This is a genomic window from Bradyrhizobium sp. SZCCHNRI2009 (genome assembly GCF_032485115.1).
GTDB lineage: Bacteria > Pseudomonadota > Alphaproteobacteria > Rhizobiales > Xanthobacteraceae > Bradyrhizobium.
In genome coordinates, this window is sequence record NZ_JAUEUH010000001.1 from 112,431 (window position 1) to 227,773 (window position 115,343).

Consider the following 115,343-nt stretch of genomic DNA (forward strand, 5'->3'; position numbering starts at 1 on the left):
ATGGTCAAGGAGCCGTCCTACTCGACCATGGATATCGAGAACCTCGATCTCTATTACAAAGATTGCGTGACCGGCGGCCACGGTTCGTTCGTGGTCACGATCAAGAGCCGCGACGAATTCAAGGAAGCCATCCGCACCAAGCTGCTGATGGAGGTTGCCGGACGCGCACCGCCGCCGCGCATCGTGCCGGTCGCCGACGATGCCGACAAGGAGCCGCGCGTGTCCTGCACGATCGGCGAGAAGATCTGGCAGGACCGCTGGGGGCGGTGACCCGCAGGCCCGGGCTGCCGAGCAGACGCGCGCGCGGGGAGACTTGATTGGTAAGGCGCCGATCTCAGCCGGCCGTCGCAGCATGGACCAACGCCTGTTTCAATTCGGCCTCGACCTCCCGCAGGCTGCGGAGCGCCGCACCGAATTCGCCATTGCCGATCGATTGCCAGATGAGCTCCACGCGCGCCGCGAGATCGGCGAGTGCCAGTCCAAACGTCGCGGCCTCCATGAGCGCGCCCTTCTCGTTGATCAGGTAGCGCCCGTTGACCGCAAACAGCACCTGCGCAAGGCAGGCGAGGGCGCGATAGGCGCAGCCCGCGACGTGGGTATGATCGCCACGCCCGACAGCCAACTCGGCATTATCGATGCTGAATGCGATCTCCCAGTGGAAGCGCGCAATAATCGCGTCGCGCAGGCGGCGCGGATAGGGCGTGCAGCGCGACTTCAGCCCCGCCAGCAGTTGCGCGGGATCGTGCAGCGGGCGGCAGAGCGCGACCTCGCCCATCCAGATCGCCGAGACGAAGCCATGCGGATGGCCTGGCTGGTAGTGCATCTCGATCCGCCCTTTCCGGCAGTCGTCGATCACGCCGCCGACCGCATCGATCTCGCGATAGAGCAGGTCGACCTTGTGCCCGTCGATTCTGAGCCAGCCGCCGCCGACGATCCACTGTCCCCAGCCGCCGACCGCCGTCAGTTCGAGCGTTTGCGGGTCGTCGACGAGCCGCCGCACTGCTTCGCGCAGCACGTCGGTGTCGAGGCCGTGCCTGGATGCGATGTAGAGCCCGACGTCGTAGTCCGAGCCCGCCTGCGCGGTGCCGCGCGCACGTGATCCACCGAGCGCGATGGCGCGCAGTCCCGGGACATCGGCAAGTTCGCCGACGATGCGGGTCAGCAGCGGGTCAGGCATTCACGTGTTCTCCCAGGATGACAGTATGAAGTTCTTGCGTGGAAAAACTCCACAAGGCCGCTGTTCAGGCTGATCTGTTGCCATTGAGCCACAATCTCCCAAAAACCAGGGGTTGCATCTCCCGCAAGTTTCCCTTTGCCACCGTGCCGCCGCGATTGGGCCGCGACCATGAGCGGATTGAGGCGGAGGCGCACAGAACATGCGTATCATCGACCGGACAGCACGTCCCGCGCAGCGCGTCAGGCGCTCGTCAGTCATCCAAGGTCCGCGTGCAGGGCTCGCTTGCCAACTTCTCAGGGCAGCGCTGGTGTGTGCGGCGGCGGCTTCGCTCGCAGCCTGCGCGCAATCATCGGCGGTCCGGCAGGCGCGCTGGGCGGCGCCGACGAAGCAAGCCGGAGCCGAATTTCGGCCGCAGGTGCAGCGCGCGGAGAAGGCGCCGGAGTCAGTGGTGCGCGTCCGGCGGGCCGAGCCCAGCCCGCCGCCGGCGCACTCCGGAGCGTCCGGTCTCGCCAGCTACTATTCGGAAGGCCAGAAGACCGCGAGCGGCGAGCGCTTCAATCCCTCCGAGCTGACGGCCGCGCATCGCAGCCTGCCGTTCGGCACCCGCCTGCAGGTCACCAACGTCAAGACCGGCCGCTCCGTGGTGGTGCGCGTCAACGATCGCGGACCGTTCGTGCAGGGGCGGGTGGTCGACGTGTCCTACTCAGCCGCGCAGGCGCTCGGCATGGTCAACTCCGGCGTCGCGCCGGTGAAGGTCAGCGTGGTGAGGTAGCGCATCGGATAGGCGACATCGCTGGTCGATCGCCTACGAGTTCGTGCTCATAGTCAGCGGCGTTCTCAGTCGACCTCGCCCCGCAAGCGGGGCGAGGGGGCGCACCGAGCGTGATGCGCGAGCTCCGTGCGTCATTGCAGGGGCAACGCTTGGCGCTCCCCGAAAAAGCCGATCTCGCTCATAAATCCGTTGACGGTGCTCACCGCACCAGCCTCGCCACCAGCTCGACATGCGGGGTGTGGCGGAACTGGTCGACCGGCACCACGGTCTCGAGCTTGTAGCCGCCGTCGATCAGCATGCGCATATCCCGCGCGAACGTCGTGACGTTGCAGGACACCGCGACGATCACCGGCACCTTGCTGGCCGCGAGTTGCCTGGCCTGCGCCTGAGCGCCCTGGCGCGGCGGATCGAACACGACGGCGTCGATGTCGCGCAATTCCGGCGGCATCAGCGGGCGGCGGAACAGGTCGCGCGCCTCGGCCTTGATCGGCTTGAGGCCGGGCGTGCCAGACGCCCTTTGCAGCGCCGCGATCGCGCCGGCATCATTGTCCATGGCGGTGACGCGCGCCCGCGTGGCGAGCCGCAGCGCGAACGGGCCGACGCCGCAGAACAGGTCGGCGACGTGCTTGGCTTTGCCGATCCGCTCCATCACCAATTGCGCCAGCGTCTCCTCGCCTTGCACGGTGGCCTGCAGGAACGAGCCGGGCGGCAGCGTCACCTGTGCCGTCCCCATCGTAACCACGGGCGCATTGCGCATCAGCACCAGCTCGCCATGGCGCGTCAGCCGCGCCAGCCGGTGCTGTTCGGCGAGGCGGGACAGGGCCGCGATGCGCGGCGGCGGCAGCGGGCCGGAGCCGCGGATGTCGATGTCGAGGCCGTTGCTGGTCGCGGTCGCCTGGATGTCGAGCGGCTTGCCGGTCGGCTTCAGCGCCTCCGCCAGCGCCCATGCGGCTTCCAGCGCACCATCCAGAGCAGGATCGAGGATCGGACAGCGGTCGATCGGCACGATGTCGTGGCTGTTGGCTGCCGAGAATCCGACGCGGAGAACCTCGTGCGTGCCCATCCGGGCGTGGAAGGTGGCGCGGCGCCGGCCGGCGCCGTGGGCATCGATCAGATCGGCCACTTCGCAATCGACCTTGGCGGCCCGTAGCGTCTCGACGACGATGTTGCGCTTCCAATGCTGATAGGGCCCGGGCGCCCAGTGCTGGATGGCGCAGCCGCCGCACACGCCGAAATGCGCACAGAACGGCGCGATCCGCTCGGAGCTCGCCGCCTCCATGGCGAGCAGCTTGCGGCGATCGGGATGCCCGGGCACGACGGCCGCCTGGACGGTCTCGCCGGCCAGCGTGTAGGGCACGTACAGCGCCTCGCCCGATGACAGCGACACGCCATCGCCGCGATGGCCGACATGGTCGATGACGAGACGCTCAACCATGGCGGCGCGCTCCCAGGAAGAATTCGGCGTTGCCGTCGCCGCCCTTGATCGATGATGGGAAGATCTCGATGTCGCTGCAGCCCAGCGAGGCGGCGAAGGCCGCAATGTCGTCGCAGACGGCGGCATGCACGCTTGCATCCTTGATGATGCCGCCCTTGCCGTGCTTTCCCTGCGCCTCGAATTGCGGCTTGATCAGCGCCAGCAGGCTCATCGGCGAGGCCGCGAGCGACAATGCGACCGGCAGCACCGCCTTGAGCGAGATGAAGCTGCAGTCGATCACGACGACGTCGGGGCGCTGCGGCAGGCGCTTGCCGTCGTAGCTGCGGATGTCGGTCTGCTCCATCGAGATGATCTTCGGGTGATTGCGCAATGATGGGTGCAATTGGTCGCGGCCGACATCGACCGCGAACACGAGCGCCGCGCCATTCGCCAGCAGGACCTCGGTGAAGCCGCCGGTGGAGGCACCGACATCGAGGCAGACATGGTCTTCGACCTCGATGCCATAATGCTCCAGCGCCGCCGCCAGCTTGACGCCGCCACGCGACACCCAGGGATGCGCCGGCTCGGCCTGCAGGACGGCGTCGGCGGGAATGTTCTCCGAGGCTTTGCCCACCTGCTTGTCGTTGGCGAACACGAGCCCCGCCTCGATCGCCGCCTGCGCCCGCGCGCGGCTCTCGAACAGGCCGCGTTCGACGAGGAGGATGTCAGCACGTTTGCGGGCAGGGGTCATGGGCCGGATCGCGAGATAGGTGAGATGAGGGCGACGCAATGAATTTTGAACTCCGTCATTGCGAGGAGCGACGCGACGAAGCAATCCAGACCTCCTTTGTAGCCCTGGATTGCTTCGCTTCGCTCGCAATGACGGGTGTTGCAAGCTGTTCGCGCGTATTCGCGGCTTCGGAGGGGCCCGGGATCAAACCGTCCTCGTCGCCAGCCGCTCCGCCGCCAATCTCACGCAGGTCTCGAACGCTGCCAGATGATGCCAGACGTCGGCAGGGCGTTCGCGTGGAGCGACGAGCGGGGCGCCGCGTAGCTCGAGCGCGTGGATCATCATGAGATTGTCGGGCAGGCCGAAATCCTCGACAGTCAGGCCTTCGCCATCGACCAGGCGGCCGTCCTGCTCCGTCACCGCCGTGAAGCGTCGGGCACGATCGGCGTAGACGGCCGGGTCGTTGCAGTAGCCGAGACACAGCTTGCCGGAGCCGGCCATGTAGCCGAACTCATAGACCGTGCCGGCATCGGCGCCGGGCCCGCGGAACGGTGTGAGATTGGCGATGATGGCATCGGCGTCGTCCATCATCGCCTCGTTGCCATGGAAGATCTGGCGCGAGGCGTCGGAGGAGGCGAGGTCGATGCTGTTGTCGAGGGGGTAGAGGCCGATCAGGCCGTGGCGGTCGCAGATCGCGACCTTCCGCCGGCCGATTTCAATGGCATCCGGCAGGAACACGTCGGGACCTGCCAGATAGATCTTCATGGCTCACCACTGCGGGACCCAAGCTCGCCTCAGGCGAGCTTGACCGACTCGGTCGTGTAATCCTTGCCGAGCGCCTCGAACACCTTGCGGACGATGCCTTTGGCGTCAAGCCCGGCGCGGGCGTACATCGCTGCCGGCGTGTCGTGGTCCTGGAACTCGTCGGGCAGCACCATCGAACGCATCTTCAGGCCGCCGTCCAGCATGCCCTGGTCGGACAGGTACTGCATGACGTGCGAGCCGAAGCCGCCGACCGAGCCTTCCTCGATCGTGATCAGGATGTCGTGCTCGCGGGCCAGCTTCAGCACCAGCTCCTCGTCGAGCGGCTTCATGAAGCGCGCATCGGCGATCGAGGCGGACAGGCCATGGGCGGCGAGCTCGTCGGCGGCCTTCTCGCACTCGGCAAGCCGGGTGCCGAACGAGAGCAGGGCGACCTGCTTGCCCTGGCGGATCATGCGGCCCTTGCCGATCGGCAGCGGAACGCCAACCTCGGGCATTTCCACGCCGCGGCCTTCGCCGCGCGGATAGCGCACCGAGCTCGGCCGGTCGTTGATCGCGACCTGGGTCGCCACCATGTGCACCAGCTCGGCCTCGTCGGAGGCCGCCATGATCACCATGTTCGGCAGGCAGCCGAGATAGGCGTTGTCGAAGGAGCCGGCATGGGTCGCGCCGTCGGCGCCGACCAAGCCGGCGCGGTCGATGGCGAAGCGCACCGGCAGGCTCTGGATGCAGACGTCGTGGACGATCTGGTCGTAGCCGCGCTGCAGGAAGGTCGAGTAGATCGCGCAGAACGGCTTGAAGCCTTCTGCTGCGAGGCCGGCGGCGAAGGTCACGGCGTGCTGCTCGGCGATGCCGACGTCGAAGGTGCGCTTCGGGAACGCCTTGGCGAAGATGTCGATGCCGGTGCCCGAGGGCATCGCGGCAGTGATGCCGACGATCTTGTCGTCCTTCTCGGCTTCCTTGACCAGGCTCTGGCCGAACACGTTCTGATAGGCCGGCGCGTTCGGCTTGGCCTTCGCCTGGGTGCCGGTGGCGATGTCGAACTTGGCCACCGCATGATATTTGTCGGCCGCCGCTTCCGCGGGCGAGTAGCCCTTGCCCTTCTGGGTCACGACGTGGACCAGGATCGGGCCGGTCTCCATGTCGCGGACGTTCTTCAGGACGGGGAGCAGATGGTCGAGGTTGTGGCCGTCGATCGGGCCGACGTAGTAGAAGCCGAGCTCCTCGAACAGCGTGCCGCCGTCCATCATGAAGCCGCGGGAATATTCCTCGACGCGGCTGGCGCGGTTGGCGATCACCTTGGGCAGATGCTGGCCGAGCTGCTTGGCGGCATCTCGCAGCGTCCGGTAGGTCTTGCCCGAGTACAGGCGCGACAGATAGGCCGACATGGCGCCGACCGGCGGCGCGATCGACATGTCGTTGTCGTTGAGGATCACGATCAGGCGGGAGTTCATCGCGCCGGCATTGTTCATGGCCTCATAGGCCATGCCGGCGGACATCGCACCGTCGCCGATCACGGCGATCACGTTGTTCTTGCCGCCCGACAGGTCGCGCGCAACGGCCATGCCGAGACCGGCGGAAATCGAGGTCGACGAGTGCGCAGCGCCAAACGGATCGTAGTCGCTCTCGGCGCGCTTGGTGAACCCGGAGAGGCCGCCGCCGGTGCGCAAGGTGCGGATGCGGTCGCGGCGTCCGGTCAGGATCTTGTGCGGGTAGGCCTGGTGGCCGACGTCCCAGATCAGGCGGTCACGCGGGGTGTCGAACACGTAATGGATGGCCGTGGTCAGCTCGACCACGCCGAGACCAGCGCCGAAATGGCCGCCGGTCACCGAGACCGCGTCGATGGTCTCCTGGCGCAATTCGTCGGCGACCTGCCGGACCTGCTCGACCTTCAGCCGGCGCAGATCTTCCGGGGTCTTGATGGTGTCGAGAAGCGGCGTCTTACTAAATGTGGTCACGGTGACATTCCAATTTTGCAGGTCGGGTTCAAGGGCCGACATCTGAGAGGTTCATCGTAACGGGCGGCGAAACCTGAGGTCTTGAAGGTCACATCCGCGCGGATCGAAGCCGCAGTCCGAAGACTAGCCGGGTTTGGGATCGATCTATGTGATGTAAGTCACTCTTGGTGGCCTTGCCGTCCTCGTTAGTCGCCCAAGATCGCCAAGTCGTTCAGCCAAGTCAGTTTTGCTAGCTCTTGCAAGCGCTTAGATTCCTCTCTCCGGAGAGGATGGACACTTCCAAAAACCCGCAGTTGCGAGAAGCTTTACACCAAAGTGCGTCTTAAAGCCAACCCGGCGGGAGTTGGCAAGCCCGCAAACGGTACCTTTGCGCCACGTCTCAACCGCGGCGGCATGCCGGAGGTTCCATTGCTCTGCTCAAATCGACGGCAGCCGTCGCTCCGGAATAGACCGGGGACGCGAACTCGGTCCAGGCTTTTTCCCGCGCCGCAGAATCGGCCGATGCGGCGATTGCGCGCGCCGCGGTACGGTGAGCCATGCGTCCGCGTCAGGGGATCGGTCCGCAGACGATCATGAAGAAGTCGCAGGCGTGCGGCCTTTCGTGGATCGTCACGAAGCGGACGCGGAAGACCTGCGAGCCAAGCACATTGTCATGATCGGGCCGGACGATCGCAGACGCGGAACGGCACGATCGTAGGATCGGGGGGCGCCACGGCGAACTGCCCGGATCCAATCGTGTCGCATGGTAAACGAAGGACGTCGCGCTGACTCTCGAGCGGTGAACGCGGTGGCAGAGACTTCGCCGGGGGACACTTGGCGGCCAAGCCCATTGACGATGCAGTTGCACCGATGCGCGGCTGAATTGCACGAATGGGAGGCGCTTTGCCCGCGTGTCGCGTCGGGCCACAACCAGCGAAATAAATCCGGACTGTCGCTCGGAGACGGCCGGTCGGCCGCAAGCCGCTATTGCACGTCGAGCGGCACGGTTCCCACCGCATGGCCGCTGGCGTCGGTCGTGATCTTCTCGACCCGGGCCTCCGCCTGGCGCAGCAGCTCCTCGCAGCGCCGCTTCAGCGCCTCGCCGCGCTCATAGATCGCCACCGACTCCTCGAGCGGCACCTTGCCGTCCTCGAGGCGCTTCACGATCGATTCCAGCTCCTCGATCGCGCGCTCGAACGACAGCTTCTTGACGTCGGTTACGGTGTTGTCCGCCATGCGGGTTCCCTGCAGCTCACTCAACTCCGGGGCCGTGCTTTTACACCCCGCTCGCGGCCCTGTCAGGCCCTGCCGGGGTGGATCGGCTGGAACCTGGGGATTACGCCCCGGTCAGCGCCGCAACGTGGGCCGCGACGGATTCCTTAAGTCCCTGAAGGTCATAGCCGCCCTCCAGGACAGAGACGACGCGGCCGCCGGCGGTCTTGTCGGCGAGCTCCATCAGCTTGCGGGTGACCCAGCCGAAATCCTCCGCCCGCAGGTTGAGCGACGCCAGCGGGTCGCGATAGTGGGCGTCGAAGCCGGCCGAGATGATCACGAGCTCGGGGCTGAACTTGGTGAGCTGCGGCAGGATCAGGTTCTCGAAGGCGGAGCGGAACTCGAGGCTGCCGTCCTCGGAGGCCAGCGGTGCGTTGACGATGGTGTCGTGCTCGCCGCGCTCGCCGCGGGCACCCGTGCCCGGGAACAGCGGCATCTGATGGGTCGAGCAGTACATCACGCTCTTGTCGGCCCAGAAGATGTCCTGGGTGCCGTTGCCATGGTGGACGTCGAAGTCGACGATGGCGGCACGCTCGATGCCGAAGGTGCGCTGGGCGTAGCGGGCGGCGATCGCGACATTGTCGAAGAAGCAGAAGCCCATCGGCTTGGCGATCTCGGCATGATGTCCGGGCGGGCGCACCGCCACGAAGGCGTTGCGGTGGCGGCCGGACATCACCGACTCCGTCGCCGCGACGGCGCCGCCGACGCCGCGCATCACGGCCTCCCAGGTGCCCGGCGACATCGAGGTATCGCCGTCGAGATAGATGATGCCCGAGGTCGGGGCCATGTGGCGCAGCTCGGTGACGTAGTGCTCGTTGTGGCAGAGCAGGGCCAGCTCGATGTCGGCCTCCGGGGCCTCGTCGCGATCGAGCAGGGCGAAGCGCTCCTCGGTCAGGGCCTCCTCGACGGCGCGCAGGCGGTCGGCGCGCTCGGGGTGGCCGGACGGCGTGGCGTGATCGAGGCAGGCTTCATGAGAGAGATACAGCGTCGACATCAGGGCTCTGCCACTCGCGCGTTGCGGGAGGGCCCAATCTATGCGCTGAACGCAGCCTCGGAAAGAGCCCCGCGGGCGATATGACCGGCTTTCCGCCCGGCGCGGCAGGCGTCACGAAGCCTTGTTGACGATACGACCGCGCGGCGGCGGGGCCAGCGGGCTGTTGGCCTTGAGATAGGCGAACAGCGCCTCGTCGTCATAGGGTCCCGTGATCGGATCGCGGCCGCTCTTGAACGCGGTGAAGCCGTCGCCGCCGAGCGCGAGGTAGTTGTTGATGGTGACCCGGTAGGATGCGGCGGGATCGATGGCCTTGCCCTCGAGCATCATGCTGGCGGCATCGATCCGCGCGCCCGCGGACTGTTTCGCATCGAAGGCATAGGAGAAACCGCTGGAGACCTGCAGGATGCGCGGCCGCGCCGGGTCGAGCCATTGCTGCTCCAGCGCGGCCTTGATCTCGGCACCGGTCAGGGTGACCGTCATCAGCTGGTTGCGAAACGGCTGGCTCGCGAACACGTCGGCATAGGTCACCGCGCCGTCGTCTCGACGAACGAGATCTGTCCGGATACCGCCGGGATTGGTCATCGCGACGACCGCGCTTCCCTTGTCCGCCGCGGCTGTCGCTGCGAGCTGGGCATCGGCGATGACGTCGCCGAGCACGCTCTCGCCGGAGGCGTTCGGCAGCCGCGACAGCGTCGCGGTGAGCACGCCGGCGGGGCGATTGGCGTAGGGCGCCGCGAGCTTCTCATAGGCGTCGATCAGCGCGGTCTGCGCCGGATCCTTCGGCAGGCTGGTGTCGACGACGATGTTCGTCGCGGTGGCGCTGATCACGTCGCGCGTGGTGCGGTCGAGCTTGACGTCGATCGCCGTCACCAGCGTGCCGAACTTGTCGCCCGAGGTGACGAGCCGCTTGTCGATGGTGCAGACATAGGCCTGATGGGTGTGGCCGGAGATGACGATGTCGACCGCGCTGTCGAGCTCCTTGACGATGTCGACGATCGGCCCCGACAGCCCGGGACATTCGTTCATGCCACCGGACGGCCAGCCGCCCTCGTGGATCAGCACGACGATCGCCTGCACGCCCTTGGCCTTCAATTCCGGGATCAGCGCGTTGACGCTCTCGGCCTCGTTGCGGAAGTCGAGGCCGGCCGCGCTCGCCGGCGAGATGATGCCCGGGGTCCCTTTCAGCGTCAGCCCGATGAAGGCGACCGGAACGTCCTCGAAGGTGCGGATCTCATAGGGCGGAAACACCGTCTTGTCGGTGCCGGCGAGGAACGTCGACGCCGCGAGATAGTGGAATTTGGCACCGGTGAACGGCTGCGGCCCGCGGCAGCCGTCGGTCGGATGACAGCCGCCGTTCTGCATCCGCAGCAGCTCGGCCTTGCCCTCGTCAAACTCGTGATTGCCGACCGCCGACAGGGCGAGCCCCATCTGCGACATCGATTCGATGGTCGGCTCGTCGTGGAACATCGCCGACAGGAACGGGCTCGCACCGATCAGGTCGCCGGCTGCGACGAAGATCGTGTTGGGCTGGCCGTCGGCGAGCAGCTTGACGAGGCTCGCCATGTGCTCGGCGCCGCCGGCTGGAACAACGGTGGTCTTGGTTGGATCGGCGGGATCGGCGACGCGGATGCCGGAAGAGGGCGGCTCCAGATTGCCGTGGAAGTCGTTGATGGCGAGGATGCGCAACGCTATCGGCTCGTCCTCGGCCGATGCTGGCGGGCCGACGATGCTTGCAACGGCGGCGCCGGTCAGCAGGCAGGCAAGGGCGAAGCGGGAGAGACGGCTCATGGCAGGGTCACGTGTGATGCAGGGGCCGCGGGACGAAGCGCGATTGCCCCGCCGCGGTCGCAATGACATAAAACGATTTCATAACACCAATACATCGGGAGGCCGGAATGAAAAGAATGATGCTGCTCGCGGCGACATTGTCGCTGGCCGCCGGCTCCGCTGCAGCGCAATCGCTGCCGGACCTGATGAAGCAGATGGTCGCGGCGTGGAATAAGCCGACCGAGCCGTTCAAGGTGATCGACAACGTCTACTACGTCGGCACCAACGGGCTCGCTTCCTACCTGATCACCACGCCGCAGGGCCATATCCTGATCGATACCGTGATGCCGGAATCGACCGCGCAGATCGAGGCCAGCATCGGCAAGCTCGGCTTCAAGGTCGCCGACATCAAATACATCCTCAACACCCACGCCCATATCGACCACACCGGGGGGCTGGCGCAGATCAAGCAGGAAACCGGGGCGCAGATGGTGGCGGGCGCCAAGGACGTGCCGCTGCTGGAAGGCGGCTTCTATCCGGGCCGCGAGGAGGAGCGCTATCTCGGCTTCCCGCCGGTCAAGGTCGACCGCGCCGTGCGCGAGGGCGACACCGTCACGCTCGGCGGCGTCACGTTGACGGCGCATGAGACGCCGGGCCATTCGCCGGGCTGCACCAGCTGGACGACCGACGTGAAGGATGGCGACGCCACCCGCAGCCTGATCTTCTTCTGTAGCGCCACCGTGGCGCTGAACCGGCTGGTCGGCCGTCCCACCTATCCGGGCATCGTCGACGACTACAAGAAGACCTTCGCCTGGGCCAAGACCGCGCATCCCGACATCCTGCTGGCGCCGCATCCGGAGATGTACGACATGGCCGGAAAGCGAGCGAAGATTGCCGACGGCGCGCCCAACCCGTTCGTCAAGCCGGGTGAGTTCAACGCCTATCTCGACAAGCTCGAGACGCAGTTCGACGACGGGCTGGCCAAGCAGACGGCGGCGCTGCAGTCCGGCAAGTAGTTGCGCCGTCCGCTATGCTGGATCGGCGACGGCCAGCCGGTCCAGCGTGAAGCCGGAGAGGTCGACGCGCGGCGTCTCGCCCCGGGCCATCGCCGCGAGCGCCTCGCCCACGGCCGGCGAATGCTTGAAGCCGTGGCCCGAGCAGGCCGAGGCGTAGATCACCTCGGCGTCACCTGGATCGTGGTCGATGACGAAGCGGCCGCCCGCCGCGTTGGTATAGAGGCAGACCTCGCTGCGTAGGCAGCGCGGGCCGAGATCCGGCACGAAGGGGCGGACATAGGTCTCGTAAACCTCGGCGATCTCGTCCGCCGTCACCGCCCGCGACACGTGGTCGGGATCGGTCTCGCCGGTCAGCACCTCGTTGGCGATCTTCACGCCGTTGTCCGGCGAGCCGAGCCAGGGGAAGCCGTAGATATCGGACGCCGCCCGCCCGCGTCCGCTGACGTCCCATATGAAGACCGGCGTGTCCGGCCCGAAGCGCTCGGGATGGGACAGGACCTCGAACCAGTACAGCACCTGCCGCGTGACATTCACACGCCGGCGCAGAGGCGCGATCAGCTCGGTGATCCACGGCCCGGTGGTGACGATCAATCTGTTGGCCGACGCCGTCGTGCCGTCGTCCATGGTCACGATGTGGGCGCCGGCGGCACGGCGAAACGCCGTCACGCGCCGGCCGGTCATGAGCTCCGCGCCATGCCGCGTGGCGACCGCGAGCTCTGCCCGGACGCAGTCCTCGACCATGAGATAGCCGCCCTCGCGATCGAGGAAGGCGCGATCGCCCGCCGCGATGGCGAAGGCCGGATAGTCGGCGCGCAGCCGCTCCGGCAAGATCGTCTCGCCGTCGACGCCGTGCAGCCTCGCGGCGGTTTCGATGTTGCTGAAGAACTGCGCGCTAGAGACGCCGTGGACCTCGCCGCCGTCCTGGCTCGGGATGAACAGGCAGCCGCATTGTTCGAACAGATGCGCGCCGGTCTCGCGCTCCAGCTCACGCCACAGCACGTGCGAGCGCTGCGCCAGCGGCGTGTAGTCGACGCCTTCGCCGATCGCCGCGCGGGTGATGCGGGTCTCGCCATGGGTCGAGCCGAAGCGGTGCGGCGGCTGGAAGCGGTCGATGCCGAGCACGCGCGTCCCGGCCTTGGCGAGATGCAGCACGGCGGCGCTGCCGACCGCGCCGCAGCCGATCACGATGACATCAAACTGCGCCATGCGCGCCCGCCGCGGCCCCGCTCATTTCTTCTTCTTGCGCGACAGGAACGCCTTGAACGCGCCGACCGCCTCCTCGGAGGTCATGCGCTCGGCGAACAGATAGGCCTCCTGGTCGATCCGGCGCGTGAGCTCGTCAGGCGCGGTGCGGATCAGCCTGCGCCCGATCGCCACCGCCTCGGCCGGCAGCCGGCAAATGTCGCGCGCCACCTTGTGCGCCTCGACCTCGGTATGGCCCGGCGCTACCACCGTGTTGACAAAGCCCGCGATCTGCGCGTCGGCCGCGGTCATGGTGCGCCCCATGACCAGCATCGCGAACGCCCGCTGATAGCCCATGGTCCGCGGCATCAGCAGGCTCGAGGCGCCCTCCGGCACCAGGCCGAGATGGATGAAGGGCGTCGAGAACGTCGCCGTGGTCGAGGCCAGCACGTAGTCGCAGTGGAACAGCATCGTCGTGCCGATGCCGATCGCGACGCCGTCGACCGCGGCGATGATCGGCTTGACGTTATGCGCCAGCGAATACAGGAACTTGGTCGCCGCCGAGGTGCGCGCGGCGTCATTGCCGGCCGCCCCCGCATGCAGGAAGTCCTCGAGATCGTTGCCGGCCGTGAACACGCCGGAGCCGCCGGTGATGATGATGCATCGCACCAGCGGATTGTTCTGCGCGGTGTCGATGGCATCGCTCATGCCGAGATACATGGCCTGGGTGATCGCGTTCTTCTTCTCCGGGCGCCTGAGCTTGATCGTCCGCGTCTCGCCCTCGTCGGTCACGATCAGATGGTCGGTCATGGGCCCCTCATGCGCGTGCGCCGGCGGCTGCGATGCTACCGGTCGTTTCGAGTCGTTGTTCTCGCCTCAGCCTACATCATCTGCTGAGCGCGCCAAGGGCTGAGCATGCGACGAAAACACGGGAAGGTTGCATCCCGTCGCGCGGGCAAGGCGTCATGCATTCATGGTTGATGACCGGTTTGCGGTCGCATCGGAGCAGGATGAGGTCGGGAGCCAGGCTGTGATCGTCACAGCTTGAACCCCAGGGTTGATTACATGACGAAGTTCTTTTCGGTGCTGATGGCGTTGCTGCTGTGCGCCGTGTTCACGGAGCGTGCGGGCGCGGCCCCCAATGATCGCGCGCTGTTGTCGCTGTTGTGCGCGCCGGGCGCGATCGCGGGCGCCAAGTGCAAGCGTGCGAAATCCTATCCCGAGGCCGACGAGCGTGGCTGCGATGTCACGCTGAAGCCGCAACGCCATCTCGGTCGCTTCCTCGTATCCGGCAATCCGCTGCTGGTCGTCACCTATGAAAGCGAATGCGAGTCGCGCGCGAACGATTTCGGCGGTTCGGTGCTGTTCGAGCAGACCGGCGCGACCTTCGTGTTTCGTGGCTTCCAGCCCGGTATGCGGGTGGACCAATGTGTGATGGCCGGCAAGAGCGACGGAGTGGATACGCTGGTCTGCCTGGTCGGCCACATGGGGCAGGGCGTTCTCGAAAGCGCCGTGGCCCGGATCGGCTTCACCGGGGGCGGCCGCGAGCCCATCACGATGTCCAACGACTTTCTGCTGAAGGCCGAGGATACGACGGAGGCTGACATGGCCAATGTCGTGACCTGCGCGGAGCCGATCAAATATTTCGACCTGTCGAAGCTGGCGCCCGGTCCGCGCCCGGGCACCGTGGTCGCCGACGTGACCTATGCCGACCGCGAGACGATCGGCACCGCGTGCGGCAAGGGCTTTCCGAAGCCGAAGGATGCGCAGGACATGCGCAAGCTCGCGCCCGGCGAAGCCTATGTTCCGGAGGACAATGCCAAGCGCGGCAGCGTCATCGTCGACGTTGCGGGCCGCACGGCGAAACTGCGCTGACCCGGCTTGCGGTCGCGCGCGGCATCCCGCGCCTCACCGCGCCCCGTCCAGGCGCGGCAGCGTGCCGGGTGCGCGCGGTGTGGCAGGTTGCGCCTGCTGCCGCACGGCTTCGCGCCGCAAGGCCTGCTCGAGCACCGCCAGCCGCGTCGCCATCCGCGTCAACTCGTCATGCATCGAGGTCTGAACGCCTTGCACGGCGTGCTGCACCTCGCGCAGCGCGTCGCGCTGCGTCTCCGCTTTCAGCACCCTGAACTCGGCCTCGATCGAGGTCAGGCGGCTGTTCACGGCGCGGATCGCCTCGGCGATCTCCTTCTGGCCGTCCTGCAGCGCGCGCACGTGATCGACCAGCCGCAGATGGTCGGTCAGTTCCTCGACCGTCCTGCCGATATTGCTGCGGCCCCACATTACTTCACCGACCTGAGCAGCGTCCTGATCGTTGCCAGATGATCCTCGGGCGAGCCGAGCCGGGCCGAGATTACGCTCATGAATTCCTTGCGCAGCTCCGACAGCTCCTCCTCCGGTGTGATCCGCTCGACGGGGTCTTCGGTGGGCAGCCGCCGGGGCTCGACCTCGACGGGGCGCGGCGCAATGTCACGCGGCGTGACGCCGAAATAGGGGGGCCGCTCATAGACCGGGATGTGCGGCGCCTGGCGAGACGCAGTGACGCGCGCCAGAGATGGGAACTTCGGCGGCGACGTCATCGCCGGCCGCTCGATCTGGTCGATCAGCGCCGCGAGCGCGACGTCCATGTTGCTGTCGTCGGGCTCCTCGGCGAAGTGATAGGAGTAGGGTCGCGGTGCGGCCGTCATCGTGAGCGACGAGGACGCGAGCGAGGATGCGTGCGCGCGAAGCCGTCCGATGACGCGGCGAAGTCGCTCGCCGAGACCGGGTTTCTCCCTGGCTGGTGTCCGCATCAACATCTCACTCTCCAGCACCACAGCTTAGGCGAGCAGGGAAAAGCTTAGCAAGGGCCGCGGCCCAACTGCCAACAGGATGTCGTCGCAAAGTCACCGCATTTTAAGCCGGCCGCATGGATCGCAACGGGGGGCCGTAGCGGGTTCGCGCGGATTGCTCAGTGTGGCTCAGCGTGCATATGGCGCCAATCTAGCTCCCACTGACGGGCAGGTTCCGGCACGGAGGTAAGGAACAACCATGTACCCGCGCCGTTCGGACAATGCGTCCCCCGCCCAAACGTCCGAGGCCTTCCATGTATCACCACGTCAAGAAGCTGATGTTCACCGTCCGTGTCGACGAGCCGGATCCGCGCTTCGGCAACATGCTGCTCGAGCAGTTCGGCGGCGCCAACGGCGAACTCGCCGCGGCCATGCAGTACTCGATCCAGGGCCTGAATTGCGAGGATCCCGACCGCAAGGATCTGTTGATGGATATCGGCACCGAGGAGCTGAGCCATCTCGAGGTGGTCGGCACGCTCGCCCGCATGCACCTGAAGCCCGCCAAGTTCGACCGCGAGGCCGCCGAGGCCGATCCGCTCATTGCGATCGCCGGCGGCGGTGGCGTCAACCTGTTCAACTCGCAGGGAAATCCGTGGACCGCCGATTATCTCAAGATCACCGGCGAGCTCGACGTCGACCTGCGCAGCAACATCGCCGCGGAAGCGCGCGCCAAGATCGTCTATGAGCGGCTGATCAATTTCACCGACGATGCCGGAACCAAGGACGCGCTGCAATTCCTGATGACGCGCGAGATCACCCACATGAAGGCGTTCGCGCTGGCGCTGGAGAGCATGGGCAAGCCCGCCCTCAGCATCGGCCGCCTCGCGCCGACGCCGGGCCTGGTCGATCAGTTCTTCAACGATTCCACCGGCGCCGGGGACCACGGCGAGATCGACACCCGGGGCCCTTGGAACGAGGGCGGCGACTGGGTGTTCACGGAATCGCCGGCGATCCAGGCCGGCGAGCCCGGAGCAGCCTCTGCGATTGTCACCGAAAGCTCGCCGCCGGCCGACGAATCCGGCCTCAGCGATCTCCTCATGGACGAGCTGCGCGACATCCTGCATGCTGAGAAGCAGCTCACAAAGGCGCTTCCGAAGATGGCGGAGGCCGCGCGCTTCGACCAGTTGAGCGAATTGTTCGAGCAGCATCTGGCCGAGACGGAAGCGCAGATCGAGCGCATCAACGAGTGCTTCGAGCTTCTTGGGAAGACGCCGCGCGCAAAACCCTGCAAGGGCATGATGGGCCTCATCGAGGAAGGCCAGGAGATCATGACCCAGAGCGAGGACAAGGAGGATGCCGCCGCCGACCTCGCACTGATCGGCGCCGCGCAGCGGGTCGAGCATTACGAGATCTCCGGCTACACCACCGCGCGCAACCTCGCCCAGCAGCTCCGCCACAGCGCCGTCGTTGCGCTGCTGTCGAAGTCGCTGGCCGAGGAGGAGAACGCCGACCAGCTCCTCAACCAGGTCGCGCGCTCGCTGATGTCGGTGGCGAAGATGCCGGCCGCGATCGAGCAGGCGTGAGGAGGGCGTAGTCGTAGACGGATGAGCGCAGCGTCATCCGCCGCCTTCCAAATCAAGACGGCGGGTTACGCCTGCGGCTAACCTGCCCTAAGAGTCTCAACTCTCTCCCAGTCGTCATTCCGGGGCATTCGCGCGCAAACGGCGCAGCCGTTTGAAGCAGCGTGAATGAGCCCGGAATCCATAACCACAGGCCTCAGTTTGAGGCGAGCACGCGCCACATGCCGCTCGCACCTCACCACCATCGTGAGTATGGATTCCGGGCTCGCCCTGCGGGCGCCCCGGAATGACGGTGGAGGGAGCGATGACAACAACGAGCAAGCCAACATGGGCTGCCGTCTCACTCCGTATAGCTGTGCGACCGCTCCGCCCGGCGGAAGTGAACCGGCGATAGGCAGCGCCGGGCCCGGCTGATCTGGGCGTCGGTGGCGCCCCGGCTGCGCGCATACATCTCGGCCACCTCGGCGGTATATTTCTCGACGTAGTAGCGAACCTCGGAGCACGACATCCGCGTCTCCGGACCTGCTTCGTTGGCCGCCTGCAACTCGGACCCCATCGCCAGCACCAGCACTCCCGCGCCGATCACGCTTCGCAACATCGTCGTCTCCCCATTGTCGTAGCCGCCTGCCAGCAGGCGTGACTCGGCGCGCCGGGGCAAATTAACAATGGGCCGCGCATGACATCGCGCGCGGACTGTTGCTTCACGGCGTCACCGCGACGCGTGCGTCGCAGCGCGTTTTGCTGTTGTAATGCTCGTCCAGTTCCTCATTCGGAACCGGCGCGTTCGGATGCGACGCTCGCGATCGGCGCCACGCCATCGCTCGGCGCGACCCACAGCTCGTAGGACGGCGCGGGGATTCCGAACGAGCCTCAGGCCGTCACGCCTTGGCTCGACGCAGCCGTGCTGCTGGCTGCGCCATTGGTCGCGCCCTGCGCATTGTAGGTCTGCGCGTTGTTGCCGCTTCCGTTCGAGGCAGCGGCAGTCTTGGTCACCTCGGTCGAGCCGTCGGAATAGGTGATCGTCGTTGTGGTGATCCCGTCGAGGGTGATCGAGACCTCGCTGACCACGGTCTTACCCGACGATGAGCCGCCGCTGCCGGAAGAACTTTCAGACGTGGCGCTGGCGGAGCTGGTGGCCGAGGACGACGACGTCTGAGACGTGGACGAGGTGGATTGCGTGGCGGTGCTTGCCTGGGACGCGGTGGCCGCGACGGGCGTTGTGACAGAGCTGATCGACATGGGACTCTCGCGTGAAGAAGGAAGCCGGGCCGCGCGGTGGGCGTTCGGCCCGCTTCTTCAACGCAACTGCCGCCCGAAACTGGCGGCGCCAGTTGCGTCTGATTATGTCCGGACGCCGCCGTCCTGATGCCGGACCAAGACCGAAGCTTGACGCCGGTGGCCCCATCGCGCTCGCATCTCATGTCCATCGTGGGCATGGATTGCGAACTCGGCGGCGGGAAAGAAGAGCGATTGCCAAGCTCCCGCGGCGCACTCTAGTCTCCTGCGCGCATGACCTTCGCGCTCTCTTCCCAGCAGAAATCGCAGTTCACCGACGCCGGCGCGCTGCACGTCACGACGGCACTCGATGCGTCCGCTTTGCACGCTCTCGCCGCCGCGCTGTCCCGCCACGCACCGGCGCAGGCCGGCACCCGGCTGCACGGTGTTGCCGCGCTGACGCCGTTGCTCGCCAATGACGGTCCGGTCGGCCGCGCCGCCGCCGCCGTTCTCGGCGATGCCGCGCGCCCGGTGCGCGCCGTCTATTTCGACAAGACGCCGCAGATGAATTGGGCGGTCCCGTGGCATCAGGACCGGACCATCGTAGTGCGCGAGCGCATCGAGCTCTCGGGTTTCGGTCCCTGGACCACCAAGGGCGGCCTGCAGCACGTCGCGCCGCCTTACGAGGTGCTGGCGCGGATGGTCACCTTGCGTGTCCACCTCGACGCCGTGCCCGACGGCAACGCCCCGCTCCTGATTGCGCCAGGCTCACACTGCCTCGGCCGCATCCCGGAAGCCGATGTGCCGATCGTCGTCGCGCGGTGCGGCACCGTCGCGTGCCACGCCGAGCCGGGCGACATCTGGCTGTATGCAACACCGATCCTGCACGCCTCGGAACTATCCGTGCAGCCCGGCCATCGCCGCGTGCTGCAAGTCGATTTTGCCGCGGATGAGCTGCCGGGCGGACTGGAATGGCTCGGCATTTGAGACAACGGAGGAGGGCGGATGAGCGGAGCGTCATCCGCCCTTGGCGGCGCGGTGGAAAGGCGGGTCACACTAACACCAACCCGCCCTACGCGACACGGATGGTGCGCGTCGCCGGTTACTTGCCGAGGATCTTCTCGGCCGCCGTCACGATGCTGACCGTCGGATGCTCGGCGCAGTACGCGCCGAACTTCTTGGCGTTCGCGATGAACTCCTCGGTGTCGAACAGCGCTTCGTCCTGATCGCCCTTGTACCAGCCGTCCAGCCAGATCAGCACCATCTTGATGGTGTCGTCGCCGCTTTCGACGAACTGCTTGCAGCTCATGGTCGACAGATCGAGGACGACCGCCGACGCCGGCGCAGATGACAGCAGGAGGGCGACGGCAAATAGTGGGGCAACGAGCGATTTCATATGGTTCTCCGAATGGGCATGATCAAAAACGATGAACTATGCAGAGGCTCACCAATCCCTTCGCGAAGCGGCGCGAATTCCGTGATCACGATCGCGACGGGAGCGGTGGCCGGAACTGTCCGTACCGCGCGGAGAAAGTCAAGCATGAGCGGGAGAGCCGCAGGGTGCATCGAGCCTTTCCGGCTCCGAGGTCTGAATTGGGAGCCTCGGCGGGCGCGCGCGCCTGTCGGGCAAATCACGTTGACCCGAAATGATCGTGTCAAGGTTTGCTGAAAAACATAAATCGCTTTGTCGTTTCCCAAAATCAGCATTATGGTACGCCCATCCCGTTGCACGGTAGGGGACGCTTCGCGGTCGTCACGGACGTTGGCAGCGGGATGCGGTGGACGCGGGCGGGCGCAGTGCTGTTGGCACGGACGAACGGCTGCTCGCGGACGGTGAAGGCGTGTGGTTCTGATACTCCGACGCTAGTATCAAGCGTAATGCGCGAGAGCGCATTGCGCGACATGGTGGCCAGAAAGCCCGGTGCACCAGGAAGAGCGCGCTATAGACCGTTAAAACCATCGCGCGGGGAAGGCCGGGTCTGTCCGGCTGTACCTGTGGTGACTGCCGCCTGCTTTTTTTCTGCAGGCGGGCCACGGGCCTCAGCCGAGGTCCGGCCTTCCTCGCGCCCTCCACTCGGTGAGGGCGGGAATTTAGCTCATAGCTCGGGCGCGGAGCGCGTCGCGAGAGCGCGGATGCTCATGCCGAGCTACGCTCCGAGCTGATCGTGACATGCTGTTTGAGATTGTGGATCACACGATGCTACATGGCCGGTGCTCACCCTCCCCTGGAGGGGGAGGGTCGATCGCGCGCGAAGCGGGCGAGCGGGGTGGGGTGATGTCTCCACCGGCACGGGTGCGTGTGGAGACATCACCCCACCCCGCCTCACGTTTCGCTGCGCTCCTCGTGAGGCGACCCTCTCCCTCCAGGGGAGGGTGGGAGCCCGGTGATCAGCCATGATGTAAGGACGTCAAAGCTGCGCTGTCACGACCGAGTCGAACTCACGCCACCAGCACGGCCTCGGCGCCGAGCACCGCATCGGCGCCGTCGGTGACGGTCTTTTCCAGGGACGGCGCCTGCACGGCAAACGTCTCGGCGAAGAACCGTGCCAGCGCCACGTGACGGGCGCCGACGGTCTCGCTCTCGCTGCGCGCGGCGAGCGCCTCGTTGGCCAGCATGCAGCCGCCGAGCGCCGAACCGAACAGGCGCAAGTACGGCGTGGCGCCGGCAAGCGCGTCGTTCGGGGCTGTCGCCAGCTTCTCCAACAGCCAGCGGCTGGAGCGGTCGAGCGCGCCGAGCGCGTCGCGCAGCTTGGCGCCTGTCGTGCCGAACGCCGGATCGTTGGAGGCCTCGACGCGGCGGACGATGTCGGTGAGCTCGTCGAGCAGCTTGAACACCGAGGCGCCGCCGTTCGCACCCAGTTTGCGGGTGACGAGGTCGATCGCCTGGATGCCGTTGGTGCCCTCGTAGATCGCGGTGATGCGCGCGTCGCGATAGTGCTGCGCGGCGCCGGTCTCCTCGATGAAGCCCATGCCGCCATGGATCTGCACGCCGAGATAGGCGACCTCGTTGCCGATGTCGGTGGAGAACGCCTTGGCGATCGGCGTCAGCAGCGCGCCGCGCGCGGCCGCCTCGGCGCGCACGGCGGGATCCTTGGCGCGCACGGCGACGTCGAGCGCCACGGCGGTCGCGTAGCAGATCGAGCGCGACGCGGCGGTCAGGACGCGCATCTGCATCAGCATGCGCTTGACGTCGGGATGGGCGATGATCGCGTCCGAGCCGGTGCCTTTGCTGCCGACGGCGCGGCCTTGGCGGCGGTCCTGCGCGTAGGCGAGCGCCTGCTGATAGGCGCGATCGGCGACGCCGACGCCTTCGAGGCCGACTCCGAGCCGCGCCTGGTTCATCATCGTGAACATGCAGCGCATGCCGGCGTTTTCTTCGCCGATGAGATAGCCGATGGCGCCGCCATTGTCGCCCATCGTCATGGTGCAGGTCGGCGAGGCGTGCATGCCGAGCTTGTGCTCGACGCCGGTGGCGTAGATGTCGTTGCGGGCGCCGAGCGAGCCGTCGGCATTGACGAGGAATTTCGGGATCAGGAACAGAGAGATGCCCTTGGTGCCGGCCGGCGCGTCCGGCAGCCGCGCGAGCACGAAATGCACGATGTTGTCGGTCATGTCGTGGTCGCCATAGGTGATGAAGATCTTGGCTCCGGTGATGCGGTAGCTGCCGTCCGCGGCCCGCTCGGCGCGGGTACGCAAGGCGCCGACGTCGGAGCCGGCCTGCGGCTCGGTCAGTTGCATCGTGCCGGTCCATTCGCCGGAGATCAGCTTGCCGAGATAGATGTCCTTCAGCTCCTTGCTGCCATGGGCGTCGAGCGCCTCGATGGCCGACAAGGTCAGCAGCGGGCACAGGCCGAAGGCGACGTTGGCCGCGCTCCAGATCTCGGTGCAGGCGGCGTTGATGGCCAGCGGCAGGCCCTGGCCGCCATGCGCCTCGGGGCCGGACACCGCGTTCCAGCCGGCCTCGGTCCAGCGCTTGTAGGCATCCGGCCAGCCCGGCGCGGTGGTGACCTTCTTGTCGGCGAGCTTGACGCCGTTCCTGTCGCCGATCTGGTTGAGCGGGGCGAGCACGTCGGTGGCGAACTTGCCGGCTTCCTCGAGCACGGCGGCGGTGATGTCGGGGTCGAAATCGCCGTAATGGCCGGCCTCGACCGCCGCCTTCAGCCCGGCGCCATGGTTGAGGGCGAGCAGCATGTCGTTGAGCGGGGCGCGATAGGTCATGGCGTGTCCTCAGGGGTCGAAATTGGCCGGTTTGGCCGCCGTCATCCCATGAAACCGGCCGGGTCTCAACTTTTTCGCGTGGCGCTGCGGCGGGCGGCCGCGGCGGCCCCGGCGGGACAGGGTAAAGGCTTGTTCAGATTGACGAATCGGCGAGCGCGGCGGATCACCCGGAGCCCGCGCAAATTTCCTGCGGCGCAGCGGTTGAAATGGGCCGGCGCGCTCTGTAGACCACGGGCGCCGATCCGGAATCGCATGGCGCCCGCGCGCCATGCCGATCCGCCGGGCCTGATGGGGCGTAGCCAAGCGGTAAGGCAGCGGATTTTGATTCCGCCATTCGGAGGTTCGATCCCTCCCGCCCCAGCCAGATTTCCGGAGCCCAGTCGGTATCTTATATCTTTACGATTTTGTTGTTCTGAACCTCGCCAGGCGCCGCATTCCGAAACTCTGTTTGCGTTGTGTTCGCCAAAACGTGCGCTCGTCGTTTGCGTGCTGCCGCAAGGATGCGCGGAGCCGTGCGCTTGGCGTAGCCGGCGTTACTCCGGGCCAAGGATTCGGGATATCCCTGGCGAATTCGGCCGGGTACAGTCGACGAACCACGCGCCATGCCTTGCGGCACAGGCCAACGAATTTCTCGCCGCGCCGAAAGAGTGTGCTCTCGCCCGCGTCATCCCTGATGAACATTTCGTAGAGCTTATCAGCGGCACGCGGGGCGATACTCTTGATCGGCAAGCACCCGATGCGCTCGCCTCCTCTGTTGCGCACGTCGCAGATGGCTTGCATGCTGTGCTCGTAGCCGGGTCGCGAGCGCTTCGAGACCTTTTCGAGACATGCCTTTGTCTGCGCATATTCGCGGAAAAGCCAATCAACCGAGCCGACGCGCGCTACAGAAGCCTTTGGATCGGGGATGCCCTTTCGATTTTGGCATCGGCATCACTCCACGTCTCGTCGTTGTCAGAATCACTGTCATCCGAAGGCAGCCGATCATTGGCACAATCAAGCTCTCCGATGTTCCATGCTCCTCGGCGAGCGCCAATGAGTGCGGGCTTCGGCATACTTCCTGCCTGCACGATCTGATCGAAGACGTTGAGGGGAGCGCAGATGAAAGCGGCTATGGCCTCACGGGTGATGAGCCGGGGCTTGAGCGATGACGAGAGAGTCGTCTGCCTTGGCTTGGCGAGATCTTGGTAACAGATCCTAGATTCTTCGTGCCCGTTCTATCTTTTTCGGCGTAGTTCGCTATCCTTGTTACGACATGAAAGATATCATCGTCATACATCGATGTGCGTGCAATGGAGTTGCTGGAGATGAACAAGCAGGGTGGAGGCGTCGAGATCGCGAAGGGAAATCCCTTTCACGCAGATGTCGTCCGTATGCTCAGAGACGCAGACGAATATTATGCGTCGCTTTACCCGCAAGAAAGCAACCACTTGATCGATGTGAATGAGTTGGCGAAGGACGATACTCTTTTCTTCGTCGCTCAGATCAACGACAGGGCGATTGGCTGCACGGCCCTCGTCTTGTCACCTGACTATGGTGAGTTGAAACGCATGTATGTAGATCCTGCCTATAGGGGCCTGGGGGTCGCGCAAGATCTGCTGGATACGATCGTGCAGGCCTCGCGAGGGGCAGGGCTATCTTGTATTCGTTTGGAAACCGGATATTTGCAGCATTCCGCGATAGCATTGTATCGAAAGAACGGCTTCTTCGAAATTCCGCCGTTTGGCGGTTACGGCATTGACCCGCTGAGCATATTCATGCAGCGCGACCTCTAGCAACCTGCTGAATGTCCCACAGGCATCTGCCTGCACTTTGGTGCCGATGTTGGACTCTGTCGTTGTCTTGGTCGTTGCGCGGTATTCGCTCTTCTGCGCAGCGGCCGCAGGTGGCCTATGAGGTCAAGCTCGAACAGGAATTGAATCGGAGAGAAGGGCATTAGAACCCTGTCTTTCCATTTGAGGAGCATCAAGTGAACGCCAGTTCCCTAAGGGCTATGCGCTTCAACAGCAGCGCGGCACGCTCGATATTGCGATCGTCGAAATCATATGAGGGGCTGTGCAGGCTGGCAGCGCTGTCCGCCCCCTGACCAATCAAGCAATATGCTCCCGGGACCTTTTGTAGAAAGAACGAGAAGTCCTCTCCGGCCATGCTTGGACGAACGTTGCTCAGGATGTCGTCTTGATCGAGCAAGCTGTCTGCAACGCTGGTCACGAGAGCAGCGCGGTCCGCATGATTGATCGTGGCTGGATAGAGCTTCTTGTAGGTCACCAATCCCGTCAAATCATGGGCATCGCAGACGTGGTCCACGATATCTCGGATCTTCTTCTCAATAGTCGATTGAACGTCCGTACAATATGTACGAACCGTGCCGACACAGTCGACCCGATCGGGAATCATGCTGCCCTTGAGAGGGCTACCGCCGTGAATGCCTCCGATAGATATGACGGCAGCCTCCGCGGGATCCACATAGCGCGATACGACGTTTTGCAGCATCGAAATGATGTTTGCGGTGGCAACGATCGGATCCCTCGTCTGGTGGGGAATTCCGCCATGGCCACCCGCTCCAAGGACGGAGATTTCGATTCGGTCCGCCGCGGCCATCACCGCCCCGCTATTGATGGCGATCTTTCCGATTGGAAGCCATGGCGCATTATGAATTGCATAGATCGAGCTGAGCGGGAATCTCTCAAGCAATCCATCTTCGATCATCGCTTTTGCACCCGCTCCCCCCTCCTCAGCGGGCTGGAAGATGCAACATACGGTTCCGGAAAACTCACGGTTCGCTGAAAGCTCTCGTGCGGTGGCGAGCAGAATGGCCATGTGGCCGTCGTGACCACACGCATGCATGCAGCCGCTGTTCTGCGACTGCCAAGCAAGACCCGTCTGCTCCGTCAATTCCAGGCCGTCCAACTCTGCCCTCAACCCCACATACTTTCTGGTGCCGGTCCCTTTGATGCCGCGAATGATGCCGACCACACCGGTTCCGCCGATCCCGGTCTGTATCTCGTCGGCACCGAGCGCTTGCAGACACTCCACAACCATCGCCGACGTCTTGAGCTCCTTGTACCCTAACTCCGGAATCGAATGCAGCGCCCTGCGGATGCGTATCGCTTGATCGAGAGTGCCTGGCTGCAGTGCGTCACGCAATGACATATCATCTCCTTCGTCTCGAAGCGGGCGTCCTCGTCGCTGCGACCCGCTACGCCAGCCTCTGGATGTTCTCGGACAAGGCCATTGCCTCCGACCTTCCACGAACAGGAGCGAGTTGGTGAAACGACAGCATGTCCTCCAGGGCGGCCGCACAGGAAATGACGTCGTGGTCGCCATTTGTCGGCCCGATCACCTGCAGTCCTACTGGCAGACCCGACCGCGTCACACCGCAAGGCAGCGACAACGCAGGAAGACCGGCCACGGCCGCAACGTAGGTCAACGCTGTCCAGTCGAAATAGCCATCGAATACATGGCCTGCACATTCAACCACGGTCGGCTGATCGATCGGATGAGCCGGCACGATTGTCGACGGACATATCAAGAGATCATATGTTTCGAAGAAATCAGCCACATGCTGCACGATGCGAACCCGCGCCTGTTCGGCTTCAAGCATCTGGTCGATCGTCAGCTGCAGCCCCTCGGTCACGTTCTCCCTGATATCGGTTGATCTCACCAGCGTACCCTGCTTCCTCAGGACGCTACCAAGGCTGCACGCCAATACGTAAGCACGCATCACTCGAAAACATCGCTGGACACCATCTAGATTCGGAGACGCCTGATCCACGACGACGCCATTGGCCTGAAGTCGCGCCGCGGCATTTTGCACGATGCAAGCGACTTCGGGGTCCACAGGGCCGATGTTCAGATCAGCAGAGAAGGCGACTCGCTTCGGCAACTTCTGGACTTCAGCCGCGCTGGCAAACGACCGCAATGGACGTGGTTTGGAAAGCAGATCCCTGTGGGTCTCGCCCGACATGGCGTCAAGGAACATTGCAAGATCGACGACGTTTCGCGCCATGGGGCCTTGGACGGCTAGCGTCTGATCAACGGCTGCGCGGTTAGCCATCGCGACCCGCCCCGGCGACGGCCTCATCCCAACAATGCCACAAAAGCTCGCGGGAATGCGCAAGGATCCCGCCATGTCGGAGCCATGAGCAAGCCACGTCATATTCAGCGCCAGAGCAGCAGCCGAACCGGAAGATGATCCCCCCGGCGAATATTTGACGTTCCACGGGTTCAAACACGGGTCAAAGACCGGATTCAGAGAATTGAAGCCAACGCCGAGTTCAGGGACGTTGGACTTTCCAAATACAAGTCCCCCTTCATCCTCGATGTGCTGGACGACCGCATCAGTGAAGGCTGGAACATGATCGCTATATATGAGAGATCCGGCTGTCGATCGAACCCCGGACACTCTCTGAAGGTCCTTGATGACCAGCGGCAGGCCAGACAGTTGGCCGCGCTCGTCGCGAGGCTTCTGCATCAATTTTGATGCACGATCATGCGCCCTATCGAAGCAGAGCGTCGGCAGGGCGTTGACGGTCGAGTTGACCTCGCCGACGCGCTGTTCCACCGCATCAAGGCAATCATGCGGAGTCACGTCACCGCGTCTAAGCAGGGACACGACCTCAACAGCCGAATAGTCGAGCAAGGCGTTCATCGCTGGTGTGCCCCTTCGAAGATGAGTAAAGCGGTGCCCGCCACTGTCGTGATTGCGCCCAGGAGCGAACTTGCATTCGGTCTCTCACCCCGCGTAAGCCAGAGCAGAAGCAGGAGCACCAGCGGCGTCGAGGACGCGTATGTCATCGATATTGCGATTTTTCCGCTCGTGATCGCCAGCATAAGAAGCGTCAGGCCGCCGCACATTCCAACGAGCGCACTCACAACGATCTTGGCGTAAACGGTGGCTGAGCTGGCGTCTGTCCTGATGTCGTCGCTGCGGGTCCGGCCCATGATGACAAACAATAGGGACGCTGCGCAAAACCGTATTGTCGTCGCCATGATGGGCGACGTTCCCGCCGTTACGACGGGAGTCGAAATCAGCGTGCCGATCGCCTGGCATCCGGCTGCAAGAACCGCCAATGCGACGCCCGTGTTCTGACGTTCGGCGTTGAGATGTCCATTCAGGGGAGCGCCGGCGCCTCCTCTGAAGGCAATGACGATCAACGCCCCAGTCAGTACAAGAAGAATACCAACTCCTGCCTCTATCGTGGTCCTCTTGTGATAGATGGCAGCCTCCAGCACGGCGCCGATAACGACGTTGGATGAGAATATGATGCTGGTCTTCTTCGGCCCAATTTTGCTGATTGCGGCAATGAGAGACAGGTCGCCGATCACAATTCCGATGAGGCTCGATGCCGCGAGCGTCAGCGCGTCCGCGACACTCACGCGAAGCGGAACATCGGCGATGAACAGCACCGGTAGCATGAAAAAAGACGCGAAGATCATTCGCGTCTTCGTGAACTCGAAAACACCTGTGGTGCGACTGACGTCAGCGGCAATGAGGCTACTGATCGCCAGGCACGCAGCGGTTCCAAGCCCGGCAACTTCGACGCCGACCGTCATTCGACGTTAGCCGTCTCGACTGTTGCGTCATCAGACCTGGTATCGTCTGGATAGATGTCTTCCATCGAGTTGTGCGTTATGGAATCCGACACCATGTCTTCCGGCGACGCAAACGTCAGGACCACAACGGTTCTCTTGGTAGATCCCGTCAGGGGCGCCACACGATGCAGTGTCGTATTCGCCTTCATAAAATAGCAATGTCCGCTGTTGACGTAGAGAGACCGAACGACGTTGTCTTGCAGGACCCGCCGGAGGTATGGCTCAGTCGAGCCTTTCTGCCATTCGACGTTCGAGAGGTACTCGACGCGTCCCCCGAGGAGCGGATCTGGAGCCTCAATTACAAAAATGAGGGCATAGGCATAATCGTCCCAATGCCATCCATGGGTGTCGCCAGGCTCGCACTGGCTGTTGATGATATACTCCTCGGGTCGGTAAGGAACCCGTTCAATGTTCTCACCGGCGAGCTTCCGGAGGAAGGAGAGAACCGCGTCGCTATTGAAGATGGCCGGAATAATCCCGTCATGTTGACAAATAGCGTCACGCCCGACGCTGCTGTAGGCTCTTGGTGTGTTGCCGCTTTCCTTGATGGTCAGCTTTCGCCGCTTCGACTCCCGGTCGAGCAGGATATTGGCTTCGCTGGTGAGCGCTTCGACCATATCCTTCGGAAGAAGCTGATCGATGACAGCGACGTGATTGCTCCTGAACGTTTGTGACAGCTGATCGATGGCGGCTTGCGACAGGCCGCCAATGTGACTGGCTAGGCGCAGCTCGGTGTCTGTGGGCGTGCAGTTTGCTGACAGATTCATTGCAACCTCAAGTTCGCTGCTGAAAGAGCCAGGGCGGATCCCCCCGCCCGAGGACGTGCGGCTATGCATCGCGCGCGTCGCGACTGCCTCCGTCGTTCTGTACGGTGCCTGTGGGCCATGGAAGTATCGATACCGTATTTTTCGGATATGGCCGCCCGCGGTGGTCGTCGGTAGCTATGGACGACAGGGCATTGGGCTCGCTCTGCTTCGCGTTGAAGGCGACAAATCACAAAGGATGGCGTCGGTGAGCGAGAGCCAAGCAGGATGCGGCGCGATATTGCGAATGTTCGACGCGGCTCCCTGACGTTCAGTATCGTGTCACAAAGTTAAGGAGTGCGTCTTCGACGGACATCCTCCCTACGTCACGCCGCCTGTTCGGCGTTCATCGTCGGTGCCGTTCGCCGCGGCGCTGCTTGCCTGCTAATCGCCGTGTCATCCACCGCCGCTCGGAGCTCTATCTCAAGCCACCTCGACTTCACCGACGATGTGTTCGCTCAATAGAGTGGAATCAGCGATGATGAATTATGAAGGCATATTTGTCCGGGCGATCGACGCTCTTCGTGAGGAAAGGCGATATCGGACATTTGCCACTCTGGTGCGCAATCCCGAGACTGCGCCGACTGCGCCGACTGCGCTCTGGCGACCGCCGGGCGAGACACGAGCACCACAGCCCGTTACCGTCTGGTGCTCCAATGACTATCTCTGCATGGGCCTGCATCCGGATGTGATCGAAGCGTCCACGGAAGCGTCCCGGAGCTTTGGCACGGGCGCGGGAGGAACAAGGAACATCTCCGGCACGCACCAAAAAATCGTAGAGTTGGAGCAGGAGCTGGCCAGTCTGCATGGAAAGGAGGCGGCGCTCGTCTTCACGTCAGGCTGGGTATCGAACTTCGCAGCAATCTCCACCATCGGGACTCTGTTGCCGGACTGCGTGATATTTTCAGACGCGGACAACCATAACTCGATCATTGAGGGTATCAGCCGCTCGAGATGCGAGAAGAAGATCTGGCGTCATAACGACGTGAGGCATCTTGAGCAGCTGCTTGCCGCGGAGCCCCGCAATCGCGCAAAACTCATCGTATTTGAAAGTCTCTATTCGATGAGCGGCAGTATTGCGCCCATCGGCGGGATCGCTGCTCTCGCTGAACGGTACGGTGCCATGACCTACATCGACGAAGTTCATGCCGTGGGGCTGTATGGACCTCAAGGTGGGGGCATTTGCGATCGAGACGGCCTCGCAGATCGGATCGACGTCATTCAAGGTACGCTCGCCAAAGGGTTCGGATCGCTTGGCGGCTATGTCGCCGCAAATGCATCGATCGTCGATTCAATCCGAAGCTATGCGCCGTCGTTCATCTTCACGTCGACGATACCGCCACACGTCGCCGCGAGCGCAACGGCGGCGGTACGGCATCTGCGCCGGTCCAAGGCCGAACGCGACCAACAGCAAGCGGTGACGCGCAGGGTCCGGCGTGCGCTTCAGGCCGCGCGCCTGCCGGTCATGGCCAATGAATCGCATATCATCCCGGTCGTGGTAGGCGACGCGCAGAAATGTACCGCCGCGAGCCAGATGCTGTTGGAACGACACGGGATATATGTTCAGCCTATAAATTATCCGACTGTGAGCAAGGGCACGGAGCGGCTTCGTCTGACTCCGACACCGGCCCATCGAGACGTGCACATCGACCTGCTGGTCGCCGCTCTCTCTGATGTCTGGGCGTCTCTCGAGCTTCCGTACGATGAACGGGCCGCGCGATCTCCGATCGTTGGCATGACGGACGACGCGGTCAATCCGAAAGACATGACGAATCAGCGGTCGGTTCCGGCGGAGTAAAGGCGGACGCACCGCGCGTCGTGACGATGCGGCATCAGGCATGGCGAGGGCGGATACATGACGCATTCCAAGTACAAGATCCTGTTCGTAACGCAGCACTATCATCCAATTCATCTGGCAGACGACCGGATCTATATTGTTGAACCCATCCAGTACGAAGTGCTGGCGTCCATGCTGGACAAGGATGAGGTGGACATTTCTCTGCTGGATCAGCGCCTTGATCGCCGCCCGTTGGCCCTGCTCGAGACGATAAGGCGCCTGCGTCCAAACTTCGTCGGATTCACGTCTTGGACGATGCATGTCGACCTCGTGCGGATGCAGGCGGCGCTGGTCAAGCAGATCGACCCTTCGATCATCGTTGCGGTAGGGGGGCATCATGCTAGCCTAAGTCCGTCCGACTTTGCGGACCCCAACATTGACTACGTCATGATGGGAGAGGCTTATCTCTCTTTCCGGGATCTGATCCTGCGCTGCCGGGAAAGCGAGCGTAACGTAGCTGATCTGGCAGGCGTTGCCTGGCAGGACAACGGCAAATTCTTCTCGAACGGCAAGGCGGTCGTTCCGAAGTCCTTCGATCTCGACAGCCTCCCCCTCCCGGACCGAAGCATCCTCGGTAAGTATAAGGGCAGATACTATCACCTCTGGTGGAAGCCGGTTGCTGCCCTGAGGACGTCCATGGGATGTCCCGCAAGATGCTCGTTCTGCAACTTGTGGCGGCCGAACCTCGGAAAGTATCTAACGTGGAGCCCGGAATACATCGTCGAGTACCTCAAGACGATCGAGGAGCCGTATGTCATATTTACAGACGACCACTTCTTCGGGGACGGGCGCCGGGCGCACGCCATTGGTGAAGCGATCCTTCGGGCGGGCATCAAGAAGGAGTACTTGTTCTACAGTCGGGCGGACGCGATTGTCAGAGACCCGAGCTTGGTCGCGCTGTGGTCGCGGGTTGGGCTCAAGCGCCTTCGGATGGGTCTGGAGAGCTATTCCGACTCCGAGCTCGGTGCCATGGAAAAGGGCAGCTCCGTGGCGCACAACGACAGGGCCATCGAGATTCTCAAGAAGCATGAAGTCTTGATCGAAGGCCTGTTTATCGTCGGTGTCGACTACAAAAGAGAACAGTTCGAAAACTTGACGAGCTACATCCGCAGCCGAAAAGTCGATATCCCGAACATCACTGTAGCGACGCCGATGCCGGGGACGACAGACTACGCCAGGAACGAAGACGCGCTCATTTACAAGAACCTGACGTACTACGATTTTCAGCACGCCGTGCTCCCCACAAGGCTCGATATCAAGGAGTTCTGCCATCTCTATGGGAAGATGCTGCTCAAGGTCCAGAGACCTCCACTCGAGCAGATCCGGCGCATAGGTCTGTTCAAATTCATTTGTAACGTTCCGTCATTCTGGATCTACTTTCTTCGCGTCTACACGTCTTACAAGCACTACGGCTACGTAGAGCGAAGCGGGGGCGAACTTCCAACACTTCCATGGGTTGATATGCGGCGCGGAAGCTGCGGCGGTGACGCGGTAGCGGACAAGAAATATGGCTCCGTCGACATCGACAAGGTGTTTCCGACAGGGGTTCCGTCATGACGGACGAGGCCGACGTCACGAATGATATCAAGCTGCGCTTCGGACGCCCCGACGATTTTGCCGCGCTTAGGTCTCTGCGGGGCGAGGTGTTCTGTGATGAGCTTGGGATTCAGGAGCGATCCTATCACGACGTCATTTTCGGTTGGTATTCGAAGAATGTCGTTTTGCTTGCGGGCAACCGTTTGATAGGTGCTGTTCGTCTTGCCTACATCCGAGATTGGCAGGAGTACTATGTCAGCTACCTATGCCTCGCGGCGCAATACCGCCGGAAAGCGCATCTGCGGCTGTTGTTCGGAGCCATTATTCTGCTCATGAAGCGAAATGGGATCAGGTCAATCAGGGCGGATTCGTCCGACGCAAATCTGATGATGTATCAGGCGATGGGGTGCGTTCCCATCGGAGGAAAGTTCAAGAAGCCAGGATTTGTCTGCGACTGGACACCGATGCGCTACGACATTGGTGTCAATGCAGCGGCGGAGGAGAGTCTTTCAGAACGCGCGGCGGCTCATTTTGAACCGTGGACCGAGAGCGATCTGACATGGGTGTTCGACACCGTGTTTCATCGGTGTGACACCGCGTCGGCATTCGGGGCGACTTTCGAGACCCTTCTCGAAAAGGATCTGATCCCTGGGCATCTGCCGTATCTGGCTCGTCCCGACCGGGTGATCGACCTGCCGCACGATGAGGCGTTTACGCGTCATCTGAGGACAGTCGAGGTGCGGTCAGATGACGATGAATTCTTTTCGGCAACTTCAACAGCATCTCCCACTCGCCCTGCCTGCCCGGATCGCACGACCATCACCGCGGGCAGTCGGTTCGCGCATCTGAATGCTCGGTTTTCGTCCAAGACCCTGGTGGCGGTTCTTGTCGACTCGGAGGCGTTGGTCTTGGCGCGATTATACGCTGTCCTGACCTGCAAGCGTCTGGTCGAGTTGAACGATTGGGGGGAACTGCCCTCTCTCTGCCCACCGTCCGTATCGAGCGTGACTGCCATTATCGGACCGGCTGATCGGGCACTGTCGAAGGCGGTTTTATCGGCAGCGGAACGCCGATGCGCTATCGGGCTCCTGACCGCCGCGGACCTGCCGGCTCTCTCGTCGACGTTGCTCGGCTCGTATCTGAACTTCATTGGACCAACACAAGTGGCGATCGCGGTCCATCCGGTGGGTCTTGTGTCGTACGAGGCGCCGACAGGCGCGTGCGGTCGTGGGCTCGGCCCAGGTTTGTGGAGCCTCGCCGGTGGACCAGAAATGACCGTCGTCGCGATTGGCCCGTATCATTTGCTCATCGTGCCCGCCAGGATATGCCGAGCTGCCGTAGCGGCCATTTCAGAATTTCTCAAGGTTGGCTATGCGATCGGACAATCAGTCCGATTGGTCCGCGAGGAGTGCCTGGGCGATGAGCCGATCCTGCTGATGGGAGATCCGAGCCTTCGCCTCGATATCGCCCCGTCAGAGAAGAACGCGGAGGCGACGCGGCGCTTGGCGGCCGTCTCGGACTGATGTTCGTGCTGAACAACTCATTTTCGATGCCTGCTTTCACGGCCGCGGTGGTGACAGGGACGCTATGCGTTGTTGGGCCGTGTTTTCTTTTCGGGCTGGCGCTGGTTGCGACGATCTTCGTGCGCGCGATGCCAAGGCGATCGGGTGAACGCAGGCTTGCCGGGTTGAAGAACGAGGTCAGGATCTATCACGACAAGCATGGCGTTCCCCATATCTTCTCGGAGAATTTTCAGGATGCCGCGCGGTGCCTGGGTTACCTGCACGCAAGCGAGCGCCTGTTTCAGATGGAAATTCACCGACGTGCTGGACAGGGGCGACTTTCCGAAATCTTCGGGGCGGATTTCGTCGACACAGACAAAATCATTCGTGTTCTAGGTCTCTACCAACTGGCCAAGACCAGCTTTGCCGCGCTTGCGCCGGAAACTCAATCCACGCTTTCGGCCTATGCGGACGGCGTCAATGCATTCTTGTCGACCCACCGAAGCAAACTGCCGTTTGAGATGGTCTGGTTGAGAATCCGGCCGGAGCCATGGTCTCCCATTGATTCAGTCGTGTGGGGCAAGCTCATGGCTTGGCAAATGAGCCGGAACTATCTCGCCGAGCTGAATCGAGCCGAGTTGACCAGCAGAATCGGAACGGTCGATGCCGGCCCGTTTTATCCGGATCCCATGCGGGGCAAGACCGGACCATTGGTATCGGGTGGGTCTGGTGGCTCGCGCGGACAATCCGACTTTTCAGACAAGATGGGAGCGTTGCTCGGATTGGCCAATGGCGCTTCAAATGCTTGGGTCGTCGCCGGCGAGCGTACCACGAGCGGCCATCCGCTCCTCGCGAACGATCCGCATCTTGACGTGTCGTCGCCGGTGCTCTGGTTTTTATGCCGGATCGTCACCCCCGGAGGATGGGTGAAGGGAGCCGGAGTACCAGGCGTACCGATGATCCTGCTTGGACAGAACGAGAGCATCGCCTGGGGAACCACGGCGGCGATGTCCGACGTTCAGGATCTGTTCGTGGAAACTCTGGATCCGTCGGATCCGACCAAATATCTTGCGCAGGCTGGCTCTCACGCATTTGACAGGCATGAAGAGACGATTCGAGTCCGAGGTCGGCCCGACGTCAAATTCGCCATCCGCAAGTCGCGGCATGGCCCGGTGCTATCCGATGCTGTCCCGCGTCTTGCCGCGCTGGCGGGCAGCGATGGCGTCATCGCGCTATCCTTCAGCGGGCTCGGAGATTGTGACCGCACTGCCGAGGCGTTTCTGAAGCTCAATCGGGCGCGGAATTGGGAGGAATTCAAGGATAGTCTGCGGCTGTACGAAACGCCTGCGCAGAATATGTTCTACGCCGACGTCGCCGGCAATATCGGAGTCATGAGTCTCGGGCGGGTCCCAGTGCGCAAGTCGGAATATGGCCTTCATCCCGCGGCGGGATCAACAGGTGATGCAGACTGGTCAGGCTACGTTCCGTTCGAGCAGATGCCGCACTCGTTCAATCCGGCCTGTGGCTATATCCATAATGCGAATGGTCGACCGGCCTGGTGTGGGCACGATGTCTTTATGGGATGCGATTGGGAAGAGCCGTATCGGACGCAAAGAGTCCAACAGTTTTTCGACAACATCAGATTGCACTCGCTGGAAACATCTGCCGAAATGCAGGCCGACATTCTATCTCTCGCCGCTCAGGATCTTCTGCCGATTTTGCTTCGAGCAACCCCGTCCAGTCCACTGGGACGGCAAGCCCTCGCGCTGCTCTCGAAGTGGGACGGCACGATGCACAAGGACTGGGCAGAACCGCTCATTTTCAACGGGTGGATGCAGGCGCTCCGACGAATGCTGATCGATGACAAGGCGAAGGTGAAGCTTGAGTATGTCGGGCCATGTGCGGCTTCGCTCCTCAGGAAGCTTATCCTGGAGCATCCCAAATGGTGCGCTTCGGGCGAAGAGACGGATCTGGAATGTCGTGCATGTCTGACGCGGGCTCTCGAAGAAGCTATGGCGCTGCTCTCGAGGCGCCGCGGATCTGACCTGACGAAATGGCGGTGGGGAGACGAGCACATCTCGACGCTTTCGCACGTCTTCTACTCGCGGATACCGATCTTCAGGTCATTGAGCGAGCTTGGCGTCGGAAGTGGCGGGGACCTGTATACGCTCAACAGCGGAGGTGCTCTGCAGCCGCACCATGATCGCCCGTTCGAGCGGAAACACGTTCCGACATTTAGAGCCCTATATGATCTCGGCGATCCGGATCGGTCCCGCTTCATGACTGCGACCGGCCAATCTGGCCATATCTTCTCGCGCTTTTACGGAAACCTGACGCCGCTTTGGAACGAAGGCGAGTCGATCACGCTGGCTGGCGATGAGTTGGCCTTGCAGCGTGAAGGCGCGACTCTCATGAGATTTATTCCGTAGGGCTGACAGGCAGTCACATGGCGGTCGAGGAAGCATCTTTGGTCAAATCGGGTGATACGGAAGCCGATTCCTCGGGCGCGCCGTTGCCGCCGGTTGAGTCAGGATCCAGTCGATCCGGTCCCTATGTTTCGGGGCTGATCGCAGTCATGTTTTGGGGAACGACTCCGGCCGCGACGGTACTGGTCGCCCATGACATGCCCTCATCGTTGATCGGGCCGTCCAGACTTCTCCTGGCCGCGATGTTCCTCCTACCAATGGTTCTCCTGCTTCGGCCGCCGCTTCCGACCGATAGGGGAGGTTGGATCGCCGTTGCGATCAACGGTGTGATCGGGTTCGGTGGCTCGTTCTTTCTGCAGGGTCTGGGCTTCTCGCGAACGTCGACTTCGCACGCGGCTCTCATCTTGGCTTGCGCTCCGGTGTTTACATCCATCATCCAGCATGTGCTGTCCCGGACATTTCCCCGCACTCTTTGGCTGATCGGAAGTGCGATGGCATTGTGTGGTGAGACGTTTCTGATCGGCGCTCGTTCGAACGGCGATGTCTTCGGCAGTGGAACAATGGTGGGCGACGTCATCGTTCTCATCGGCACCATTACGGTCAGCATTGGATATGTGGCAGGCGCTCGCGCATCTGCGCGAATTGGCCTGTTCGGAGCGACGGCATGGTCGATCATCTTCGGTGCTGCTCTTGTGACGCCGCTGTTGCCCTCTGTCTTGGAGGCGATCTCCGGGGTGACGGTCGTAGGAGGAGGGGCCCTGTTCTTTCTTGCGGTCTTTTGCACCTTGATCGGATTCGCCGCATGGTTTTGGGCTTTGGACAAGGGAGGCGTCTCGGCGATTGCGCCTCTGCAGTTCGGACAGCCGATCGTATCACTCTTGATAGCCGTGATCTTTCTGGGAGAGCAGCTTTCGATGAGCATTTTTGCTGCAGTTGGATTGGTTCTCACGGGGGTATACTTCTGTCGAAAGTCGGCGTGAGAGGTCGTATCCCGCGAGGTGGGTCGCCGGTTGGCAATGCGGCTCTTGATGTGCGTTCCGCAATAGCGGCTGGGCGAATTGCTGTGCTGGATGAATGCGGTTGCAGGTTGTTGTTGTCAGCGAGCCGAACCGCAAGGTCGAAGAACAGCGTTTCGTTCAAGAACTCGTCGCGGATCTCTGCATCCGGTTCATCATGACGCTGCGGGTGAGCTCGGTACTTTGTCCGAGACGATCGCGCCCGGCTTGCCGTCCGGTGCGACAATCGCAGTCAGCCCGCGCGCTTCCTGCCGCCCGAGAGCGAAGTATCGGCAAATGCACCCAGTCATTCCGCGGTGACGATCGTCGATCGCACAGCTCTCAGCGAACGCTGGCTCGGCACGGTCCTGGCTCGGCACGCTCTTGGCGCGGCGGACCGCAAACTGCTGATCGGCACTCGAACTGCCGAGCTCTCGTCCTTGGACGGGGCTTACCGCCTGCAGGTGCTTGCGGGCGGCTCGCTGTAGCCAACAGCCAGAAGGCAACTTGGGCCCGGAATGACAGGTCTGGTTAGGTCACCGGCATTGCCGCGCTGTAGGTGCGGTTGGCGCCGTCCACCTGCAAGGAGCATAGATCTAACGGCTCGGGTACAATCTCTCGTTGCGCTTGAAGTACCCCGGTCCTGCGCAGCGCTCCTGCGCAGATGTGACGTTTTGCTTTGGAAGCGGCGAGGTCTCGGAGGGATGGTTGGTCTAAGATGTCAGTGTCGATTCCCAAGCATTTGCGCGATGTAGATACCGTACGGTCAGAGACTCTCGCCTCCAACGCAAGGGTCGGTCGCCCATCAAAGACCACGGGATCGGCGAGTGGTTGCGCATTCCATCCAAGCCGGTTCAGCCGCCGTACCCAACCCGGCTTGGATTGCGCGATAAGACCCGTGATGCCGAGGTACTGACAGATCTCTGCTATGGCGACCATCAGTCGACGCGAGGCTAGAACGTCACCGTCTCCGATCTCGGACCTGGCGCAAAGACGGGTCCATTCGAAGATGTCCGGCGCCTTCGGATATGATCGCCCCCGCACCAGCTCCGGATACACGTGCGACAGGAGATGCGGCCTGGTCGTCGGAAGAAGCCGCGAGTACGCCATCACCCGTCCGTCGTGGATATCAACTACATGCAGCGCATCATCACCATCAAACTGGTCCCGATCGCGCCGGTCCGGCTTGACAAGGCTTGACCACGCAAGCGCTTCCACGAAGATCCTATATCTAAGATCGTAGATTTCATCCATAAGGCCGGGGGTCGCCAGTTTTGAATCCTCGTAGAACGCAAATATCATCATGGTCTCCTCGGGTAGGGAGACCAACCGATCATTTTGCAGAAGTATTGGCGATGCCGTTCTAGTACAGTATTTACTTCATACCGGCTTTAGCGAACCGTTCAATATCGCGATGCGGACGGCCTCTGTTCGGCTGCCGGCGCGAAGCTTCGACATCGCGTTGCGAAGATATTGATCGACGGTTCGCTTGGAAAGACGAGCCTCAAAGGCGATTTCCTTGGATTTCAGGCCGTGCATCGCCCAATGTAGGCATTCCAGTTCGCGCGGCGCGAGCACGCACGCTCGCTCCTCTTTCGCCGTTGCAGGTCTTTTCGCGTGTATCATTTGGTCGACACGCTGATGACTGAGTAACGCCATGAAATGAAGATTGTGCCGATCGCTTCGCTGCAGCGGCTTGGCGCCCGTCGCAAACGATACGCAGGTTGTGCGCATTTGCGGACCGTGGATGGGGACCGTGAAGCCGTCAATCAGTCCTGCGTCCCTTGCTTCGTCCATGAGCTTTCGTTGTTTTGCGGTGAGCGGCTGAACCGCACACTCCTCGCTCCAGACGTACGGCGTCGCTCTTTCCCGAAGCAGTTGGGCAATCGGGTCTATATGGACATAATTTCTCTCATTATAATATCTGATCCAGGCATCATTCCAGCCACGTAGCTGGATATGAGGCTCGAGGATTTCCATTCGGCTCGGCAGGTCAGCGATAAAGACGCCGGTCACTCCGAAGCGCTCAGTGGAGGCTAGAAGCAGCTCGAGTAGGCTGTCGATGCTAGTAGCATCAGCGATAGCTTCGCCATAGGCCTGAGGGATCTCAAACATTGCCTTCTGTCTCGAACGCAAAGTAGTCAGGATACTGCCGATAGCTGACGGATATCTCTCGTCCGGACAGTCACCTTAGAAGTTCGCGAGTCGCCACACATTCAACCAGCGCACCTCCTCCCGACGTTCCGTTCAGAAATTCCTCGTCTCGCCCGCGCGGTCGTGCACAAAAAAATTGGAGAGTCGCTTCTTCGACATGCCCTACAACCTCTGCGGATGATTAGCAGTGACGGTATAGGAATGCAACCGTTCTGGTTTCCTTGGAATGGTTTTTTGCAGATTGAATGGCAATCTGGTCGGAGCGGTGCGTCGAATGTCTGCCGTACGACTCTGGTAATCGGCCGCAGACATCAAGAAAGCTGTGGCGAAACCCATTCACCGATTCCTCTGCTGGGCGGCTCTCGCTGCCATCAAACGCGACCGAACGATAATGAACGGCCAGAAGCCGGCGGCCCCGACGTCCTGGGTAGGAGACGAGAGTGTCAGCGAATACACGTATTGATTGACGATGAGAAGACTGATCCAGCCAGCACTTGAAAAGCGGTCTGCAAGCGCAGCGTTTTTTCGCCATCAACGCGAACAGCCGGCCTGCTGAACCGATCGCGCCGCGCGTCGGGATACGACGCGTTCATTGAGAAGGCAAACAACCGATTGATATTGCGGCAGTTCGTCTCGACGATTTGCCAAAATGGCTTTGATATCGTTGCATCATCAAACTGATTTTGAATCCGCCATGCGGCCTCTCATCCAGCAGCGTGGCCCGACGTCATGGAATCGTCATTGGTGGAATGACCATGGAAGTTACTGGCAAGTCATATGCCTCTTAATCAGCGGGTCCTAGGTTCGAGCCCTATGCGCCTGCCGCCAACAATCTGTGGTTGTGTTTGATCCAAGGCCTGAACTGCAGGCCTCGTACGGGCAATCTTCAACACGGTGGGTGAGATCGATTATGTCGTCGGTGACGTGCCCGTGGTTGCTCACTCTGCTCGAACCAAGGAGCGCGACATCAATCGACGCCCGTGAGGCCGGCACATCGAGACTGTGAATAGCTCGGATCAAAACGATCAATTTTACGAATGATCTGGGATCGCTCATCAATGACGCGATCGGTCGGGCGCGGGCGCGTCGCCGTGAGGTCGGTCGGGGGCAAGCTCGTTTCGTAGAAAACGCGCCACCAAGGGGGGATTCATGACAAGAGGACTGCAGCGGTCCGCTTCCGCAGCGTTGATGTTGGCCGGGATGATCCAGGGTGCGTGGGCCGCCGAGAACGCGGCCACCAACTATCCGGCGGGCTCGCCCGGCGTGTTCATTGCGTCGTTTCCGCCGATCCCGGGCCTGTTTGCGATCAGCCAGACCAGCTACACCAGCGCCAACGGCCTGTATGACGGGCAGGGCAAAAAGCTGCCGATCGACTTCAAGCTCTCCGCCGTGTCGGAGACGATGCGGTTTCTCGCCAGTTATCCCGGCGACTTTTTCGGCGCCCATGTCTATTCGCAGCTCGTGGTGCCCTTCGTCCATCTCGAAAGCACCAATCCCGGCGGATCGTTCCAGGCCAACGGCCTTGCCAATCTGACCTTCTCGCCGATCATTCTGAGCTGGGCGCTGTCGCCCGTGCAGACCTTCACGGTCGGCCTGGACATCATGCCCAACACCGGCACCTATTCGGCGCGGCAGCCCCTCAACGTCGGCACGAACTACACCACCATCTCGCCCGTCCTCGCCTATCGCTATGCCGATCCGAAGGGCTTCGAATTCGCCGTCTCGCCACGTCTGCTGCTCAACGGCACCAATACCGATTCGGTCAACGCCTTCACGCAGCTGACCCAGCAGTACCGCAGCGGTGATGCGCTGGTGGTCGACTTCAACGCGGGCTATAATATCGGCGCCTGGAAGCTCGGCGTCGTCGGTGGCTATACGCATCAGTATCAGGACGACAAGATCAACGGCGTCAAGGCATTCAATTTCGCCGGGGTGCAGGACGGCAACCGGTTGCGCTCGATCAATGCAGGCCCGTCGCTGACCTATAATGCGGGCCCCTTCCAGATCAACGTAAACTACCAGCATACATTCTACGTCGAGAACGGCAGCCGCGGCGATACGGTCTGGGCCAATCTGGCATTCCCGATCTGGGTGCCCGCGCCGCCGCCCGGAGCCGGACCGATCAAGCGCTGACTCGCGCAAGCTGGATTGATCGCTCCTCAACGAAGGCGGCCGGCGTCTCGCGCCGGCCGTTCGCCATCGCCAGTGCCGGTCGACGGTGGTCTGGGCAGCTCGGCGACGACCTCGCGGATCAGAGTGCGCAGCCACAGCAGGCCGGCATCGTTGGAGCGGTAGCGATGCCATTGCACGCGCTGCCGCAGCGCCGGCAGCGCGATCGGCAGTTCGATGATGCGGATGGGAAGGCTGCGCTGGGCGGCGATGGCGAGCCGCCGGTGCACGGTGGCAAGGCGGTTCGTCCCGGCAACGAGATGCGGAATGGCGGTGAACGCGTAGACCGAAACGTCCTCGCTGCGGCTCGTGTTGCGCTGCTCCAGATAATAGGTTTCGAGCGATTGTGCCGCGATCGCCGGCCGCATCACGACGTGGGACGACTTGGCGAAATCCTGCCGTGACAGCTTGCCCTTGCCATACTTTCCCTTGCTCCACGCGATGACGCAGAAGTCGTCCTCGAAGATCACCTCGGACGGGTGCAGCTTGGAGCTGAATTCCTCCGGGATGATCAGCAGGTCGACGTCGCCGCGCTCGAGCGCGCGCTCTGGCCGCTGCACCTGCTGCAGGAAGTCGAAGCGGATACCGGGCGCAAGGGCCTCGCTGCGCGCCAGCAGCCGCGGGATCAGCGTCACCAGCGTGTAGTCCGACGCCAGGATCTTGAAGCAGCGGTCGGACTGCGCGGGATCGAACTCGGCAGACGAGGCGATGGCCCAGTCGACCCGCACCAGAAGGTCCCTGATCGAGTCCTTCAGCGTCTCCGCTCGCGGCGTCAGCTCCATTTTGCGGCCGATCTTCACCAGCAGTTCGTCATCGAAATAGGTTCGCAGACGCAGCAAGGCATTGCTCATCGCGGACTGCGTCATGTTCATGCGCGCGGCGGCGCCGCTGACGCTGCGCAGGTGCAGCAGATGGTCGAGCGCGACCAGGAGATTGAGGTCGAACTTGTTGTTGAAGCGCATCGGCGGCCTCGCTCGAGGTATTCAAGAGATCAATGCGATCAATCTTGTTAATCAATTTTTCGAAATGGTCAAACGGGGCTATGCCAGACCTCGGGAAGAACGTCGAGGAAGACGCGTGGCCGGGCCGCGCGTCGCGAGTGCATTCATGTTCAAGTATTTTCCGACCAACTATGTCTGGAATCTCTCGGTCGATCTCGCGATCGAGATGGGCGCGCGGATCGGCGAGATCGAAGAGATGTGCGCGCCGCTGCAGGAGGCGGCCCGGCAGCCCGATGCCAACGGTACCCAGGCCTTCCGCGAGACCTGGGCGCGGATGGCAGACAAGCTCTGTGCGCTCGCGTCCGAGGACGAGGCGAAAGGGCGGCTGCTGTCGGCCGGCGAGAAATATGGCCGCGCAGCGAGCTATTTGATCACCTGCGAGCGTCTGCAGGCGCACGAGGCGCCGGGGCGGCTGGCGCTGTACCGCAGATGTCTCGACGTCTTCGCCAAGGGCATTGCACTGGCGCGGGAGAACTGCGAGCGCGTCGAGATTCCCTATGAAGGCTCCCACATTGCCGGTCTCATGGTCCGCGCGGAAGGGCGCGACGGGCCGGCGCCGCTGCTGGTGCAGGTCAACGGCCTGGATTCGACCAAGGAGATGAAATACCGCGTCGGCTTGCCCGCCTGGCTCGCCCGACGGGGCGTGTCGTCGCTCGTGATCGACCAGCCCGGATCGGGCGAGGCGCTCCGGCTGCAGGGTCTCACCGCGCGCCATGACAGCGAGCATTGGGCGTCCCGGGTCGTCGACTGGCTGGAGACCCGCAGCGACGTCGACCCGAAGCGGATCGGTCTCGAGGGCGTCTCGCTCGGTGGCTACTACTGTCCGCGCGCGGTGGCTTTCGAGCCGCGCTTTGCCTGCGGCGTCGCCTGGGGTGCCAATCACGATTGGCGCGACGTGCAGAAGAGGCGCCTGCAGAAGGAAGGTGATTTCCCGGTCCCGCATTACTGGGCGCATGTGCGCTGGGTGTGGGGTGCGAGAGATCAGGACGACTTCATGCGGATTGCCGAGCAGGTTCACCTCGACGGCATTCTCGACCGCATCAAGGTGCCGTTCCTGGTGACGCATGGCGAAAAGGACTCGCAGATTCCGCTGCATTGGGCCGAGCGGACCTATGAGCAACTGGTGAATTCGCCCAAGCGCGAGCTGAAGGTCTTCACCGCGCGTGAAGGCGGCGCCCAGCATGCGAGCTTCGACAACAGCATCAATGCCGGCCACTACATCGCGGACTGGGTCGCAGAGACATTGAACGGACACATCGCCTGAAGCAGCAGGTGGAGAGGAAAGTTATGAAAATTGTCGGTCTGGAGAGCCTGATATTCGGTGTCGACGACGTGAGGGGCGCGGCGCGCTTCCTGGTCGATTACGGGCTGACGCCCGTCGACGTCTCCGATCGCGGCGGCCGCTTCGAGGCGATCGACGGCACCGCCGTGGTGATCGCACGGCAGGATGATCCGGCTCTGCCGCCGGCGCCCGTGCCGGGCTGCCGTCTGCGCAAGACGGTGATGGGCGTCGCCGACGAGGCGACGCTGGGGGCGATCACCGCCGAGCTGCGGCGCGACCGCGAGGTCCGGCGGCTGCCCGATGGCTCGATCGAGTCGACCGACGATTCCGACTTCGTGATCGGCTTTCAACTGACGGCACGGCGGCCGTTCATGCTGGCCAGCGAGATTTCGAATGCGCCGGGCGGCGTGGTGTTCCGGCCGATCAACAGCCTCGGCGTGCCGCCGCCGGGCAGCGTGATCCGTCCGCGCTCGCTGTCGCATGTGGTCTATTTCGTGCCCGACGTGGTGAAGGCCGAGGCGTTCTACGTCAACCGGCTCGGCTTCCGCTGCACCGATCGCTTCACCGGCACCGGGCCGTTCCTGCAGCCGGGCGGCTCGCTCGACCATCACACCCATTTCCTGATCGGCGCGCCGCCGCACATGCACGGCGTGGAGCACTTCACGTTCCATTTCGGTGGTCCTTCGGAAATGATCACCAACGGCTATCGCTTCGTCGAGAAGGGCTATCAGGCGTTCTGGGGCCCCGGCCGTCACATCCTGGGCTCGAACTGGTTCTGGTACTTCAATAGCCCGTTCGGCTGCCACATCGAGATGGATGCCGACATGGACCAGCACGATGCGAGCTGGCAGCCGCGCGAGGCGACGGCATCCGCCGACAATTCGCAGACCTTCCTGATGAAGATGCGCAAGAAATGGTACCCCGGCCCCGGAATCCCCGAGAATGGCGACTACGCGTGAGGCCGAGGCGCGATGGATCCGGCTGTGCCGCGCCGATGAGATCGGCGAGGCGCAGTCGCGCGGCTTCGATCCCGATGATGAGGGGCAGGACAGCCTGTTCGTCGTGCGCCGGCACGGACAGCTGCATGGCTGGCGCAACGCCTGTCCGCATATCGGCGGTGCGCCGATGGCCTGGCGCAGGGATGCGTATCTCAACGCCGACGGCACGCGTATCGTCTGTCACGCGCACGGCGCCGAGTTCATGCCCGACACCGGGCTGTGCGTGCAGGGGCCGTGCCGCGGCGAGCGGTTGAGCCGTCTCGAGCTCGTCGTCATCGACGGCGAGTTGTTCGTAAAGTCATAACATGCCCGCAAGGGCGGACTGCAGAGGGGGAAGCACCATGGCAGTGGTGAGCAGGGTGCTGACGATCGGAGGCGGCTTTTCCGGTATGGCCGCGTCGATCCAGATGCGCAAGGCGGGCATCAACATCGATCTCGTCGAGGTCGATCCGAACTGGCGGCCGGAGGGCGCCGGCATCACGGTCAGCGGACCGACCTTGCGCGCGCTCGAGACGATCGGCGTGTTCGCGGAATTCGCGCGGCGCGGCTACACGGCTGACGGTGTCGACCTGTTCGCGCCATCGGGGCATCGGATCGGCGAGATCCCGACACCGAAGGCCGTAGGATCGGATGTGCCCGGCGGCGGCGGAATCATGCGGCCCGAACTCGGGCGCATCCTCGCCGATGCGACGCGCGCCGCTGGCGTTCACGTGCGTGTCGGCTGCACCTACACGCGGATCACGCAGCACGACGGCGATGTCGAGGTCGCCTTCACCGATGGCACGACGGGCCGTTATGATCTCGTGGTGGCTGCCGATGGCGTGCATTCGAAGACGCGGGCGCTGCTGTTTCCCGAGGTCAAGCCGCCGCAATACATCGGCCAGGTGGTCTGGCGCGCCGTGCTGCCGCGGCCGGCCGACATCGTGCGTCCGCGGATGTGGCTGGGTGGTGCGGTCAAGGCGGGCGTCAACCCGGTGTCGCCGAGCCACATGTATATGTTCGTGACGGAGGCGCGGCCGGAAAAGCTCCAGGCCGAGCGCGCGTCCTGGCCGCAACTGGTCGCGGACCTGCTGGCGCCGTTCAGCGATCCCGTGCTGGTGGCACTGCGGGCGCATCTGTTCGCTCCCGACGCCGCCATCGACTATCGGCCGCTCGCCAACCTGCTGGTGCCGGCGCCGTGGAATCGCGGCCGCGTCATCCTGATCGGCGACACCGTGGCCGCGACCACGCCTCACCTCGCCTCCGGCGCGGGCATCGGCATCGAGAGCGGCATCGTGCTGGCCGAGGAGCTGGCTCGCGCGACGACCCTGCAGGAGGCGTTCGACCGCTTCCATGCGCGCCGCTGGGAGCGCTGCCGCATGGTGATCGAGAACTCCGCGCAGCTCTGCCGCATCGAAATGGAGAACGGCGACAAGGCGGAGCACGCCAGGATCATGCGCGAGTCGATCGTCGGGCTGACGCAGCCGATCTGAGCCAACAACATCAACGAACAACATCATCAACGGGGAGGAAGCCATGACGGTGACGACGGAGACGTGGCGCGGACGCATCGCGCTGATGGTCGCGCATTGCGCCGGGATGGTCGATCTCGTCGCGCTGCCGGTCTGGGTGGGCGCGCTGATCGAGCGCTACAGGTTCAGCCCGCAGCAGGCGGGACTGCTGGCCACGCTGTTCCTGCTGGGCGCCGTGCTCAGCAGCCTGTTCTTCGCACCTCGCTTCAACCGGATGAACGCCCGCCTGGCGGCGGTTGCGGGATACGCCGTGGCCGCGCTGGTGTTCCTGGCCGCGAGCCGAACGTCGGAGTTTGCGCTGCTCGCGATGCTGCACGCGCTGGGCGGCGCAACAGCGGCCTGCGGGCTGAGCTTCACTCACGGCACCATCGCACGCAGCGCCAACCCGCACCGCCTGTTCGCCATCGTCGGAATGGCGCTCGGTGTGTTTGCCATTCTGTTTCTCGGCATGACGCCCAATCTCGTGGCGAGCTTCGGCGGCCAGGCCTTGTTCGTCGTGTTTGCCGGCGTGATGGCGGTCGCGGCGCTGGCGGCGGCGCTGTCATTTCCGAAGGGCGTGGTGCGCAGTGACGAGGATCTGATCGCGGAGGTCAGCCATCTGCCGCGCGCCGTCTGGTTCGGCATTGCCGGCATCAGCTGCATGGCGCTGACCCAGGCGATGCTGTTCAGCTTCATCGAGCGGATCGGCGCTGACCGCGGCTTCGAAGCTGACGCGGTGACGGGCGTGCTGATCGCGCTCGGCTTCGTCAACCTGCTGCCGGCGCCGCTCGCCGCCATAATGGAGCGGCGGCTACCGGCGAGACACGTGCTGCTGGCGGGCCCGGTCTGCCAGGCGCTGATCGCCGTGACGATCACCTTCGGCTCCGGCTTCGTCGCCTATGCGGTCCCGACCGCGATCTTTGCCGCGGTAATGATCTTCACCCACACCTTTGCGTTCGGGCTGCTGTCGCGTCTCGACCCGACCGCGCGGGCGTTGGCCGGCACGCCGGCGATGCTGATGATCGGCGCTGCGATCGGCCCCATTCTCGGCGGCACCTTGGTGCAGCTGTTCGGCTATCCTGCGCTCGGGCTCGGCGCCGTCATCATCTCATCCGTCGCCGTCGTGATGTTCTCGCGCGTGTTCGCTGCGCGCGGCGCGGCGTCCGCCGCCTCTCTCGAAATCGCCTGACCAGGAGGCCTCCAGCATGACCCTTCCGCAGATCCGCCGCGTCGTCACCGGCCATGACGCGCAGGGCGCCGCCGTGATCTCGTCCGACGGCGCCTTGCCAACCGTCACCGAGCTGGCGGCGATCCCCGGCACCTTCTTCCACGAGGTCTGGAGCACGCAGGCAACGCCGGCGCTGATCGACAACGGTCCCGATCCGACGATCGGGCCGCTGCGGCTGCCGCCGCCAACGCATGGCAGCCGCATCCGCTTCGTCGACATTCCGCCGGATACCGAGGACTTTCTCCGCAACGGCGCGGCGCGCATGAATGCCGCGTTCAGCCAGATCGGCGACCCCCACGCCTCGACCGTGACGACGGAATCGCCGCATCCGCTGATGCACCGCACCGAGACGATCGACTATGGCATCGTCATCTCCGGTGAGATCACGCTGGTGCTCGACAAGGGCAACGCTGACCTCAAGGTCGGCGACGTGGTGATCCAGCGCGGCACCAACCACGCCTGGGCCAACCGCAGCGACAAGCCGTGCCGGATGCTGTTCATCCTGGTCGACGGCAAGTTCGGTCCCGAAGCCAACCCGACCAAGGCCAGCTGATGAGACTCGCGACCTATCGGAACGGCAGCCCCGACGGCGGCCTGGTCATCGTCTCCGGGGATCATGCGCGCGTGCTCGATGCGAGCGCCATCGCGCCGGATCTGCTGACGGCGCTGGGGAACTGGCAGCTGGTCGAGCCGGCGTTGCGCCGGCTCGCTGAAAGTCTCGAGGATGGATCGGCTGCCGATGTGACGGCGTTCGATCCCGCGCGATGCCTCGCACCGCTGCCGCGCGCGCCGCAATGGCTGGATGGCTCGGCCTTCCTGAATCACGGACGGCTGATGGACATCGCCTTCAACAAGCCGCCGATCCCCGACTTCGACACCGTCCCGGTGATGTACCAGGGCGCCAGCGACGACTTCCTCGGGCCGCAGGACGATGTTCCCTTCGTGACAGAAGCTGATGGCATCGACTTCGAGGGCGAGTTCGGCGTCATCGTCGACGACGTGCCGATGGCTGCTTCTGCCGAAGAGGCTGCGCAACGAATCCGGCTGCTGGTGCAGATCAACGACTGGAGCCTGCGCGCGGTCGGCGCGCGCGAGGTTCGCACCGGCTTCGGCTTCCTGCAGGCGAAGCCCTCGACCAGCTTCGCGCCGTTTGCGGTGACGCCGGACGAGGTCGGCGATGCCTGGCGCGATGGCCGGCTCGACATGGCCCTGCATGTCCGGCGCAATGGCGAGCGGATCGGCGCAGCCTCGGGCCGCGAGATGGCGTTCTCGTTCCCGCAGCTGATCGCCCATGCGGCGCGGACGCGGCGGTTGACGGCCGGCACGATCATCGGCTCGGGCACGGTCTCGAACGCCGATCGCGCCGCCGGATCGAGCTGCCTTGCCGAGGTCCGGGCGATCGAGATGATCGAACACGGCGCGGCGCGGACCTCGTTCCTGCGCTTCGGTGAGGGGGTGACCATGCAGGCCTGCTTCGCCGATGGCCGGCCGGGTCCGTTCGGGCGTGTCGCGCAGCGCGTGGTTCGTGCGGCGGGCGCCGATCGGCCGGATTGAACCATGCGTATTCTTGTCACGGGGGCCGCGGGCTTCATCGGCCGTGCGCTGCTGCATCGGTTGCTGATCGACATGGACGGTGCTGAAATCACCGCACTCGATCTCGCCGAGGCGCCAGCGGGATTGTCCGGTGCGCGTCTGTCCTGGATCCGAGGCGGCCTCGACGATCCCGCCGTGCTCGAGCAACTCGGCGCCGCGCCGTTCCACCTCGTGTTCCACCTCGCCAGCATTCCCGGCGGCCGCGCCGAGGCCGCGCCCGCGCTCGGCCGCCGCGTCAATCTCGATGCGTCGCTGGATCTCTTCCAGCTGCTGGCGGAGAGCCGACATCGGCCGCGCGTGGTCTATGCCAGCAGCATCGCCGTCTACGGCGCGCTTGCGGAGGCGCGGGTCGGCGCACGCACGGAGGCGCGGCCGGCGATCACCTATGGCGCGCACAAGCGGATGGTGGAGATCGCGCTCGCCGATCACACGCGACGCGGAGATCTGTCGGGTATCGCACTGCGGCTGCCCGGCATCGTGGCGCGGCCCAGGCCCGTGAGCGGCTTCGGATCGGCGTTCATGAGCGAGCTGCTGCATGCGCTGTCCGCGGGCGAGCGCTATGTCTGTCCGGTGTCGCCGGGCGCGACGGCCTGGTGGTTGTCCGCGAAGGCCGCCGTCGACAATCTCCTCCTCGCCGGGAAGCTCGATGTCTGCGGAACCCTGCAGCTTCCGGCGCTTCGTCTCTCGATCGCCGAGGTGGTGGACGGCCTGGCGCAGCTGCTCGGCGCGGAGCGCGCCGCGCGCGTGACGTTCGATCCCGATCAAGGCATAGAGGACGTCTTCGGCCGCTATCCCGAGTTGGATGCCAACGCCGAGCTGGCCCTCGGCTTCGCCCACGATGGATCGGTGGCGGAGATGATCGCGAATGCGGTGCGCGCGATCGCATGACGGGGAATGAGCCCAACTCGCCGGACCAGCATCTGTCGGGCGAGGCCACGGGCACCGCAGCCATGGCGTCCCGAAAGGAGTGCTGATTCTTTGAGTTTGTTGGTTTTCCCTGCTTCCTTAGGGAGCGCCAGTTTCCAAGCTGAACTATTGATTTCTGGGAGTTTGAGCCGGACTACATGTTCGGCAGGATGGGCGTTGACGCCAAGGTCGGTGGTGCCGCAATCCCAGGCTGGACCGTCACGGCTCTGGTGTTCATTCCATTCGCGGCTGGTTATTTCCTGTCGTACCTGTTCCCGACGATCAATGGCGTGGTCTCCCAGCGCCTCGCCTCCGAGCTTGGACCGATGCTGATGATCGCTCTTGGCGCTCGCCGAGGCGAAGCAAGCCACGCGTCTGGAGGTCGTATCAATAGAGCCGAGCCGGACAAATGCAGTGCTGCGGTTGGAGGCTCCGGCACGTCGCGATGAACTGATGTGCCGGCCGAACCGGCTCCATCGGGGAGCGGGCGGAGGCTCATTTCGCACCTGACAGGAAGCTCTTGATGAAATCGACGGCTCCCGCCGATTTTGCCGGATCGGACGGCGGCGCTTCGGTGGCCGACGGTTGCGCCGCCTGACGCGCGGTGTGCGCGTGCAGATGCCGCGTCCGCCGGTGGGCGTGAGTGGCGCTCTGCCCGTGCCTCTGCGAAGCACTGCTCACGGTGATCGTGATCTTCTTCGATACCAGCGGTGGATCGAAGTTGAAGTGCATGCCGTCGCCCAGGACGAGCTGCAGGTTATGCTTGCCGGGGGGCAGCTCGATCAGGGCCTCGGTCTCGCCCGCGCCGTAGTGCAGGTGCTTTCTGTCCTGCGGAATCGGCTCGCCCGGGCTGATCGGCTCATCGGCGTCGATCAGGAGGTGATGATGGCCGGTGTTGGCAAAGGCGTCACCGGCATGGGTCACGCCCATGTTGCGAAGTCCGAACCGGCACCAGAACGCGGTCTTCACGGTGTCGCCGTCGGTTGGCGTGATGAAATACAGGTAGGCGTCCTTCGGCGCCGTTTTCGCCTGCGCCCATGCGAGAGTCGGCAACAGCACCAGCGTGCAGGCCAACACGGTGGACCCGAGCGTCGCGACTGCGGCGAGACGACGTCGTCGCCAGGGCGTCCGATCCAGTAGCGGCGCGCGACGCGTAGATTTCTCACTCCACATATCCCCAACTCATAAACAACGACGATCATCGATCGCAAATATCGAACGGTGTAGCCGGTCCATGAATGGGGCGTAGCGCGGCAAATTTGAGGTTTCGATCGGTCTCGTCCTACGATTCCCGATAAGAATTTGAATAAAGAGGCTCGGCAGACCAGGCGTCCTGCGGATCTGCGACGCTGGTGTTCGCTGTGGCGCGAGACATTTGCGGGCGCAGGCCCGGCATCGGCGTCGACGGCACGCTGGCCTGGCTCAGCATACCGCGGCCGCATCAGAGCGAAAGAGCGAGGCGAAAGCCATGGGTCGGATACCTGACGCGCCCATCATAGCGGTCGCGGCTCCCACTGCGGGCATAGCTCGCATCCTTCTTCCATGAACCCGAGCGAATGACATGGACGAAGCTCTGCTCGTCGATCCATGCCGAGCCATCGGACGGCGCGCCCTGATAGCTCTTGTGCCAGCTGTCGGCCACCCATTGGTCGACGCTCCCGCCCATGTCGAACAGGCCAAACGGATTGGCCGCAAAGCTTCCGACCTTCATGAGCTGCGCGGGCGCGCCGGGCTCGTTGCATCCGTTGCAATTGGCCATGCCGGAGCGCATCCGGTCGCCCCACCAGAACGCCGTCGTTGCGCCGCCGCGCGCTGCATATTCCCATTCGGCCTCGGTCGGGAGCCGGAACGGCTTGCCGACGGCCCGCGAGAGCCAAGCCAGATAGCCCCTGACGTCGTCGTAGCCGACATTCGTCACGGGGTTGTCGTCCGGGCCGCTCATCACGTCGGCGCATGCCCCGTCAGCCACGCACGCCTTCCACTCGCCAATCGTGACGGGGTATTTGCCGAGCGCGAACGGCTTGATCGTGACGCGGTGGACCGGAAGCTCGGAGCTCTCGACGCCGCCCATCGCGAATGCCCCTCCTGGAATCGTCACCATGTCAGGCAGGCGAATCGCGGCTGCCTCCGCCGGCCCTGGGGTCGCGGTCGACTCTGCTGCCGGCGCAGTCTCGGGAGCGGTCGCAGCGCTTGCCGACGCGAGCAGGGCGGGCGCCTCGAGCGGCGCGGTTTCCGTGGAACGCGAGAGCGTTGCAGTGTCCGAGGGCGCGTTCGGCAGCGGCGCCGGGGCGGGGGCGGTCGCGGCTGACATGGCCTCTGCCGTGACGACGCGCACCGAACTCTCGACGCTTGCGCGGCTCGACGCGGCCACGGAGGCCTCGGCGGCTTGCGGCTGTGTTGGCGGGGGAGCGGCCGGCTCCCGCGCCAGCATGAACCAGCTAGCGGCGGCAGCGAGCAACAATGCGCCGAGGCCGGCCGCCGCAGTGCGGGTCCAGACCAGCGGCCTGCGCTCCGCCCTCGCCACGGCCGCGCGAAGCCTCGTGGCCAGCCTGTCGTAGCCGTGCGCCTGCCAGATCTCCGCGCGGCTGCGCGCCTCGTTCGGGGCGTATTGAGCGATCGAGACGCCGGGAATGCTGCAGACGACCCGTCCCGCCTGTCCGCCACCGGGAGCGGTGGCCTCGACCTCGGCCGCATCGCATCGTGCGGCGAGCGATTGCTTCAAGGGGCCGCACATCATCAACAACAGTCCGCCGTCGCCCCTGCTGCGGCGCTCCTGGATCTCGGGGCAGGCGACCTGCTCGTCGAGGCGGTGGAAGCCGGGTGGGCGCAGCGCGTTCATCGCCACCCGCACGATCCGGCCGCACTGCTCGCAAGGCACCGGATAGGTCACGGCGGTCAGCGGTCGCTCGTCCCGATCGGTGGCCGGCGCCTGCGCTGGCGCGACGACGTCGATGCCGATCATCGGACACCTTTCGTGCGCCGGCCTTGCCGCCGGGTCATTGGCCCCAGGCGGCAAACGCATCCTTGAACGCGCGCTCACCGTCCGCTCCCTTCTCGATCGCCAGCACCGCCCGGCTGCCGCCATTGTAGACGATCGGGATGTCGATCCAGTCCTTGCCCTTGAGCAGCAACACGTTCCGCTTCATGTCGACATCCCCTGCCGACAGCGCGATCATGAAGAACTCCGGCGTCACCTTGGCGGTCATGGTGGTCAACGGGGTCCCGCGACCCGCTTCCTTGGGCTTCATGCTGACGCCCTTCAAGGTCTCCACCCCGGCGTGAGACGGGTCGTCCGGCCAGTTGAACTTGATCTCCATGATGTGGCTCGCCGGCATTTCGGCTTCCTTGTTTGGACGCAGCGACAACGTCGCCGTCATCCTCTTGTCGATCTCGACATCGCCTTTGATCGAGGCTGGCACCGCTCCTGCCGCAGGCTCGACATGCCAGGTGACTTTCCCGAGATAGCGCTTGCCGTGCGGATCCTGCGGATCCTCCTGGTACAGCACGGCGTGTGACACCATCGTCTCGGTCGCGCTCCCCGTGGTGATCGCATCGCCGCCAGCACCGCCCCTGGCGTCAGGCGTTATCCGATCCGCGATGACCTTGCGCGGCTCGGCGGCGGCCGGCGAGGCGGCATTCCAGGACACCGGGAGTCGGTTCAAAACGGTTTGCAAGGACGTCGTGATCCGGCTCGCCGCCGGCTGCCAGTAGATCGATGCGCCAACCACCGCGACCGCCAAGCCGGCGGCAGCGGCCATCATGTGCCGGCGGAGCGAGCGGTGTGGACGCCTCGCTCCATGATCAGGCCGCGGACGCCGACCCGGCGACAGCGCGCGATGATCGATATGCACGGCGTCGCGCTCCGACTCGGCTTGGCCGCGCGTCGTCGTCTCGGACAGTTCCGCCGGGCGGGCGAGCACGGCCACCCGCGCGATGGTGGCATCGTCGGCCGGCGACCTCGCAGCCTCCGCGAGCCGATCGGCCGCGGACGGCTGATTCTCCTCGATCTCGACCGGCGCTGCGGGCGCGACGGACGCGGGCGGCGCAGAGGCGGGCGTATCAGACGACGAGGCGGCACGCGCTTCATCGGTCGCGACCTCATGCCCGCGGCGCCGCGTTGGACGCGCCCCGATGCCGGCGCCGGCGCGGTTGCCCAGCCAATCCGGCACCGGACTCTCGATCGAGATGGCCGGCTCAGCGCGTTGCTCCGAGAGCCGCGCCAGCGACAGGCTTTCGGCCACCGTGGCGATCTCGTCTTCCAGCGAATAGGCGCGGCGCGTTACGGATCGCACGGATGCCGGGTGATCCTCCGCCGCGCCAGTGAGCCGCGCGGCAGCCGGATGCGGGCTGGTCGCCGGCTGTGCCGATGGCTGCTGTGAGCCGACGGCTGCAAGCGCGACCGGATCGACCCGGCGAGCGTGCTCCCGAAGTCTGATCATCCGGTCGGGAAACAGCATCTTGACGAAATCGCAGAGCGCTGCGCCCGGCAGCAGGAACTGGCGCATGGCAGCCGGACCGCTGCGCAGGATGCTGCGTGCGATGGTTTCGATGTCGTGCTCACCTTGCGCGACGCGCTCGCCGGTCTGCCGATCGTCCTCGATGACGACGACCTTGCGGGCTCGGAGCATCGCAGTGAGTTCGCGGAGATCGGATTGCGAGGCATCGTCGATGACGACGAGATCAAATGCGCCGAGCCGGGCCGGTAGCTGCTCGGCCACGCGCCATGCTGGCACGAGCTGGCATGGGATGCCTTCGCAGCAGCTCTCGAGTGCCTCGCGTGCAGCCTGACGCAACCGGCATGCGGTGGGGCCGGAACAGGTCGCTGCCATCTTTCTCAGCGTGGTCATGAACACGGTGAGCGCCTGCCTCATGGCGCTGCCGGTGTTCTGTGCCAGGCCGAGATGCATCCGTGCCACGACGACCTGGCCGAACAGCTCGCGCAACTGCATCTCCAGCGCCGCGCGCTGGTCGGACAGGTCCTGCAAACGCTGATGCTGACCGATGCCTTCGGTCTGCCGCATCAGCACCGCCCAATTCCAGGCCATCATCCAATCTGCAACGAGCACCGGATCCCCGGTCTGCGGATGTGCCGGCTCGGTCCTGATCCGCCGGGCGAAGGCGTCCGCTCCGGCCTCGGTGATCGCTCGGCAGACCTCGTCGAGCAGCTCGAGATCCTGGCGCCGGTCGTGCAGCGACTGCAGCCGGGTGCGAAGGGTGCTCCAGCGCGCCTCGATGTCGCGCGGGTCGACACCATCGCAGCCGATCTGCGAGAGCACGTCGGCATGAGCCTGCGTTGCGAGCTTGCCGCTGCCGCCAAACAGCCCGTTCAGCCGGGTGAGCTCCAGCCGCTGCTTGCCGATGCGGAGAGCCATGCTCCTCACCGCAGCTGCCAGCGCAGAAAGTCGTCGGCCGTCACCGAGCAATCCGGCGATCGCGTCGTCCGGCATCGACAGCTTCGGTGCGGCGGTGAGAACATTGCGCTTCGCCAGCGCCGCCAGCACGATCGCGGCCTCGACGCTTTTGACGACGCGCTCGTGACCGTGGAACGTGTGAGAGGAGTCCGGCTCGGGCGCAGGCGCACCGATTTCGGCCGCCAGCGATCGCCATCTGGCGTCGAGCGAATGCAGGTGACGACGCCAGGTCAGATAGTCGCGAACATGGCCCCAGTCGGCCGCGCCTTTCGGCGCGAAGCCAGCCACCCTGATCGCCTCCACGGTCTGCTTCAACGCACGGCCGGACAGGGAGAATGTCGCGAACGGCCTTGCTCCGGCCGACAGCCGTTCGACAATCGTGAGCAGTTCCTGGCTGGCGAAGGCGTCCGCCGGCGTTTCCACCGGCCGAACCAGGAAGCCGGCACGTTGCGACAGCAGGGACGACGCATCGCGGGCAAAATCGACGAGGATGCTGCCGTCAACCGACATTGCATCGGCCTTGCGGCCGACCGGCGACAGCGCTGCGAGCCAGGGCTCGTCGGCAATGACCCGGTGGGCCGCCGCGAGCGCGTCGAGGTCGCCGGCGAGCAAGTCCGCTCCGTCCGGCCCGAGCTCCGCGATGATCTGGCAGGCAAGCCGGCTGTCATGGCTTTCGCCGTCGATCCGTGCCGGCTGCAGGTCTTCGTGCAAACGTCTCACGGTCACGGCGTCCGGCAGGGCCGCGATTTCCGGGAGCGCGTCGTCGACATATTCGAGATCGGTACCCAGCCGAAAACGCGCCTCACGGGCCTGCTCGACTGCCGCAACCAGAAGGTCGCTCTCACTCACGAATCGTGACGGCTGATCGGTGAACCAGGCATAGGCGTCGCGGTCGGCGATCAGCGTGGTCAACGCGTCGAACGGCAGGTCGGGGACACCGGATGACCGCAGCATGCTGCGGCTGGCGATGTCTGCGAACGCGTCATCGAGACGCGATATCTCGACGCTGGTCGCGATGATGTCGCGCTCCAGCCGATTGACCTGTTCCGCCTGCGCGCGCGGGTTCGTGGTCCTGAGGATCGACAGCAGCCGGCTGACGACTGTCTCCGCATGCTTCAAGACGTCCTTGTCGGAGCCGGTCAGATCGACGGTCAGATCACGGACGGCGCGCGGCAGATTCTCGGACAACAGTCCGAGTGCAGCCTCGTTGCGTGAGACGACGAGAACGCGCAGGCCCATTGCGAGGTGATGGCAAACCAGGTTGACGAGGGTGGACGTGCGCTCGGACCCGCGCGCGCCTTGCACGACAAGTCCGTCCGATCGCCGGAGCTGTCGCACGACCTCCATCTGGTCGGAGTCCGTCGGCAGCGGAAAGAACAGGTCGCCGTGATCCGCCGCGATCTGCGCATCCGGCCCGACGTCGATCGGGTCACCGATCACGCCGGATAGACGACGGCGCGCGCCGTCATGGGCTTCGTGGTCCGGCGCGCCAAGCAGAAGGCGAAACGTTGCGGCCAGGCAGCAAGCGTCGCCGGGCGCGTATTCGATCGCTCGCTTCAGCCGCTCGATGTCGCGCAACAGCAGTGCGTCCGAGCGCGGCCGCGCAAAGATCACCCAGCGATCGGAGACGACCAGTTGCTCGTCCTCCTCGGGAAGCAGCAACGCGGAGTCGGGCATGGTGGGACAGTAGATCCCATGCGGGTCGAGCTGTGAGCCGATGGCGCTGAGAACCGGCTCGAAGCTGGCGGGCTGGAATGGCGAAAGCTCGTTGCCGCGCTCGATCGTCTCGAGCAACTGCTCGGCCGTTTGCCCCGCCAATCCGGCCGCTGATGTCAGCGGTTCGAACGCCTTGAGATTGACCGTCGCGCCGACCATGCGGGGCCGGATTCTGATTTCGGTGTCGGAGCCATCGAGGACCTCGATCTCGACCAGGCGTTCGAGCAGCGGAAGATCCAGCTCGCGGCCTTGTTGCCGCCAGCGTGACACGCCAATGCCCCACACGATTTCGCAGCTGCCATCGTTGCCTCCGGCTCCCGCCACGCGAGCCATCTCGCGCAATCGCTGGTGAACCGCGATGGTCTTGCGGCGTAGCCGCTCGGCCGCGGCCCAATTTGTCCACGAGCCGGCGAGATAGCGGTCCAGACGCTCGACGATGTCCGGGCGTTGCTCAAGATGCAATCGCACGTTCCAGAGCCCGGCGGCCACCCCCGGGCCGTTCGCCGGCGAGCAGTGCTCGCCGCGTGCGTGACCGGCCGCGATCAGCCGGTCTTTTTCCGCCGCGTGCACCGTGATCGTCACGCGTTGCCGAACCAGCGGGCGACGGTCCGGATCAGCGGACACGTCAATCCACATTGCCAAGTCGTACTCGACGGCGGGAGGATCGGTGGCGACCAGGCGTTCGATGGAGAGCCACACGGGCCCATCAGCGTCGAACGTGTTGTAGGTAATGCCGGGCAGCTTCTCCAGCTCATGCTGATGAAACACGAAGCATTGTCCGCCCGCAAGCCGATGGTCAGACAGGCGCGCGACCGCACGTGCATTGCGCAGGATCATCTCGGTGAGATACCCAAGAACATTCTGCAACGGTCCAGCCGCCGGCTCCAACCGATGGACAGCGTTCATAGTGCCTCTCCGATGATAGCGGCGACCAAGCGAAGCAATCGGTTCACCCTCAACTCCCGTCCTGACGTCCGTCCCGCTTTGCAGAAAATTCCGTCACGCGCGTCGAAGAAGATGGACGTATCTGACTATTCACGATCCTGATGTGGTCAGGCGCCGTCTTCGTCGATGGCATTCGAGGGAATACTGAAGCCAACGTCAGATAGACCACACTAACTGGCGAATAATAGCGTCACGCAATGCGGCGTAATGATGGGAGCGAGTCCGGGCGTGTCGTCGACCCTGAAAACTGCGCCAACTGATTTGTTATCATTTCGAGAACCACCGCTGTCGGTTCGCGTAACCGGTTTAGAATCTCTTTAAAGAAGCCGAGCGCCTTTCCGGTTTGACTGCCTTGATCGGAAGGGACTGGTATTCGCGTGCGTAGATGCGACATCTCTACGAGAGAAGCGTGCGGCGTCTTGCCGCAATCTCAGTCGCGTCCGCTTGCGGCTTTTCGTTGGATTCCATTGCTTCGTCCGAGCTGCGCCATCGCACGAACGCAATTTCTTTCGGAGTAGGGCCGTCGTTGGCGAAGTGTGACGTCGCTTATTACTTCGCGATGCAAAGGCATGAATGCAGCTCTACGCTGCGCCGCTCGACGCTCCGCACGCCGGACATGAACCCAGCAGCAATTATCAATGACTGAAAACACTTAGCCAGATCTCGGCTGGCGTCCAAGCGATTGGTCGGCCAGCCGCGCCTCTGCCGCGCAACGAGCGCCGCCCAAGTGCTGACACGCGAGCATCTCCGACGAGCCCAAGTATCGACATCGCGGGCTTCTAGCGCGAATGGCTCGCAGTCGCGCACGAATTCTGTGCTCACGGCGGCGCGGGCGAAGGGGATGCACGTCCGCGCATCATCATGGGGAGGTTTGACTGATGGTCTTGATTAGCTGCAGCGGAAGGCGCGCAGATTGCTCCGCGTCTTCACACGACGGCGCTTTGAGTATTGGCAAAGGCGGCGGCCCGCTTCGCGGCCGCGACCGACTCCTGCCATCTCTGCTTGCCGCCGTATCGACATTGGCGTTGAACGCCGCAGCAGCCCAGGCGGCCGACGCCGGCTCGGCGCGGTCCACGGACGGGGCAGCCGTCAAAGCGCTGATGGCGAAGCTCGAGTCCATGGAGCAGCGCATCAACAGTCTTCAAGTCGAGCTCAAGGACGCCAAGGCAAAGAAGACGACCAGCGTCGGACAGTCCGCATCACTCGCATCTCGCCGCCCGGCCGACCCGATGCCTCTGATCGGCGCCAAGGACGCGCGTGCCGGAGGTGCGAAAGCCTCCGACAACGCGCAGACTGCGTCCAGCCAGCCGGTCGGCAACGCCATGGCGCTCGCCGACTCGAAGGACGTCAGGGACAGTGGGTCGAAGGGGGCTGATGCCGGACCATCGCCATCCCCGGCATCACGGCTGGCGGCTGCGTTCGCCGATTCGGATTCCAAGCCGCGATTCCTGCCGGCAGCAGATCTAAAAGCACCTGCGCCGCAGCCCAGCAGAGACCTGTTCGGCGCCGCGCCGTCGCCGGTCCCCGGCATGAAGATCGGCATGTACGGCGAGATCAAGCTCGGTTCGGTGCAAAATCCCGCAGCGAACGGTCAGTGGCAGAACGGCTTCGACATGGCCCGCCTTGTCTTGCTGCCAACCTATCAGGTCAATGACTCCATCACCTTCAACGCGGAGCTGGAATGGGAACATGGCGGCACCGCATTCGATAACGACGACAAGCTGCATGGTGCGGTCGAGGTCGAGCAGGCCTTCTTCGACGTCAAGTTCAACGACCACTTCACCCTGCGTTCGCCGGGTATCGATCTTATCCCGATCTCCTTCACCAACCTGTATCACGAGCCGACGCTGTTCTACAGCGTGCAGCGGCCGGAGCTTGCCAACGGCCTGATCCCGACGACATGGTACGCGCCATCGGCAGGGTTTCACGGCAAGATCATCGACGGCTTGAACTATCAGTTCCAGATCAGCCAGAGCGCGGAGGATTTCGGCGACGGATTCGATCATCGCGGCGACAATGGTCATATCAATCCGGGCGGCTATGAAGGCGGCATCAACGGCTCGGAAGCGCTCGCGCTCTCGCGAGCGCCGATCGGCGATTTCCGGCAGCTGAGCAACCAGCTCGCCTATACACTGCGGCTGAGCTACACGCCGTCGTTCCTTCCCGGCTTTGCCGGAAGCTCGGCGATCTATTATTCGCCGAACGTCACGCCGCGGGGCGCCTATGCGACGCTGCCGGACGGCAGCGAGGTGCCCCTCGGCAAGAACGCGATGACGATCTTCAATACCGAGGCCCGCTATCGCGTTCCGAACACCGGGCTGGAGCTGCGGGCTGAATATGCCCACGTAAACTTCTCCAATCCGGAGAACCTCCGCGCCAACAATGATCTCGTCGACGACAACAACGTCGGCAAGAACATGTGGGGCTACTCCGGCGAGATCGCCTACCACTTCAGGGCGCCCAACGACTACGACATCGTGCCGTTCTATCGCTATACCCGACAGAACTTCCAGACGTCGGGCATGCTCGGCTCCGATCTCACCAACGGCCTGAACAACATCACGGGCAGCGGTGACATGACGTTCCACGACGTCGGCCTTGCCGTGTTTCCGAATCCCAGCCTGGTTTACAAGCTGAACTACACCAAGGTGATCGATCACAGCGCGGCGGGGGCGATGTCCGACCGGGTTCTCGCGGGCGTCGGCTGGCTCTGGTAGCCGACCGACGCGAGCAGGGGCCGCGGCCTGCCGGCAGCGGCGTCTCCTCGCAAGACACAGGTTGGAGCACCCGGGCGGAGCGCGACCGCTCTCCGCCCGGGTGTGCCTCGAAACGTAGAACGGACTCGGCAGATCGGGTGGGCGGGCGAGTGGTTGAGATTGCTGATTTGAGCGCAGCTTGGCTGCGATGCCGCACGCTCGCAACGTTGCTCACGATGTCGATCGCGTTGGCGGGCTGCAACCCGGCGACGCTCGGCAGCGATAGCCGCGGCGATGACGTGCTTGACAAGGTCGGCCGGATCGACCTTTCGCCGCGCTATCCCAGGCAGGCCATGCCGGAGCAGTCGCCGGCGGCGCGGCGCGCCCGTGCCGAGATCTATGGCGGCAACGACGATGCACGAGATGCCAGGGACGCGCGAGCGGAAGCGCCGGCCGCGGGCTCGCTTCCGATCCAGCAGGTGGCCGCGCATTCGCAGCCGGTTGGCAACGGGTTCGAGCTGAACTTCGAGAATACGCCGATCGCGACGGTGGCCAAGGTGGTGCTCGGCGACGTTCTCGGCGTCGGCTACACCATCGATCCAAGGATCCAGGGAACGGTCAGCCTGTCCTCGGTGCGCCCGGTCCCGAAATCGGACGTTGCCTACGTGCTCGAGAACGCGCTCCGGCTCTCGGGGACGGCGCTGGTTCGCGACAACTCCGGATACCGGCTGATTCCACTCGGCGACGCAGTGGGTGCCGGCAACGTCGATCCCGCCGGAGGCTCGGCAGAGCCCGGTTACGGCATCTCCGTGCTGCCGCTGCAATATGTCTCCGCCCCGACACTGCTAAAGCTGCTCGACAGCTTTGCACTCAAGCCCGGCACGGTGCGCGCCGATCCCGGCCGCAACCTGCTGCTGATCCAGGGGACGGGCGCCGAGCGACGCACAGCGATCGATGCCGCGCTGAGCTTCGATGCGGACTGGATGCGCGGACAGTCGGTCGGGATCTTTCCCATCGTCAATGGCAATCCCGAGCCGATCGTCGCCGAGCTCGAGAAGATCATGGACACCGGCGACAGCGGGCTCGGCCAGAACATGGTCAAGTTCCAGACCGTCAGCCGGATGAACGCCGTCATGGTCATCAGCCGCAAGCCGGCGCTGCTGCATACGGCGGAGACCTGGATCAAGCGGCTCGATGCCGGCAACACGCTGCGCAACAGCGTCCATGTCTACCGTGTCAAGTATGGCGAGGCGCGCCAGATGGCGCGGGTGCTGAACGACATGTTCACCGGAAACGCGGGCAGCGCGGCCGAGGGATCGTCGACTGATCTCGCTCCCGGGTCCGGAGCATCGTCGAGCTCGAGCAGCGAACGGCTCTCGGCCGCCGGCACGACGGCCCAGTCGGGCGGCTTCGCGAGCCAGCAGCAGGGCAACGCCGGCCTGGTCGCCAACCGCGGCTTCGGCGGGGCGCCGCCGCCGACCCAGGCCGGCCTTGATACGGGATCGGAATCGCGCGCATCGGGTTCGGGCGGCAAGCCGCTCATGGAGGGCGTGCGGATCACGCCCGACGTCGTCAACAACACGCTTCTCATCTATGCCGACAGGGAAAACTACCGGCTGATCGAAGCTACCCTGCGTCAGTGCGATCGTCCGCAGCTGCAGGTCGCGATCGACGCGACGATCGCCGAAGTCACGCTCAACGATTCGCTGAACTACGGCGTGCAGGCCTATCTCACCAGCAAAAACCTCGGCCTGAGACCCGACCAGGGGTCAGTGCTCAACACCACCTCGACATCGGCGCCGGCAACGGTCGCCTCGGCCGCGGGAACGATCACCAACGCCTTTCTCAGCCGCGCTTTTCCCGGGTTCAATTTCCTGGTCGGGTCGGAATCCCAGCCGAGCGCGATCCTCAGCGCGCTGCATACGGTCACCGACGTCAAGGTGCTGTCCAACCCATCGCTGGTGGTGATCGACAACCAGGCGGCGACATTGCAGGTCGGCGACCAGGTGCCGGTCTCGACCGGCAGCGCCACGGTGCTGACGACCAACAACACGGTCGTCAACACGATCGACTACCGCAACACCGGAATCATCCTGCGCGTCGCACCGCGGGTCAACGAGAACGGCAACGTCCGGCTGGAGATCGAGCAGGAGATCAGCAACGTCTCGCCGCAGACCGTCAACAGCCTCACGCCGACGGTCGCCCAGCGCAAGGTGAAGAGCTCGGTGGCAGTTGCCAGCGGCCAGACCGTGCTGCTGGCCGGTCTCATCAGCGAAACCCATCAGGGCACCCGCAGCGGCGTGCCGGGGATCGACCAGATCCCGGGCCTCGGCGACCTCTTCAGCAACAACGACCGCAGCCGCGGGCGGACCGAGCTGATCATCTTCATTCGCCCCCAGATCATCCGCGACGGGACCGACGCCCATTACGTCGCCGAGGAGCTGCGCTCCAAGCTGCGCGGCACGATCAGGCCTGTCTCGACAAGTGCGCTTCAGACACCGCGGGTCAATCGATGATGCGGCATGCGACAACGGCCTTCGCTGTTCTGGCGCTCGCCTTCGGCATCGTCGCGGCCGACGCGCGGCCGCGCGGCGACGCATGGGCCGCGCTGGCGCGCGGCGAGTATGTCAGGGCGGCCGCAGCGTTGGCGCCGATGGCGCAGAGTGGACATCCGCCCGCCATGACCGCGCTCGGCTACATGTATGAAAACGGGTTCGGCGTCCCGCAGTCCTACGAGGCGGCGGTCGAGCTCTATATCGGAGCCGCCGAGCGCGGCGACCCGACGGCGCAGCACCTCTTGGGTCTGAGCTACGACAAGGGGCATGGCGTCTGCCAGGACCTCGTGCTGGCCTACAAATGGCTCAATCTTGCAGCGGCCGCAGCGCCCAATCGTCTGCGCGAACCTTATTTGCGAATCCGGGACGCCATCGCGTTCAAGATGTCGCCCGATCAGATCGCCGACGGCCAACGGCTCGCGCTCGAATGGCGGCCGATGCAGCCCGGCGGAGTTCGCGCGACCGCATCGATTGCGGATTTGTAGTTGTTCTAATCAGCTGACCGCAGAAGGGTCATCTTTGGTATCGAGAACGAACTGTTCGACAGTCCGGACCTCGGCAATGAGGTGATCGACAACGATCCGTCACGGGACGCGCCATGAGCTCGACTCCTCCTCTACGATTGGCCGACGATCTGCGGGATGGCCGGGGGCCGGTCCGGCTCGCCGCTGGACGGGTCGGCGCTGCGGCGCAGGACAGCGCGGGGATGGGGTCATCGACGGCGAACAATCCCGCAGGTCCCGAGTCCGCCGACGACATCGCGCGGCAACTCGGATTGACTCGGATCGCGCTGTCCGATTTGCTGGCGTCCAAACCGCTCACAGAACATTTTTCACGGCGCTTCCTGCGGGAGACGATGGTCTTCCCGTTCCAATCCGCCGGGCACGGACCATGTCTTGCGGTGGCGGATCCCCGCGACACCGCAGCGGCACGCGCCGCGGAGCTGGTGTTCGGCACGGCAGTCGAACTGGTGGTCGCCTCCGCCGAGGATGTTGCCACCGCGCTGAACCGGCTCGCCGGCGAGGACGAAGTACCGGCGCGCAACGAAACGGCTGAGCCGCAGCTGCGCGACGACGACATCGAGGGCTTGCGCGACCTCGCCACCGGAGCGCCGGTGGTACGCGCGGTCAACGATCTGTTCGAGCGGGCGGTGGAGCTGCGCGCCAGCGACATCCATGTCGAGGCGATGCGGAGCGGGCTATCGGTCCGGATGCGTGTCGACGGCCTGCTGAAGCCGCTCCCTGAGCCGTCCGGCGTGCTGCCCCAAGCCGTCATCTCGCGCATCAAGATCGTCGCCGGGTTGAACATCGCGGAACGGCGCCTGCCTCAGGATGGCGCTGCGCGGCTTCGCATCGGCCGCATCGAGTTGGACGTGCGCGTCGCCGTGATGCCGACGCAATATGGCGAGTCGGCGGTGATCCGGCTGCTTCCCAAGGATCGGGGTCTGCTCGCGATCGAGAAGCTCGGCTTTTCTCCCCACGACGATCGATCGCTGCGCCGCCTGCTGGCGCTGCCGCACGGCATGATCGTGATCTGCGGGCCGACCGGCAGCGGCAAGACCACCACGCTCGCGACCGCGCTGTCGATCCTCAACGAGCCCACGCGCAAGATCCTCACCATCGAGGACCCGGTCGAGTATGAGATACCGGGGATCAACCAATCGCAGGTCAAGTCGTCGATCGGGCTGACCTTCGCCTCGGCCCTGCGCTCCTTCGTGCGGCAAGATCCCGATGTGATCATGGTCGGAGAGGTCCGTGACGGCGAGACCGCCCACGTCGCGGTCCATGCCGCGCTGACCGGCCATCTCGTGCTGACCACGCTGCATACCGAGAACGCCGCGGCTGCTGTGCCGCGTTTGCTCGATCTCGGCGTCGAAGATTTTCTGTTGCGCTCGACGCTCCGCGCGGTGATCGCCCAGCGGCTGGTGCGCCGGCTGTGCGAGCGCTGCAGGTCGAAGCGGATGCTGAGCGCCGACGATCTCTGCGCGGACCCGCGCTACGCCGCGGTGGGCTTCGACGTCGGCGAGACGGTCTACGAGCCGGCGGGTTGCGAGCGCTGCGGCGGCACCGGCTATCGCGGCCGGCTCGGCATCTTCGAGGTTCTGGAGCTGAATCCGGAGATCCGGTCACTGATCCAGGGCACGACCGATGCGGCCGTGATCGACCGCGGCGCCATTCTGAACGGCATGACCACGATGCTCGACGATGGCATCGCGAAGTGCCGGGCCGGCGCCACGTCGGTCGCGGAAATCCTGCGCGTCACAACGTTACGGTGAGCCGGTGAGCAAATTCCGCTATCGTGCACTGACCGAGAACGGCGACGTCGTGCACGGCACGATCTCGGCTGCCACCGCCAAGGAGGTGATCGACCGGATCGAGTATCTGCGGCTGCTGCCGATCGAGACGGTCGAGGAAAGGGCCGCGAGCGTCCTCGCCCGCGACGCGTTGGCGCTGTTCGGCGGTCCGACGCCTGGCGATGTCACGACCTTCACGCGCGATCTGGCGCTGTTGCTGAAGGCCGGAGCCCGCCTCGAGGACTCGCTCGAGCTTCTCGCTGGCGATGCCGATATCGGTCGGCTGCGTCCGATCGTCAGCCGGTTGCGATCCAGCGTCCTGGCTGGAGAAAGTTTCGCCGAAGCGCTGACGCATCATGCCTTGCAGTTTCCCGCGATGTACGTTGCGCTGGTGCGGGTCGGGGAGGTCTCGGGCACCCTCGATCATGTGCTCGATGTGCTCGGCGCCGAGCGGGCGCGCGCGGAGGCGATGCGTCGCAAGCTCAGCGACGCGATGCAGTACCCGCTGTTCGTCCTGATCGCCGCGCTTCTGGTGATGCTGTTCTTCTTCATCGTCGTGCTGCCGCAGTTCTCGGCGGTGCTGCGCGATTTCGGCGCCAGGTCCGACGCCGCCATCAACACGTTTCTCGACATCTCCGATTTCGTCCGTGGCAACGGCGCGGTGATCGCGCTGTCGGCGAGCGCGCTGATTGCTGCGGCTCTCCTCCTCCTTGGCCGCGCAAGCGTGCGCGCTGCCGTGATCGCGCGGGTCTGCCGGCTTCCGGGCCTCGCAACCGTGTTCAGGTCGTATCGCACGAGCGTATTCTGCCGCAATCTCGCGATCCTGCTCGGCAGCGGGCTGACCTTGACGGCGACGCTGCGCATCCTGGTCGACATCATGGCGGCCACCGGCAGCGCCGCGGCGTGGAACGCCGCGGCCGACCGCGTTCGTCACGGCGGCAAGCTGTCGGAAGCGCTGGCGGCGACGAACATTCTGCCGGCCATGGCCACGCGGATGATCCGGATCGGCGAGGAGACCGGACAGCTGCCGGTTCTCGCCGGCCGCATCGCCGAGTTCTACGAGGCGAAGCTGCAGCGCGGTCTCGATCGCATCGTGGGCATCGTCGGTCCGGCCGCGATCATTCTCATCAGCACCGTCGTGGGCGGTCTCATCGTCTCGGTGATGACCGCGCTGCTGTCGGTGACGCAACTCGTCGGGTAGAACAAGATGGACCATCGCATGAAACAGTCAGGGATCAGCTGTACCGCGCGGCGGACCAACATTGCGCGCGACGACCCTCAGAGCGGCTTCACGCTCGTCGAGATGCTGGTCGTCATCGCCATCATCGGAATGATCATGGGTCTGATCGGACCGCGTGTGCTGACATCCCTGAACGAATCCCGCGTCAAGACCGCCCGGATTCAAATTCAGAGTTTTTCGAGCGCGCTCGATCTGTTCTATCTCGACACGGGGCGCTATCCGACCTCGTCGGAAGGTCTGACCGCGCTGGTCCGGCCTGCCTCGACCATCGCAGGCTGGGCGGGTCCGTATCTCAAGGGAGGAAATGTCCCGAGCGATCCCTGGAATCACGCCTACGTCTACCGGTCGCCCGGACAGCATGTGCCCTATGAAATCGTGTCGTACGGATCGGACGGGCAGGAGGGCGGCGTGGATATTGCCGCCGACATCTCTTCGTCGATCACGATGGGCGCCAAATAGCGATGGTCGGCCGTGACGGCTGCGAGGCCGGCTTCACTCTGATCGAGATGGTCTGTGTGCTTGCGATCGTCGCGCTGCTGGCGTCCGTCGCGGTTCCCGCCGTCTCGCGGCAGACCTCGCGGCCGCAACTCGAGGCCTATGCGATCGAGGCTGCTGCGCTGCTGAAGGCCGATCGCAACGCCGCGATCAGGCGAGGCTTGGAGGTCGTGACTCGCATCGACGCGCAGGCGCGCTCGCTCAGCTCGGGCGCGAATGGGCAGGTCGTTCGCTTGCCGACCGACGTGCGGGTCGAGACGGTGCTGCCGCGTCGTTGCGACGACCGGCCCGCATTCCAGACCATCAGCTTCTTCGGATCGGGCATGTCGTGCGGCGGCGTCATCACGCTCACCCATCTCGATGCGGGCTACCAAATTCGCGTCAACTGGCTGACAGGAGGGATCGAGATTGTCCCGAGCACTGGTCTGTCGAGCCGATAGGCCGACGGCAGGATTTACCCTGATCGAGACGTTGGTCGCGCTCGCGATCATGGCGGTGTCGCTCGTCGCGATCGGCGCGCTCATGGGGTCCTCGGCGCGCGGCAGCAGGAAGCTGGAGCAGCATGTCGCTCTGGTACAGGCGGCCTATAACGCACTGTGGCTGGCCTTTCCGTCCCGCCTGCCGCCGGCATCGCCGACGCAGTCCGGGGAGTCGACGGCACATCTCTGGCGCGCGCAGGCAGAGCCTTTCGCAATCGATGGCGGCGCGCCGGACAGCGCGTCGGCGTGGATCCCAAAGAAGATCGTGCTCCAGGTGCGATCGCCATCGGGCGCGACCATGGAGCTGGAAACCATCCGGCTGTTTCGAAGGCGGGCCGAGTGATGGCGACGCGGACCAACGATACTCAAGCTGGCTTCACCCTCGTGGAAGTCCTCGTCGCCATGGTCTTGATGGGGCTGCTGATCTCCGCGCTGCTCGCGATCACATCGCAGTGGCTGCCGAACTGGGATCGCGGCCTGTATCGCATCCAGCGCAGCGAATCCATCAGCATGGCGCTCGATCGCATCGGCGCCGATATCGCGGCCTCCGAATTCATCAAGCCGGATGGGCAGGCCAAGTCGGTTCTGTTCGACGGATCGGAGACGTCGATCACGCTCGTCCGAACGGCGCTCGGACCGCATCGGGGCCGGGGACTGGACGTGGTCCGCATCACCGAAGGCGGCGGTGATCGCGCGGCGTTGACCCGCACCCGCGCGGCATTCGTGCCCGGCAGTGCGTCCGCCCGGGATTTCGGTGATCTGGTGGTGCTGCTGACGGCGCCGTATCGGGTGTCGTTTGCCTATGCGGGGACAGACCGGATCTGGAGTCCATCGTGGCAAGATGCAGAAAGGCTGCCTGCGGCCGTGCGGGTGACGGTGCACGACGGAAGCCGCGCAAGCGCACCGTCGCTGTCACGGATCGCCGTCATTCGTGTTTCGGCGCCGCCCGACAGCGTCTGCCGGCCTGCGGACCCCAGCTGCGACAGACATGCGCTCTCGGCCGATGCAACGGTCGGGCGCGCCTCCACGGCATCGAAGCAATGATGATGTGGCGACAGAAGCACCCGCGAGATCCGGATCCCGATGATCGGGAAGGTGGGTTCGTGCTCATTGCGGTGCTGTGGCTCCTGGTTTCGCTGGCTGGACTGGCAGGCGCCTTGTCCGTCTATCTCGTCAGCACCTCTCAACGCCTGTCGCTCGATGATGCTCGCCTGCGATCGGCGGCGCTGGCCTCGGCAGGCCTTGAGGTTGCGGCCTACAGATTGTCCGCATCGCCGAAGCCGCAGCGTCCCGCGGCCGGGGCATTTTCGTTCCGGCTCGATCATGCGCAGGTCTCGGTCGCGTTCCGGTCGGAAGCCGCCCGAATCGATCTCAATCAGGCGTCCAGGCAGATGCTGGCGAACCTGTTCGAGGTTCTCGGCGCGCGCGCGGACAAGGCCGGCGAGTATGCCGAGCGGATCGTCGGCTGGCGAACGCCGCCGGCCGACAACGTTGCGGATGCGGAGCGCGATCTCTACCGCACGGCCGGCGCGGATTACATGCCTCGCTCCGCGCCGTTCGCAAACGTCGAGGAGCTTCGGCTGGTGCTCAACCTGCCGCCGCCGCTGGTCGACAAAGCCATGTCCTTCGTCACCGTCTTCAGCGGCCGGCGCGAGATCGACGCGCTGGAGGCCGCCCCCGAGGTGGTGGCCGCGCTTCCCGGGATGACCCAGGAGCAGTTGAAGAGCTTCCTCGATCAGCGGGCCGGCCTGCGCCGCGACGTCAGGTCGCTCAACGCGGCGCTGGGGCCGGCGCGCGCCGGAGCGACCTTGGAGGTCGCCGATGCCGTCCGCGTGTGGGTCACGATCGGCTTTGACGGCGGTCGCAGGGCCGCAACGGAAGCGGTCATCCTGCTGGGCGATGGTGAGGATCCTTACCGCGTCCTGGCGTGGCGCGATGATGTCAACACTCCGGGGATGCTTCGGCCAACAGGAAAGGCGCCGAGATGACGATGTCGACGCGCGTGCGCCGCGAACTGGCGGCCTGGATCGGCTCCGTCGCCGAAGCCGTGGTGGCCGCGATAGGCCGGCTCACCATCAAGCCGTCTGTCCGGCTGATCGAGATTGAACGGAACGTCTTCATCATGCGGATGCTCGCGCGACCCGGGCGATCCGTCCCGCCCGATTGTCGCATTCTCCTGCCGGACGGCGACGCGAGCCTGCCCGCGCCTCCGGAGAGCTGGAAGGCGGCCGTTCACGGCAGCCGGATCGAAGTCGTGCTGAGGCCGGACCGTTTTCTCTGGCGGCCGCTGGATCTGCCCAAGCGCGCCGTCGAGTTTCTCGATGCCATGGTCCGCTCGCAGCTCGACCGGTTGACGCCGTGGTCGGCGCATGAGGCCGTGTTCGGCAGGACTGCGCCGGTCGAGATATCGAGTGAGCGCATCCAAACAACCGTGATCGCCGCGCCAAGGCCGAAGCTGGAATCTCTCATTCGCCTCGCCGAGTCCTGGCGGGCTGGATCGATCATCCTGTTTGCTGCGCCTGAGACGGCGCCGATGCCGGTCGACGACCGGCTCACCGCAACCAATGCAACGAGGTTGACCGAGCAGCGCCTGGGGGGATCGCTCGATGTCGGCCGTGTCAGTCGGGTCCTGGCCGCTCTGTTGATCGTCGCCGCAATCTCAGCGGCGCTGTCTTTCGCGGCGGGGAGCCTGCTGGGCGAGAGGCTGGACGAGCAGCAAGGCCAGCTCACGCGGAGGATATCCGAGCGGCGCGCAGCGCTGCGCCTCGATCTGCAGGGCACCGACAACGCCGCGCTGCGAGGCCTGATGCGACGCAAGCAGGAAAGCCCCGCGGCGGTCGTGCTGATGGAGGCGCTGTCCCGGATACTGCCCGACAACACGTATGTGACCGAGCTGCGGATCGAGAAAGACAGACTGCAAATCGTCGGAATGACCCAGGATGCGCCGGCACTGGTCAAATTGATCGAGCAGTCGGCGCACTTCACGCGCGCGACCTTCTTCGCGCCGACCACGCGTTCGGCTGAGGATCCCGGACAACGGTTCCATATCGAAGCGGGCATCAAGCCCCATTTTGGACTTGGCACATGAGCGTCGCAAAGCTCGTCACGGACAATTCCGCATCGCCCTCGATCGCCGCCGCCGCCTATGCGGGACTGCTGATCGTGCTGATCTCGGTCACGGTGCTGTCGATCAAGAGCATGATCGATCAGCGCAGCGAAGTGACCTCGCTCGCCGATACACTCCACCTGCTGGACGCCCACAGCATGGCGGCCGCGCGTCAGGCCGGCAACGGCGATGCCGGCATGACGGGATCGGCCTTTCTCGAAGGACCGACCGTGACCGTGGCAGGAGCAGCGCTGCTGCAGCGCCTTGGCGACGTGGTGACGCGTCATGGCGGCAGCGTGTCGTCGTCGCAGCTCGATGTGCAGGGCCCCCGCGCCAAGGACGGTCATATCAGCGGGAGCGCGAGCTTCGAGGCCGGTCAGTCCGATCTGCAGTCGATCCTCTACGATCTGGAGGCCGGCATGCCCTGTCTGTTCGTCGACGAGCTGGTCGTCGAGGGGAACGGCCCCGCGGCGTCCTCCAGCGGCAAGCTGCGCGTGCTGATGACGGTCTCCGGACAGTGGCAGGGCCTGCAATGAGCAGTCGCGCCAAGCTTTGCATGATCGGCTGTTGCAGCGTTCTGGCGGTGGCGTCGGCGTTCGGCATCGCCCATTCGGCCGGTCTGGACGTCTCGGGAGCGGTCTCCGCCGAACAGCCGAGCGGATCGGCGCAAGGCCCGTCCATCGCGCAGCGAACGCCATCGCGAACCGGCAACCCATTATGGGGCATTCCGCTCGAGCAATTGTCGGCGACGCGCGAGCGCCCGCTATTTTCGCCGTCTCGCCGCCCTCCGCCGACGGAGGCTCCGCTGCCGGCCGTCGTGGAGGCTCCGGTGGTGCAGGAGCCGCCCGCACCGGAACGGCCGCAACTCGCGCTCGTCGGCACCGTCGTGAACGGGGACCGCGGCCTTGCGGTGTTCGTCGATACGAGCAGCAAGACGCCGTTGCGGATCAGAACCGGCGCGGACTATCAGGGGTGGACGCTGCGTCTCGTCGAGGCGAGATCGGTCACGCTGCAACGGGGCGAGGACGTCACCGTTCTCACGCTGCTGCCGGCGCAGGCGCCGGCCCAGCCGACGAATTCAGCTAGCGAAAGCTTTGCCCAGATGCCGTCAACCCCCACGGCGCCTCCGCTGGCTCAAGCAGGGCCGCCCTTTCTGTCGCCCGAGTCGAGGCTGCTCCGGATGCATCAACGCCAACGCTCGGGACGCCGTCAATTGTAAGGATGGATCCGATCTGGATCGAAGCGTGACGATAGGCGCCGGCAGGCCGCACCGACAAAAGCGATGCGGCTCTCGGTCGATGGCGCTCAGCGCTTGCACAATCCGCTCGTCAGCACCCATCCCTTGTCCGTGAGAGCCGCGGAGACGATGTCGAAATACAGGCGCTTGTCGGGGTCGTCCTCCGATACGAAAGAGACCTGGCACAGGAAACGCCCGCCCACGTCGCCCTTGTCGCAGGTCGCCTCGACGATCTTGAGGCCCTTGTCGTGGCGGACGCCGGATGACGGCGCCTCCTGCTCATAGGCCTTCTGGATGATCTCGGTGGTCGGTGCTCCACAGGCCATGCCGGTTACGTTGCAGGCCCATGCGAGAACAACAGCAAGCAGCATCGTTCGGTCTCCTCGGAGCGGGGCACTCACAAACATGTCCGGCAGCGTTCGCGTCCGACACGATCTCATGAGCTTCATGGCGAGCTACGAGAGCTGGTTGTCGTTTTTGTGTCGCTGCTGTCCGCCACGCGCACAACGCAGGCGTCTGGACGTGTAGTTAGATCGATTCTTAAACGCCGGTCGGCAATTCTCACAAAGCGAAAGAAAACGTCACAAAGGAGCCACCCGACATGGCGACGAAGGCCGAGGGGACGATGCGGCAGATCGGCTGATGAGTTCGGACTGCTCATTCGAATTCCGCATCCCGGGGACGGCGATCGTTCCTACCGGTGTATCTCGAGCCAGATGGGGATCAGGCATGTTAGTTGGGCGTGTGCGCAAGCCAACTCTGCGATTACTGACGTCGGCGGCCGCGATGTTGGCCGGTTTGACCGTTGCGGGTCCTGCGGCGCAGGCCCACGATCTGGCCGAGCCGACGGTGTTCAGGAGTTGGCATGGCGTGCTCGATCTGCTGATGATCGCGCGCCCCAAGCCGATCTCGACGATCACCTATGAGCCCCCTGGGGGCTCGCCGATGAACCCGACCGGCTGGGTCTACGAGATCTGTCGGCGGCCGGCCTCAGGCGACAAATGTCCTGCCGGCGCCGCGGTGGCGGATTATGGTGGCGTGCGACTGGCGCTGCAGAAGGGGGATACGCTGAAGATCAGGCTGGTGAACCAGCTGCCGCAGCTCGACCCAGCCAAGGTGAATCACAACACCGATCCCGGCCAGGCCAATTTGTTTCGCAATCCGACCAACCTGCATACCCATGGGCTGATCGTCGAGCCGCGCGCGCCGACGCTGACCGACCAGACGTTCGGGGACTACGTCTTCGTTCAGATCTTCAACTCGGCCAACGGCATGCCGGTGCCGCAGACCACCCATCAGCACGGCTCCAACAAGATGGACTCCGCGGATTACCGCATCGAGATTCCGCGCAACCACCCGTCGGGCCAGTTCTGGTTTCACCCGCACATTCATGGCATTTCGCTCAACCAGGTCTCGCAAGGCCTGGCGGGCATCATCTCGGTCGGCGAGGTCTCGGACTATGCGCATGGCGATGCCAGGCATTCGCCGTTTCCGGACGCGAGCGTGCGCCATCTGATCCTGAAGGATCTTCAGGTCGCGCCCGGCGGCCCGGTGCAGTTCGACAGCGGTCCGGTGGACGTCCAGCCCGGCGAGGTGATCAACCAGCAGGATCCGGGCTTCTGCGCCCAGTTTCCGGCAGACAGCTCCGAAGTGCGTGAGGGGGCGTGCCCGGGCGTCGATCTGTCGGCCGATGGCGGCTCCAACTTCTCCGGCGGCAAATGGTTCTTCACGGTCAACGGCCAGACGTTCCCGAAGATCAAGGTCACCGATCCCGATGGCGAGGTCTGGCGGCTCACCAATGCGTCCGGCAGCCTGTCCTACAATCTTCAGCTGACCGATGACGAGACGCAGAAGCCGATGGTCATGCAGCTGATCTCGGTCGACGGCGTGAGCGTGAACCTGCCGCAGGATACGACGATGGACACCATGGTTCGTCTCGGCGGCGCCCGCTTCAGGGTCGTTCCCTGTCCGCCGTCGCCAACGTCGGGCTTTCATTCGAAGCCGGTCTGCGTCACCCAGATGGTCATGATGCCGAGCTCGCGCACCGAGGTGTTCGTCACCTATCGCGATCCCGCGACAGGTGCCATCGCCAGCCTTGGGCGGTCCGCCTCCGCGACCTTCAAGATGGCCGGATTGACGATGGGTAGCGGCGATCAGTGGCCGGCGGTCGATCTCGCCAAGGTGCACTTCCACCAGCGCGGTTGGCGCAATCACATCGCCTACGCCATGGACATCAGGGGAGACGCCTTGGCGACCATGCAGCCGTCGGGCATCCTCGATGCCAAGGTGCCGTACGCGAACGCCGCGCCGCTGCGTGCCGGCTGCCGTCCGCTGCCGGCGGGGCATCGCCGCCGGATCTTCTTCGGCATCGCCGACCTGACCGACGACGGCACCTTCGGTCTCGGCTATGAGGAGGTCGATCAGAACGGCAACCCGGTGCCCGGCACCCAGCTCCCGGTGAGCCAGTTCGACCCGTCGCAGAACATCGTCTGTCTGCCGCTCGCGCCGGGACAGCGCCCCGTCCACGAGACCTGGGAGCTGGTGCAGCTGTCGACGGAAAATCACAACTTCCACATTCACCAGACGCGCTTCCGGACCGTCAACAGCAAGGCGGGAGAGAACACGCCGCTGTCGGTATCGCTGAACAGGAGCATCGGCGGGGGCATGCTGCAGGACAACGTCCCGCTCGGCGTCGCGACTCCGAACGTCCCGGAAGTAATGGAATCCCAGAGCGGGGTCTGCAGCATCGAGCAGTGGCGGAACGGGCAGTGCACGTCGAAGCCCGTGGTGGTTGATATCCCGTTCTCACAGGTCGGCGAGTTCGTCTATCACTGCCATATTCTCGAACATGAGGACGGGGGCATGATGGCGAAGATCAAGGTCGTGCCCTCGCCCTATGGCGGCAATCCGTGGGAGGCAATGAACCAGATGCCGTGGTAGTTGCGGCAGCGGTCTTCTGCCATGCCGTTCACAGGGTCGGCGCCACATCTGCGGCGCCGACCTTCGTTTGTGCGCAGCGATGCTCTTGCGCGGCCGCCTTACCGCCGCGAAGGACGATCGCCTGCCAAACGCGACGCGCTTTCCAGCTCCTGTTCGAAGATGGGATTACGCATTTTGAATCGATCTAAACGGCTGCAAACGTCTTTGCATGACTTTGAAATGTCAGGCTCGCGTGCCGCAAGCTGCGCGAGCGCGGTCCCCGCGATGTGGCGATCTGCAGCAACATTGTTATTCCCCAGCCGCTCCGGCAAATCGCCAACATCGACGCGGCAATTCGCCGCAATCGAAACACTACTCTCTCGACTGACATTCGGAGCCATTTGCAGCGCGCGTGGTTGCGAACGTCGCAAGGACGGAGGCAGACCCGCGAACGGGTAGGGCTGTTGCCGAGGCAAAGTGTGATCGATCGCTCGGGTTCATCGTCGCACTGAACTGGATGGTTCGGAGCGTCGCTGCTGCGGCTTAGACGGCTTCGCAGGAGAGGTTGACAGCGATCGATGCCCTGAGAAGACGAAAATGCGTTCGGCGAGGGAGGGCGTACCATGGAAACAAAGTTGAGGTGGACGAGATGAGCGATTGGTTGAAATGGACGGCGCCCGCAGTGGCCGTCATGTCGATCGCCGCACCGGCCCATGCCATTCAGTACATGAGCGTCGAAGAGGCGCAGAAGGCCGCTTTTCCGGGAGCCAGCTTTTCCGAAGTCCAGCCGGGCAGGGTATGGAAGGCGAGCAATGGCGGCTACTTCTATTACGATCACGTCGTCGGCAAGCACCTCCTGATCGACTACACGGTTGCCGTCGGACCCGACGGGCGGGTGCGTCGCGTCGACATTCTGAACTATCGCGAATCCTATGGCGGCGAGGTGCACGATGCCAGCTGGCTCGGTCAGTTCGTCGGCAAGAGCAGTCAGAACGAGCTTCGCATCAACTCCGACATTCGCAACATCTCGGGCGCTACGCTGTCCTCGACCCATTTGACCGAGGGCGTTAAGAAGGTGCTGTCGTATCATGCCAGCCACTTCCGCTAGCCTTCGACGAGCACGGGCTCTGCTCGGGACATTCGTCGAGATCGACGTCACGGATGCACGCCGCTGCGATGCGGAGAACGCCGTTGAAGCGGCGTTTTCCGCGGTGACCGACGTGCATCGGCTGATGAGTTTCCACGATCCCGACAGCGACGTGTCGCGGCTGAACCGCGCGGCATCGAGCGGCGTCGTGAAGGTGCATTCCTGGACCTACGCCGTGCTGAAGATGGCGCTCGATGTGACCCATCACTCCGACGGCGCCTTCGACGTTGCCGTCGCCGGCGCGGCAAGGCCGTCTGTGGGCTCGACGGCGCAAGCGGATGTCCCGCAGTCGACTGCGATCGAGTTGCTCGCCGACGACCGCGTCCGTTTCCGCGATTCCGCCGTCAAGATCGATCTCGGCGGCATCGCCAAGGGGTTCGCCGTGGACCGCGCGATCGCGGCGTTGCAGAGCCGCGGCGTGCGCTCCGCAATGGTCAATGCAGGTGGGGACCTCGCCGCCTTCGGGCCCGATGCCCGCATCGTCCACATTCGCGACCCGCGTTTCCCGGACAGGCTTTTGTGCCAGGTCGAAGTAAGCAATGGGGCGCTCGCGTCGTCGGCGCGCCGCTTCGACCCGTTTCGATCGACGGAAACAATGGATACAGCGGTCGTCACGCCTTCGACCCGGCTGCCCACAGGGGCGGCCCACGGCGCCACCGTGAGCGCGCCAACCTGCATGGTTGCCGACGCGCTGACCAAGGTCGTCATGGTCGCCGGCGAGCAGTCCGCGGCGTCATTGGCGCGCTTCCAGGCGAGCGCCATGCTGATTGCGGCGAACGGCGACATTCATACGACACCGGACTGGCAAGGAGTTCACCAGCATGCGGCTTAAAGGCTTGTTTCGGTTCGCCCTCTACGGAATTCTCGGGCTCTTGTTCGCCAGCGGCGCGCTGTGGATCTATGCCGACCAGATGAAGACCCGCACGGAGCTGGACAGCGAGATGTGGCAGCAGGCCGCCGCGTTCCTGCTGAGCATGCATGGCGGATCCGCGATGGTGACGCTGTTGCTGCTTGGAGCGCTCGGTCCCCTGCACGTCCAGCGCGCGTGGCGTGCCGGGAAGAATCGAGCGACCGGTATCGTCAGCCTCGCGATGTATGGTCTGCTCATCGCGACGGCGTTCGGGCTCTACTACGTCGGATCCGAAGCGCTTCGGCCCTGGATCAGCACGGTCCACATTGCGTTCGGGCTCGGCGTTCCGGCTGTCATCACCGCCCACATCATCGTCGGCCGCTCGAGCGTTGTCGCCACGGCTCAGTCCGTGCGGCCACAACGTGCGACCTCTCCGACCCTGGTTCCTGCCGACGCGCCTGCCGATGCCGATCTGGTCAACGTCATGAGCAAGGTAGGTTGACCGCATCCGGCGTTGGGCTGGCCGAGCAGGTCTCCATCCCGGCAACGACTTCCTTGCTCGCAGTTGGCCAACCGCCGCATGGAGGAATTTTCCGAGCCGGCGATCGATGCGTCCCATGAAATGGCTGTTTGATGACTCCCGATCGATCTCGGGCAGCTCGTGGTCTGCTCGACTGGTCTCAGGCTGAATTGGCTGCTCGGTCCAATTTGAGTGACAGTACCATTCGCGATTTCGAAAAAGGCGGCCGGATCCCGTCAATCAACAATTTGGCGGCCGTCAGGCGCGCCCTGGAGGCGGGAGGCGTGCAATTCATCGACGGCGACCAGCCCGGTGTTCGATTGGCGCGCTGATAGTTAACTCCGATCGCTCAGATTCCAAAGCCGCCCTGGGCTCGCTAGCCGCCCATGGAATTGGCCATCATCTACTCTGCAGCCGCGGCAACTTCTGGCGAAGCCAATAGCCGAGTTCAACACTCGGATGCGACGGGCGCCGCGGGCGCCTCGCGTTTGCGATCAAGGCGCGAGAATAGCCAATGATGGCTCATTGGTCATTCGCCCTGTTCTTGACGCTTGCCCTGACGCGCCCGCAACCCGGGAAGTGGTTCGAGACCGATTTGGCAGTCCGTAGGCCGGCTCGCGTTCCGAATAGCGATGTAACCTATTGGAATTCCCAGGGTCGGTTTCTCTCTGTGTTTCAGAATGCGCGTTGATTTGTATAGCGGACCGCGCAACTTTTGATTCCGCCATTCGGAGGTTCGATCCCTCCGCCCCAGCCAGGTCGAGCGCGACGGGCAGGGATGGATATTGCCGGTGGGAACCATGTCGCCGGCGCGTCCGATGTTTCGGACGCCTGCGACGGCAAATTTCCGGAAGTCCAGACAAGTCGCGGGCTGTGGCTTGGTCGCGCGCCGCGTGATGGTTCACAAATCGTAGCAAACTGAAGGACATGCAGGCGCCTCATGTGGCACCGCTCCGCTGGCACGATTGCTGCTTACTGAGCCGCCAAACGAGCGCCAGCTCCAGAACAACAGATGCGAGGGGACGTCCGGATGCCAGCCCACAGCTCATTCCTGACCTGAGACCCGGCGACAGGCGATCCCGCCTGTGCGAGCTTCTCGGGTCCGCCCCCGGCGAGGCCCGCGTCCAGACGCACGACGTTGCCCCGGCACGCAATGGAGCCGGCGCGGAAGCGGGTCATAGGCAGACCAGAGAGATAGACCGAGTGAGATCAGGGAGAGAAGATTCGATGTCTGCAACCACCACAGCGGCCGCGGCGCCGCAGAAACCGTTCTACCGGGTCCTCTATGTGCAGGTCCTGTTCGCGATCGTGCTCGGTGTCATCGTCGGCTGGCTCTGGCCCGAGCTCGGCAGGAACGAATGGATCAAGGCGCTGGGCGACGGCTTCGTCAAGCTGATCAAGATGGTGATCGCGCCGGTCATCTTCTGCACCGTCGTGTCGGGCATCGCGCATGTCTCCGAGGTGAAGAAGGTCGGCCGCGTCGCCGTCAAGGCGCTGATCTATTTCGAGATCGTCTCGACCTTCGCGCTCGCGCTCGGGCTCATCGTCGGCAATTTCATTCAGCCCGGGGCAGGCTTCCAGGGCCAGAGCAGCAACGCCGCCGCCGTCGCCAACTACGCCAAGCAGGCGAGCGAGATGAAGTCGGTCGACTTCGTGCTCCACATCATCCCGGACACGGTGGTGGGAGCGTTCGCGCAGGGCGAGATCCTGCAGGTGCTGCTGTTCTCGATTTTGTTCGGCATTTCGCTGATGACGCTCGGTGAGCGCGGCCATACGATGCGCGCGTTCATCGACGACGCCGCGCACGCGATCTTCGGCGTCATCGCCCTCGTGGTGAAGGCCGCTCCGATCGGCGCCTTCGGCGCCATGGCCTTCACCATCGGCCGCTACGGGCCGCAGGCGCTCGGCAACCTCGCCGGCCTGATCGCGACCTTCTATCTCACCGCGCTCACTTTCGTCGTGGTCGTGCTCGGCATCATCGCCCGCATTGCCGGGTTCTCGATCTTCAAGTTCCTCAAATACATCAAGGACGAGCTGCTGATCGTGCTCGGCACCTCGTCGTCCGAGAGCGCGCTGCCGCAGATGATGGAGAAGCTTGAACGCCTCGGCTGCTCCAAGCCGGTCGTCGGCCTGGTGGTTCCGACCGGCTACTCGTTCAATCTCGACGGCACCAACATCTACATGACGCTGGCGACGCTGTTCATTGCGCAGGCGATGAACGTTCACCTGTCCTTCGGTGAGCAGATCACGATCCTGCTGGTCGCGATGCTGACCTCGAAGGGCGCCTCGGGCATCACCGGCGCCGGCTTCATCACCCTGGCCGGAACGCTGGCGGCCGTGCGGCCGGAGCTCGTTCCCGGCATGGCGATCGTGCTCGGCATCGACAAGTTCATGAGCGAGTGCCGCGCACTGACCAATCTGTGCGGCAACGGCGTCGCCTGCGTGATCGTGGCGTGGTGGGAAGGCGAGCTCGATCGCGACAAGCTGCGCATCGCGCTCGATCGCGATATCGACCCGGCCGACGTCGAAGTCGCGGTCACGACGGGATAGGCCTGCGGTCGTGGGGGCGCTGCCGTCGCATTCCAGCGCCGGTGGCGCCGGCCGCGGCCATGCCCAATCGCGATGCCGCCAACATCTCGGATAATCTGCTAAGGTAGCGGCGGGCAGGGGCTCGCCGTGGAGGCATCCCGCCTGGTGCCGCAAGGTCGGCATGGTCTGACCATTGCGACGATACGGCGTATCGTGAACATGGTCGCGCTGGCTGGGGCGGCGGTGCCGGAGGGACGACGTCACCGGCGTGACATCGGAGTCATGCCGTCGCGCCGCGGTCACCCTTGGAGAGGTTCGATGATGGCCGTTGCGCAGCCTGGTGTCCCTCGCATCGTGATCGTCGGCGGCGGCGCCGGCGGCTTGGAGCTCGCGACCCGGCTCGGAGACAGATACGGCCGCAGGGGCAAGCTCGACGTCACCCTGGTCGAGCGCAACCGCACCCATGTCTGGAAGCCGAAGCTGCACGAGATCGCCGCGGGCAGCATGGACCTCTCGGCCCATGAGGTCGACTATCTCGCCCAGGCCTATTGGCACGGCTTCCACTACCGCATCGGCGACATGATCGGCCTCGACCGCGACAAGCGCGAGGTGCTGGTGGCGCCCTATCTCGATGCGGAGGGGCGCGAGGTCACGCCGCGGCGGACCATCCCCTATGACGTGCTCGTCATCGCCATCGGCAGCCAGAACAATGATTTCGGCACGCCCGGCGTGGTCGATCATGCGATCAAGCTGGAATCGCAGCACGACGCCCGGCGCTTCCACGAGCGCATGGTCAACGCCTGCATCCGCGTCCATTCGCAGTCCTCGCCGATCGCGCCGCACCAGCTGAAGGTCGCGATCATCGGCGCCGGCGCGACCGGCGTCGAGCTGGCCGCGGAACTGCATCGCACGACCCGCGAGGTGGTGGCCTATGGTCTCGACCAGGTCGACGCCGAGAAGGACATCAGGATCACGCTGATCGAAGCCGCGGGCCGGGTGTTGCCGGCGTTGCCTGAGCGGGTTTCGCGCGAGACCGAAAAGCTGCTCGCAAAGCTCGGCGTCGAGGTGCTCGTCGGCGCCAAGGTCGCCGAGGTCGGGCCTGACAAGGTGAGCCTCGCCGACGGCCGCGTCATCCCGGCCGAGCTGATCGTCTGGGCCGCGGGCGTCAAGGCGCCCGACTTCCTGAAGGACATCGCGGGGCTGGAAACCAACCGCATCAACCAGCTCGTGGTCAGGCAGACCCTGCAGACCACGCGCGACGAGCGCGTCTTCGCCATTGGCGACTGCTCGGCCTGCTCCTGGGGCGAGCGCGGCAACGTGCCCCCGCGGGCGCAGGCCGCGCATCAGCAGGCCTCGCACCTCTACAAGCAGATTCCGCGCTTCGTCAGGGGCGAGCCGCTGGCGGACTACCGCTATCACGATTTCGGCTCCCTGGTGTCGCTTGGCGAGTTCAGCACGGTCGGCTCGATGATGGGCGCGCTGGTCGGCGGCAATCTGGTGTTCGAAGGCCTGTTCGCGCGGATGATGTATCTGTCGCTCTACAAGATGCACGAATACGCGCTGCACGGGCTCGCCAAGGTCACGCTGGACACGCTGGCGCGCCTGATCACCCGCCGCACCGAGCCGCACGTCAAGCTGCACTGACGGGCGCGCCGAGGGCGTCGGCCCGGCCGATTTTGTTGTCGCCTATTGCCCGGCAAGACCTTAGACTTGCAGCACAATTACGGATACGGCAGGCCCGGCCCGGTACATGGGTCCGGGGCGTGATGGGCCTGGACATGATGGGCCTGGAAAAGGGAATGACGGACCTTCCATTCCGGATCGGCCTCGAGCGACATCCCGACGTCACCGCGGTGGTCCGCAGGCGCGCGGGCTTGGTCGTTCGCGGAGTGATGGCGGCTGCGCTGGTCGGCGTCGCGGCATGGCTCGGCTATGCCATTGCCTTTTCCCGCGGGCTCGATCAGCGGCACGCCGCGGCCCAGCAGCGGCTGGCGGTCGAGGCCGCGCAGCTCGACGGCTACCTCTCGCGCTTCGAATATCTGCCCTCGCTGCTGGAGACCTCGCCCGATGTCTTCCGGCTGCTCGGCACGCCGGACGATCGCGCGCTGCAGCAGAGCGTCAGCCTGCATCTGAAGTCGATCAATCTGCTGGCCGGCGCCGACAACCTCTATGTCCTCACCGTCGCCGGTGATGCGATCGCCGCCGCCGACTTCGATCAGCCGGGAACGCCGGTCGGCAGCAACCTGTCCTACCGGCCCTATATGCGCCAGGCGCTGGCGACCGGCCGCGGCGCGTTCTTCGGCATCGGCATCACCAGCGCGCGCGCCGGCTATTACCTGTCCTATGCGGTCAAGCAACAGGGACGGACGATCGGCGTCGCCGTCGTCAAGGTCAATCTCGATGCCTTCGAGCGCGAATGGCGCAACCGCGGTGCCGACATGCTTCTGGTCGACGCCCGCGGCGTCACCATTCTCGCCTCGCGCGAGGAATGGCGCTTCCGCCCGTTGACGCCGCTCTCGGTGGATGCGCTCGAGGAAATCGCGACGTCGAAGCCCTATGGCAGCTCCAGCCTCGCGCCGCTCGACTGGACCTTCATGGAGAGGACCGATCGCGGCGGCCAGGTCGCGACCGAGCGCGGCGCAGTCTACAGCGTCGACGAGCGTCCGCTCAACGGGCGGCAATGGCAGCTGCTGCTGCTCGACGACGAGACGCCGATCCGGCGGACGGCCTTGATCATCGGCACGCTCTCGGGTCTCGCCAGCATCGTGGCGCTGCTGGCGCTCGGCCTGCTGGCGCAGCGACGCCGCGAGATCCGGCAGCGGCTGGCGAGCCAGGCCGCGCTGCAGGCCGCCAATGATCGGCTGGAAATGCGGGTGCAGGAGCGCACCGCCGAACTGCGCGCCGCGCAGGACGAGCTCGTCCATGCCGGCAAGCTTGCCGTGCTCGGCCAGATGTCGGCCGGCATGGTGCACGAGATCAACCAGCCCTTGGCGGCGCTGCAGACCGCTTCCGACAATGCCGTGCAATTCGTCGATCGCGGCATGATCGGCGAGGCCCGCGGCAATCTCATCCGCATCGGCGAGATGGTCCGCCGTCTCGCGCGCCTGACCGGCCAGTTGCGCGTTTTCGCCTACAAATCGAACGCGCCGCTCGATGCCGTCGCGGTCGAGCAGGCCCTGTCCGAGACGTTCAAGATCCTCGGCGCGCGGGTGAAGGACGGCCATGTCGACGTGACCATCGATCTCGCGCCCGAGCTTCGTGTCAGGGCCGATCAGATCCGGCTCGAGCAACTGCTCTGCAACATCATCGCCAACGCGCTCGATGCCGTCGAGGGCGCCGCGCGGAAGTCCATCCACATCTGCGCCGTGCGTGAGGAGGGGCAGTGCCGCATCGCCATCGCCAACAGCGGCCCGGCGATCGCCGCCGATGTCCTGCCGCGCCTGTTCGAGCCCTTCGTCACGACCAAGCCGGCCGGCAAGGGTCTCGGACTTGGGCTCGTCATCGCCAATCACATCGCGCGGTCGTTCGGCGGCGAGCTGCGGGCGCGCAATCTTGAGCCGTCCGGCGCCGAGTTCATCGTGCTGCTGCCGCTTGCCGATTGAAGAGGTTCCCACATGACTCCTGAGCAACCGGTCGGCGTGATCTATGTCGAGGACGACGAGGATGTCCGCATCGGCGCCGTCCAGGCGCTGCAGCTCGCCGGGCTCCCGGTCACGCCGTTCGCCTCCGCCGAAGCCGCGGGCGCGATCGTTCGCGCCGACATGCCGTTCGTGGTGGTCTCCGACGTGCGGCTGCGCGGCAAGAGCGGCACCGAGTGGCTGTCCGAGCTGCACCGGCTCGATCCGGACCTGCCGGTCATCCTGGTCACCGGTCATGGCGACATCTCGATGGCCGTGGAAGCGATGCGCAACGGCGCCTATGACTTCATCGAGAAGCCGTGCTCGTCGGAGCAGCTCGTCTCCGTCGTGCGCCGCGCCCTCGACAAGCGTCGCCTGACGCTCGAAGTCCGCACCTTGCGCTCGGCGCTCGCCGACCGCCAGGGCATCGAGGCGAGCCTGCTCGGGCGCTCGCCGCAGATCCAGGAGGTGCGCCGCCTCGTCGCCAATCTGGCCTCGACCAATGTCGACGTGACGATCTATGGCGAGACCGGCACCGGCAAGGACGTCGTCGCCCGTTGCCTGCACGGCCACAGCACCCGGCGCGGCGGCAACTATGTCGCGGTGAATTGCGGCGGCCTGCCGGAATCACTGGTTGAGAGCGAATTGTTCGGCCACGAGGCCGGCGCCTTCACCGGCGCGACCAAGCAGCGGATCGGCAAGATCGAATATGCCCATGGCGGCACGCTGTTCCTCGACGAAATCGAGAGCATGCCGCTCAGCGTGCAGGTGAAGCTGCTGCGGGCGTTGCAGGACCGCTCGGTCGAGCGCGTCGGCTCCAACAAGCCTGTGGCGGTGGACTGCCGCGTGGTGGCGGCCAGCAAGGCCAATCTGCTCGAGCTCAGCGAGCAGAAGCTGTTCCGCGCCGATCTGTATTATCGTCTCGGCGTCGCCTTCATCGAGCTGCCTCCGTTGCGCGAACGCCGCGAGGATATCCCGATCCTGTTCGAGCACTTCACCCTCGAGGCCGCCAAGCGGTTCGAGCGCGACGCGCCGATCGTGAACGAGCAGACCATGTCGCTGCTGCTCGGCTACTCATGGCCGGGCAACGTGCGCGAGTTGCGCAACGTCGCCGACCGCTTCGTGCTCGGTGTGCTCGACCGCAAGGTCCTCGACCGCTCGGGCGCCGCGGCCTCGGAGCTGTCGCTGCCGCGCCAGCTGGAGAACATCGAGCGCTCGATCATCGAGGATGCGTTGCGCCGCAAGCTCGGCGACGTGCCGGCGACTGCGGCCCTGCTGAGCATTCCGAAGCAGACGCTTTACGACAAGATCAAGCGGCTCGCCGTGAAGGTCGATGGCATCCGCGAGGGCGCGCCGCTGCGGCCGCAGTCCTGACCGTGGCTGCATCGCCAGCGCCCGTCCGCATCATCATCGCGTCGACGCCGACCACCACTGCGCTCATCTGATGTTGCGACGTGCGACTTATGCTCCTCGCGGACAGGGGCGTCCTGCGGCGGCAGGAAGGCATCTGTTCCATGCCGGCGATCAGGAACGAATGCTGGAGAGAGCTTGTTGAAGGATCATGACAGGCAGAGACACCCGCGACCTGCGCTCCGGCGCCTACGACCCCGTCAGCAAGGACGGTCTGCCGCAGCCGCAACAGGTCAAGGACAAAACGACGCCCCGCCAGCAGGAGCAGTGGGGCGCCGACGTGCGGGCCGAGCCGTTGCCCGGCACCGAGCCGGTGCTTCCGGAAGGGCTCAGGCGCGAGCGGCGTGATCCGCTCAATCGCAACACTGGTCGCCGCGACACCGACTAGTGCGCGGCGACCCAGCGCCTACTTCGCCGCGATCACCATGATCTCGACGGTGTATTGCGGCGCGGCAAGCCCGGCCTCTACGGTGGCGCGAGCCGGGGTGTTGCCGGCCGAGACCCAGCCATCCCACACGGCGTTCATTTCGCCGAATGTCTTGATGTCGGTGAGGTAGATCGTCGCCGACAACAGCTTCGACTTGTCGGTGCCGGCCTTGGCGAGGTGGCCGTCGATGATCGAGAGAATCTCCTCGGTCTGCTTGGTGACGCTTTCACCGGCCGTCTTCTGCGCGACGACGCCGGCGAGATAGACGGTATTGCCGTGAACGACGACCTGGCTCATGCGCGGGCCAATTTCGAAACGCTGGATCGACATCGAAGAACTCCTCAAAAGGTCAATTCGGGGCCTCTCCCTAGCGCGTGCGACGCGGCAACGCCAGTCGGTCGAACGGCCACTCTCGCCACCTTGGGGCGTGCGACCTTGCGTTGTCGACAGCGCCGCGGCACACGGAACGCGGCACTTCACGATGATCCGCCCTTGTCGCGCTGCAAGGCGGGCTTGCCCATGGGGCAGGCAAAGGCGGGCGTTTTCCGCGCTTGCACAGATATTTGAGACATGAAACATTCTCCGCGAGGTTGCTTTTTGAATGGCGGAGGGGCGTGATGCGGAAACGATCGATGCTGGCGGCACTCGCGGCGATGGCTTTGGTGACGAGCGCGGGGCCGACATTCGCACAGCAGACGATCCGCGTCGGCTGGACCATCCCGGCGGAAGAATCCAAGTACTGGATGATGAAGCGGCCCACCGAATTTCCGGATCTCGGCAAGACCTACAACATCGAGTGGACCCAGTTCCAGGGAACGGCACCGATGACGCAGGCGCTCGCCGCCGGCGCGCTCGACTGCGCCACGCAGGCGCCGCTGTCGCTGGCGAACGGCGTCGTCGGCGGCGGCCTCAAGGCCTACATCGTCGCCCAGCACGTCTATGAGAAGCCGGGCGGTTTCTCGGTCTACTGGGCGGTCAAGGACGATTCGTCGATCAAGACGATCGCCGACCTGAAGGGCAAGACGGTCGGCATTTCCGTGATCGGTGGCGGCACGCAAGGGCCGTTCAACATGCTGCTGAAGCAGGCCGGGCTCGATCCCGCCAAGGACATCAAGCTGGTCGAGGTCGGCTTCGCGGTGTCGGAGGATGCGCTGCGCCAGGGCCGCGTCGACGCCGTCAACATGAATCAACCCTTTGCAGCGCGCGCCGAGGCCAAGGGCGGCACCCGCAAGCTGTTCTCGCTGTCCGAGGCGATGCCGAACATCGTGCACATCCTCGAGGCCTGCCGCGCCGACTTCGTCGACAAGAACCCGGAGCTGGTGAAGGCCTATGTCCGCGACATCACGACGGGCATGAAGAAGGCGCTCGCCAACCGCGACGAGACCTTGAAGGTGGTGTCGGAGGTCATGAAGGCGCCGGTTGCCGTCATCGACACCTATCTGCTGAAGGACAATGATTTCGGCCGCGACCCGGTCGCCGCGCCGAACTTCCCGGCGATCCAGAAGATGCTCGACATCTACGCCGAGACCGGCATGCTGCCGAAGCTCGACGTCGCCCAGTTCAAGCATCCGACGATCGTCGCGCCGATCCAGTAGGCGGCCGGCGCGGAGCCTTGTCGATGAGGAAGCTGCGATCGCGCGTGACGGTGGAGGGGCTCGATCGCGCCCCGCACCGCGCCTTCATGCGCGCGATGGGGCTGGATGATGCCGACATCGCCAAGCCGATGATCGGCGTCGTCAGCCAGAAGGGCGAGCAGACGCCCTGCAACATGACGCACGACTTCCAGGTCGATGCGGCCAAAACGGGCATCTCGGAGGCCGGCGGCACCCCGCGCGAGTTCGCCACCGTCTCGGTCTCCGACGGCATCAGCATGAACCACGAGGGAATGAAGTTCTCTCTGTTCTCGCGCGAGCTGATTGCCGACTCCATCGAGGCCGTCGTCCATGGCCTCGCCTATGACGCGCTGATCGGCTTCGGCGGCTGCGACAAGACCTTGCCCGGCGTCATGATGGGCATGGTCCGCTGCAACGTGCCGTCGATCTTCATCTATGGCGGCAGCGCGCTGCCCGGCAACTACCAGGGCCGGACGCTCACGGTGCTCGATTCTTACGAGGCCGTCGGCAGCTACATGACCGGCGAGATCGATGCACGGACGCTCGAAGGCATCGAGCGGACCTGCCTCCCGACGATCGGCGCCTGCGCCGGGCAGTTCACCGCCAACACCATGGGCATGCTGTCGGAGGCGATGGGCCTGTCGATGCCCAACGTCTCGATGATTCCCGGCGTCTATGCCGAGCGAGCGCACGTCGCGCGTCAGGCCGGACGCCTGATCATGCAGATGCTCGCGCGCGGCGGGCCGCTGCCGCGCGACATCGTCACCCGCAAGGCGCTGGAGAACGGGGCGGCCATTGTCGCGGCCACCGGCGGCTCCACCAACGCCGCGCTGCATCTGCCGGCGATCGCCAATGAGGCCGGCATCCGTTTCACGCTCGACGATGTCGGCGAGGTCTTCGCGAGCACGCCGCTGATCGGCAATCTCAGGCCGGGCGGCAAGTACACGGCGAAGGACGTCTACGACATCGGCGGCGCCGCCGTTGTGATCCGCGCGCTGATCGAGAGCGGCCACATCGACGGCTCCTGCATCACGGTCACCGGCCGCACGCTGGCTGAGGAATATGGCGCGGCCAATGCGCCGGACGGCGAGATCGTGTTCAGCCCGGCCAGGCCGATCATGGCGGATGGCGGCGTCGCTGTCCTCAAGGGCAACCTCGCGCCCGACGGCGCCGTCATCAAGGTTGCCGGCCTCAAGAACCTGGTGTTCGAGGGCCGCGCGCGGGTGTTCGAGGACGAGGAGGCCTGCGTCGCCGCGGTGCGCGCACGCAACTATCAGGCCGGCGAGGTGCTGATCATCCGCAACGAGGGTCCGGTCGGCGGTCCTGGGATGCGCGAGATGCTCGGCGTCACGGCGCTGATCTATGGCCAGGGCATGGGCGAGAAGGTCGCGCTGATCACCGACGGCCGCTTCTCCGGCGCCACCCGCGGCATGTGCATCGGCTATGTCTCGCCGGAAGCCTTCGTCGGCGGTCCGCTGGCGCTGGTGCAAGACGGCGATCCGATCCGCATCGATGCGAAGGCGCGCACGCTCGACGTGCTGCTCGATGAGTCCGAGCTCGCGGTGCGTCGCAGCGCGTGGTCGCAGCGGCCGCCGCGGCACAGGGCAGGGGCACTGGCGAAATACGCGAAACTCGTTGGGCAGGCACCGCTCGGCGCCGTGACTCACGAAGGGCCGGCCGAATGGCCCTGGTTCGATCAGGACCGGGAATGATCCGCGCGTGGCGACGATTGGCAGGTTTCTTGCTAATCTGCGGCAGTCTGTCTTGCCTGATTTCACGGAGCGTTTGAGCGTGCTGCATCGGAAAGAGAAGCCGACATGGACGTGACCCCGATCCGCCCCGGCCAGCTCGCGGGCACTCCGCTCGGCCGTCGCGCGGCCACGCCGATCATCGAGATCGATCACGTGTCGCAGGTGTTCAAGACCTCGTCGCGCCGCGACCACACCGCGCTGTCGGACATTTCGCTGACGGTCGGCGAGGGCGCCTTCGTCTCGATCCTCGGTCCCTCCGGCTGCGGCAAGTCGACCTTGCTCTACATCGTCGGTGGCTTCGTCAGCCCGACCAGCGGCACCGCGAAAATGAAGGGCAAGCCGATCACCGGTCCCGGCACCGATCGCGGCCCGGTGTTCCAGGAGTTCGCGCTGTTTCCCTGGAAGAGCGTGCTCGGCAACGTCATGTATGGTCCGCTGCAGCAGGGCAAGAAGCCGGCGAAGGCCGAGGCGCTCGCGCGGACTTTGCTCGCCATGGTCGGACTTACCGGCTTCGAGAAATTCTATCCCAAGGAGCTCTCCGGCGGCATGAAGCAGCGCGTCGCGCTGGCCCGCACGCTGGCCTACGGGCCGGAGGTGCTGCTGATGGACGAGCCGTTCGGCGCGCTCGACGCGCATACGCGCACGCGGCTGCAGAACGACCTGCTCGACATCTGGGAGCGCGACCGTAAGACGGTCCTGTTCGTGACCCACTCGGTCGAGGAAGCCGTGTTCCTGTCCGACAAGGTCGTCATGATGTCGCGCTCGCCCGGCCGAATCCGCGAGGTGATCGACATCGATCTGCCCCGGCCGCGCCGCCGCGAGGAACTGCTGCTGGACCCGCGCTATCAGAAATACATCGTCGACATCGAGCGCATGTTCGACGATTCCGGTGACAACGAGCTGCCGTCATGAATGGTCTGTCGAAGCCGCTCGCGCCGATTCTGGCCTGCTGCGGCCTGCTGCTGGCTTGGCAGCTCGCCTCGCTCGGGCTCAAGAACGACAGCTTCCCGACCGCGCTGGAATCGCTGCGCGCGATCCCGCCGATCCTCACCGACAAGGAATCCCTGATCAACATCATGGCCTCGCTGCGGCGGATGGCGATCGGCTTCGCGCTCGCGCTTGCGTTCTCGATTCCGCTCGGGTTGCTGATGGGGCGCAGCCGGTCGACCGCCGCCTTCTTCAATCCGCTGCTGATGCTGATCTACCCGGTGCCGAAGGCGGCGCTGATGCCGATCATCATGCTGTGGCTCGGCGTCGGCGACATCTCCAAGACGCTGGTGATCTTCCTCGGCGTCAGCCTTCCGGTGATCTACCACAGCTTCGAGGGCGCCAAGGCGGTCGAGGAGAAGATGCTGTGGTCGGGCGCGGCGATGGGGCTCTCGGCCGGCGAGCGCCTGCTGCGCATCGTCCTGCCCGCAGCCTTGCCGGAGATCCTGACCGGCTGCCGTACCGGCCTGGTGCTGGCGCTGATCACGATGGTCACCAGCGAGATGATCGCGCGGCAGTCCGGCGCCGGCAACATCCTGTTCAACGCGCTCGACATGGGCCAGTACGACACGGTGTTCGCGATGATCATCATCATCGGCGCCATGGGCATCTGCCTCGATGCGGCGTTCGAGGTCGTCAGGCGCTGGCTGGTGCGCTGGTCCGAGCCGCAGTTCGACATGCCGCTGAGCTTCTCATGACGCGCACCTCCAACGACATCCTGCTGGGCGCCGCGCCGATCGTGCTGGTCCTGCTGCTGTGGCAGGGGCTGGTGTCGTTCGGCTACGCGCCGCCGACCCTGCTGCCGCCGCCGGGACAGGTGTTCCAGCGCATGGGCCAGCAACTCACCAGCGTCACCTTCCAGCAGGACATCGTGGCGACGCTGTTCCGGCTGTTCGCGGGCTTTGCGATCGCCGTGGTGCTCGGTGTTTCCCTGGGAATTGCCGCCGCGGTGAGCCCGCCTGTCAACGCCGCCGTCAAGCCGATCGTGCGCGTGCTGGCGCCGCTGCCGAAGGTCGCGCTCTATCCGGCCTTCCTGCTGCTGCTCGGCTTCGGCCACGAATCCAAGATCATGCTGGTGGCGGCGGATGCGCTGTTTCCGATCCTGCTGTCGAGCTATTACGGCGCCGCCACGGTCGAGCAGAAGCTGATCTGGTCGGCGCTCGCCGCCGGGACGCCGCCGCGCGACGTCCTGTGGAAGGTGGTGCTGCCGGCCGCGATGCCCTCGATCCTGACCGGTTGCCGCATCGGCCTCGTGATCTCCTGCATCGTCGTGTTCCTGGCCGAGATGATCACCTCGACCGACGGGCTCGGTCACGTGCTGGTGACCGCCGCGCGCACCTTCCAGGCCGTCGACATGTTCGTGCCGCTGATCACGATCTCGCTGCTGGGCCTCATTCTCAACGCCCTGCTGCAAGGCCTGCGCGCTTATCTGCTGCGCGGCTTCCCCTCGGTCTGATAACAACACAACGACAATCGGGAGAACGACCATGCTGGCGGATCGCATCGAGGCGAAATGGATCGACGCATTCTGTGAGATCTTCGAGCGCTGCGCCGTGAAGGCGGGCGACACCGCTGCGATCCTGTCGGAGACGCAGTCCCGGGCGCTGAACGTCCACATCGCCGAGCTGGCGTTGCTGCGGATGGGCGCGCGGCCGTTCCATGTCGTGGTGCCGACCCCGCGCAACAAGCATCCCGTTCCCGTCCGTTCGACCGGCGCGTCGGAGGCGATCGGCAAGCTCGGGCCGGTGGTCTCAGCGCTTCAGCAGGCCGGCTTCGTCGTCGACTGTACCATCGAAGGCCTGATGCATGCGGTGGAGACGCCGGAGATCCTGAAGGCCGGCGCGCGCATCCTGGTGATCTCCAACGAGCATCCCGAGGCGCTCGAGCGCATGGTGCCGGACTCGGCGCTCGAAAAGCGGGTGCGCGCCGCAGCCAAGATGCTGCGCGGAACCAAGCGGATGCGCGTGACGTCGAAGGCCGGCACCGACCTCGACGTGATCATGGAGGGCGCCTCCACCGTCGGCGTCTGGGGCTGGACCGATCGTCCGGGCACCCTGGCGCACTGGCCGGGTGGCATCGTCGTCAGCTTCCCCAAGAGCAAATCGGTCAACGGCACCATCGTGATGGCGCCCGGAGACATCAACCTCACCTTCAAGCGTTATCTGAGTTCGCCTGTCACGATGACCCTGCGCGACGACTACGTGACCGATCTGGCAGGCGAGGGCGCCGACGCAGCGATGATGCGATCTTATCTCGCGTCCTGGGGCGACCGCGAGGCATACGCCGTGTCGCATGTCGGCTGGGGCATGAACCCCGGCGCGCGCTACGAGGCGCTGGCCATGTACGACCAGCGCGACACCAACGGCACCGAGCTGCGCGCCGTCCCCGGCAACTTCCTGTTCTCCACCGGCGCCAACGAGTTTGCCGGCCGCTACACGGCGGGTCATTTCGACCTGCCGATGATGGGCACCACGATCGAGCTGGATGGGGTCGCCGTGATCAAGCACGGCGTGCTGCAGGATGTGTTCGGGTAGAGTCCTGCGCATTCTACTGGCGAGCTGCCGCCGCGGCGGTAGTGCGCTCCCCTCCCCCTTGCGGGGAGGGGGCGGGGGTGGGGGTCCCCATACGCTGAACTTCGTTGTGGGCACAACTGCTCGTACCCAAACCTCCACTGTGAGACGCGTGGGGCCGCAACGCGCCGTCGGTTGATCGATGCAGGGCTCTTGTGCTCGTCGCTCCAAGCACAACTCGTGGACCCCCACCCCCAACCCCTCCCCGCAAGGGGGAGGGGAGCGCACCGTCCTCACGGGGCGGGCCGGCCCAAATGACAAGCGCCGAGACAGAATCATCCCGCTATTCTGTTAAAAATAATCTTCTTGCGATTTTTCGGAAATCATGGTTCTCTCTCTGCATCCCGCCTCACTGCAGGGGGGGCGTTGCGCGCGATCGTCACGACACGCGAGGTGGGGATGCGATGGCCGCGAGAGATCGCAGCGTCTTCTTACGAGGGCGCGGACGAACGATCGCTCGCGGACGTGAAGTCGCAGCGTCCTGATACCCCGATGCTGGTATCAAGTCGCGTCGGCCTGAGTGCCGCGCGGTGATGGTGGCCAACAAGCCCGGCGCACCAGGGAGACTGCGTATAAGCGTTAGACCCATCGCGCAGGGAATGCCGGCGTGTTCGGCTTTGCCTGTGGTACCTGCCGCCTGCATTTTTTTCGCAGGCGGGCCATGGGTGAGGCCTTCACCCGGCATTCCCTGCGCCCTCTGCATGATTCGCGAGGGACCCATTCGATGCATGACTCGGGCGAGATGCGCCGCGAGAACGACCAGTTATGTCGTAGCTGTTTATTTGGCCCGCTGTTTGAGCCGTGAACCCACCCCACCCACCGCCGTCGGCGTTCGCCGGGACGACGTCGGAGTTCGTTGATGTCGTTGCGGTCAACATTCGCGAGAGGCGAAGATCACCGCAGCCGTAGGGCGGGCAAAGCGGCCACCCGCAGGGCGGTTGCGTGCCCACCGTAGATCCACGCAATCGGCGCGACTGGTGGGCACGGCGCGCGAGAGATCGTCACGATCCGGCGACGGCGTGGCGCGCCTTTGCCCACCTCACGGCTCCGTTGCTGCCGCGTGCTCCGCCTCAATCCACCACCGGCGGCCGGGCGAGCTTGAAATGCCGCAGCATCTCGACCAGCGCGCCGAGCCGCTGCTCGCGATAGGCCGCAACGTCCATGCAGGAATAATCGAGGAAGCCGGCGCCGGTGCGCAGGCCGATGCGGCCCTCGGCCATGTTGCGCTCGATCACTTCGGGTGCGCGGTAGCGGTCGCTGCCCAGCGCGCCTTCGAGGTAGCGGCTGGCGTAGTAGAGAATGTCACCGCCACCCCAGTCGATGAATTCGAGCAGGCCGAGCACCGCGTAGCGGAAGCCGAAGCCGTAGCGGATCGCCTTGTCGATCTCCTCGGCGCTGGCGACGCCTTCGTCGACCATGCGCGCCGCCTCGTTCATGGCGAGCGCCTGGATGCGCGGCACGATGAAGCCCGGCGTCGCCGCGCAGACCACCGGCACCTTGCCGATGTCTTCCAGTAGCGCCTTCAGCCGCGCGGTGACATCGGGATCGGTCGCCTTGCCCGGCGAGATCTCGACCAGCGGAATCAGATAGGCTGGATTGAGCCAGTGCGCATTCAGGAAGCGCTCAGGACGCTCCACCGCACCAGAGAGATCGTCGACCAGGATCGTCGATGTCGTCGAGGCGATGATGACGTCGGGCGCGACCGCGCGCGACGCCGCAGCCAGCACTTCGCGCTTGAGGTCGACGATCTCCGGCACGCCTTCGAACACCAGCGTGGTCTGTGCGAGGACATCGCCGCTCGAGCCGGCCGGCGCGACGGCGATCTTGTCCATCAGCTTGTTGGCGTCAGCGGCCTGCAGCATCCCGAGCCGCGCCAAGGTCGCGAATGTCGCGCCGACCTCGCCGAGCGCATCGCGCTGCAGGCTGGCGAACTCTTCCGCCGTGCGCGGCTTGATGTCGATCATCGTCACGGGATGGCCGGCATAGGCGAAGGCAACGGCAATGCCGCGGCCCATGCGGCCGGCACCGAGGCAGGCAATATGACCGCGCGCGCTCATACCGCAAATCCCTCGCTTAACAGCGCCTGTAGCGCGGCTCGGTCGAGGCCGCCCAAGCCGAGGCTTTCGAGCGTACGTCCCGTCGCCATGAAGTCCTCGCCGCAGATCGCGCCGCCGATGGCCAGGAAGGCGCGGGCGAGCGGCGTCGGCGTGCCGGTCAGCTCGGCGGCCGAGATCAGGAACGACAGGCCGAGCCTGAGATCCTCGCGCATGTAGCGGTGCTCAGTCAGCACGAGCTGCTCGCGCCAATCGCCGGAATCGGTCAACCGGTCGTGCGAGCCGCGACCATACATCCAGATCTCGCCCTCCTTGGCGTAGTGATGCGCCAGCGGAAAATGCGGCGCGCCGTAGCCGAGCGCCTCGCGCACCGCGATCCGCTCCGCATCGAGCGCGTCGGTGACGCGGCGGATAGAGGGCTGCGTGCCTTCCTTGTGAATGTCCCAGCGCTCGAAATGCTCGATGGGGCCGGCATTCATCACGATCAGCGGCGGATGGATGATGCAGCCGGCATTCATCAGCGCACCCGACAGCGCATCGCCGCATGGCTCGGTCACGCCGGGGAAGGCGCGGCCGATCACCGCGAGCGCGTGCTCCGCCGTCTTGAGAGGAAACACGCCGACCGGGAGCCGCTTGGCCCGGATGGTGATGGCAACCTCGAACGGGCCGTGCTTGCGCGTCAGCCAGGGCAGGGTGCCGGTCTCGGCGTAGCTGACGCTGGCTTCATTGCCGGCCTCGCGCGCCGCCGCTGCGAAGATCATGGTGCCGAAGGTCGCCGGGGGCAGGAACACGACCTGCCCATCGGCGAGATGCGGCGCCAGCAGGCGGGCGATGTCGGCTTGCGCGAAGGCCGGCGCCGGGCAGAGGATCAGCTCGGCACCGCTGATAGCCTCGCCGATGTCGGTCGTGACCAGCGCGAGCCGCGCCTCATGCCGGCCATTGACGTCCTTGACGACGATCGTCGAGCCCGCCGCGCGATGCTGCGCGACAGCGTCCGCATCGCGGCGCCACAGCCGGACCTCGTGACCTCCCAGCGCGAAATCGCCTGCCGCTGCAAAGGAGCCGTTGCCGCCGCCGAGCACTGCAATTTTCAAGAGTGCGTCTCCGTCTCGCTTATTTGGGGCCGTCGATCTGGCGCAGCAGATGGTGCTGCACCTTGCCGAGCGCAGTGCGCGGCAGGTCGTCGACGAACACGATGTCGCGCGGCACCTTGAAGCGCGCGAGCTGCGCCTGCAGATGCGCGCGCAAGGTGTCCACATCGAGCGCGCAGCCCTGGCGCCTGACGACGAACGCCACCGGCACCTCGTCCCAGCGCGGATCGGGCCGGCCGATCACGCCGCATTCGACGACGTCGGGATGCTCGCGGAGCACGCGCTCGATCTCGGCCGGATAGACGTTCTCTCCGCCGGAGATGATCATGTTGTTCTTGCGCTCGAGCACGAAGAAGTACCCCTCGGCATCGCGCTGGGCGATGTCGCCGGTGCGGTACCAGCCGTCATGGATCGCCTGTTGCGTGGCTTTGGCGTTGCCCCAATATTCGAAGAACAAATTGGGCCCGCGCACGGCGATCTCGCCCGCTTTGCCCGCCGGAAGCTCGTCGCCGTCTTTGTCGATGATCTTGGCCTCGCAGCACAGCCCGGGCAGGCCGGTCGAGCCTGCGCGCGAGAGGTCGCCGCCGAGCCGTGTGTAGACCGCGATCGGACAGGTCTCGGTCGAGCCATAGACCTGCAGCACCGGCACGCCGCGCGCCGTGATACGCTCGATCAGCGCTGGCGGCACGATGCTCGATCCGGTCGCAACAGCTCTCAGCGAGGACAGGTCCGTCGCGTTCCAATCCGGATGCTCGGTGACGGCCTGGATGGTTGCCGGCACCAGCACGGTCAATGTCGGCCGGTCGTTGACGATCGCTGCCAGCGTCGAATCCGGCGTGAAGCGGGCGTGCAGCGTGACGGTGGCGCCGTGATGCAGGGCCGGCGTGGTCTGGATGTTGAGGCCGCCGACATGGAACAGCGGCAGCACCGTCAGTACGTGATCATCGGAGGTCAGGCCATGCATGTGCTGGCTCATCACCCCGTTCCACAGCAGCGCCTCCTGCCGCAGCACCGCGCCCTTCGGCCGGCCCGTGGTGCCCGAGGTGTATACGATCAGCAGCGGGCAGGAGAGATCGATGTGCGGGTTGCGGTCGTCGCCATGACCGCGCGCCAGCAGTTCATCGAGCGTCAGTCCGTCGGCCGGGGCAAAGTCGATGCCGACCGGCGCTGTCTCCGGGTGGCTCTCGGCCAGCGCCGGCAGCACCGGCGCGAACGCCTGCTCCAGCACCAGCACCTTGGCGGCAGCATCCGAGAGAATGAAGACCTGCTCGGCCACTGCAAGCCGCCAGTTCAACGGCACCAGGATCGCGCCGAGCCGCGCACAGGCATAGAGCAGGACCAGATAGTCCGGCCGGTTGAGGCTCAGAATCGCGACGCGGTCGCCACGTCCGACGCTGAACTCCGACTTGAGCGCGCGGGCCATCAGCGCGATGCGCTCGCTGAAATCGGCATAACTCTGCGTTACGCCTTCGAAATGGATCGCCGGCTTGTCCGGCGTGAACGCCGCATTGCGCTCGATCAGGCTGCAGAGGTCCACGCTCAGTCGTCCGTCTCGCCGGGCTCGTACAGTGCCTCGCGGCCGATGCGGTCGAGGCACAATTCCGCGGTCCAGGGCAACATCAGGGAGCCGCAACGGCTGTCGCGATAGATGCGCTCCAGCGGCAGCGTCTTCAGCATCGATTGTCCGCCGCAGGTGCGGATGGCGAGCGCCGCCAGATCATTGGCCCCCTCCATCACCGAGTACTGCGCCGCATAGGCGCGCAGCACCTGCTCCTTCGTCGGATTGGCGCGTGCCTCGGTGACGGCCTGGAACCAGATGCCTTTGACTTGTTCCAGCTTGATCTGCATCTGCGCGACCGCGATCTGCTTGGTCGGGTACATCCGCCGCTTGACCGGCGGCATGCCCGGCACCTCGCCGCGCAGATATTTGACGGTGAAGTCATACGCGGCCTGCGCCAGCCCCATATAGGTCGGCGACAGCGTCATGAACATGTGCGGCCAGCGCATCGCTGCCTGGAAGTAGACGCCGCGCGGCATCAAGGCGGCGTCCTCCGCAACGAAGACATCCTTGAACAGCAGTGTGCGTGACACCGTGCCGCGCATGCCCAGCGGATCCCAGTCACCGACGACAGAGACGCCCTCCGTTTTCGCCGGCACCGCGAGATAGAGCGTGTTGCGGCGGGACGCCTTCTCACCCTCGCTGACTTCGGTGCATAGCACTCCATAATAATCTGCGTGTCCGGCAAGCGAGGCGAAGATCTTCTTGCCGTTGATCAGCCAGCCGCCCTTGACCGGCTTGGCCTCGGTGCCGAACGCGACGCCGCCCGCTGCCGCCGCGCCGCCCTCCGAGAACGGCTGCGAATAGATCGCGCCGTCGTCGACGATGCGCTTGTAGTGGATCGCGCGCCGCCGCTCGTGCTCCGCGCGGACGTCCTCGTCCATGTCGAGATCGTCGGCGAGCGGTCCGGACCATAGGGTCGAGCAGACGTGCATGTTCCAGGTCAGCGCCGTGGCGCCGCAATAGCGGCCGATCTCGGCGGCGGTGAGTGCATAGGTCTGGTAGCCCGCGCCGAGGCCCCCGAGAGCCTTGGGAACGGAGATGCCGAGCAGGCCCGCGCGATGCAGGTCCTTGTAGTTCTCAGTCGGAAAGCTCGCCTCGCGATCCCAGGTCGCGGCGCGGCCCGCCAGCACGCTCTGCCCGAGTTCCCGGGCCCGTGTGACGATGTCGGCCTGCTCGGCCGTGAGCCGATATGCGGCCGGATCGAATATCGGCGCATCGAGGACTTCGCCGGAGGCCATCGCCGTCTTCTGGACCGGGATCGTCATCATCTCTCCGCTGTCGCTGGTGTTGCACGTGCCGTCAGGAACGTATCGAGTGCGGCGTTGAACTCGCCGGGCCGTTCGAGATTGACGAGATGACCGGCGCCCTGAAGTTCCACGTAGTCGGACGAGGGAATGAAGCTCGCCATCTTCTCCATCATCGGCGCCGGCGCGTTGCGATCCTTCGAGCCCGAGAGCACCAGCGCCGGCACCTTGATGTCCTTCAAGGCTTGTCGCCGGTCGAAACCGAGCAGGGCCAGCATGCTGGCGCGATAGCTTGCCTCGGGTACGCCGGCCATGCAGGAGGTTGCAATTTCAAGGCCGCGCGGATCGGGATCGTCGCCGACCAACTCCTTGACCAGGTCCGGCGCCAGCGACGCCATCGTCGCGCCCCGATCGAGCGGTCCGAGACGCGCCTCGATGAACGACTTCTGCCAGTCGCCGTCGGCCTTGCCGAACGCCGGGCTGGTCTGAGCCAACACCACGGCCGACGCGGCCTGCGGATGCGTCGTCAGCCATTCCTGTACGATCATTCCGCCGATGGAATGACCAACGAGGATCGGCTGCTTGGCGCCGATCTGGATCAGGAAGTCTCGAAGCGCAGCGGCGAGCGTGGTGATGCTGACCATGTCGAGCCGTGCGGATCGGCCATAGCCCGGCATGTCCCAGGCCACCGCATGGCAGCGCTCGCCGAAATAATCGAGCTGACCACGCCATGCGCGCGCGGCACCACCGATGCCGTGCAGGAACACAACGCTCTGCTGCGCAGGCGTCCCCGATGCCTCGTAGCCGAAGCGGCCGTCCTTCGTGGTAAAGATTTGCGACGCAGGCACGCAGACCTCCGAGATATGCCCGAGGCCGCTACGTTGCTCGCTCCGGGCCCTTGAACGCTAGTCGCGGTAACCGAGGTGTCAAGCCGCTTCCGGCGTGTTGTTGCAAAAATTTGAAGTTTAAAATAACTTCCCCGTCGAGACCTGCCAACGAAATCAGAGGAGGCGCACGCATGTCCGGACTTCCGCAAGCCGCGCATGCGATGGTGACGGGGGGCGGGCGCGGCATCGGTCGCGAAATCGCGCGCGCCTTGAAGCTTGCGGGCGCAACCGTGACGATCGTCGGTCGCAACGGCGCAACGCTCGATGAGGCGGTCGCGGCCGGATGCGCGGATCACGCCGCAATCGCCGATGTTGCCGATCCGGCGGCGCTCAATGCCGCAGCCGCAAGCGCCGCCGCGCGTCGGCCGATCGACATCCTGATTGCCAATGCGGGAAGCGCAGAATCGGCGCCGTTCCTGAAATCCGACACCGCGCTGTTCCATCGCATGATGGACATCAACTTCATGGGCGTCGTACACGCCGTGCAGGCGGTGCTGCCGGCGATGAAGGGCAGGCCCTATGGCAGGATTGTCGCCGTGGCGTCGACCGCGGGCCTCAAGGGCTATCCCTATGTCAGCGCGTACACCGCGGCCAAGCATGCGGTCGTCGGCCTCACGCGATCGCTGGCGCTGGAGCTGGCCGCGACGCGCGTCACGGTCAATGCCGTGTGTCCCGGCTTTACCGATACCGATCTTGTCGCGGAAAGCGTCGACAACATCATGAAAAAGACCGGCCGCAGCCGGGAGCAAGCGATCGCCGAACTTGCCAAGCACAATCCGCAGGGGCGTCTCATCACGCCGCAGGAGGTTGCCGACACCGTGCTGTGGCTGTGCGGCAGCGGTGCCGGTGCGATCACAGGGCAGGCGATCGCGGTTGCCGGCGGCGAAGTGTGAGCCGCAGCGCCCTGGCCTAACGAAGACAGTTGAACAGAGGGAGCTTACATGTCGAGACCGGCCAATCCCGTCACCGTGCCGCTGGCGGACTACAAGCCCAGCCATTTCCTGCTTGCGGTCAAGGATCGCGTCGCGACCGTGACGTTGAACCGGCCCGAGCGCAAGAACCCGCTGACCTTCGAGAGTTATCGCGAGCTGACCGACTTCTTCCGGGCCTGCGCGTTCGACGATGACGTCAAGGCGATCGTCGTGGCCGGTGCAGGCGGCAATTTCTCGTCCGGCGGCGACGTTTTCGAGATCATCGGTCCGCTGGTGAAGATGGACACTAAGGGCCTGACCGCGTTCACCCGGATGACCGGCGATCTCGTCAAGGCGATGCGCGCCTGTCCTCAGCCGGTCGTGGCTGCCGTGGAGGGCATCTGCGCCGGCGCGGGCGCGATCGTCGCGATGGCCTCGGATATCCGGCTCGCCACGACCGGTGCCAAGGTCGCCTTCCTGTTCAACAAGGTCGGCCTTGCCGGCTGCGACATGGGCGCCTGTGCGATCCTGCCGCGCATCATCGGCCAGTCGCGCGCCTCCGAGCTGCTCTACACCGGCCGCTTCATGAGCGCGGACGAAGGCGAGCGCTGGGGCTTTTTCAGCCGTATCGTTGCGCCGGCCGAAGTGCTGACCCAGGCGGTGACGCTGGCGACCGAGATCGCGAACGGTCCAACCTTCGCCAACACCATGACCAAGCGCATGCTGGCCATGGAATGGGCGATGTCGGTGGAGGAGGCGATCGAGGCGGAGGCAGTTGCCCAGGCCTTGTGCATGACAACAGAGGATTTCAATCGCGCTTTCGAAGCCTTCGCCGCCAAGTCCAAACCGGTCTTCCAGGGGAATTGAGCTGCTGCGGAACCGAAGGGACTTGCCAGGAGATATTTTAGGTCTAAAATAAATTTCATTGGCTCGGCTCTCCAGTGGAGGCGCTCATGAAGATCGCGATCATCGGCGGCGGACCTGCCGGTCTCTATGCGGCGATATTGCTCAAGAAGCAGCGGCCCAGCGCCGACATCGCGGTCTACGAGCGCAACCGCGCCGACGATACGTTCGGCTTCGGCGTGGTGTTCTCCGACGCCACGCTCGACAATTTCGAGAAGCACGATCTGCCGAGCTACCAGCGGATCACCCAGGAGTTCGCCTACTGGGATGATATTGCCGTGCATTTCCGCGGCACGGTCCACCGGGTCGGCGGCAATGGTTTCTGCGGCTGCTCGCGCCGCACGCTGCTGCGAATCCTGCAGGAGCGAGCGCGCGAGCTGGGTGTGACCCTGCAGTTCGAGGTCGACCTCGAGGACGAGTCGCAATTCGCTGATGCGGATCTCCTGATCCTGTCTGACGGCATCAACAGTCGTTTCCGTCAGAAGTACGTCGATCACTTCCAGCCGGAGGTGGATCTGCGCGCCAACAAGTTCGCGTGGATGGGCTCGACCAAGCCGCTCGATGCCTTCACCTTCATCTTCCAGGAGACCGAGTGGGGTCCGTTCATCGCGCACGCCTACCAATACGAGGCGGGGCACTCGACTTGGATCTTCGAGACCGATCCAGAGACCTTCGAGCGGGCCGGCCTGACCGGGCTCGATGAGCGGCAATCCGCCGACCGCATGAAGGAGATCTTCGGCTGGTTCCTCGGCGACCATCCGCTGCTGATCAACCGCTCGATGTGGCGCAGTTTCCCGATGATCCGCAACAAGCGCTGGGTCAAGGACAACATGGTGCTGCTCGGTGACGCCAAGTCGACTGCGCATTTCTCGATCGGCTCGGGCACCAAGCTTGCGATGGAGGACGCGATCGCGCTGGCTGACGCCATGCAGCGCGCGCCCAACATTCCGGCGGCGCTCGATCTTTACGAGCATGGCCGGCGCGAGGAGGTCGAGAAGACCCAGCACGCCGCCGACGTGTCGCTGGTCTGGTTCGAGCACGTCGACCGCTTCTGGGATTTCGATCCGGTTCAGTTCGCGTTCGGCGTGATGACGCGCTCGAAAGCGATCACCTACGACAATCTCACTCTGCGCGCGCCGGACTTCGTGGCCGAGGTTGACAAGGCCTTCGCGCGGCAGGTCCGCGCCAAGGGCTTCGACGTCGACGTCGAGAAGCCGGTCGCACCGATGTTCCAGCCGTTCAAGCTGCGGGAGATGACGGTCACGAACCGCGCGGTGCTGTCGCCGATGTGCATGTACTCGGCCGAGGAGGGCGTGCCCGGCGATTTCCACCTCGTGCATTATGGCTCGCGGGCGATCGGCGGCGCTGGCCTGCTGTTCACCGAGATGACCTGCGTCAGCCGCGATGCGCGTATCACGCCTGGCTGCGCCGGCCTTTGGAACGATGCGCAGCAAGCGGCGTGGAAGCGCATCGTCGATTTCGTTCATGCGAACTCGCGGGCGAAGTTCGCGCTGCAGCTCGGCCACGCCGGCCGCAAGGGCGCGACCAAGCCGATGTGGGACGGTATCGACCAGCCGTTGGAGCAGGGCGGCTGGGACGTCGTGTCGGCGTCGCCATTGCCGTATTTCCCGGAGAGCCGGGTGCCGCGCGAGCTCGACCGCGCGGCGATGGATGCGATCAAGGCCGACTTCGTCGCTGCGGCCGAGCGTGGCAACCGCTGCGGATTCGACATGCTCGAACTGCACTGCGCCCACGGCTATTTGCTCGCGAGCTTCATCTCGCCGTTGACCAACAAGCGGACCGACGACTATGGCGGCGCGCTGGAGAACAGGCTGCGCTTCCCGCTGGAAGTGTTCGCGGCGATGCGCGCGGCGTGGCCGGCGCACAAGCCGATGTCGGTGCGCATCTCCGCCACCGACTGGGCCGACGGCGGCGTCACCGGTGACGACGCGGTGCTGATCGCCCGCGCGTTCGGCGAGGCCGGCGTCGATCTCGTCGATGTCTCGACCGGCCAGACCGTTTGCGAGGCCAAGCCGATCTACGGCCGCATGTTCCAGACGCCGTTCTCCGATCAGGTCCGCAATGAGGCTGATGTCGCGACCATGTGCGTCGGTAACATCACCTCGGCCGACCAGGTCAACACCATCCTGGCCGCCGGCCGCGCCGATCTCGTCGCGCTCGGCCGTCCGCATCTGGTCGACCCCTCCTTCACGATGAAGGCCGCGGCCTGGTACGGCGCCGACATGTTCTGTCCGCCGCAATATCTGCCGGGCAAGGAGCAGATCTTCCGCAACAGCGTCCGCGACCGGCAGGATTTCGAGGAGCTGAAGATTAAGGCTAAGCCGAAAACGCGGGCCGAGCTGACGGCAGAGGCTGCGAAGCCGCTTGCGGCGGAGTAAGGCTCCGTGCCACGCTGCTGCCCGGTACGAGAAGTACGAGTGGAGTAGAGGCGATGAAGGCGATCATCGTTGGCGGCGGTATCGGCGGATTGACCACGGCCCTGATGCTGCGGGCGCGCGGCATCGACTGTGAGCTGTTCGAGCAGGCGGATGCAATCCGCGAGCTCGGTGTCGGCATCAACACCCTGCCGCACGCGATCCGGGAGCTCGCCCAGCTCGGGCTGCTCGACCGGCTCGACGAAGTCGCCATCCGGACCTATGAGCTGTTCTACTTGACTCGGCGCGGCCAGGAGGTCTGGCACGAGACCCGCGGGCTCGACGCCGGCCACGACGTGCCGCAATTCTCGATTCACCGCGGCCGTCTGCAGAGCGTGATCCATCAGGCGGTGATGCAGCGGCTCGGGCCTGAGAAGGTCCACACCGGCTGCCGGCTCGGCTCGTTCACCCAGGACGAGGGCGGTGTGACCGCCTATTTCTTCGACCGCACCGGCGCTCATGTTCACACCGTCCGCGGGGACGTCCTGATCGGCGCCGACGGCATTCATTCCAAGGTCCGGCAGACGCTGTTCCCCAATGAGGGCGCGCCGTGCTGGAACGGCCTGATGCTGTGGCGCGGCGCCACCGACTGGCCGGCGTTCCTGACCGGGCGGTCGATGATCATCGCCGGCGGCCTGAACGCCAAGGCGGTGATCTATCCGATCGCCGAGGGCTCGAGCCCCGCGACCCGCCTCACCAACTGGGCCGTGCTGGTGCGCATCGGCGATGCCAACACCGCGCCGCCGCGGCGTGAGGACTGGTCGCGGCTCGGCAAGACGGACGAGCTGATGCCGCATGTCAACGGCTTCTCCATTCCCCAGGTCGACTTCGCCGCGATGGTGCGGGCGACGCCGGAGTTCTGGGAATATCCCTGCTGCGACCGCGATCCGCTGCCGTACTGGTCGAGCGGCCGCGTCACCTTGTTGGGCGATGCCGCGCATCCGATGTACCCGGTCGGCTCCAATGGCGCCTCGCAGGCCATTCTCGATGCCCGCGCGCTCGCCGATGCCTTGGCCCGCTCCGAGCATCCGCGCCAGGCGCTGATGGCCTATGAGCAGAAGCGGCTGCCGATGACCGCCGAGATCGTCGCGTCGAACCGCCGCGGCGGCCCCGAGGGCGTCATCGATGCCGTCGAGCAGCTCGCGCCGCAAGGCTTCACGGACATCAACACCATCCTCAACTACGAGGCCCGAGAGGGTATCGTGCGCGGTTATGCGAGCCGGGCCGGCTTTGCCGCGCGGATGGTAACGCGGCAGGCGTCGTAGCAACGATCTGAGACTGCCCGAACGGCTGCCCCTCGCCCCATCCCTCTCCCCGTGAGGACGGGGAGAGGGAGCGCGCTACGTTCTGCGCAACAGTTCGAAACAAGCGCCAGATCAGACTCACGCCCCCGGAGGCGGGGGCAGAAAGTGGATGTTGTGCTCGGCGGCGAGCTTCACCACGTCGTCCGGGTTCTGCTCGCGCATGTTGTGGATCGCCCAGAACAGCTCGTAGAGCCGCCGCGTCGGCGACACCCAGAACAGCGTCTTTGCCGTCTGCTGCGACTTGTTGAAGATGCCGTGCGGCTTGCCCATCGGCAGCCGCACCGTGTCGCCGGCGGTGGCGTATTCCTCGGCGCCGTCCAGGAAGAAGTCGAGCCGTCCTTCGAGGATGTAGAGATACTCGTCCTGGTCGGGGTGGATGTGCGGCGGCACGAAGGTGCCTACCGGGAACGTCGCGTGCCAGGAGAAGCTGTGCTCGGTGCGGTTCTTCGGCACATAGACCTGGCCGAGAATGTTCCAGGAGATGCCCTGGATGCCCTCATTGGCCCGGGTGATGCCGGCGATTTCCGGATGGTTCATGTCGTTTTCGCTCCCTGCTGTTACTTGGCCGCGCAATCCTTGGCGTAGCGGTCGGCGTAGTTTTCAAACACCTTCTGCACGATCTCGGTCTGGAACTTGCCGTCCGGCCGCTTGGCGACCTTGGTCAGATAGAAGTCCTGGATCGGATAGCCGTTGGTGTTGAACTTGAAGTTACCGCGCAGCGAGGCAAAATCGGCCTTCTTCAGCGCCGCGGCCACTGCATCCTTGTTGCTGAGGTTGCCGCCGACCGCCTTCACGGCGCTGTCGATCAGCAGCGCAGCGTCATAGGCCTGCATCGCGTAGGTGCCGGGCACGCTGTTGTAGGCGGCCTCGTAGCCGGCGACGAACTTCTTGCTCTGCGGATTGTCGAAATTGGGCGCCCAGTTGGCGCCGCCGAACATTCCGACCGCGGCATCCTGCTGCGCAGGGAGCGTGGATTCGTCGACCGTGAAGGCCGAGAGCACCGGAATGGTGTCGGCAAGGCCGGCCTGCTTGAACTGCTTGACGAGGTTCACGCCCATGCCACCCGGCATGAAGGTGAACACGGCGTCCGGCTTCTGCGAGGAGATCTTGGACAGTTCAGGCTGGAAGTCGAGCGTGTTGAGCGGAACGTAGGACTCTTCGACGATCTCGCCCTTGTAGTCGAGCTTGAAGCCGGCGACGGAATCGCGCCCGGCCTGATAGTTCGGAACCAGCAGATACATCTTCTTGTAGCCGCGGTCCTGCGCGACCTTGCCGAGAACGGCATGCACCTGGTCGTTCTGATACGAGGTCACGTAGAAGTAGGGGCTGCACTCCTTGCCGGCGTAGCTGGACGGACCGGCATTCGGGCTGATCAGGAACGTCTTGTTCTCGGTGACCGGCCGGTGGATCGCCTGCAGCATGTTGGAGAAGATCGGACCGACGACGAAGTCGACCTTGTCACGCTCGAGCAGGCCCTTGACCTTGGTGATCGCGGCGTCCGGCTTCAGCTCGTCGTCGGCGACGACCACCTCGACGTCCTTGCCGCCCATCTTGCCGCCGAGGTCCTTGATGGCAAGGTTGAAGCCGTCGCGGACCTGGCCGCCGAGCGCGGCGGCGGGGCCGGAGAGGGTGACGATGACGCCGATCTTGATCTTGTCGTCGGCCAGCGCCGGCTGGGCGAGCAGGCTCGCGGCAATGCCAAGACCGACGCCGAGACCGGCCAGCTTCGAACTCATTTTCATGACAACTCCCCCGGGATGCGGAAATTCAGGTTTATGTTTTTTGCACATGACCAAACGATGGGCCAGACCGCAGCTTGGTCACAAGCCTAGTCTGATGACGCCCTCAGCTGCAAGCGAGCTGCTTGCGGAAGGGGCAGTTTCGGCACGCATGCAAGCGCCGCGCCAATTGCTTGAAGGTTAAAGGAATTGCCGCCTCATCGTCCTGCGCAAAATGACGGTACATTTTTCCTTGCTCCCAGGAGGTCCTGAAGGTCAAACTCACGAGCCTCGCCAGACGAGGCTGAACGTGCCCAAGTGATTCCGTCATGACGCTTGATTCCGAGACCAAGGCCGTCGAGCTGCCCGAGGACCATGCCGAGGAGCTGCGGCTGTGGCTGCGCCTGCTCACCTGTACGACCCTGATCGAAGGCGAGATCCGCAGCCGGCTGCGCGAGCGTTTCGACGTGACCCTGCCGCGTTTCGACCTGATGGCGCAGCTCGACAAGGCGCCTGATGGCATGACCCTGTCCGACGTCTCCAAGCGCATGATGGTCTCGAACGGCAACGTCACCGGACTGGTCGAGCGCCTCGTCGAATCCGGCCATCTGGATCGCCGCACCTCCGACACCGACCGCCGCGTCCAGGTGATCCGGCTGACCAAGCTCGGCCGCGCCGAATTCCGCAAGATGGCGGCCGAGCACGAGACCTGGATCGCGGACATCTTCGGCGATCTCACGGAGAAGGACGTGCGCGAGTTGATGCGGCTGCTCGCCAAGACCAAGGGATCGGCGCAGAAGGCCGTGCAGCGCCGGCAGGATTGAAGCGGGCCTGACAGGACGTCGCAGGCCACGCTGCCACGCGCGGCAGGCGCTCAAACAATTTGCGGGCAGTGCACAATCTTCGGCTCTTGCGCCTAGATGTTTTAAGTCTAAAATGTTTAGGACTGAAACGTGCCGGGCGTCCTTCCCTTCAGACAGGAGCGTGTGATGGCCACTGCCGCCAAGGTTCAGCAGCCGGAGAGCGCCAGCGCGCATGCGCATAGCGCCCACGTCGACACCTTCGCCCAGGACAATCTGCCGCCGCGTGAGCTGTGGCCAGACTTCGTCTTCAGCCGGCCCGAATTCCAGTATCCGCCGCGGCTGAACTGCGTGACGCATTTCGTCGATCGCTGGGTCAAGGAGGGGCGGGGCGATGCGCCATGCATCATCAGCGCTGACATCAGCTACACGTATCGCGAGCTGCAGGCACTGGTGAACAGGATCGCCAACGTCCTGGTCGGCAAGCTCGGTCTCGTGCCCGGCGGCCGCGTGCTGCTCCGCTCCGCAAACAATCCGATGATGGTTGCCACCTATCTGGCCGTCATCAAGGCCGGCGGCATCGTGGTCGCCACCATGCCGCTGCTGCGCGCCAAGGAGCTGTCCTATCCGATCCAGAAGGCGCAGATCGCGCTGGCCTTGTGCGACGGCAAGCTGGCCGACGAGATGGAAAAGACCCGCCCGATCGCGCCGGCGCTGAAGCAGGTGGTCTATTGGGGCAACCGCCAGCCCAACGCGCTGGAGGCGCTGATCGCCGATGCCAGCCCGGAGTTCACCGCGGTCGATACCGCCTCCGACGATCTCTGCCTGATCGCCTTCACCTCCGGCACGACCGGCGATCCCAAGGGCACGATGCATTTCCACCGCGACATGCTCGCGGTGTGCGACGGCTACGCCCGCAACGTGCTGCGCGCCAGCCAGAGCGACCGCTTCATCGGCACCGCACCGCTCGCCTTCACCTTCGGTTTCGGCGGCGTGCTGTTTCCGATGCACATCGGGGCATCCTACGTCGTGCTGGAAAAGACCTCGCCGGACGATCTGCTCGCGGCCATCGAGCGCTACAAGGCCACCATCTGCTTCACGGCGCCGACCGCCTATCGGGCGATGCTGAGCAAGCTCGAGGGGCGCGACATCTCCTCGCTGCGCAAATGCGTCTCCGCCGGTGAGACCCTGCCGAAGCCGACCTTCGACGCCTGGCTGAAGGCGACCGGGCTGAAGCTGATGGACGGCATCGGCTCGACCGAGATGCTGCATATCTTCATCAGTGCCGTCGAGGACGAGATCCGTCCCGGCGCCACCGGCAAGCCGGTGCCGGGCTACGAGGCCAAGATCGTCGACGACGAGGGCCACGACGTGCCGCCGGGCACGATGGGGCGGCTCGCGGTGCGGGGTCCCACCGGCTGCCGCTATCTCGCCGACGAGCGTCAGCGCAAATACGTCCAGAACGGCTGGAATGTCACCGGCGACACCTATGTGATGGATGAGGACGGCTACTTCTGGTATCAGTCGCGCTCTGACGACATGATCGTCTCGTCCGGCTACAACATCGCCGGCACCGACGTCGAGGCGGCGCTGTTGACGCATGCGGCGGTCGCCGAATGCGGCGTCGTCGGTGCTCCCGACGACGCGCGCGGAATGGTCGTGAAGGCGTATGTCGTGCTGGCGCCGGGGGTGGAAGGCACGCCGGCGCTGGTGGCCGAGCTGCAGGAGCATGTCAAACGCGAGATCGCGCCGTACAAATATCCGCGCGCGATCGAGTTCGTGACGCAACTGCCCAAGACCGAGACCGGCAAGCTGAAGCGGTTCGCCCTGCGGCAGATCGCGCAGGCTGCCGCTACGCCGTCGCCCGGCGCGGCCTCGTAGGAGAGACAAGGAGAGACGTTCGTGAGCACGACCAAGGCGCCCACGCTGGCCGTGGTGAAGCAGGATGAGGCCGAGGGCATGCGCGTTCTGCAGCCGAGCGGCTGGCCGATGCCAAAGGGCTACGCCAACGGCATCAGTGCCGAGGGGCGCATCGTCGTCACCGGCGGCGTGATCGGTTGGGACGCGAGCGAGACGCTCGCCGATGGCTTTGTGACGCAGGTCCGGCAGGCGCTGGAAAACATCGCCGCGATCCTGGCTGAAGGCAATGCGCGTCCGGAGCACCTGGTGCGGCTGACCTGGTACGTCGTCGACATGGATGAGTATCTCGGCAATTTGAGGGAGCTTGGGAAGATCTATCGCGAGATCTTTGGCAGTCATTATCCCGCGATGGCCCTGGTGCAGGTCGTCAGGCTGGTCGAGAAGGCCGCACGGGTGGAGATCGAGGCGACTGCGGTGGTGCCGCGCTGAGGGCGCGTGCTGCCGGCAGGGGCTGGTCTTTGATCGGTCGAACTTGGAACGTGACATCGCGTTCTCGCGGCTGGTCGGCCCGAGCTTTGCTGGTCGATCACCCCCGGCGAAAATCGAGGGCGCAGGGAAGGCCGGGTGTCCACCACACCCGCGGCCCCCGTGCGACAGAAAATGCACGGGGCAGGAACCACAGGTGGGCCGAACATGCCGGCCTTCCCTGCGCGATGTTTGACGGCTTATACGTGGTCTCCCTGGTGCGCCGGGCTTGTTGGCCACCATGATCCGCGCGATGCACTGAGCATCGTCGCGAACGTGATACCAGCGTCGGGGTATCAGGACATCACGACTTCACCGTACGCCACGACATCACTCGTCCGCGCAACAAGCGCATGATGCAACGGCGTCCACCGCGGCCTGCCCCACGTATCGTGACGACGCGTACGCCCCTCTTCGCCTGGGCAGGTTGGGCGCAAGCATCGTCGTGATTTGCCCGACGGCACAAGGCCAGCGCGCTGCGACATGGTAACGCGACGGGCAGTCACACAAGACATCACAGTTCGCAGGCATGTCGCTTCGTTAGTGGAACAATTGTGGTCGTCTGATGATCCTGCCGCCGAATGAACGACTTGGGATCGCCATGTCGCAGACATCAACCTGTTCGAGCGTGACGGCGCAGTGGCGGGTGAGAGCAGGGGGCGGACTTGGACTGGAAACTCTTCGTGACGACGGCGCTGGCCGCCGGCATCGGCGCTGCGGCCGGCGCGCTGGCATTGGCGACGGCCGGGGGCGGCGGCATCGAGCATCAGGCCGACGCCAAGATGCTGGAGATCGGCGTCGCCATCCTGCGCGAGCCGGCGCGGGTGGATGACGATCCGATGCGGTCATGGGCCGTGCGGGTGGTCGAGAAGAAGTCGGGTGTGACTTTTACAGATCAGCAGCGTGCGGCGTTGCTGAAGCGCGCCGCGGGGGGACGGTAGCTCCGCTCCCGGTGCGTAGGGTGGGCAAAGGCGCGCCGTGATCGCGATTGTTTTTTGGCACTGTCTGATCGCGCCGTGCCCGCCGTTGTTCGCGGATGGTCCGCCGGTGGGCACGCGATCGTGCGGCTTACTCCGCACGACGGCTTTGTCCACCCTACGAACTTATGGCGTCATTGCGAGGAGCGCAGCGACGAAGCAATCCAGAGTCGCGCACTCGGCCCTGGATTGCTTCCGCCTTCGCCCGAGAGGGCTTCGGCGGACACGTCGCTGCGCTCGCAATGACGCGTGGGGAGATCGGAGTGCTACTGATACGCCGAGACGATGTCGCTCACAGCGCGTTCCAATTGCTGAGCTGTCGCGCAGGGGCGCACGACGTTGCAGAAGGTCTGGTAGCGCGGCATCTCTGAATCGCCCCAGCCCCAGGTCATGCGGCCCTCTGGATTGAGCCAGACCACGCGCTTGGCGCGTTCGGAGATGGCTTTGAGGATATCGGCGCGCGGGTCGAGCTTGTTGCTGCGGGCGTCGCCGAGCACGATCACGGTCGTCTGCGGCGTCACCGCGGCCATGAACTGCTTCTCGAAATCCACCAGCGACGAGCCGTAGTCGGACGAGCCGAAGCCGACCTTGTGCATGATCTCGGCCATGGCCTCCTCGGCCGGCTTCTGCTCAAGGATCTCGCTGACCTCGATCAGGTGGCCGGAGAACGCGAACGAGCGAACATCGCTGACGACGTCGTGCAGGCTGTGGATCAGCAGCAGGAAGAAATCCGAGACGCGGGCGACGGAGCCCGAGACATCGCACAGCGCGACGATCTTCGGGCGGTCGCGGTGCCGGCGCTTCCACGCGGTGAGGAAGGGCACGCTGCCCCAGGCCGCGTTGCGGCGGAGCGTGCGGCGGACGTCGAGATGGCCGCGGCGCTGGCGCTTGCGCGGCTTCGCATAGCGCTCGCGCAGGCGGCGCGCGATCTGCCGGATCAGCGCCCGCATCTCCGCGACCTGGCGCGGCTCGATCCGCGACAGCTGCGCGTTGCGCAGGATCTCGTGGCGCAGGTTCTCGGTCTCCTCGCGGCCGTACAGCGCGAGCGCCTGCGCGACCGCATCGCGCACGGTGTCGCGCAGGCCGTCGAGCCCGGCCTGCAGCCGCTCCGCCAACGCCGGATTGGTCTCGGTGAGCCTATCGAGATCGTCGCGCAGCCGCTGGATCCCCATCGTCTCCAGCATGCGGCTGGAGAACAGGCCGCGCTGGGTGAAGTAGCGGATCTCCGACAGCCCGACGGCGCTGGACGCGTTGGCGATCGCGGCCGAGATGTCAGCCGTGTTCTGCGCCAGCAGCATCTGGGCAAGAGTGCCGAGCTCCGCGTCCGCCTCACCGCCGATCGGCTCTCCGGATGGCGGGGCCGACTGAGCCTCATTCGACGCCGCGTCCTGCTGCGTCTCGTCATTCGCCTCGGCCTGCGCCGGATCGACATGGGCGAAGAACAGGTCGAAGCAGGCGCCGAGCGCCTTCTTCTCGTCCTCGCTCTTGGCGAGCGTCAGCAGCAGGCTGTCGCGCAGCACCGTGCGATCGGCGAGACCGACGCTCGCCACAGCGCGCATCGCGTCGATGCTCTCGGCCGGCGACACGTGCACGCCGGCGCCGCGCGCCGCCCGAAAGAACCGATGCAGGTTCTCCTGCATGAGAGCCTCACCCGAAGATGTTCTGGCGCTGCGCCTTGGCGACGAAGGTCGTCACCTGCGGCAGCGCCACCTCGATGTCGGACTCGTATTTCAAGAGAACGTTGAGCGTATCCTTCACCACGTCATGGCCGAGCTCGGCCGCCTGCAGCAGCACCAGCACGCGCGCCCAGTCGATGGTCTCGCTGACCGACGGCTGCTTCTTCAGGTCGAGCGTTCTGACGTCGTGGATGAAGGCCACGAGCTGCCGGCGCAGATTCTGCGAGATGCCGGGCACGCGGCTCTCGACGATGCGCTCTTCCAGCCGCTGCTCGGGGAAGCCGATGTGCAGATGCAGGCAGCGCCGCTTCAGGGCGTCGCCGAGATTGCGCTCGGAGTTGGAGGTCAGGATCACGGTCGGCGGCTTGGCGGCGGCGATGCTGCCGAGCTCGGGGATCGTGACCTGGAAGTCCGACAGGATCTCCAGCAGCAGCGACTCGAACTCGGCGTCGGACTTGTCGATCTCGTCGATCAGCAGCACGCAGCCGTTGGGCTCGAGCAGCGCCTGCAGCAGCGGCCGCGGCTCGACGAACTCCTTGGAGAAGAACACGTCGCCGAAATCGTGCAGCTGGCCGAGCGCCGCATGCAAGGTCTGAGCGCCGCCGAGCACCTCGCCGAGCTTGTCCTTCAGGATCTGGGTGTAGAGCAGCTGCTTGGCGTATTTCCACTCGTAGAGCGCCTTGGCCTCGTCGAGCCCCTCATAACATTGCAGCCGGATCATCTTGAGGCCGCGCCAGGCGGCGATCGCCTTGGCAAGCTCGGTCTTGCCGACGCCGGCTGGGCCCTCGACCAGGATCGGCTTGTCGATCGCCTGCGACAGGTAGACGGCGGTGGCGATCTGGCGGCTGGCGATATAGCCCTGGGCGGCGAGGCCGGCCTCGACGGCCGCGATCGAGGCGATGGCTGAAGAGGGGGCCGGGGAATCAGCCACTGACGAAACTCCGTTTCCTGGTATCAGGACCCGGCGCAGATGTGATCGGCGTTCCGGCCCCTGGACGTTGGTGGTCAGGCGAAAACCCTGACTTTTCCTCGCATTGTGTTATGTCCTGGCTACGCGTCCCGGGCAGCCCTGTCCAGTGCGCGCGTGGGTGCCTCGGCCGCATGGCTGCCGGTCGCCAGCGGACCGGACCGAGAACCTCCTCCTGCAAATCACGCCGAGCGGAATATGAACCGATCCATCCTACATCTCCTCGTCCTGCTGGTTCTCGTGGTCGGAGGCGGCTGGATCATCGGAGCCTCCAACACGCCCGGCGCCTGGTACGGCTCGCTCAACAAGCCCTGGTTCACCCCGCCCGGCTGGCTGTTTCCGATCGCCTGGACGGTGCTCTACGTCATGATCGCGGTCGCCGGCTGGCGCACCTATGAGCGGGTCGAAAGCGGTGCGGTGATGCAGGTGTGGTGGGGACAGCTGGTGCTGAACTTCGCCTGGTCGCCGGTGTTCTTCACCGCGCATCTGATGTGGGTCGCGTTCGCGATCATCGCCAGCATGTTCGTGCTGATCGTGACCTTCATCGTGATGCAATGGCGCGAGGACCGGATCGCGGCGCTGCTGTTCGTGCCCTATGCCTGTTGGGTCGCGTTCGCGTCGGCGCTGAATTTCTCGGTGAACGTGCTGAATTGAGATGAGGCGGCTGATGGGGCGACGCTGTCAACAATCGGGTGTGCTGCCGCCGTGTCCTCCGCTGTCGTCCCTGCGAACGCAGGGACCCATACCGCGGACGGCCGATTGTCGGAAAAGACTCCGAGTTGCCTTTCGTGCTCAACAATCAGGACCGGTGGTTATGGGTCCCTGCGTTCGCAGGGACGACAGTCGGGGGTGGGGCGGGCAGCGCGGCAGACTGACGCTTGATGGTCGAGGCGTTCACCCATGAACCTCAAGCAGCTCGAATATTTCGTGCAGGTCGCCGAGCACGGCTCGTTCAGCAAGGCCGCGTCCGTGCTCGACGTCGCGCAGCCGGCGCTGTCGCGGCAGGTGCGGGCGCTGGAATCGGAGTTGAAGCAGCAGCTGTTCGCGCGCAACGGGCGGGGCGTGGCGCTGACCGAGGCCGGCAAGCGGCTGCTCGACCACAGCGTCGGCGTGCTGCAGCTGGTGGCGCATGCGCGCGAAGATCTCGGCGCCAGCCGCGATGCGCCGGTCGGCCGCGTCACCATCGGTCTGCCACCGAGCATCGCGCGGCAATTGACGCTGCCGCTGATCGATCGCTTCCGCAAGGAGTATCCGGCGGCGCGACTGGCCGTCGTCGAGGGGCTGTCGACGCATGTGGTGGAGTGGGTCACCACCGGACGCATCGACGTCGGCATGGTCTACAATCCGGAAGCCCAGCCCGGCATCGAGATCACGCCGGTGCTGCAGGAGCCGTTGGCGCTGGTGAGCCACGCGCCCAAGGGCAAGCGCCGCGTCACCGCGCCGCTGCCGATGGCCGAGCTGTCCCGCTACCAGCTGATCATGCCGGAGCGGGTGCACGCGATGCGGCGCCTGCTGGAGACGCAGGCGGCGCTCGCCGGCATCAAGCTCGACATCGCCTGGGAGGTGTCGAGCGTGCCCTCGATCATCGATCTCGTCTGCGC

99 protein-coding genes and 1 tRNA gene (2 of these 100 cut by a window edge) are annotated in these 115,343 nt (G+C 64.8%); 63 read left to right on the top strand and 37 right to left on the bottom strand.

Features of this window, described 5'->3' with window-relative positions; all coding sequences use genetic code 11:
• On the top strand, positions 1 to 270 hold the 3' end of the coding sequence (locus tag QX041_RS00575; protein WP_316164255.1) for a DUF1194 domain-containing protein. It extends 585 nt beyond the left edge of the window; 270 of the gene's 855 nt are visible here — the last part of the coding sequence; its start codon lies beyond the left edge, outside the window; its stop codon occupies positions 268 to 270.
• 64 nt (positions 271 to 334) lie between these two features.
• On the opposite strand, the gene QX041_RS00580 is transcribed toward QX041_RS00575, so the two are convergent.
• Complete coding sequence (locus tag QX041_RS00580; protein ID WP_316164256.1) at positions 335 to 1,177, bottom strand: nucleotidyltransferase domain-containing protein; 843 nt, start codon at positions 1,175 to 1,177, stop codon at positions 335 to 337.
• Between the two features lie 199 nt (positions 1,178 to 1,376).
• On the opposite strand from QX041_RS00580, the gene QX041_RS00585 reads away from it, so the two are divergent.
• Positions 1,377 to 1,949: a septal ring lytic transglycosylase RlpA family protein gene (locus QX041_RS00585; protein WP_315752056.1), complete on the top strand. Its 573-nt coding sequence runs from the start codon at positions 1,377 to 1,379 to the stop codon at positions 1,947 to 1,949.
• Positions 1,950 to 2,148: 199 nt separating this feature from the next.
• Here QX041_RS00585 and QX041_RS00590 read toward each other — a convergent pair whose 3' ends face one another.
• The 7 genes from QX041_RS00590 to QX041_RS00620 form a co-directional block, all read right to left on the bottom strand.
• A complete protein-coding gene (locus tag QX041_RS00590; RefSeq protein ID WP_316164257.1) occupies positions 2,149 to 3,384 on the bottom strand; it encodes a class I SAM-dependent RNA methyltransferase in 1,236 nt (411 codons plus the stop codon).
• Positions 3,377 to 4,114, bottom strand: coding sequence for a TlyA family RNA methyltransferase (locus QX041_RS00595; protein ID WP_315715541.1), 738 nt, complete (start codon positions 4,112 to 4,114; stop codon positions 3,377 to 3,379). The genes QX041_RS00590 and QX041_RS00595 overlap by 8 nt, the downstream gene beginning before the upstream one ends.
• Positions 4,115 to 4,297: 183 nt before the next feature.
• Positions 4,298 to 4,858 (bottom strand): nucleoside 2-deoxyribosyltransferase, encoded by a 561-nt coding sequence (locus tag QX041_RS00600; protein ID WP_315715542.1) that lies wholly within the window; start codon positions 4,856 to 4,858, stop codon positions 4,298 to 4,300.
• Between the two features lie 29 nt (positions 4,859 to 4,887).
• Entirely contained in the window at positions 4,888 to 6,813 is a 1,926-nt protein-coding gene (dxs, locus tag QX041_RS00605) for a 1-deoxy-D-xylulose-5-phosphate synthase (RefSeq protein ID WP_316164258.1), read from the bottom strand.
• Between the two features lie 963 nt (positions 6,814 to 7,776).
• A complete protein-coding gene (locus QX041_RS00610; RefSeq protein WP_315715544.1) occupies positions 7,777 to 8,028 on the bottom strand; it encodes an exodeoxyribonuclease VII small subunit in 252 nt (83 codons plus the stop codon).
• Between the two features lie 100 nt (positions 8,029 to 8,128).
• Positions 8,129 to 9,058 carry a histone deacetylase family protein gene (locus QX041_RS00615; RefSeq protein ID WP_315715545.1) on the bottom strand — a complete coding sequence of 310 codons (930 nt, stop codon included), beginning with the start codon at positions 9,056 to 9,058 and terminating at the stop codon, positions 8,129 to 8,131.
• A 111-nt stretch (positions 9,059 to 9,169) separates the two neighbouring features.
• Positions 9,170 to 10,846 (bottom strand): bifunctional metallophosphatase/5'-nucleotidase, encoded by a 1,677-nt coding sequence (locus QX041_RS00620; protein ID WP_315715546.1) that lies wholly within the window; start codon positions 10,844 to 10,846, stop codon positions 9,170 to 9,172.
• 107 nt (positions 10,847 to 10,953) lie between these two features.
• Here QX041_RS00620 and bla point away from each other — a divergent pair, with 107 nt between their 5' ends.
• Positions 10,954 to 11,841, top strand: coding sequence for a subclass B3 metallo-beta-lactamase (gene bla, locus QX041_RS00625; RefSeq protein ID WP_316164259.1), 888 nt, complete (start codon positions 10,954 to 10,956; stop codon positions 11,839 to 11,841).
• Positions 11,842 to 11,853: 12 nt separating this feature from the next.
• Here the strand turns inward: bla and solA are convergent, their stop codons facing one another.
• Together solA and QX041_RS00635 are read right to left on the bottom strand one after the other, a co-directional pair.
• On the bottom strand, positions 11,854 to 13,047 hold the full coding sequence (gene solA / locus QX041_RS00630; protein WP_316164260.1) for an N-methyl-L-tryptophan oxidase: 1,194 nt from the start codon (positions 13,045 to 13,047) through the stop codon (positions 11,854 to 11,856).
• Positions 13,048 to 13,068: 21 nt separating this feature from the next.
• Positions 13,069 to 13,833: a crotonase/enoyl-CoA hydratase family protein gene (locus QX041_RS00635; protein WP_316164261.1), complete on the bottom strand. Its 765-nt coding sequence runs from the start codon at positions 13,831 to 13,833 to the stop codon at positions 13,069 to 13,071.
• 255 nt (positions 13,834 to 14,088) lie between these two features.
• Here QX041_RS00635 and QX041_RS00640 point away from each other — a divergent pair, with 255 nt between their 5' ends.
• Positions 14,089 to 14,898: a hypothetical protein gene (locus tag QX041_RS00640; protein WP_316164262.1), complete on the top strand. Its 810-nt coding sequence runs from the start codon at positions 14,089 to 14,091 to the stop codon at positions 14,896 to 14,898.
• 33 nt (positions 14,899 to 14,931) lie between these two features.
• Here QX041_RS00640 and QX041_RS00645 read toward each other — a convergent pair whose 3' ends face one another.
• A complete protein-coding gene (locus QX041_RS00645) occupies positions 14,932 to 15,303 on the bottom strand; it encodes a hypothetical protein (RefSeq protein ID WP_316164263.1) in 372 nt (123 codons plus the stop codon).
• Positions 15,303 to 15,812 carry a hypothetical protein gene (locus QX041_RS00650; protein ID WP_316164264.1) on the bottom strand — a complete coding sequence of 170 codons (510 nt, stop codon included), beginning with the start codon at positions 15,810 to 15,812 and terminating at the stop codon, positions 15,303 to 15,305. Before QX041_RS00650 ends, QX041_RS00645 begins: the two co-directional genes overlap by 1 nt.
• 293 nt (positions 15,813 to 16,105) lie before the next feature.
• Here QX041_RS00650 and QX041_RS00655 point away from each other — a divergent pair, with 293 nt between their 5' ends.
• The gene (locus QX041_RS00655) at positions 16,106 to 17,374 is read left to right on the top strand and encodes a DUF892 family protein (RefSeq protein WP_316164265.1); all 1,269 of its coding nucleotides are present in this window, start codon (positions 16,106 to 16,108) and stop codon (positions 17,372 to 17,374) included.
• 337 nt (positions 17,375 to 17,711) lie between these two features.
• Here QX041_RS00655 and QX041_RS00660 read toward each other — a convergent pair whose 3' ends face one another.
• Positions 17,712 to 17,969 (bottom strand): hypothetical protein, encoded by a 258-nt coding sequence (locus QX041_RS00660; protein WP_315715554.1) that lies wholly within the window; start codon positions 17,967 to 17,969, stop codon positions 17,712 to 17,714.
• A gap of 272 nt (positions 17,970 to 18,241) precedes the next feature.
• Positions 18,242 to 18,610 carry a hypothetical protein gene (locus QX041_RS00665; protein WP_315715555.1) on the bottom strand — a complete coding sequence of 123 codons (369 nt, stop codon included), beginning with the start codon at positions 18,608 to 18,610 and terminating at the stop codon, positions 18,242 to 18,244.
• A gap of 270 nt (positions 18,611 to 18,880) precedes the next feature.
• On the opposite strand from QX041_RS00665, the gene QX041_RS00670 reads away from it, so the two are divergent.
• Positions 18,881 to 19,573, top strand: a complete 693-nt coding sequence (locus QX041_RS00670; protein ID WP_315715556.1) for a phytanoyl-CoA dioxygenase family protein — start codon at positions 18,881 to 18,883, stop codon at positions 19,571 to 19,573.
• A gap of 115 nt (positions 19,574 to 19,688) precedes the next feature.
• On the opposite strand, the gene QX041_RS00675 is transcribed toward QX041_RS00670, so the two are convergent.
• A complete protein-coding gene (locus tag QX041_RS00675; RefSeq protein ID WP_315715557.1) occupies positions 19,689 to 19,982 on the bottom strand; it encodes an HdeA/HdeB family chaperone in 294 nt (97 codons plus the stop codon).
• Positions 19,983 to 21,025: 1,043 nt separating this feature from the next.
• Positions 21,026 to 22,804: an acyl-CoA dehydrogenase gene (locus QX041_RS00680; RefSeq protein ID WP_315828096.1), complete on the bottom strand. Its 1,779-nt coding sequence runs from the start codon at positions 22,802 to 22,804 to the stop codon at positions 21,026 to 21,028.
• A 289-nt stretch (positions 22,805 to 23,093) separates the two neighbouring features.
• Here QX041_RS00680 and QX041_RS00685 point away from each other — a divergent pair.
• Together QX041_RS00685 and QX041_RS00690 are read left to right on the top strand one after the other, a co-directional pair.
• Positions 23,094 to 23,168: transfer RNA gene (locus QX041_RS00685), tRNA-Gln, on the top strand.
• Between the two features lie 940 nt (positions 23,169 to 24,108).
• Entirely contained in the window at positions 24,109 to 24,576 is a 468-nt protein-coding gene (locus QX041_RS00690; RefSeq protein ID WP_316162915.1) for a GNAT family N-acetyltransferase, read from the top strand.
• A 190-nt stretch (positions 24,577 to 24,766) separates the two neighbouring features.
• On the opposite strand, the gene QX041_RS00695 is transcribed toward QX041_RS00690, so the two are convergent.
• From QX041_RS00695 to QX041_RS00710, 4 genes are read right to left on the bottom strand one after another with little or no spacing between them, the layout of a single operon-like run.
• On the bottom strand, positions 24,767 to 25,954 hold the full coding sequence (locus QX041_RS00695) for an amidohydrolase (protein WP_316164266.1): 1,188 nt from the start codon (positions 25,952 to 25,954) through the stop codon (positions 24,767 to 24,769).
• A gap of 46 nt (positions 25,955 to 26,000) precedes the next feature.
• The gene (locus QX041_RS00700; RefSeq protein WP_316164267.1) at positions 26,001 to 27,452 is read right to left on the bottom strand and encodes an amidase; all 1,452 of its coding nucleotides are present in this window, start codon (positions 27,450 to 27,452) and stop codon (positions 26,001 to 26,003) included.
• Positions 27,449 to 28,357 carry a DMT family transporter gene (locus QX041_RS00705; RefSeq protein ID WP_316164268.1) on the bottom strand — a complete coding sequence of 303 codons (909 nt, stop codon included), beginning with the start codon at positions 28,355 to 28,357 and terminating at the stop codon, positions 27,449 to 27,451. The genes QX041_RS00700 and QX041_RS00705 overlap by 4 nt, the downstream gene beginning before the upstream one ends.
• A complete protein-coding gene (locus QX041_RS00710) occupies positions 28,354 to 29,163 on the bottom strand; it encodes a hypothetical protein (RefSeq protein WP_316164269.1) in 810 nt (269 codons plus the stop codon). The genes QX041_RS00705 and QX041_RS00710 overlap by 4 nt, the downstream gene beginning before the upstream one ends.
• 517 nt (positions 29,164 to 29,680) lie before the next feature.
• On the opposite strand from QX041_RS00710, the gene hemA reads away from it, so the two are divergent.
• The 6 genes from hemA (at position 29,681) to QX041_RS00740 (ending at position 37,983) form a co-directional block, all read left to right on the top strand.
• Entirely contained in the window at positions 29,681 to 30,997 is a 1,317-nt protein-coding gene (gene hemA / locus QX041_RS00715) for a 5-aminolevulinate synthase (protein ID WP_316164819.1), read from the top strand.
• A gap of 57 nt (positions 30,998 to 31,054) precedes the next feature.
• Positions 31,055 to 32,593, top strand: a complete 1,539-nt coding sequence (locus QX041_RS00720) for a B12-binding domain-containing radical SAM protein (RefSeq protein WP_316164270.1) — start codon at positions 31,055 to 31,057, stop codon at positions 32,591 to 32,593.
• Entirely contained in the window at positions 32,590 to 34,095 is a 1,506-nt protein-coding gene (locus QX041_RS00725) for a hypothetical protein (protein ID WP_316164271.1), read from the top strand. Before QX041_RS00720 ends, QX041_RS00725 begins: the two co-directional genes overlap by 4 nt.
• Positions 34,095 to 36,503: a penicillin acylase family protein gene (locus QX041_RS00730; protein WP_316164272.1), complete on the top strand. Its 2,409-nt coding sequence runs from the start codon at positions 34,095 to 34,097 to the stop codon at positions 36,501 to 36,503. Before QX041_RS00725 ends, QX041_RS00730 begins: the two co-directional genes overlap by 1 nt.
• A 17-nt stretch (positions 36,504 to 36,520) precedes the next feature.
• The gene (locus QX041_RS00735; RefSeq protein ID WP_316164273.1) at positions 36,521 to 37,480 is read left to right on the top strand and encodes a DMT family transporter; all 960 of its coding nucleotides are present in this window, start codon (positions 36,521 to 36,523) and stop codon (positions 37,478 to 37,480) included.
• Positions 37,481 to 37,812: 332 nt separating this feature from the next.
• Complete coding sequence (locus QX041_RS00740) at positions 37,813 to 37,983, top strand: hypothetical protein (RefSeq protein ID WP_316164274.1); 171 nt, start codon at positions 37,813 to 37,815, stop codon at positions 37,981 to 37,983.
• 43 nt (positions 37,984 to 38,026) lie between these two features.
• Here QX041_RS00740 and QX041_RS00745 read toward each other — a convergent pair whose 3' ends face one another.
• Both QX041_RS00745 and QX041_RS00750 read right to left on the bottom strand, forming a co-directional pair.
• Positions 38,027 to 38,797 carry an acyl-homoserine-lactone synthase gene (locus QX041_RS00745; RefSeq protein ID WP_316164275.1) on the bottom strand — a complete coding sequence of 257 codons (771 nt, stop codon included), beginning with the start codon at positions 38,795 to 38,797 and terminating at the stop codon, positions 38,027 to 38,029.
• A gap of 78 nt (positions 38,798 to 38,875) precedes the next feature.
• On the bottom strand, positions 38,876 to 39,610 hold the full coding sequence (locus QX041_RS00750; RefSeq protein ID WP_315715569.1) for a LuxR family transcriptional regulator: 735 nt from the start codon (positions 39,608 to 39,610) through the stop codon (positions 38,876 to 38,878).
• Positions 39,611 to 40,798: 1,188 nt separating this feature from the next.
• Between QX041_RS00750 and QX041_RS00755 the strand changes: the two genes are divergently transcribed.
• On the top strand, positions 40,799 to 41,782 hold the full coding sequence (locus QX041_RS00755; protein WP_315715570.1) for a transporter: 984 nt from the start codon (positions 40,799 to 40,801) through the stop codon (positions 41,780 to 41,782).
• A 26-nt stretch (positions 41,783 to 41,808) separates the two neighbouring features.
• On the opposite strand, the gene QX041_RS00760 is transcribed toward QX041_RS00755, so the two are convergent.
• Positions 41,809 to 42,780 (bottom strand): LysR family transcriptional regulator, encoded by a 972-nt coding sequence (locus tag QX041_RS00760; RefSeq protein WP_316164276.1) that lies wholly within the window; start codon positions 42,778 to 42,780, stop codon positions 41,809 to 41,811.
• A gap of 145 nt (positions 42,781 to 42,925) precedes the next feature.
• On the opposite strand from QX041_RS00760, the gene QX041_RS00765 reads away from it, so the two are divergent.
• The 9 genes from QX041_RS00765 to QX041_RS34350 all read left to right on the top strand — a co-directional run bounded on the left by QX041_RS00765 (position 42,926) and on the right by QX041_RS34350 (position 50,765).
• A complete protein-coding gene (locus QX041_RS00765) occupies positions 42,926 to 44,083 on the top strand; it encodes an alpha/beta hydrolase family protein (protein ID WP_315715572.1) in 1,158 nt (385 codons plus the stop codon).
• A gap of 23 nt (positions 44,084 to 44,106) precedes the next feature.
• Positions 44,107 to 45,060: a VOC family protein gene (locus QX041_RS00770; RefSeq protein ID WP_315828106.1), complete on the top strand. Its 954-nt coding sequence runs from the start codon at positions 44,107 to 44,109 to the stop codon at positions 45,058 to 45,060.
• Positions 45,044 to 45,403: a Rieske (2Fe-2S) protein gene (locus QX041_RS00775; RefSeq protein ID WP_315715574.1), complete on the top strand. Its 360-nt coding sequence runs from the start codon at positions 45,044 to 45,046 to the stop codon at positions 45,401 to 45,403. The genes QX041_RS00770 and QX041_RS00775 overlap by 17 nt, the downstream gene beginning before the upstream one ends.
• A 37-nt stretch (positions 45,404 to 45,440) precedes the next feature.
• On the top strand, positions 45,441 to 46,571 hold the full coding sequence (locus QX041_RS00780; protein WP_315715575.1) for an FAD-dependent oxidoreductase: 1,131 nt from the start codon (positions 45,441 to 45,443) through the stop codon (positions 46,569 to 46,571).
• 49 nt (positions 46,572 to 46,620) lie between these two features.
• Complete coding sequence (locus QX041_RS00785) at positions 46,621 to 47,778, top strand: MFS transporter (RefSeq protein ID WP_316164820.1); 1,158 nt, start codon at positions 46,621 to 46,623, stop codon at positions 47,776 to 47,778.
• Between the two features lie 16 nt (positions 47,779 to 47,794).
• Complete coding sequence (locus tag QX041_RS00790) at positions 47,795 to 48,370, top strand: cupin domain-containing protein (protein WP_316164277.1); 576 nt, start codon at positions 47,795 to 47,797, stop codon at positions 48,368 to 48,370.
• Entirely contained in the window at positions 48,370 to 49,371 is a 1,002-nt protein-coding gene (locus tag QX041_RS00795) for a fumarylacetoacetate hydrolase family protein (RefSeq protein ID WP_316164278.1), read from the top strand. The genes QX041_RS00790 and QX041_RS00795 overlap by 1 nt, the downstream gene beginning before the upstream one ends.
• A gap of 3 nt (positions 49,372 to 49,374) precedes the next feature.
• Positions 49,375 to 50,298, top strand: a complete 924-nt coding sequence (locus QX041_RS00800; RefSeq protein ID WP_316164279.1) for an NAD-dependent epimerase/dehydratase family protein — start codon at positions 49,375 to 49,377, stop codon at positions 50,296 to 50,298.
• Positions 50,299 to 50,474: 176 nt separating this feature from the next.
• The gene (locus tag QX041_RS34350) at positions 50,475 to 50,765 is read left to right on the top strand and encodes a hypothetical protein (protein WP_410051841.1); all 291 of its coding nucleotides are present in this window, start codon (positions 50,475 to 50,477) and stop codon (positions 50,763 to 50,765) included.
• A gap of 46 nt (positions 50,766 to 50,811) precedes the next feature.
• Here QX041_RS34350 and QX041_RS00810 read toward each other — a convergent pair whose 3' ends face one another.
• From QX041_RS00810 to QX041_RS00820, 3 genes are all read right to left on the bottom strand, one after another.
• A complete protein-coding gene (locus QX041_RS00810; RefSeq protein ID WP_316164821.1) occupies positions 50,812 to 51,375 on the bottom strand; it encodes a DUF4399 domain-containing protein in 564 nt (187 codons plus the stop codon).
• Positions 51,376 to 51,757: 382 nt separating this feature from the next.
• Positions 51,758 to 53,278, bottom strand: a complete 1,521-nt coding sequence (locus QX041_RS00815; RefSeq protein ID WP_316164280.1) for a formylglycine-generating enzyme family protein — start codon at positions 53,276 to 53,278, stop codon at positions 51,758 to 51,760.
• Between the two features lie 34 nt (positions 53,279 to 53,312).
• Entirely contained in the window at positions 53,313 to 58,349 is a 5,037-nt protein-coding gene (locus tag QX041_RS00820) for a helicase (RefSeq protein ID WP_316164281.1), read from the bottom strand.
• 917 nt (positions 58,350 to 59,266) lie between these two features.
• On the opposite strand from QX041_RS00820, the gene QX041_RS00825 reads away from it, so the two are divergent.
• The 13 genes from QX041_RS00825 (at position 59,267) to QX041_RS00885 (ending at position 72,471) form a co-directional block, all read left to right on the top strand.
• Positions 59,267 to 61,105 (top strand): porin, encoded by a 1,839-nt coding sequence (locus tag QX041_RS00825; protein ID WP_316164282.1) that lies wholly within the window; start codon positions 59,267 to 59,269, stop codon positions 61,103 to 61,105.
• 137 nt (positions 61,106 to 61,242) lie between these two features.
• Positions 61,243 to 63,600, top strand: a complete 2,358-nt coding sequence (gene gspD, locus QX041_RS00830; RefSeq protein WP_316164283.1) for a type II secretion system secretin GspD — start codon at positions 61,243 to 61,245, stop codon at positions 63,598 to 63,600.
• Entirely contained in the window at positions 63,597 to 64,124 is a 528-nt protein-coding gene (locus tag QX041_RS00835; RefSeq protein WP_316164284.1) for a tetratricopeptide repeat protein, read from the top strand. The genes gspD and QX041_RS00835 overlap by 4 nt, the downstream gene beginning before the upstream one ends.
• A gap of 113 nt (positions 64,125 to 64,237) precedes the next feature.
• The gene (locus QX041_RS00840) at positions 64,238 to 65,914 is read left to right on the top strand and encodes a GspE/PulE family protein (protein ID WP_316164285.1); all 1,677 of its coding nucleotides are present in this window, start codon (positions 64,238 to 64,240) and stop codon (positions 65,912 to 65,914) included.
• A gap of 4 nt (positions 65,915 to 65,918) precedes the next feature.
• Positions 65,919 to 67,133 carry a type II secretion system F family protein gene (locus QX041_RS00845; protein WP_316164286.1) on the top strand — a complete coding sequence of 405 codons (1,215 nt, stop codon included), beginning with the start codon at positions 65,919 to 65,921 and terminating at the stop codon, positions 67,131 to 67,133.
• A gap of 18 nt (positions 67,134 to 67,151) precedes the next feature.
• The gene (gene gspG, locus QX041_RS00850; protein WP_316164287.1) at positions 67,152 to 67,631 is read left to right on the top strand and encodes a type II secretion system major pseudopilin GspG; all 480 of its coding nucleotides are present in this window, start codon (positions 67,152 to 67,154) and stop codon (positions 67,629 to 67,631) included.
• Between the two features lie 2 nt (positions 67,632 to 67,633).
• Positions 67,634 to 68,107, top strand: a complete 474-nt coding sequence (locus QX041_RS00855; RefSeq protein WP_316164288.1) for a prepilin-type N-terminal cleavage/methylation domain-containing protein — start codon at positions 67,634 to 67,636, stop codon at positions 68,105 to 68,107.
• A complete protein-coding gene (locus QX041_RS00860) occupies positions 68,076 to 68,489 on the top strand; it encodes a type II secretion system protein (protein WP_316164289.1) in 414 nt (137 codons plus the stop codon). The genes QX041_RS00855 and QX041_RS00860 overlap by 32 nt, the downstream gene beginning before the upstream one ends.
• Positions 68,489 to 69,190, top strand: a complete 702-nt coding sequence (locus tag QX041_RS00865) for a prepilin-type N-terminal cleavage/methylation domain-containing protein (RefSeq protein ID WP_316164290.1) — start codon at positions 68,489 to 68,491, stop codon at positions 69,188 to 69,190. The genes QX041_RS00860 and QX041_RS00865 overlap by 1 nt, the downstream gene beginning before the upstream one ends.
• 2 nt (positions 69,191 to 69,192) lie before the next feature.
• Entirely contained in the window at positions 69,193 to 70,134 is a 942-nt protein-coding gene (locus QX041_RS00870) for a type II secretion system protein GspK (protein WP_316164822.1), read from the top strand.
• A 2-nt stretch (positions 70,135 to 70,136) separates the two neighbouring features.
• The gene (locus QX041_RS00875) at positions 70,137 to 71,234 is read left to right on the top strand and encodes a PilN domain-containing protein (protein WP_316164291.1); all 1,098 of its coding nucleotides are present in this window, start codon (positions 70,137 to 70,139) and stop codon (positions 71,232 to 71,234) included.
• Positions 71,231 to 71,788 (top strand): type II secretion system protein GspM, encoded by a 558-nt coding sequence (gspM, locus tag QX041_RS00880; RefSeq protein ID WP_315828119.1) that lies wholly within the window; start codon positions 71,231 to 71,233, stop codon positions 71,786 to 71,788. Before QX041_RS00875 ends, gspM begins: the two co-directional genes overlap by 4 nt.
• Before the next feature lie 20 nt (positions 71,789 to 71,808).
• Positions 71,809 to 72,471 (top strand): hypothetical protein, encoded by a 663-nt coding sequence (locus QX041_RS00885; RefSeq protein WP_316164292.1) that lies wholly within the window; start codon positions 71,809 to 71,811, stop codon positions 72,469 to 72,471.
• A gap of 86 nt (positions 72,472 to 72,557) precedes the next feature.
• On the opposite strand, the gene QX041_RS00890 is transcribed toward QX041_RS00885, so the two are convergent.
• Positions 72,558 to 72,860 (bottom strand): hypothetical protein, encoded by a 303-nt coding sequence (locus tag QX041_RS00890; protein WP_315715593.1) that lies wholly within the window; start codon positions 72,858 to 72,860, stop codon positions 72,558 to 72,560.
• 574 nt (positions 72,861 to 73,434) lie between these two features.
• Between QX041_RS00890 and QX041_RS00895 the strand changes: the two genes are divergently transcribed.
• The 10 genes from QX041_RS00895 (at position 73,435) to QX041_RS00940 (ending at position 85,869) form a co-directional block, all read left to right on the top strand.
• On the top strand, positions 73,435 to 75,429 hold the full coding sequence (locus QX041_RS00895) for a multicopper oxidase domain-containing protein (protein WP_316164823.1): 1,995 nt from the start codon (positions 73,435 to 73,437) through the stop codon (positions 75,427 to 75,429).
• Between the two features lie 628 nt (positions 75,430 to 76,057).
• Positions 76,058 to 76,516, top strand: a complete 459-nt coding sequence (locus QX041_RS00900) for an FMN-binding protein (RefSeq protein WP_315715594.1) — start codon at positions 76,058 to 76,060, stop codon at positions 76,514 to 76,516.
• Positions 76,497 to 77,387 (top strand): FAD:protein FMN transferase, encoded by an 891-nt coding sequence (locus QX041_RS00905; protein WP_315828122.1) that lies wholly within the window; start codon positions 76,497 to 76,499, stop codon positions 77,385 to 77,387. Before QX041_RS00900 ends, QX041_RS00905 begins: the two co-directional genes overlap by 20 nt.
• Positions 77,377 to 77,907, top strand: coding sequence for a hypothetical protein (locus QX041_RS00910; RefSeq protein WP_316164293.1), 531 nt, complete (start codon positions 77,377 to 77,379; stop codon positions 77,905 to 77,907). Before QX041_RS00905 ends, QX041_RS00910 begins: the two co-directional genes overlap by 11 nt.
• Positions 77,908 to 78,038: 131 nt before the next feature.
• Positions 78,039 to 78,257, top strand: coding sequence for a helix-turn-helix transcriptional regulator (locus tag QX041_RS00915; protein WP_315752144.1), 219 nt, complete (start codon positions 78,039 to 78,041; stop codon positions 78,255 to 78,257).
• Between the two features lie 895 nt (positions 78,258 to 79,152).
• Complete coding sequence (locus QX041_RS00920; protein WP_315715597.1) at positions 79,153 to 80,475, top strand: dicarboxylate/amino acid:cation symporter; 1,323 nt, start codon at positions 79,153 to 79,155, stop codon at positions 80,473 to 80,475.
• A 300-nt stretch (positions 80,476 to 80,775) separates the two neighbouring features.
• Complete coding sequence (locus tag QX041_RS00925) at positions 80,776 to 82,098, top strand: NAD(P)/FAD-dependent oxidoreductase (RefSeq protein WP_315715806.1); 1,323 nt, start codon at positions 80,776 to 80,778, stop codon at positions 82,096 to 82,098.
• Between the two features lie 155 nt (positions 82,099 to 82,253).
• Positions 82,254 to 84,056: an ATP-binding protein gene (locus tag QX041_RS00930; RefSeq protein ID WP_315752012.1), complete on the top strand. Its 1,803-nt coding sequence runs from the start codon at positions 82,254 to 82,256 to the stop codon at positions 84,054 to 84,056.
• Positions 84,057 to 84,068: 12 nt separating this feature from the next.
• Positions 84,069 to 85,445, top strand: a complete 1,377-nt coding sequence (locus QX041_RS00935) for a sigma-54 dependent transcriptional regulator (protein WP_316164294.1) — start codon at positions 84,069 to 84,071, stop codon at positions 85,443 to 85,445.
• A 187-nt stretch (positions 85,446 to 85,632) separates the two neighbouring features.
• Entirely contained in the window at positions 85,633 to 85,869 is a 237-nt protein-coding gene (locus QX041_RS00940; RefSeq protein WP_315715600.1) for a hypothetical protein, read from the top strand.
• Positions 85,870 to 85,887: 18 nt separating this feature from the next.
• On the opposite strand, the gene QX041_RS00945 is transcribed toward QX041_RS00940, so the two are convergent.
• On the bottom strand, positions 85,888 to 86,238 hold the full coding sequence (locus QX041_RS00945; protein WP_315715601.1) for a RidA family protein: 351 nt from the start codon (positions 86,236 to 86,238) through the stop codon (positions 85,888 to 85,890).
• Positions 86,239 to 86,525: 287 nt separating this feature from the next.
• On the opposite strand from QX041_RS00945, the gene QX041_RS00950 reads away from it, so the two are divergent.
• The 6 genes from QX041_RS00950 to QX041_RS00975 all read left to right on the top strand — a co-directional run bounded on the left by QX041_RS00950 (position 86,526) and on the right by QX041_RS00975 (position 92,793).
• Positions 86,526 to 87,503: an ABC transporter substrate-binding protein gene (locus tag QX041_RS00950; protein WP_316164295.1), complete on the top strand. Its 978-nt coding sequence runs from the start codon at positions 86,526 to 86,528 to the stop codon at positions 87,501 to 87,503.
• A gap of 23 nt (positions 87,504 to 87,526) precedes the next feature.
• Positions 87,527 to 89,233 (top strand): dihydroxy-acid dehydratase, encoded by a 1,707-nt coding sequence (gene ilvD, locus QX041_RS00955; RefSeq protein WP_316164296.1) that lies wholly within the window; start codon positions 87,527 to 87,529, stop codon positions 89,231 to 89,233.
• A gap of 105 nt (positions 89,234 to 89,338) precedes the next feature.
• Positions 89,339 to 90,184, top strand: a complete 846-nt coding sequence (locus QX041_RS00960; protein ID WP_315715604.1) for an ABC transporter ATP-binding protein — start codon at positions 89,339 to 89,341, stop codon at positions 90,182 to 90,184.
• Complete coding sequence (locus QX041_RS00965; RefSeq protein WP_315715605.1) at positions 90,181 to 90,957, top strand: ABC transporter permease; 777 nt, start codon at positions 90,181 to 90,183, stop codon at positions 90,955 to 90,957. Before QX041_RS00960 ends, QX041_RS00965 begins: the two co-directional genes overlap by 4 nt.
• A complete protein-coding gene (locus QX041_RS00970) occupies positions 90,954 to 91,715 on the top strand; it encodes an ABC transporter permease (RefSeq protein WP_315752008.1) in 762 nt (253 codons plus the stop codon). Before QX041_RS00965 ends, QX041_RS00970 begins: the two co-directional genes overlap by 4 nt.
• A 31-nt stretch (positions 91,716 to 91,746) precedes the next feature.
• Positions 91,747 to 92,793 (top strand): peptidase M29, encoded by a 1,047-nt coding sequence (locus QX041_RS00975; protein ID WP_315752007.1) that lies wholly within the window; start codon positions 91,747 to 91,749, stop codon positions 92,791 to 92,793.
• A 1,106-nt stretch (positions 92,794 to 93,899) separates the two neighbouring features.
• Here the strand turns inward: QX041_RS00975 and QX041_RS00980 are convergent.
• From QX041_RS00980 to QX041_RS01000, 5 genes are read right to left on the bottom strand one after another with little or no spacing between them, the layout of a single operon-like run.
• Positions 93,900 to 94,886, bottom strand: coding sequence for a 3-hydroxybutyryl-CoA dehydrogenase (locus tag QX041_RS00980; RefSeq protein ID WP_316164297.1), 987 nt, complete (start codon positions 94,884 to 94,886; stop codon positions 93,900 to 93,902).
• Positions 94,883 to 95,977, bottom strand: a complete 1,095-nt coding sequence (locus QX041_RS00985; protein ID WP_316164298.1) for an NAD/NADP-dependent octopine/nopaline dehydrogenase family protein — start codon at positions 95,975 to 95,977, stop codon at positions 94,883 to 94,885. Before QX041_RS00985 ends, QX041_RS00980 begins: the two co-directional genes overlap by 4 nt.
• Positions 95,978 to 95,996: 19 nt before the next feature.
• Complete coding sequence (locus QX041_RS00990; protein WP_316164299.1) at positions 95,997 to 97,511, bottom strand: class I adenylate-forming enzyme family protein; 1,515 nt, start codon at positions 97,509 to 97,511, stop codon at positions 95,997 to 95,999.
• A 2-nt stretch (positions 97,512 to 97,513) separates the two neighbouring features.
• A complete protein-coding gene (locus QX041_RS00995; RefSeq protein ID WP_316164300.1) occupies positions 97,514 to 98,800 on the bottom strand; it encodes an acyl-CoA dehydrogenase family protein in 1,287 nt (428 codons plus the stop codon).
• Positions 98,800 to 99,627, bottom strand: a complete 828-nt coding sequence (locus tag QX041_RS01000; protein ID WP_316164301.1) for an alpha/beta hydrolase — start codon at positions 99,625 to 99,627, stop codon at positions 98,800 to 98,802. The genes QX041_RS00995 and QX041_RS01000 overlap by 1 nt, the downstream gene beginning before the upstream one ends.
• A gap of 170 nt (positions 99,628 to 99,797) precedes the next feature.
• Here QX041_RS01000 and QX041_RS01005 point away from each other — a divergent pair, with 170 nt between their 5' ends.
• From QX041_RS01005 to QX041_RS01020, 4 genes are all read left to right on the top strand, one after another.
• Positions 99,798 to 100,559 carry an SDR family oxidoreductase gene (locus QX041_RS01005; RefSeq protein WP_315715613.1) on the top strand — a complete coding sequence of 254 codons (762 nt, stop codon included), beginning with the start codon at positions 99,798 to 99,800 and terminating at the stop codon, positions 100,557 to 100,559.
• Between the two features lie 48 nt (positions 100,560 to 100,607).
• Entirely contained in the window at positions 100,608 to 101,444 is an 837-nt protein-coding gene (locus QX041_RS01010; protein WP_315715614.1) for an enoyl-CoA hydratase family protein, read from the top strand.
• 86 nt (positions 101,445 to 101,530) lie between these two features.
• Positions 101,531 to 103,879 (top strand): bifunctional salicylyl-CoA 5-hydroxylase/oxidoreductase, encoded by a 2,349-nt coding sequence (locus QX041_RS01015; protein WP_316164302.1) that lies wholly within the window; start codon positions 101,531 to 101,533, stop codon positions 103,877 to 103,879.
• A gap of 53 nt (positions 103,880 to 103,932) precedes the next feature.
• On the top strand, positions 103,933 to 105,180 hold the full coding sequence (locus QX041_RS01020; protein WP_315715616.1) for a flavin-dependent oxidoreductase: 1,248 nt from the start codon (positions 103,933 to 103,935) through the stop codon (positions 105,178 to 105,180).
• A 117-nt stretch (positions 105,181 to 105,297) separates the two neighbouring features.
• Here the strand turns inward: QX041_RS01020 and QX041_RS01025 are convergent, their stop codons facing one another.
• Both QX041_RS01025 and QX041_RS01030 read right to left on the bottom strand, forming a co-directional pair.
• Positions 105,298 to 105,756 (bottom strand): cupin domain-containing protein, encoded by a 459-nt coding sequence (locus QX041_RS01025; protein WP_315751999.1) that lies wholly within the window; start codon positions 105,754 to 105,756, stop codon positions 105,298 to 105,300.
• Positions 105,757 to 105,776: 20 nt separating this feature from the next.
• Entirely contained in the window at positions 105,777 to 106,961 is a 1,185-nt protein-coding gene (locus tag QX041_RS01030) for an ABC transporter substrate-binding protein (RefSeq protein ID WP_315715618.1), read from the bottom strand.
• Positions 106,962 to 107,266: 305 nt separating this feature from the next.
• Here QX041_RS01030 and QX041_RS01035 point away from each other — a divergent pair, with 305 nt between their 5' ends.
• The 4 genes from QX041_RS01035 (at position 107,267) to QX041_RS01050 (ending at position 111,063) form a co-directional block, all read left to right on the top strand.
• Positions 107,267 to 107,761 carry a MarR family transcriptional regulator gene (locus QX041_RS01035; RefSeq protein ID WP_315751998.1) on the top strand — a complete coding sequence of 165 codons (495 nt, stop codon included), beginning with the start codon at positions 107,267 to 107,269 and terminating at the stop codon, positions 107,759 to 107,761.
• 165 nt (positions 107,762 to 107,926) lie between these two features.
• Positions 107,927 to 109,618, top strand: a complete 1,692-nt coding sequence (locus QX041_RS01040) for a benzoate-CoA ligase family protein (RefSeq protein ID WP_316164303.1) — start codon at positions 107,927 to 107,929, stop codon at positions 109,616 to 109,618.
• Between the two features lie 21 nt (positions 109,619 to 109,639).
• The gene (locus QX041_RS01045; protein ID WP_315715621.1) at positions 109,640 to 110,086 is read left to right on the top strand and encodes a RidA family protein; all 447 of its coding nucleotides are present in this window, start codon (positions 109,640 to 109,642) and stop codon (positions 110,084 to 110,086) included.
• A 701-nt stretch (positions 110,087 to 110,787) separates the two neighbouring features.
• Positions 110,788 to 111,063: a hypothetical protein gene (locus QX041_RS01050; protein ID WP_315715622.1), complete on the top strand. Its 276-nt coding sequence runs from the start codon at positions 110,788 to 110,790 to the stop codon at positions 111,061 to 111,063.
• 302 nt (positions 111,064 to 111,365) lie between these two features.
• Here the strand turns inward: QX041_RS01050 and QX041_RS01055 are convergent, their stop codons facing one another.
• Together QX041_RS01055 and QX041_RS01060 are read right to left on the bottom strand one after the other, a co-directional pair.
• Complete coding sequence (locus tag QX041_RS01055) at positions 111,366 to 112,739, bottom strand: vWA domain-containing protein (RefSeq protein ID WP_316164304.1); 1,374 nt, start codon at positions 112,737 to 112,739, stop codon at positions 111,366 to 111,368.
• Between the two features lie 7 nt (positions 112,740 to 112,746).
• Positions 112,747 to 113,706 carry a MoxR family ATPase gene (locus QX041_RS01060; RefSeq protein WP_315715624.1) on the bottom strand — a complete coding sequence of 320 codons (960 nt, stop codon included), beginning with the start codon at positions 113,704 to 113,706 and terminating at the stop codon, positions 112,747 to 112,749.
• A gap of 276 nt (positions 113,707 to 113,982) precedes the next feature.
• On the opposite strand from QX041_RS01060, the gene QX041_RS01065 reads away from it, so the two are divergent.
• The gene (locus QX041_RS01065; protein ID WP_316164824.1) at positions 113,983 to 114,396 is read left to right on the top strand and encodes a TspO/MBR family protein; all 414 of its coding nucleotides are present in this window, start codon (positions 113,983 to 113,985) and stop codon (positions 114,394 to 114,396) included.
• Positions 114,397 to 114,642: 246 nt separating this feature from the next.
• A protein-coding gene (locus tag QX041_RS01070) for a LysR substrate-binding domain-containing protein (protein WP_316164305.1) crosses the window boundary here: on the top strand, positions 114,643 to 115,343 show its 5' portion. 199 nt of this gene lie beyond the right edge of the window; the window shows 701 of its 900 coding nt (coding positions 1–701); the start codon lies at positions 114,643 to 114,645; its stop codon lies beyond the right edge, outside the window.

Excerpts from the sequence above, each read along its gene's own strand:
- solA (WP_316164260.1), bottom strand. The coding sequence starts at position 13,047 with ATGGCGCAGTTTGATGTCATCGTGATCGGCTGCGGCGCGGTCGGCAGC.
- QX041_RS00840 (WP_316164285.1), top strand. The coding sequence starts at position 64,238 with ATGAGCTCGACTCCTCCTCTACGATTGGCCGACGATCTGCGGGATGGC.
- QX041_RS00720 (WP_316164270.1), top strand. The coding sequence starts at position 31,055 with ATGACGCATTCCAAGTACAAGATCCTGTTCGTAACGCAGCACTATCAT.
- QX041_RS00655 (WP_316164265.1), top strand. The coding sequence starts at position 16,106 with ATGTATCACCACGTCAAGAAGCTGATGTTCACCGTCCGTGTCGACGAG.
- QX041_RS00930 (WP_315752012.1), top strand. The coding sequence starts at position 82,254 with ATGACGGACCTTCCATTCCGGATCGGCCTCGAGCGACATCCCGACGTC.
- bla (WP_316164259.1), top strand. The coding sequence starts at position 10,954 with ATGAAAAGAATGATGCTGCTCGCGGCGACATTGTCGCTGGCCGCCGGC.
- QX041_RS00595 (WP_315715541.1), bottom strand. The coding sequence starts at position 4,114 with ATGACCCCTGCCCGCAAACGTGCTGACATCCTCCTCGTCGAACGCGGC.
- QX041_RS01020 (WP_315715616.1), top strand. The coding sequence starts at position 103,933 with ATGAAGGCGATCATCGTTGGCGGCGGTATCGGCGGATTGACCACGGCC.
- QX041_RS01035 (WP_315751998.1), top strand. The coding sequence starts at position 107,267 with ATGACGCTTGATTCCGAGACCAAGGCCGTCGAGCTGCCCGAGGACCAT.
- QX041_RS34350 (WP_410051841.1), top strand. The coding sequence starts at position 50,475 with ATGTTCGGCAGGATGGGCGTTGACGCCAAGGTCGGTGGTGCCGCAATC.
- QX041_RS00890 (WP_315715593.1), bottom strand. The coding sequence starts at position 72,860 with ATGCTGCTTGCTGTTGTTCTCGCATGGGCCTGCAACGTAACCGGCATG.
- QX041_RS00750 (WP_315715569.1), bottom strand. The coding sequence starts at position 39,610 with ATGTTTGAGATCCCTCAGGCCTATGGCGAAGCTATCGCTGATGCTACT.
- QX041_RS00825 (WP_316164282.1), top strand. The coding sequence starts at position 59,267 with ATGGTCTTGATTAGCTGCAGCGGAAGGCGCGCAGATTGCTCCGCGTCT.
- QX041_RS00650 (WP_316164264.1), bottom strand. The coding sequence starts at position 15,812 with ATGCGGACACCAGCCAGGGAGAAACCCGGTCTCGGCGAGCGACTTCGC.
- QX041_RS01015 (WP_316164302.1), top strand. The coding sequence starts at position 101,531 with ATGAAGATCGCGATCATCGGCGGCGGACCTGCCGGTCTCTATGCGGCG.
- ilvD (WP_316164296.1), top strand. The coding sequence starts at position 87,527 with ATGAGGAAGCTGCGATCGCGCGTGACGGTGGAGGGGCTCGATCGCGCC.
- QX041_RS00675 (WP_315715557.1), bottom strand. The coding sequence starts at position 19,982 with ATGAAATCGCTCGTTGCCCCACTATTTGCCGTCGCCCTCCTGCTGTCA.
- QX041_RS00755 (WP_315715570.1), top strand. The coding sequence starts at position 40,799 with ATGACAAGAGGACTGCAGCGGTCCGCTTCCGCAGCGTTGATGTTGGCC.
- QX041_RS01005 (WP_315715613.1), top strand. The coding sequence starts at position 99,798 with ATGTCCGGACTTCCGCAAGCCGCGCATGCGATGGTGACGGGGGGCGGG.
- QX041_RS00925 (WP_315715806.1), top strand. The coding sequence starts at position 80,776 with ATGGCCGTTGCGCAGCCTGGTGTCCCTCGCATCGTGATCGTCGGCGGC.
- QX041_RS01030 (WP_315715618.1), bottom strand. The coding sequence starts at position 106,961 with ATGAAAATGAGTTCGAAGCTGGCCGGTCTCGGCGTCGGTCTTGGCATT.
- QX041_RS00640 (WP_316164262.1), top strand. The coding sequence starts at position 14,089 with ATGACGAAGTTCTTTTCGGTGCTGATGGCGTTGCTGCTGTGCGCCGTG.
- QX041_RS01010 (WP_315715614.1), top strand. The coding sequence starts at position 100,608 with ATGTCGAGACCGGCCAATCCCGTCACCGTGCCGCTGGCGGACTACAAG.
- QX041_RS00645 (WP_316164263.1), bottom strand. The coding sequence starts at position 15,303 with ATGTGGGGCCGCAGCAATATCGGCAGGACGGTCGAGGAACTGACCGAC.
- QX041_RS00615 (WP_315715545.1), bottom strand. The coding sequence starts at position 9,058 with ATGTCGACGCTGTATCTCTCTCATGAAGCCTGCCTCGATCACGCCACG.
- QX041_RS00835 (WP_316164284.1), top strand. The coding sequence starts at position 63,597 with ATGATGCGGCATGCGACAACGGCCTTCGCTGTTCTGGCGCTCGCCTTC.
- QX041_RS00950 (WP_316164295.1), top strand. The coding sequence starts at position 86,526 with ATGCGGAAACGATCGATGCTGGCGGCACTCGCGGCGATGGCTTTGGTG.
- QX041_RS00790 (WP_316164277.1), top strand. The coding sequence starts at position 47,795 with ATGACCCTTCCGCAGATCCGCCGCGTCGTCACCGGCCATGACGCGCAG.
- QX041_RS00800 (WP_316164279.1), top strand. The coding sequence starts at position 49,375 with ATGCGTATTCTTGTCACGGGGGCCGCGGGCTTCATCGGCCGTGCGCTG.
- QX041_RS00865 (WP_316164290.1), top strand. The coding sequence starts at position 68,489 with ATGGCGACGCGGACCAACGATACTCAAGCTGGCTTCACCCTCGTGGAA.
- gspM (WP_315828119.1), top strand. The coding sequence starts at position 71,231 with ATGAGCGTCGCAAAGCTCGTCACGGACAATTCCGCATCGCCCTCGATC.
- QX041_RS00770 (WP_315828106.1), top strand. The coding sequence starts at position 44,107 with ATGAAAATTGTCGGTCTGGAGAGCCTGATATTCGGTGTCGACGACGTG.
- QX041_RS00695 (WP_316164266.1), bottom strand. The coding sequence starts at position 25,954 with ATGTCATTGCGTGACGCACTGCAGCCAGGCACTCTCGATCAAGCGATA.
- QX041_RS01025 (WP_315751999.1), bottom strand. The coding sequence starts at position 105,756 with ATGAACCATCCGGAAATCGCCGGCATCACCCGGGCCAATGAGGGCATC.
- QX041_RS00960 (WP_315715604.1), top strand. The coding sequence starts at position 89,339 with ATGGACGTGACCCCGATCCGCCCCGGCCAGCTCGCGGGCACTCCGCTC.
- QX041_RS00820 (WP_316164281.1), bottom strand. The coding sequence starts at position 58,349 with ATGAACGCTGTCCATCGGTTGGAGCCGGCGGCTGGACCGTTGCAGAAT.
- QX041_RS00745 (WP_316164275.1), bottom strand. The coding sequence starts at position 38,797 with ATGATATTTGCGTTCTACGAGGATTCAAAACTGGCGACCCCCGGCCTT.
- QX041_RS00905 (WP_315828122.1), top strand. The coding sequence starts at position 76,497 with ATGCCAGCCACTTCCGCTAGCCTTCGACGAGCACGGGCTCTGCTCGGG.
- QX041_RS00920 (WP_315715597.1), top strand. The coding sequence starts at position 79,153 with ATGTCTGCAACCACCACAGCGGCCGCGGCGCCGCAGAAACCGTTCTAC.
- QX041_RS00585 (WP_315752056.1), top strand. The coding sequence starts at position 1,377 with ATGCGTATCATCGACCGGACAGCACGTCCCGCGCAGCGCGTCAGGCGC.
- QX041_RS00915 (WP_315752144.1), top strand. The coding sequence starts at position 78,039 with ATGACTCCCGATCGATCTCGGGCAGCTCGTGGTCTGCTCGACTGGTCT.
- QX041_RS00665 (WP_315715555.1), bottom strand. The coding sequence starts at position 18,610 with ATGTCGATCAGCTCTGTCACAACGCCCGTCGCGGCCACCGCGTCCCAG.
- QX041_RS00680 (WP_315828096.1), bottom strand. The coding sequence starts at position 22,804 with ATGACCTATCGCGCCCCGCTCAACGACATGCTGCTCGCCCTCAACCAT.
- QX041_RS00635 (WP_316164261.1), bottom strand. The coding sequence starts at position 13,833 with ATGACCGACCATCTGATCGTGACCGACGAGGGCGAGACGCGGACGATC.
- QX041_RS00975 (WP_315752007.1), top strand. The coding sequence starts at position 91,747 with ATGCTGGCGGATCGCATCGAGGCGAAATGGATCGACGCATTCTGTGAG.
- QX041_RS00780 (WP_315715575.1), top strand. The coding sequence starts at position 45,441 with ATGGCAGTGGTGAGCAGGGTGCTGACGATCGGAGGCGGCTTTTCCGGT.
- QX041_RS00760 (WP_316164276.1), bottom strand. The coding sequence starts at position 42,780 with ATGCGCTTCAACAACAAGTTCGACCTCAATCTCCTGGTCGCGCTCGAC.
- QX041_RS00935 (WP_316164294.1), top strand. The coding sequence starts at position 84,069 with ATGACTCCTGAGCAACCGGTCGGCGTGATCTATGTCGAGGACGACGAG.
- QX041_RS00910 (WP_316164293.1), top strand. The coding sequence starts at position 77,377 with ATGCGGCTTAAAGGCTTGTTTCGGTTCGCCCTCTACGGAATTCTCGGG.
- QX041_RS00895 (WP_316164823.1), top strand. The coding sequence starts at position 73,435 with ATGAACCCGACCGGCTGGGTCTACGAGATCTGTCGGCGGCCGGCCTCA.
- QX041_RS00815 (WP_316164280.1), bottom strand. The coding sequence starts at position 53,278 with ATGATCGGCATCGACGTCGTCGCGCCAGCGCAGGCGCCGGCCACCGAT.
- QX041_RS00900 (WP_315715594.1), top strand. The coding sequence starts at position 76,058 with ATGAGCGATTGGTTGAAATGGACGGCGCCCGCAGTGGCCGTCATGTCG.
- QX041_RS00690 (WP_316162915.1), top strand. The coding sequence starts at position 24,109 with ATGAACAAGCAGGGTGGAGGCGTCGAGATCGCGAAGGGAAATCCCTTT.
- QX041_RS00875 (WP_316164291.1), top strand. The coding sequence starts at position 70,137 with ATGTCGACGCGCGTGCGCCGCGAACTGGCGGCCTGGATCGGCTCCGTC.
- gspG (WP_316164287.1), top strand. The coding sequence starts at position 67,152 with ATGAAACAGTCAGGGATCAGCTGTACCGCGCGGCGGACCAACATTGCG.
- QX041_RS00965 (WP_315715605.1), top strand. The coding sequence starts at position 90,181 with ATGAATGGTCTGTCGAAGCCGCTCGCGCCGATTCTGGCCTGCTGCGGC.
- QX041_RS01055 (WP_316164304.1), bottom strand. The coding sequence starts at position 112,739 with ATGCAGGAGAACCTGCATCGGTTCTTTCGGGCGGCGCGCGGCGCCGGC.
- QX041_RS00980 (WP_316164297.1), bottom strand. The coding sequence starts at position 94,886 with ATGAGCGCGCGCGGTCATATTGCCTGCCTCGGTGCCGGCCGCATGGGC.
- QX041_RS00730 (WP_316164272.1), top strand. The coding sequence starts at position 34,095 with ATGTTCGTGCTGAACAACTCATTTTCGATGCCTGCTTTCACGGCCGCG.
- QX041_RS00945 (WP_315715601.1), bottom strand. The coding sequence starts at position 86,238 with ATGTCGATCCAGCGTTTCGAAATTGGCCCGCGCATGAGCCAGGTCGTC.
- QX041_RS00600 (WP_315715542.1), bottom strand. The coding sequence starts at position 4,858 with ATGAAGATCTATCTGGCAGGTCCCGACGTGTTCCTGCCGGATGCCATT.
- QX041_RS00885 (WP_316164292.1), top strand. The coding sequence starts at position 71,809 with ATGATCGGCTGTTGCAGCGTTCTGGCGGTGGCGTCGGCGTTCGGCATC.
- QX041_RS00610 (WP_315715544.1), bottom strand. The coding sequence starts at position 8,028 with ATGGCGGACAACACCGTAACCGACGTCAAGAAGCTGTCGTTCGAGCGC.
- QX041_RS00995 (WP_316164300.1), bottom strand. The coding sequence starts at position 98,800 with ATGACGATCCCGGTCCAGAAGACGGCGATGGCCTCCGGCGAAGTCCTC.
- QX041_RS01040 (WP_316164303.1), top strand. The coding sequence starts at position 107,927 with ATGGCCACTGCCGCCAAGGTTCAGCAGCCGGAGAGCGCCAGCGCGCAT.
- QX041_RS00870 (WP_316164822.1), top strand. The coding sequence starts at position 69,193 with ATGTGGCGACAGAAGCACCCGCGAGATCCGGATCCCGATGATCGGGAA.
- QX041_RS00775 (WP_315715574.1), top strand. The coding sequence starts at position 45,044 with ATGGCGACTACGCGTGAGGCCGAGGCGCGATGGATCCGGCTGTGCCGC.
- QX041_RS00855 (WP_316164288.1), top strand. The coding sequence starts at position 67,634 with ATGGTCGGCCGTGACGGCTGCGAGGCCGGCTTCACTCTGATCGAGATG.
- QX041_RS00705 (WP_316164268.1), bottom strand. The coding sequence starts at position 28,357 with ATGACGGTCGGCGTCGAAGTTGCCGGGCTTGGAACCGCTGCGTGCCTG.
- QX041_RS00710 (WP_316164269.1), bottom strand. The coding sequence starts at position 29,163 with ATGAATCTGTCAGCAAACTGCACGCCCACAGACACCGAGCTGCGCCTA.
- QX041_RS00940 (WP_315715600.1), top strand. The coding sequence starts at position 85,633 with ATGACAGGCAGAGACACCCGCGACCTGCGCTCCGGCGCCTACGACCCC.
- QX041_RS00670 (WP_315715556.1), top strand. The coding sequence starts at position 18,881 with ATGACCTTCGCGCTCTCTTCCCAGCAGAAATCGCAGTTCACCGACGCC.
- hemA (WP_316164819.1), top strand. The coding sequence starts at position 29,681 with ATGAATTATGAAGGCATATTTGTCCGGGCGATCGACGCTCTTCGTGAG.
- QX041_RS00700 (WP_316164267.1), bottom strand. The coding sequence starts at position 27,452 with ATGAACGCCTTGCTCGACTATTCGGCTGTTGAGGTCGTGTCCCTGCTT.
- QX041_RS00620 (WP_315715546.1), bottom strand. The coding sequence starts at position 10,846 with ATGAGCCGTCTCTCCCGCTTCGCCCTTGCCTGCCTGCTGACCGGCGCC.
- QX041_RS00590 (WP_316164257.1), bottom strand. The coding sequence starts at position 3,384 with ATGGTTGAGCGTCTCGTCATCGACCATGTCGGCCATCGCGGCGATGGC.
- QX041_RS00970 (WP_315752008.1), top strand. The coding sequence starts at position 90,954 with ATGACGCGCACCTCCAACGACATCCTGCTGGGCGCCGCGCCGATCGTG.
- QX041_RS00795 (WP_316164278.1), top strand. The coding sequence starts at position 48,370 with ATGAGACTCGCGACCTATCGGAACGGCAGCCCCGACGGCGGCCTGGTC.
- QX041_RS00580 (WP_316164256.1), bottom strand. The coding sequence starts at position 1,177 with ATGCCTGACCCGCTGCTGACCCGCATCGTCGGCGAACTTGCCGATGTC.
- QX041_RS00725 (WP_316164271.1), top strand. The coding sequence starts at position 32,590 with ATGACGGACGAGGCCGACGTCACGAATGATATCAAGCTGCGCTTCGGA.
- QX041_RS00660 (WP_315715554.1), bottom strand. The coding sequence starts at position 17,969 with ATGTTGCGAAGCGTGATCGGCGCGGGAGTGCTGGTGCTGGCGATGGGG.
- QX041_RS00765 (WP_315715572.1), top strand. The coding sequence starts at position 42,926 with ATGTTCAAGTATTTTCCGACCAACTATGTCTGGAATCTCTCGGTCGAT.
- QX041_RS00735 (WP_316164273.1), top strand. The coding sequence starts at position 36,521 with ATGGCGGTCGAGGAAGCATCTTTGGTCAAATCGGGTGATACGGAAGCC.